Source organism: Rhizobium sp. RHZ02 (assembly GCF_014851575.1).
Lineage (GTDB): Bacteria > Pseudomonadota > Alphaproteobacteria > Rhizobiales > Rhizobiaceae > Rhizobium > Rhizobium altiplani.
This window is the reverse complement of record NZ_JACUZX010000012.1, coordinates 57672-142738: the sequence shown is the minus strand read 5'-3', so window position 1 is coordinate 142738 and position 85067 is coordinate 57672. Positions and strand designations below refer to the sequence as shown.

At 58.3% G+C, this 85067-nt stretch carries 68 protein-coding genes and 4 pseudogenes (1 of these 72 only partly in view); 44 read left to right on the top strand and 28 right to left on the bottom strand.

The window, feature by feature from the left end; genetic code table 11:
* Positions 1–209: 209 nt before the first annotated feature.
* From IB244_RS18530 to IB244_RS18515, 4 genes are all read right to left on the bottom strand, one after another.
* Positions 210–1325, bottom strand: coding sequence for a DegT/DnrJ/EryC1/StrS family aminotransferase (locus IB244_RS18530; RefSeq protein WP_192305156.1), 1116 nt, complete (start codon positions 1323–1325; stop codon positions 210–212).
* Between the two features lie 37 nt (positions 1326–1362).
* The gene (locus IB244_RS18525) at positions 1363–2529 is read right to left on the bottom strand and encodes a hypothetical protein (RefSeq protein WP_192305154.1); all 1167 of its coding nucleotides are present in this window, start codon (positions 2527–2529) and stop codon (positions 1363–1365) included.
* Entirely contained in the window at positions 2526–3611 is a 1086-nt protein-coding gene (locus IB244_RS18520) for a Gfo/Idh/MocA family protein (RefSeq protein WP_192305152.1), read from the bottom strand. The genes IB244_RS18525 and IB244_RS18520 overlap by 4 nt, the downstream gene beginning before the upstream one ends.
* 90 nt (positions 3612–3701) lie before the next feature.
* Positions 3702–5390: a hypothetical protein gene (locus IB244_RS18515; protein WP_192305150.1), complete on the bottom strand. Its 1689-nt coding sequence runs from the start codon at positions 5388–5390 to the stop codon at positions 3702–3704.
* 264 nt (positions 5391–5654) lie between these two features.
* Here IB244_RS18515 and IB244_RS18510 point away from each other — a divergent pair, with 264 nt between their 5' ends.
* On the top strand, positions 5655–7016 hold the full coding sequence (locus tag IB244_RS18510) for an FkbM family methyltransferase (protein WP_210334293.1): 1362 nt from the start codon (positions 5655–5657) through the stop codon (positions 7014–7016).
* Between the two features lie 19 nt (positions 7017–7035).
* Here IB244_RS18510 and IB244_RS18505 read toward each other — a convergent pair whose 3' ends face one another.
* Positions 7036–7932: an FkbM family methyltransferase gene (locus tag IB244_RS18505; protein WP_192305146.1), complete on the bottom strand. Its 897-nt coding sequence runs from the start codon at positions 7930–7932 to the stop codon at positions 7036–7038.
* 309 nt (positions 7933–8241) lie between these two features.
* Between IB244_RS18505 and tnpA the strand changes: the two genes are divergently transcribed.
* Together tnpA and tnpB are read left to right on the top strand one after the other, a co-directional pair.
* Positions 8242–8598 (top strand): IS66-like element accessory protein TnpA, encoded by a 357-nt coding sequence (gene tnpA / locus IB244_RS18500; protein ID WP_192305144.1) that lies wholly within the window; start codon positions 8242–8244, stop codon positions 8596–8598.
* Positions 8599–8763, top strand: coding sequence for an IS66 family insertion sequence element accessory protein TnpB (gene tnpB / locus IB244_RS32925; protein ID WP_210334292.1), 165 nt, complete (start codon positions 8599–8601; stop codon positions 8761–8763).
* Between the two features lie 76 nt (positions 8764–8839).
* Here tnpB and IB244_RS18490 read toward each other — a convergent pair.
* A pseudogene (locus IB244_RS18490) lies at positions 8840–9232 on the bottom strand (ATP-binding protein); the annotation flags it as partial.
* 24 nt (positions 9233–9256) lie between these two features.
* On the opposite strand from IB244_RS18490, the pseudogene IB244_RS32920 reads away from it, so the two are divergent.
* Both IB244_RS32920 and IB244_RS32265 read left to right on the top strand, forming a co-directional pair.
* Positions 9257–9358: pseudogene (locus IB244_RS32920) on the top strand (ATP-binding protein); the annotation flags it as partial.
* Positions 9359–9721: 363 nt separating this feature from the next.
* Positions 9722–10033 (top strand): transposase, encoded by a 312-nt coding sequence (locus IB244_RS32265; RefSeq protein ID WP_246734449.1) that lies wholly within the window; start codon positions 9722–9724, stop codon positions 10031–10033.
* 52 nt (positions 10034–10085) lie between these two features.
* Here the strand turns inward: IB244_RS32265 and IB244_RS18475 are convergent.
* The 3 genes and pseudogenes from IB244_RS18475 to IB244_RS33140 all read right to left on the bottom strand — a co-directional run.
* A pseudogene (locus IB244_RS18475) lies at positions 10086–11011 on the bottom strand (IS630 family transposase); the annotation flags it as partial.
* Between the two features lie 175 nt (positions 11012–11186).
* Positions 11187–12851 (bottom strand): hypothetical protein, encoded by a 1665-nt coding sequence (locus tag IB244_RS18470; protein WP_192305140.1) that lies wholly within the window; start codon positions 12849–12851, stop codon positions 11187–11189.
* Between the two features lie 914 nt (positions 12852–13765).
* Positions 13766–13858: pseudogene (locus IB244_RS33140) on the bottom strand (helix-turn-helix domain-containing protein); the annotation flags it as partial.
* Between the two features lie 284 nt (positions 13859–14142).
* On the opposite strand from IB244_RS33140, the gene rfbF reads away from it, so the two are divergent.
* The 7 genes from rfbF to IB244_RS18430 are packed head-to-tail and all read left to right on the top strand — an operon-like array spanning position 14143 to position 21435.
* Complete coding sequence (gene rfbF, locus IB244_RS18460) at positions 14143–14913, top strand: glucose-1-phosphate cytidylyltransferase (RefSeq protein WP_192305138.1); 771 nt, start codon at positions 14143–14145, stop codon at positions 14911–14913.
* The gene (gene rfbG, locus IB244_RS18455; protein WP_192305136.1) at positions 14910–16013 is read left to right on the top strand and encodes a CDP-glucose 4,6-dehydratase; all 1104 of its coding nucleotides are present in this window, start codon (positions 14910–14912) and stop codon (positions 16011–16013) included. The genes rfbF and rfbG overlap by 4 nt, the downstream gene beginning before the upstream one ends.
* Before the next feature lie 13 nt (positions 16014–16026).
* On the top strand, positions 16027–17382 hold the full coding sequence (gene rfbH / locus IB244_RS18450; RefSeq protein WP_192305134.1) for a lipopolysaccharide biosynthesis protein RfbH: 1356 nt from the start codon (positions 16027–16029) through the stop codon (positions 17380–17382).
* 9 nt (positions 17383–17391) lie between these two features.
* Positions 17392–19173 (top strand): thiamine pyrophosphate-binding protein, encoded by a 1782-nt coding sequence (locus tag IB244_RS18445; protein ID WP_192305132.1) that lies wholly within the window; start codon positions 17392–17394, stop codon positions 19171–19173.
* Positions 19170–20096 (top strand): NAD-dependent epimerase/dehydratase family protein, encoded by a 927-nt coding sequence (locus IB244_RS18440; RefSeq protein ID WP_192305130.1) that lies wholly within the window; start codon positions 19170–19172, stop codon positions 20094–20096. Before IB244_RS18445 ends, IB244_RS18440 begins: the two co-directional genes overlap by 4 nt.
* Positions 20096–20479 (top strand): GtrA family protein, encoded by a 384-nt coding sequence (locus IB244_RS18435; RefSeq protein WP_210334290.1) that lies wholly within the window; start codon positions 20096–20098, stop codon positions 20477–20479. The genes IB244_RS18440 and IB244_RS18435 overlap by 1 nt, the downstream gene beginning before the upstream one ends.
* Positions 20476–21435 (top strand): glycosyltransferase family 2 protein, encoded by a 960-nt coding sequence (locus IB244_RS18430; RefSeq protein ID WP_192305126.1) that lies wholly within the window; start codon positions 20476–20478, stop codon positions 21433–21435. The genes IB244_RS18435 and IB244_RS18430 overlap by 4 nt, the downstream gene beginning before the upstream one ends.
* A 1379-nt stretch (positions 21436–22814) precedes the next feature.
* On the opposite strand, the gene IB244_RS18425 is transcribed toward IB244_RS18430, so the two are convergent.
* Together IB244_RS18425 and IB244_RS18420 are read right to left on the bottom strand one after the other, a co-directional pair.
* On the bottom strand, positions 22815–23846 hold the full coding sequence (locus IB244_RS18425) for a DUF3095 family protein (protein ID WP_192305124.1): 1032 nt from the start codon (positions 23844–23846) through the stop codon (positions 22815–22817).
* Between the two features lie 71 nt (positions 23847–23917).
* Positions 23918–24313 carry an Ohr family peroxiredoxin gene (locus IB244_RS18420; protein WP_112644782.1) on the bottom strand — a complete coding sequence of 132 codons (396 nt, stop codon included), beginning with the start codon at positions 24311–24313 and terminating at the stop codon, positions 23918–23920.
* Between the two features lie 227 nt (positions 24314–24540).
* On the opposite strand from IB244_RS18420, the gene IB244_RS18415 reads away from it, so the two are divergent.
* From IB244_RS18415 to IB244_RS18405, 3 genes are all read left to right on the top strand, one after another.
* Complete coding sequence (locus IB244_RS18415) at positions 24541–25848, top strand: epoxide hydrolase family protein (protein ID WP_192305122.1); 1308 nt, start codon at positions 24541–24543, stop codon at positions 25846–25848.
* Positions 25849–25903: 55 nt separating this feature from the next.
* Positions 25904–26311, top strand: coding sequence for an Ohr family peroxiredoxin (locus IB244_RS18410; RefSeq protein ID WP_192305120.1), 408 nt, complete (start codon positions 25904–25906; stop codon positions 26309–26311).
* A gap of 95 nt (positions 26312–26406) precedes the next feature.
* Positions 26407–29301, top strand: coding sequence for an ATP-binding protein (locus IB244_RS18405; RefSeq protein ID WP_192305118.1), 2895 nt, complete (start codon positions 26407–26409; stop codon positions 29299–29301).
* A 432-nt stretch (positions 29302–29733) separates the two neighbouring features.
* Here the strand turns inward: IB244_RS18405 and IB244_RS18400 are convergent, their stop codons facing one another.
* Both IB244_RS18400 and IB244_RS18395 read right to left on the bottom strand, forming a co-directional pair.
* On the bottom strand, positions 29734–31161 hold the full coding sequence (locus tag IB244_RS18400) for a mannose-1-phosphate guanylyltransferase/mannose-6-phosphate isomerase (protein WP_192305116.1): 1428 nt from the start codon (positions 31159–31161) through the stop codon (positions 29734–29736).
* A 39-nt stretch (positions 31162–31200) separates the two neighbouring features.
* Complete coding sequence (locus tag IB244_RS18395; protein ID WP_192305114.1) at positions 31201–32640, bottom strand: phosphomannomutase; 1440 nt, start codon at positions 32638–32640, stop codon at positions 31201–31203.
* 314 nt (positions 32641–32954) lie between these two features.
* Here IB244_RS18395 and gmd point away from each other — a divergent pair, with 314 nt between their 5' ends.
* The 17 genes from gmd (at position 32955) to IB244_RS18310 (ending at position 55623) form a co-directional block, all read left to right on the top strand.
* Positions 32955–34094 (top strand): GDP-mannose 4,6-dehydratase, encoded by a 1140-nt coding sequence (gene gmd, locus IB244_RS18390; protein ID WP_192305112.1) that lies wholly within the window; start codon positions 32955–32957, stop codon positions 34092–34094.
* Positions 34095–34098: 4 nt separating this feature from the next.
* A complete protein-coding gene (locus IB244_RS18385; RefSeq protein WP_192305110.1) occupies positions 34099–35043 on the top strand; it encodes a GDP-L-fucose synthase family protein in 945 nt (314 codons plus the stop codon).
* Positions 35044–35421: 378 nt separating this feature from the next.
* Positions 35422–40722 carry a DUF4082 domain-containing protein gene (locus IB244_RS18380; RefSeq protein WP_192305108.1) on the top strand — a complete coding sequence of 1767 codons (5301 nt, stop codon included), beginning with the start codon at positions 35422–35424 and terminating at the stop codon, positions 40720–40722.
* A 20-nt stretch (positions 40723–40742) separates the two neighbouring features.
* Positions 40743–41966, top strand: coding sequence for a GTP-binding protein (locus tag IB244_RS18375; RefSeq protein ID WP_192305106.1), 1224 nt, complete (start codon positions 40743–40745; stop codon positions 41964–41966).
* Positions 41967–41992: 26 nt separating this feature from the next.
* Positions 41993–42301 carry a hypothetical protein gene (locus tag IB244_RS18370; RefSeq protein WP_025660548.1) on the top strand — a complete coding sequence of 103 codons (309 nt, stop codon included), beginning with the start codon at positions 41993–41995 and terminating at the stop codon, positions 42299–42301.
* 38 nt (positions 42302–42339) lie between these two features.
* Positions 42340–44484 (top strand): peptidase domain-containing ABC transporter, encoded by a 2145-nt coding sequence (locus IB244_RS18365; protein ID WP_192305104.1) that lies wholly within the window; start codon positions 42340–42342, stop codon positions 44482–44484.
* Entirely contained in the window at positions 44481–45887 is a 1407-nt protein-coding gene (locus tag IB244_RS18360; protein WP_192305102.1) for an HlyD family type I secretion periplasmic adaptor subunit, read from the top strand. Before IB244_RS18365 ends, IB244_RS18360 begins: the two co-directional genes overlap by 4 nt.
* Positions 45888–46003: 116 nt before the next feature.
* Positions 46004–46897 carry a phenylacetic acid degradation operon negative regulatory protein PaaX gene (paaX, locus tag IB244_RS18355; RefSeq protein ID WP_312867241.1) on the top strand — a complete coding sequence of 298 codons (894 nt, stop codon included), beginning with the start codon at positions 46004–46006 and terminating at the stop codon, positions 46895–46897.
* A 192-nt stretch (positions 46898–47089) separates the two neighbouring features.
* Positions 47090–48295, top strand: a complete 1206-nt coding sequence (pcaF, locus tag IB244_RS18350; RefSeq protein WP_192305100.1) for a 3-oxoadipyl-CoA thiolase — start codon at positions 47090–47092, stop codon at positions 48293–48295.
* 25 nt (positions 48296–48320) lie between these two features.
* Positions 48321–49325, top strand: a complete 1005-nt coding sequence (paaA, locus tag IB244_RS18345; RefSeq protein WP_062368552.1) for a 1,2-phenylacetyl-CoA epoxidase subunit PaaA — start codon at positions 48321–48323, stop codon at positions 49323–49325.
* Between the two features lie 103 nt (positions 49326–49428).
* Positions 49429–49713, top strand: coding sequence for a 1,2-phenylacetyl-CoA epoxidase subunit PaaB (gene paaB / locus IB244_RS18340; protein ID WP_018856780.1), 285 nt, complete (start codon positions 49429–49431; stop codon positions 49711–49713).
* Positions 49713–50492, top strand: a complete 780-nt coding sequence (gene paaC, locus IB244_RS18335) for a 1,2-phenylacetyl-CoA epoxidase subunit PaaC (protein WP_192305098.1) — start codon at positions 49713–49715, stop codon at positions 50490–50492. The genes paaB and paaC overlap by 1 nt, the downstream gene beginning before the upstream one ends.
* A 15-nt stretch (positions 50493–50507) precedes the next feature.
* Positions 50508–51032 (top strand): 1,2-phenylacetyl-CoA epoxidase subunit PaaD, encoded by a 525-nt coding sequence (gene paaD / locus IB244_RS18330; RefSeq protein ID WP_192305096.1) that lies wholly within the window; start codon positions 50508–50510, stop codon positions 51030–51032.
* A gap of 25 nt (positions 51033–51057) precedes the next feature.
* Positions 51058–52134 carry a 1,2-phenylacetyl-CoA epoxidase subunit PaaE gene (gene paaE, locus IB244_RS18325; protein ID WP_192305094.1) on the top strand — a complete coding sequence of 359 codons (1077 nt, stop codon included), beginning with the start codon at positions 51058–51060 and terminating at the stop codon, positions 52132–52134.
* 27 nt (positions 52135–52161) lie between these two features.
* On the top strand, positions 52162–52917 hold the full coding sequence (locus IB244_RS18320) for a Phenylacetic acid catabolic protein (RefSeq protein WP_192305092.1): 756 nt from the start codon (positions 52162–52164) through the stop codon (positions 52915–52917).
* Between the two features lie 16 nt (positions 52918–52933).
* The gene (gene paaZ / locus IB244_RS18315; protein ID WP_192305090.1) at positions 52934–54991 is read left to right on the top strand and encodes a phenylacetic acid degradation bifunctional protein PaaZ; all 2058 of its coding nucleotides are present in this window, start codon (positions 52934–52936) and stop codon (positions 54989–54991) included.
* Positions 54992–55008: 17 nt separating this feature from the next.
* Complete coding sequence (locus IB244_RS18310; RefSeq protein ID WP_192305088.1) at positions 55009–55623, top strand: transferase hexapeptide repeat family protein; 615 nt, start codon at positions 55009–55011, stop codon at positions 55621–55623.
* 214 nt (positions 55624–55837) lie between these two features.
* Here the strand turns inward: IB244_RS18310 and IB244_RS18305 are convergent, their stop codons facing one another.
* The 3 genes from IB244_RS18305 to IB244_RS18295 form a co-directional block, all read right to left on the bottom strand.
* Entirely contained in the window at positions 55838–57274 is a 1437-nt protein-coding gene (locus tag IB244_RS18305; protein WP_192305086.1) for a DUF6880 family protein, read from the bottom strand.
* A gap of 251 nt (positions 57275–57525) precedes the next feature.
* A complete protein-coding gene (locus IB244_RS18300; RefSeq protein ID WP_192305084.1) occupies positions 57526–58764 on the bottom strand; it encodes a type II toxin-antitoxin system HipA family toxin in 1239 nt (412 codons plus the stop codon).
* Positions 58761–59033: a helix-turn-helix transcriptional regulator gene (locus IB244_RS18295; RefSeq protein ID WP_018856771.1), complete on the bottom strand. Its 273-nt coding sequence runs from the start codon at positions 59031–59033 to the stop codon at positions 58761–58763. The genes IB244_RS18300 and IB244_RS18295 overlap by 4 nt, the downstream gene beginning before the upstream one ends.
* A 140-nt stretch (positions 59034–59173) precedes the next feature.
* On the opposite strand from IB244_RS18295, the gene IB244_RS18290 reads away from it, so the two are divergent.
* The 3 genes from IB244_RS18290 (at position 59174) to IB244_RS18280 (ending at position 62000) form a co-directional block, all read left to right on the top strand.
* Entirely contained in the window at positions 59174–59389 is a 216-nt protein-coding gene (locus tag IB244_RS18290) for a hypothetical protein (RefSeq protein ID WP_246734447.1), read from the top strand.
* A gap of 413 nt (positions 59390–59802) precedes the next feature.
* On the top strand, positions 59803–61212 hold the full coding sequence (locus IB244_RS18285) for an NfeD family protein (protein ID WP_192305066.1): 1410 nt from the start codon (positions 59803–59805) through the stop codon (positions 61210–61212).
* A gap of 26 nt (positions 61213–61238) precedes the next feature.
* Entirely contained in the window at positions 61239–62000 is a 762-nt protein-coding gene (locus IB244_RS18280; protein WP_062368341.1) for a slipin family protein, read from the top strand.
* 88 nt (positions 62001–62088) lie between these two features.
* Here the strand turns inward: IB244_RS18280 and IB244_RS18275 are convergent, their stop codons facing one another.
* The 4 genes from IB244_RS18275 to paaG all read right to left on the bottom strand — a co-directional run bounded on the left by IB244_RS18275 (position 62089) and on the right by paaG (position 65376).
* A complete protein-coding gene (locus tag IB244_RS18275; protein ID WP_025660533.1) occupies positions 62089–62685 on the bottom strand; it encodes a TetR/AcrR family transcriptional regulator in 597 nt (198 codons plus the stop codon).
* A gap of 104 nt (positions 62686–62789) precedes the next feature.
* Positions 62790–64100 (bottom strand): phenylacetate--CoA ligase PaaK, encoded by a 1311-nt coding sequence (paaK, locus tag IB244_RS18270; protein ID WP_169683646.1) that lies wholly within the window; start codon positions 64098–64100, stop codon positions 62790–62792.
* A 35-nt stretch (positions 64101–64135) separates the two neighbouring features.
* Complete coding sequence (paaI, locus tag IB244_RS18265) at positions 64136–64585, bottom strand: hydroxyphenylacetyl-CoA thioesterase PaaI (RefSeq protein ID WP_192305064.1); 450 nt, start codon at positions 64583–64585, stop codon at positions 64136–64138.
* On the bottom strand, positions 64582–65376 hold the full coding sequence (gene paaG, locus IB244_RS18260; RefSeq protein ID WP_192305062.1) for a 2-(1,2-epoxy-1,2-dihydrophenyl)acetyl-CoA isomerase PaaG: 795 nt from the start codon (positions 65374–65376) through the stop codon (positions 64582–64584). Before paaG ends, paaI begins: the two co-directional genes overlap by 4 nt.
* 102 nt (positions 65377–65478) lie before the next feature.
* Here paaG and paaN point away from each other — a divergent pair, with 102 nt between their 5' ends.
* The 7 genes from paaN to IB244_RS18225 all read left to right on the top strand — a co-directional run bounded on the left by paaN (position 65479) and on the right by IB244_RS18225 (position 73730).
* Positions 65479–67140, top strand: a complete 1662-nt coding sequence (paaN, locus tag IB244_RS18255) for a phenylacetic acid degradation protein PaaN (protein WP_192305060.1) — start codon at positions 65479–65481, stop codon at positions 67138–67140.
* Between the two features lie 41 nt (positions 67141–67181).
* Positions 67182–68330: an ABC transporter substrate-binding protein gene (locus tag IB244_RS18250; RefSeq protein ID WP_192305058.1), complete on the top strand. Its 1149-nt coding sequence runs from the start codon at positions 67182–67184 to the stop codon at positions 68328–68330.
* 66 nt (positions 68331–68396) lie between these two features.
* Entirely contained in the window at positions 68397–69269 is an 873-nt protein-coding gene (locus IB244_RS18245; RefSeq protein ID WP_018856760.1) for a branched-chain amino acid ABC transporter permease, read from the top strand.
* A 5-nt stretch (positions 69270–69274) separates the two neighbouring features.
* On the top strand, positions 69275–70231 hold the full coding sequence (locus IB244_RS18240; protein WP_192305166.1) for a branched-chain amino acid ABC transporter permease: 957 nt from the start codon (positions 69275–69277) through the stop codon (positions 70229–70231).
* Entirely contained in the window at positions 70228–71013 is a 786-nt protein-coding gene (locus IB244_RS18235; RefSeq protein WP_192305056.1) for an ABC transporter ATP-binding protein, read from the top strand. Before IB244_RS18240 ends, IB244_RS18235 begins: the two co-directional genes overlap by 4 nt.
* Positions 71000–71701 (top strand): ABC transporter ATP-binding protein, encoded by a 702-nt coding sequence (locus IB244_RS18230; protein WP_169683635.1) that lies wholly within the window; start codon positions 71000–71002, stop codon positions 71699–71701. The genes IB244_RS18235 and IB244_RS18230 overlap by 14 nt, the downstream gene beginning before the upstream one ends.
* Before the next feature lie 4 nt (positions 71702–71705).
* Positions 71706–73730: a 3-hydroxyacyl-CoA dehydrogenase NAD-binding domain-containing protein gene (locus tag IB244_RS18225; RefSeq protein ID WP_192305054.1), complete on the top strand. Its 2025-nt coding sequence runs from the start codon at positions 71706–71708 to the stop codon at positions 73728–73730.
* Positions 73731–73783: 53 nt separating this feature from the next.
* Here IB244_RS18225 and IB244_RS18220 read toward each other — a convergent pair whose 3' ends face one another.
* Both IB244_RS18220 and IB244_RS18215 read right to left on the bottom strand, forming a co-directional pair.
* Positions 73784–74530: a CpsD/CapB family tyrosine-protein kinase gene (locus tag IB244_RS18220; protein WP_192305052.1), complete on the bottom strand. Its 747-nt coding sequence runs from the start codon at positions 74528–74530 to the stop codon at positions 73784–73786.
* 130 nt (positions 74531–74660) lie between these two features.
* Complete coding sequence (locus IB244_RS18215) at positions 74661–76115, bottom strand: GumC family protein (protein WP_192305050.1); 1455 nt, start codon at positions 76113–76115, stop codon at positions 74661–74663.
* A 329-nt stretch (positions 76116–76444) separates the two neighbouring features.
* Here IB244_RS18215 and IB244_RS18210 point away from each other — a divergent pair, with 329 nt between their 5' ends.
* On the top strand, positions 76445–77743 hold the full coding sequence (locus IB244_RS18210) for a polysaccharide biosynthesis/export family protein (protein WP_192305048.1): 1299 nt from the start codon (positions 76445–76447) through the stop codon (positions 77741–77743).
* 31 nt (positions 77744–77774) lie between these two features.
* Complete coding sequence (locus IB244_RS18205; RefSeq protein ID WP_192305046.1) at positions 77775–79310, top strand: O-antigen translocase; 1536 nt, start codon at positions 77775–77777, stop codon at positions 79308–79310.
* A gap of 471 nt (positions 79311–79781) precedes the next feature.
* Here the strand turns inward: IB244_RS18205 and IB244_RS18200 are convergent, their stop codons facing one another.
* From IB244_RS18200 to IB244_RS18175, 6 genes are all read right to left on the bottom strand, one after another.
* On the bottom strand, positions 79782–80375 hold the full coding sequence (locus tag IB244_RS18200; RefSeq protein WP_192305044.1) for a hypothetical protein: 594 nt from the start codon (positions 80373–80375) through the stop codon (positions 79782–79784).
* 103 nt (positions 80376–80478) lie between these two features.
* The gene (locus IB244_RS18195) at positions 80479–81660 is read right to left on the bottom strand and encodes a DegT/DnrJ/EryC1/StrS family aminotransferase (protein WP_192305042.1); all 1182 of its coding nucleotides are present in this window, start codon (positions 81658–81660) and stop codon (positions 80479–80481) included.
* The gene (locus IB244_RS18190; RefSeq protein ID WP_192305040.1) at positions 81657–82631 is read right to left on the bottom strand and encodes an NAD-dependent epimerase/dehydratase family protein; all 975 of its coding nucleotides are present in this window, start codon (positions 82629–82631) and stop codon (positions 81657–81659) included. Before IB244_RS18190 ends, IB244_RS18195 begins: the two co-directional genes overlap by 4 nt.
* Positions 82632–82634: 3 nt before the next feature.
* Positions 82635–83345, bottom strand: coding sequence for an acyltransferase (locus IB244_RS18185; protein ID WP_192305038.1), 711 nt, complete (start codon positions 83343–83345; stop codon positions 82635–82637).
* A complete protein-coding gene (locus tag IB244_RS18180) occupies positions 83335–84441 on the bottom strand; it encodes a DegT/DnrJ/EryC1/StrS family aminotransferase (protein ID WP_192305036.1) in 1107 nt (368 codons plus the stop codon). Before IB244_RS18180 ends, IB244_RS18185 begins: the two co-directional genes overlap by 11 nt.
* Positions 84438–85067, bottom strand: the 3' portion of a protein-coding gene (locus IB244_RS18175) for a Gfo/Idh/MocA family protein (RefSeq protein ID WP_192305034.1). The gene runs 408 nt beyond the window's last position; 630 of the gene's 1038 nt are visible here — the last part of the coding sequence; its start codon lies beyond the right edge, outside the window — the gene reads right to left on this strand; the stop codon is at positions 84438–84440. Before IB244_RS18175 ends, IB244_RS18180 begins: the two co-directional genes overlap by 4 nt.

The window sequence follows — 85067 nt, the reverse complement described above, 5'->3', positions numbered from 1 at the left end:
CAGGGAAACCTCAAACTGATTTTGCAAGGAAACAGCCCGTTCGGTGGCTGTTTCCGGCAATTAGAAGATCTGCAGATCCTTCGATTCCTATGTCTAATCAGCAGCTTCCGTGTTCTTCACGGCCGACCAACCACGCTGTGACCTTGCGAGACAAAAATAAATAGTTGGCTAACCGGGGAGCCGCGGAGAACTTCTAAATACACCTTATACTAGCGACGCTGAAATACTTCAGCGATCATGGCAACGTGTTGTTGCGTCACGCCACTATGAAAAGGAAGACATAGGACTTGCGACTTAACCTTTTCTACGTACGGCTGGTCCCTGCAGGAGTGAATTGTGCTGCCTTTATACGGGGCAAAGTCAGTGCAGATCGGATGAAAGTATTTCCTAGAATATATTCCGATTGCTTTAAGCGCATCGTAAATGTCGTCTCGACTACGCCCAAAGACCTCGGCGTCAATAACGACGTGATAGTATTGCTCGGAGTTAGAGACGTTTGCTTGTTCTTGAGGCAGTAGGACGCCAGGAATTCCTGAGAGGATGTTGTTAAAGCAACTTCTGAGGTCAGTGCGCGTTTGTCGCTCGCTGTGGACAAGCTTCAGGTTGAGCAAGCCTATGGCGGCCTGCATCTCATTCATTTTTCCATTTATTCCGATGTCGGCAACTTCTTCTTCATTCTTAATTCCGAAGTTGCGAAGAAAGTAAATTCGTTCCTTGTCCTTGGCGTCACTTGTCGTAATAAGGCCGCCTTCGAAGGTGTTATACAATTTTGTCGCGTGGAACGAAAAGACGGACACGTCTCCGAATTCCCCTATCGGTTTACCAGATACAGTGGTTCCGAAGACATGGGCCGCGTCGTAAATGAGACGCAGCCCATGTTTAGTGGCGACGTTTCGAAGTCCATCCGTATCACAAACCATTCCATAGACATGCACTGCGAGTATTGCTGACGTATTGGAATTCACCGCTTTTTCGACTGCGGCTGGGTCGATAGTGAGCGTCACTGGATCGACATCGGCAAATACAGGTTTGAGACCGTTCCAGGCAATTGAATGGGCGGTCGCTGCGAAGGTAAGCGGAGTTGTAATTACCTCGCTTCCCGGGGGGAGGTCCATCATCTTAAGAGCGACAAGAAGCGCAATGGTTCCATTATTGAAGAGCATCGCGCAAGGTACGCCGAGATAGTCTTCAAGCGATTTTTCTAGCCGCTGATGGAACGGACCATTGTTCGTGAGAATCTCGCTTTTCCAAATTTCCTCGAGGTAAGGAAGAAATTCGCTAAGCTTTGGGAGAACAGGTTTTGCAACGAAAAGAGGTGAGGACATTTCATTGTTTCTTTGCTGGAAGGAGAAAGTGCCGACACTAGCGTTCGGCCGCGGTTGGAAGCTCGCCAGAAACCCGATAACAATCCCGCCTTAACAATGCGCCGTATGAAAGTTCTAGCTCAGCTTTTGATGGATGTTCCGAGAAATTGATCCCCGCGCGGCTTGCCTGTTTGGCTTGCAGCCTTTCTCCCATCAGCGCGATGGGATAGAAGGCAAGCGTCGGCATTTTCTGACTGAAAACGAGGCCACCGTAGTCGCAGGTGAAATCGGCCGTCACCGTATGCCGAAGGATGTAGCGCCGAACGCTTACGCTCGTGTCGAATTCGTAGCCTACTAAGGCTGCAGCGTATTTAGCGGCAAAGCGGAAGCCAGTGCTGTATTCGATCAACAGCGGATAGAGATCACCTGGGCAGCGACGCGACACCTCGACAATCTTAGGCCCATCGGCAGATTGAATAAACTGCGTATGCAGAAGGCCGTCGGTCAGACCTAGATGCCCCGCGAGCCGTTCCAAAGCTGACACCAAAAGCTCGGCATGATGGCTAGGAAAATCATCGACCACGAAACTCGTATCAACGGCGTAAGGGTTGACGGAAGATCCCTCCCTAACAAAGAATACGTCAGTAAACCGGCAGTCACGCAAGAAGCCGCTGCAGCTATAGAGCGCGTCGCCCACGTAATCCTCAATCAAATAATTGCCGGTACGGCTCGCCGTCGCGGCAGTCTCAATAGCAGCTTTTAGCGCCACGGGGTCGGTTCCATCAAACACCGAAATTCCCTTACCGCTGTAGGCATCGACTGGCTTGCAGATATAAGAGCCTTGTCGCGGAAACGAGGCGGGATCTGACACGCGTGGCGCAGGAAGATTGAGCTCGCCACAGAGTGCGCGGAACTGCGCCTTGTTTGAAAGCGATAAATTTGTCTCGACAGAATCTAGACGTTGAACACCATGCGTTAGTTTAACACATGTCTCCATAGAAACATCAGTGCAGCCGGGAACAACGCAATCGATTCCGAGCGCGGTGACATGAGTCTCGACTTCAGAAACATCCGCATAGCTATGCTCGATAAAGGCGGAGCTCGCGACGCGAGCCAATAGATCAGCCGGTCTATTCCCCATGACCCATACTTGATGTCCAGCCTCTATCAGACCTCTATAGATGGGCATCGCCGCAAAGGCGGTATCTAGGAGAAGAACTTTCACTTGACCGATCCATCCTCATACCGGTGGAATACCTCAGATAGGTCGATCATACGACGGCCGAGGATTGACATATTTATCGCTTCGACGACGAGCATGTTTTTATACCCATCGCGTGCAGAAATCTTCGGGGTCGCGCTTTTCCGACTTACTTGAACAAAATGATCCAGCTGCAGCCTGAGGGGGTCGCCGGACGAAAACTCCAACTTTCCGTCGCTGAACGAAGACCACCATGAGGCCTCCGAAGCGTCGCGGTAGTGTCGCGTCAACATGCTTGGAAAGTCCAAAGAGCCATTGGAACCGGCAAAATGATAGCAAGTGCTATCCGGATAGTGCGGGTATTTCGGGTTTTCTCCGCTCGTCATTTCCCAACTTTTGTTGCTGGCCGCGACATCTGATAGCAAGAAACTACCCAGCGCCCCATTCTCAAACCTCAAGGCAATGGAGACCGTGTCTTCGACCTCGAATTGACGCAAGGCGTTCGATGCGTCTGCAAATACGCTCACAATTTCTCCGAAAAGTAGTCGCATCAAACCAATTTCGTGGATCAAATTAATTAGAACTGGCCCTCCACCGGATTTTGTGCGCCACGGGCCGTCCAAGAAGTATTGCGCTGGCTTATAAAATAACGCCGAGCCTTGCAGTGCTACTGGGCGGCCAAACTCGCCCGATCGAAGAAAGCCCTCCGCAGCAACTAATAGTGGGCTATAGGTTCGATGATGCCCAACGAGGATTGGTACCCCAGATTGATCTGACAAGTCAGCCAATTGTTGGGCCGATCTCAGCGTGTCTGTAATAGGTTTCTCAACTAACGCGGGAATTCCCGCGCGGACACAGGTTTCTGCTTGCTCGAAATGAAAGCGGTTCGGAGAGCTGATTATAGCTGCGTCGAAACACGCAGATTGGATCGCGTCTTCCACGCTCGTATAAACCGGCACCTTTCGTACCCGGCCGAACTCTACATTTGGTTCGCTTGGAGGGGCCACAATTCCTCCAAGGATGCAGTCCTCATGTTCCAATATCAGCTTCGCATGTTGTCGGCCGATCAGCCCAGGGCCCGACAGAAGAATATTTAGAGGTGTCATGTATGGTCCATCCGTTCTTTGGTGGTCGTGTTTTGAGAAGGTTTCGCTGGTGCTTTCGACCCCCTCGGGGACAGCATCACACCTTTTCTGTCAAAGCCTCACCCCAACGTTATCTTCGTTCATGTGTAGAGGATAAAACTCGAACTCCCGATTTATTAGCTTCATAACACGTCTATTGTAATCTTCTTTCGAATAAAGAGTGCTATACAGGGAGATCATCTTCTTGTTGGTGGATTGATACAAAGAATAGCTTTTTTCCATCAATCTAATCTTGCTCACCAGATTATTTTCCATATCCTCTCCCGATGAGAATATGTTTTCATACTCGAGCATGTCGGCTGACGGGAAGAACTCTTCATTGTATACAGCGAATCCGACGCCGCCTTGATGAATAGGCTGCGCCAAGTAGCCGTCAAACCCTTCGCCAAACGTGACCGAAAATCTGCATCTTGTAGCCAAATCCATATACTGGTCAAAGGTAATGCCGCGTATCTCTTTGAGTTGATAATCTGGAAGATTCTCGCGAATATTTTTTAGCGTTGCCTCCCGCCATGGAGCATCATCCGGCGAATAGATTATGAGCTTTTCTTTGTCTTTGAAGGAAAGAGGTTCATACCCGCTAAGATCAGTGTAGGCCGGCAAAAGCAGCGTTGGGAGATCATACTTATCGGCGAAATGTTGGCTGAAATATGCGTGGTGCGCCACCGACTGCGATAGTCCATCCGCAATTCCTCTTAACGCCCCGAAATCCTCTTTCGAAGGCATTATATCAGTTTTCTGATTTAGAATATTTACGTAGAACCGCTCGCGCGACCGAAGGTAATGTAGCATGTCGTCGCTAAGATTTTGAACGAAGCTGGGAGCTGCATACTCTGGGACGTGAATATAGACTGTTCTCGCCGCGCGGCATCTTTGCAACTGATCGAACCGGAATACATCCTCACTATTTCTGAAATTCTTTTGACGTGTGTAAGTAACGTCTGCGTTTGTAGGCCGCGTCATAAGAAGTATGAAATAATTATGCTTAAACCTGAGATTGTATGCCGCCTTAGCTATGGAGAAAAAGGAATAAATCCCTCCGCTCATTTCGTTGTGCTCGGGAATCAAAATCACCATAAGGTGCTCTGCTGTCTCGGCTTCGCGCGGAAATGATTGATCCTGAACGGAGTGAAACGCGAAGGCGTGGTCGAAATCCGCGGGCAATCTCCCCTGAGTAGGAATGGGCGGGCCTATAGGGCGTCCCGACTTCAATCCAATCTCGACAAAGTGGGTGAACGGCTCGCGCCCAGAAATTGCGACATCCTGATTGTTGGCCAGATAGGACCTCACGTTGAAGCTGGGAGTAGGATTGCGTCCTTCCTTCCAGCCCTTCTCAAGGTAATGCTCAAGGGGGTCCTGTCGGTCAATTTGCACATCAGGATTTGTCTCCAGATACCACTCTCTCGCAAAGAAGTTCGCAATCGTCGGAGTCTCAGGACCAAGCCGCGTCCTTCGGCCTTCTTTGATGCCGCGAAGCACAAAATGTGTAAACGGCTCCACGCCAGACGCCGCAACATCGGGATTGAGAGACAGGTATTCTTTGACGTCAAAACTGGGCGTAGGGTTCCGCCCCTCTTTCCAGCCGGATTGGAGATAATGTGCCAATCCGGTTAGGCCTTGCGTCTTAACATCCGGATTGTTGTCTAGGTACCACTCCTCGGCGAAGAAACTTCTGAGATGTCGAGCGGCCAGTTGGCGTCTTAGACGGCGCCTAATTCTAGTCAGAAATTTCTTGTGCATCTCTTTTTATCCGCCCCGCCGCGATGAGCCACCCCGATAAGTGACATGTCTTACGCAAATCTCCATGCCTAAACGGCACGCTCTAAGCTGCTAATTTCCGTTGCCCCATCCAAGGGCGGATGTCAACGCGAATGCTGTCGACTATTTTTACCGATCCGCATGCTGTTACCTTATTCTTTACCGCGCTCCAATGATAAGGAAGTTCAGCGACACAATTGAGATTCGAAATAGCAGATCGAGATCGACTGAGCGGAGGAAGAGTTAATGTCATTCGTGAGAAATTCGCATCGCACCTTCGAGGAAGCCCCTATCAGCACTGTGGCGGTCACAAATTTTACGGGTGACTTTTGGATTGACTTTTCGGCAATGGTAAAGTGGTGTGCCGCCAACGGGAATGTCAGTAGGCATCACAGGCAGGATGTTTTCCGAATGTCTGTTGAGCCATACGGAATTGACGTAACGACAGTAGAGGACCCCGTCCAACGCACTGATAGCATTGTGCGGCATGCTCTCTCGCTTGTGGAGAATGATGTAGAGCATTGGCAAGGCTTATACGAAGATCTTGCCGACCTCGACTCGAAGATGCTTCTTCTTAATGTTGTGGCATATCGCGCGATGGGCTGGCGTTATGTGAAAATGCCGCTCGATAGCGGCGCCTTCTGGGATTGCCTGGCGACCCTCGGACAGATTGAGTTGAAAGCGCCCACGTATGGCGACGGTGGAATGCGCTTGTTTGACCTCAATGGTCTCGGAGCCGATGTGAAGCTCGCTTCTGAGGCTTTCGGCGTGTTCAATGAGTTTGTGTATTCTCAATATGCCTATCGAGGACGTCGCGGCCTGTTGACGCCGCAGGAGGGAGATTGCGTCCTAGATTGCGGCGCATGTTTTGGTGGAACTACACTCTTCTTCGCTGATGCGGTTGGCCCGAGCGGAAGGGTAATTTCCTACGAATTTTTTCCGGAGAACGTTGCGGTATTTAAGGACAATGTCGCCCTTAATCCTCTTTTAAGTGACCGGATAACGCTCGTCCCCCGACCGGTATGGATACAAACTGGTGCTGTGATGTCCATCCAAGGGTCTGGGCCAGCCACCCAGGTCTTTGTTGGTGAAGAAGATCTTCATTCAAGAGCGACTGATTCACGTCAATTCAGGTCAATCAGCATAGACGACACTGTGAGGGAATATCATCTGGAGAGGGTTGATCTCATAAAGATGGATATCGAAGGGTCGGAAATGTCGGCGCTGCGAGGCGCTAGAGAGACTATTCGTCGCTTTCGACCCAATCTTGCTATTTGTGTTTATCATAAGCTGGTCGACTTCTTTGAGATTCCGCGGGAAATCAAAGAGATGAATTTGGGATACAAGTTCTACTTGCAACACAGCACCGTTCACGGTGATGAAACTGTAATTTTTGCTACGGCACGAGGATTCAACGCAAATAGGCTGGACGATATCGAGGATGCGGCAAAAGCTAGGAGTCGCGCGGAAGTGGCACTTTTAAAGGCCTCTGAAGCAGAGGCAAAGGCGACGCGCTTGGAGGTTGAGCTAGCGATCATAAGGAAAAGCAGATCGTGGCGAGTTACGGGGCCACTTCGCAGGGCGTTCAGCACCCTGCGTCGGTCTTAGAGGAACGATAGGCAGCGCCTCAAACGAACACCAAATCTGTGGAGGCGTTTTGGCTCTCCCCTATTGTTTCGTAGAGAGCATCTAAAGCGCCTGCGCTTACCGCTCGGAACTGACCATTATCCTCGGAAAGATCAGCGTATTCTCTATAGAGGCCGGAACTCACGATATCGCGAAGCAGTTCGTATGTATCTAGACGCTTCATCGCGTAAGGCCAGAATTCTACAACTAGGGGGGGCGCCGTAGATATTATCTTGTCAGCGCCTTTCAGGGCTAAACCTTCGTAGCCCTGAATATCCATGAAAATGAGAGTCGAATTAGCTTCAAACAGATCGACAAAATCGTTCATCGGGCGAATATCAACGGTTTCTATGCGCCGAAATGACTCTCCCATAGAGTCGTCTTCCAATAGACGTCCAGCTATCCGATAGTCGCCGGTGTTGCCTTCTCCCATTGTTAGATCAACTGAGCCCTTAAAGTCACCAAGCGCCGTATGGTAACAGGCGATCCTATTATCGACGTCGTTTAGTATCGCGTTTGTACGGAGCAGCTTAAACAACGTCCGTTCTGGCTCGAAAGCGATGGCTTTCTTAACAAATTGTCGCTTAACCGCTGGGATGCAAATTGAGCCTATATTTGCACCGACATCCCACAATACATCAAGTTTCTTGTTCTTGACCTTGCTAAGCAGCGTTGTCGCCTTGATGAATTTTGAGAAATCTGATTCGCCATACATGAAAAGTGGAAATCCTATGGCCATATCTCCGGCCATGACTACATAAGTCTCCTGGCTTTCAGCGATCATTAGGCTCTGGTTCTCGAAATAAAAGAAACCTTCCTTCGTCTCGTCTCTTATCTGTCTTTTCTCAAAAAGAAGCCTTAGTGACATGCGGTCGGCCTTGTCGTCTTCCGTCAGCATTCGGATATGGCTCCCATTTCCTGTTGAGTTTCTCGGGGCGGCAATCGCTGCCCCTAGGTTCGTGACATTTTCGACGACACAATGCAATCACCTCGAACCGAGGCTATTACTTAGACCGCACGTTCCCGCTGAATATGGCTGTCCTCCTAACGGCAAGCGTGCATTCACGTTGCGAGTTCTCCAATACCTCTAGCCGGTTGGCGCAGTAGAATGAACCGCCCGATTGGTACCGCCTGCCGACTGCGATCGTGATGGCCTAAGGCACGTGTTTAGTGACGTCGTTAATGACGTTTCTTAGACAGGGTTGCGATGCTAATAGAAATTCTTGGGCAGGAGCGTCGACGTTGGTGGCGAGACGATGACAAGCTCGCGATTGGGATGTCGGTTGGGCAGGCTGGAGCCACGATAACGGCGGTTGCTCATCGCCACGATATCACACGGCAGCAGATTTACACCTGGCGCAGCGAGTTGAAGAAGAAGGGGCTGTTGTCGACGTCATCGAATGCCTTGTTTATTCCGGTCGACATGAATGCGGCGCAGACCGATGTCCCTGAAGGCTGCGGGATGATCGAGCTGCGATTAAGCTGCGGCCGCACCCTTCGCTTCGGCAGTTCGGTGGACATGGCCGTCCTGACGCAGCTTATTCGGGCGGAGGAAGCAGCATGATTGGGCCTGGGACCGTCGTTCGGAGCGGCGTTCGCGTTTCGCGGCAAACGCGGCGATCGTTTGAAACTGCTCTATTTTGATGGTCAGGGCTACTGCCTATTCTACAAGATTCTCGAGCGCGATGCTTTCCTTGGCCGACGGCGAAAGATGGTGTTGGGCATCTGACGCAGGTCAATTGTCGATGCTGTCTATGCCGGGTGAAATTTCCCCAAAAAGGAGGTGCGGAAGTAAAATTCCCCAATTATGCCGCTCCAGACGACGTGGAGAATTGGGTATTTTTCGGCGGTCTGCCGCGTGGGCGTTGCTGCGGGCGAAGGACGGCAGGGTGATCAAAGCCTTGGATCGCACGTGTTCAGGCATCAATTTCGGCATGTTGGCGCAGCCTGTAACTTGATCCCTCGATTTGAACGACGACGGCATGATGCAAAAGTCTGTCGAGCAAGGCTGTAGCGACCACGGCGTCTCCAAAAACATCGCCCCATTCGGCAAAGCCGCGATTAGATGTGAGGATCATCGCGCCTTTCTCGTAGCGTGCGTTGACGAGCTGGAAGAACAGATTGCCGCCGCCGGCGATGACCGGGAGATAACCGATCTCGTCAACGATCAGGAGGCTGGGCCTGCAGAAGAAGCGGATGGTTCTTGAAGTCACCCTTCGCGCTCGCAACTGGGGTTTGTCGACCGTCACGAGGTCGTCCATTTCCTCGGGCCACCGGGAACCGGCAAAAGCCATCTGGCCGTGGCGCTCGGCGACGACGACGTCCTAAAGCAGCGGGTTTAGTTAGGCGATCCGAGCGGGCAGCCTCCTTGAACCCGTCCATAAAGGCCACATGCGTTTAAAGACGCGGTCCTTTTTGCTCCGTCCGATAGAAGGATGGCGCCCGGCCAAGACTCGCCTCCGGCTGGCGGGCTGCGCCTTTGCCGGGAGGCCGTCGAACCCTCTGGGTGACTTCAAAAGGTTTCAGGATCTACATTCCATTCTCCTTTTCAGGGCTTGCCCTGACGCAAGCTGGGTTCATGCCGAGCGGCTCGTGCACAAGCTCGACACCTTCACCGCGCAGACCCGCCTCATCCAGCAGCGCATACGAGGCCTGATCTGGAACTTCTCCGACGACCTCAAGGCCTATTGCCGACATCCCAATCCGAAGCGCCGAGCCGTCTTGCGGCCCGCTTCGATCGGATCTTCCAGCGCCGCACCGGCTTTGCCACGCTCGCCCGGCTGCACGCCAACAAGGCCGAATTGCTGATGGTGCTCGACCGCCCGGAGATCCCGCTCAACACCAACGGCTCCGAAAACGACATTCGCTGCCAGGTCACCAAACGCAAGATCAGTGGCGGCACAACGCAGCGATATCGGCCGCGACTGCCGCGATGCCTTCCTGTCGCTGCTCAAGACATGCGACAAGCTCGACGTCTCGTTCTGGGGCTATCTCGGTGATAGACTGGTCGTAGCCGCTGGCAATGCCGTACCCTATCTCCCTCAGCTTGTCATTGGACAGCCAGTTTTGGCGCATGAACTGCCAAAGGCTCGACCGGGTTCAGCTCCGGTGATTTCGGCGGCAGCGGCAAGATCGTCATATTGTCAGGTACGACAAGATTGTTAGACATGTGCCAGCCCGCTTGATCCATGATGAGGACCGCGTGTGCGTAATTGGCAATGTGACGCGCGATTTCGGCCAGATGCTGGGTCATGGCGTAGGTATCGCACCACGGCATCACCAGCGCCGCGCCCTTGCCGAGCTTCGGGCAGATCGCACCTAATATATAGGCCGACCTGGTGCGCTGATCGTGCGGCGCTGAAGGTCGCGTTCCGCGCTTGGCCCAGCGGCGCGTGAGCTTGTTCTTTTTGACCGATCCGGGCTTCGTCCTGGAACCAGATTTCCATTCGTTTCCCCCGCGCCGTGCCGGCGGCAATTGCCGCCACTGCGGCGGGGAAGTTTTTTAAACTCCTCGATGGCTTGCGGGTCTTGCGCGTGATGCTTGGGGCGGGCGGTGAGCTTGCGGTAGTCATGGTATTTAACTCGCGTCCAAGCGTTTGTTGGCTCCCGCAGATACGATGCTCCTGCCAAAGCCATTGCACCAGATCGAGCAGCCTCCAGCGCACGACGCCATCGAGATAGGGAACCGGATCTTTCTCAACCGCCTCGATAAGCGCTCTGCGCTGCTCGTCATTCAGCAGAGGCGCGCGCCCCTTGGCCTTTACGGTCTTCAGGCCATCGGGACCATGCAGATTGAAGCGTTCGACCCAATCTCTCACGATCTGCAAACCGACCCCGCCGATCGAAGCCACCTGACTGCGCGAACCGCCCTCGTAGATGATCGACAAAGCAAGCGGTCGGCAAGACCAATCCGCATCCCGGCTTCGCCGCGCCAACCGGCGCAAGTCTTGATCAACCCCTTTGCATCGACGTCGTATCGCTCGTTGTGAAGGAAAAAATCAAAGGCCCATTGCCCAAGGACTTTCCCCCTCCCCGCATGCTGGCGTAACAGACGGTGTCGAGGCTCATGCAATCGATCCTAAGTCACAGGAGGCGCGTAACACCTGGCTTCGAGACAATTTCGGAAATCGTTCAACGTCACGAGCACGGCGACTACGGCGACGACGCTTCCTTTTGCGGGAACATTTCACCGCACTCCGCAGGCGCAAAGATCAAAGTTACGAGCCCATCCGGCAGGAACCACGACTTCGGCGTGATTCTGCGGGCAAAGGTCCGATATCCGTCCGGCGCCGTCCCTTCCGACGCCGCTTGTTGAGGCGGAATGAAAGGGTTGAAGACTCTGTCTCCGTCGGGCGCCGCATCGTCCCCGGCTCTCGGCTTCTCCGTCGTGATGACGAGGATGTCGCGAGCTTTCAACCTCTCACCGTAATCGTAATCAGGCCGCAAGCGCTGGGACCATTCGTCGACAGGTACGTCTAGCATGCCGTTTCCAAACGGCATGAGTTGATACTGGACGAAGGGAGAAAGCGCCTCGAGGAATGCGTCGCGCGTCTCGTTTCTAAGATAACTCAGGCCGCAGGAGCGAGTTTGCAACACGCCCATGGCGTCCACGTACCAGTCATAGTAGTCGAAGACATCTTGGCTCCAACGTTGCCTCGCGAAGAGGGCAATACGATCGCTTGTCGTCGCCGCTTCGATCTGCGCTCGACTCGGCAGAAAGTAGTCGCCGCTGTCGCGACCTAGCACGCCGACCACGAGGGCGAGAGTCGCGCATGCGAAGAGAAGGCCCGCAAGCCGCAGCCGATCAGCAAGGATATAGACTAGCCCGGCGCCGAGGGAGACGCTGGTGGCAAGTCGAAAGATCTCGTTGAGATGCACCGAAGAACTGAGGAGAAGGACAGTTATCAGCGCAATGAAAAGGCAATCCGCATCCACCGGCTTCTTCCAGCGAGCGAACATTGCTTCAATCCAATACACCGAGGCGGAGATTGAAACTAGGGCAAAAAAAGTCTGCCGAGCATGCTCGCTCAGTGAAAACTGAAAGACGTATTTGAGCAAATCCCAAATCGCCGCGACCGGCCCATGGACAAGGAAGATCGTTGCGTAGAGTTTCGGAAGCCCGATGGCTACTTGCCACCAATAGTATGTCAACTCATTTAGCCACAGATAAAAAACGAAGAGCCCGAGTGGGAGGACGAAGCCCACAAGCGGCGAAAGCAGTTTCATCGCGCTCATACCGCCTTGAGAACTCCACAGTCGTATCGGGAGGAGTGCTACTAGGGCGAGAGCCAGCCCCAGAAACAGCCCCTCGCGCGCAAGCACCGCCAGTCCAAGGAGCACCCCTCCGAGAAGACAAATCCACCAGTTATTTTTGCCTTTTACGATGGCGAGGCAACCGAACACGATGAAAGGAAAAGCGATGTAGTTGGGCCAAGGATAAATCGCTAGGGGATGTATCAGGAAGGTTGTCAAGAACGCATAGAGTGCCACTCGACGTTTCTTCGCCAAATGAAAGGTAAGAAAATATACCCCTGCAAGCCCCATCGCATAAAGTGTCGATACGCCGAATATGATTGACAGCACGTTGTTTCCGGCTGCGAAAAACAAATACTCAATATATGCGGTGAGAAAGCCATACTGAATGAATATTTCCTTGTACGGCACCCGCCCTCTCGCGATATCGACAGCATTACTGGTCATCAGCCCCCAATGATGGGGATCAAGATGATATGCTCCCTGAGCCACGGACAGAAAAACGACGGATGCCGCCGTGAGCACGACGACTGCAGCGCAGACGATGCCGCCCGGTGACTTCATACTCGATCATCTCCACCTTATTCTGCTTCGAAATTTGCACAGGCGGCCGTCCCATCGAGAGGTCATTGGCACCGCACGATTCTTGACTGACCCGACACAAACCCTGGGAGCTATTGGGTCGAAATCGACGCTGAGTCAACGGTCTCCAAAATCGCTCTTTGTTAGCGTGCTTCGGGTATTGCAGCGCCAAGAGTACCTACACTGGGGATATCTCAAAGCCTCCAGGAAAAAATGGATTGCTCTCAAGCGGAGGTTCGGAGACGATTCCCTTTCGCCCGCAATACTACCTTCCTGCCAGGGCGATTGTGGATTGCAGAGCCAGGTTTGGGTGCCGATGCATGCCTGCAAATAGGGCCAGTCCGTGAACTGCGTACCCCGGTCGAACGTGATTGAACGGCGGGCAAGATGGGCTAGAGCCTGTATGGCTTTTGTAAGACCATCATCAAAGGCCGAGATTGCCGATTACGCAAAGCGGCTGACGCGCTCGACAAGCGATGTGACATTGGCCTTTCCGAACTTCTTGCGGAACTCGATCAGGTCGCATCCCAATGACCGAGCTGCTTGCGATCGGCAACGACGTCTGGGCGCCACAGGGTGTTCAGTTTCGGACTAAATCGTTGGCCATGCCTGCGCCTGGCATGTCGCGGCCTGTGTCTGGCACGATGCTCCCGCAGACGCCGCCACAGCTTGATCGCGTGGCCGTCAGCCGAATATGCTAACTAACTAACTGTAGATCGTCTCGTGGCTGACCGAGACTGGACGGCGTTCCAGGCGCGTCCGACCGGCGATCTGATGCGTTAACCAGCCGTGTACGATCCGGTCGATCACTAATTGCCGGACGTGCGAGAAGCATGCAAGCTTCCGTAGCTTGGCGCGCCGTTCGCAAGCCATGTTATGCACCGTCACGCAGTGTAGCCATTGAGGTCCGAAATCTGCTGGTCGACGACGGTGTTGCGTTTGATCTCGCGAAAAATCGTCGAACGATGCCGGCCGAGCTTCTCGGCAATGATCGCCACGATTTTCACTAAAATCTTTCGCCTTGCCCCACTTGACAATATACTAATATTCTACCGCCTCCGAGGCAGAGCAGGGAACGCGAGCCTATCTCGCTTTTGATACGTCAAGCTTCAGCAAGCCTGCTTCATGCGAATGGGGTCGGTCTTCTATCGACTACAACACGTCGGGGCATGGGGACTAGAAGTCTCGGACGTTTCCTGCCAATAGTGGGCAACCCTACCCGAGCAGGTCGCTTGCGACTATCGGACCCAACAACAAAATTCTAAGGCGTGTTTTGAAAACAGTTATCCTAGCAGGCGGTCTTGGAACACGGTTGAGCGAAGAAACGTCAGTGCGTCCCAAACCGATGGTGGAGATCGGCGGACGTCCAATTCTTTGGCACATCATGAAGATGTATTCCTCCCACGGCATCAACGACTTCGTCGTCTGCCTTGGCTATCGCGGCTATGTTATCAAGGAATACTTCGCCAACTACGCCCTTCACATGTCAGATGTTACGTTTGATATGCGCAGAGGCGAGATCAAAATTCATCGAAACGATGCCGAGGATTGGCGGGTGTCCTTAGTGGATACCGGGGACTCGACCATGACTGGGGGCCGGCTGAAGCGTGTAGCCAAGCATCTGGACGGCGAAAACTTCTGCTTCACCTATGGGGACGGGGTTTCCGACCTCGATATCGCCTCAACTGTAAAGTTCCACAAGGCTCACGGCGGACTTGCCAGTGTTACGGCCGTCTATCCGCCTAAGCGCTTCGGGCAGATGGAAATTGTCGATGACCGGGTCACCGACTTCAAGGAAAAACCCGACGGTGAAGGCGGCTATATCAACGGCGGCTTCTTCGTTCTTTCGCCCAAGGTGCTCGACTATATTGAGGGAGATTCCACGATCTGGGAACGCCAACCGATGGAACGCCTCTCCCGCGAAAATCAGCTCTTCGCCTTTCGGCACAACGGCTTCTGGCAGCCGATGGACACCCTGCGCGACAAGACGTATCTCGAGGAGCTATGGGCGTCGGGTCAGGCACCGTGGAGGAGTTGGCCGTGAACGCTGAATACTGGAACGGCCGGCGCGTCCTGGTGACCGGCCATACAGGTTTCAAGGGCGGCTGGCTCACCTTCTGGCTTGCTGGCATGGGCGCGAAGGTAGCCGGCCTGGGGTTGCCGCCGTCCAGCGAGCCGAACCTCTATAATCTTCTGGGATTGGCTGGTCGCTGTCAGTCCACAATCGGCGATATAAACCAGCCCGGCGTGGTCGCGGAGAGCATTGCTCTTTTCGAACCGGAAGTGATCATTCATATGGCTGCCCAGGCATTGGTCCGGGCCTCTTATACGGACCCGATCGGGACGTACGAGACCAATGTGATGGGCGTCGTCCGGCTATTGGACGCCGCGCGGCTGAGCCCGAGCGTTCGAAGTATCGTCATCGTCACCAGCGATAAATGCTACGAGAACCGCGAACAAATCTGGGGGTATCGCGAGAACGATGCGATGGGCGGCCATGACCCATACAGCTCAAGCAAGGGCGCAGCAGAGATCGCGGCCCACTCCATGCAACGATCGTTTTTCCAGCCGTTCGTTGATGCTGGCCATCCGGCGCGCATTGCGACGGTACGCGCCGGCAATGTGATAGGCGGCGGCGACTGGTCGTCGGACCGACTGGTCCCGGACATCGTCCGTGGCTTGCTTGGGCCTGCAGGTGCTGTCCATTTGCGGAACCCCAAGGCGGTTCGTCCTTGGCAACATGTGCTCGAGCCGCTAGCGGCCTATCTCAGGATCGCCGAGCTACTGGATACTGGCGCCACCGCCGGCGTTGACGATGCATGGAATATCGGGCCGGACAGCAGCGACACGCGACCGGTGCTCGAAGTGGCCGAAGCGATGGTTGCGGCGTTAGGCAAAGGCCGGTTGGTACTGGGGACGAATACAGGTGAGCCACACGAAGCCACGCTGCTGACCCTTGATTGCACTAAGGCTCGCACCAGGCTCGGTTGGCGGCCACGGCTGATGTTCGAGGATTGCATGTGTTGGACGGCGGACTGGTACGCGGCCTGGCATCGCGGCGAGGACATGACCGAATTCACGCGTGGACAGATCACGCAGTTTGATAAATTGGAAGCGGCGCGCCACTATCCCCGCGTATGTTGAGACATCATTTACCATGACAGCTAACTCCGAATTGGCCGAACTGCGGGCTCAGATCCTTTCGTTGTCCGAGCGCTACGCAGAGCTGGCCCATAGTCCGCGTGAATTTGTTCCAGGCACGAGCAATGTACCACCGGCCGGTAAGGTGCTGGGTGCTCCCGAGATGCGCAATCTCGTCGATTCCGCCCTCGATTTTTGGTTGACAACAGGACGCTTCAACGCCCAGTTTGAGGGTCTCCTGACCAAGGCGACCGGCGCACGCCGCACCCTGACTACAAATTCCGGTTCGTCGGCCAATCTCCTCGCCGCCACCGCGCTCACATCCCACGTGCTCGGCGACAAAGCGCTCAAGCCGGGGGATGAAGTTATCACCTGTGCTACGGGCTTTCCCACAACCGTCAACCCGCTGCTTCAGAACGGCCTCGTGCCCGTCTTCCTAGACGTTGAGCTGGGTACCTACAATATCGACATTACCGAGCTCGAGGCTGCCCTTTCTCCGCGCACCCGCGCAGTGATGGTTGCCCATGCCCTGGGCAATCCGTTCAATCTCGGCGTGATCAGCGAATTTTGCAAAAAGCACGACCTGTTTCTGGTCGAGGACTGTTGCGATGCGCTCGGCGCGACCTATCGCGGACGGAAAGTAGGTACCTTCGGACAGCTCGGCACGCTCTCTTTCTATCCAGCACATCATATTACCATGGGCGAAGGCGGGGCCGTCCTGTGCAACGCCACAATCTTCAAGCGTATCGTTGAGTCGATCCGAGATTGGGGTCGCGATTGTTATTGCGATCCGGGCAAGGACAATACCTGCAACAAGCGCTTCGAATGGCAGTTGGGTGAACTGCCCTTTGGCTACGACCACAAATATACCTATTCCCATCTCGGTTATAACCTCAAGATCACCGACATGCAGGCGGCCATCGGCGTGGCCCAGTTGGATCGACTGGACGAGTTCGTCGCTGCTCGCCGCTTCAACTGGCAGTATTTGCGCGATGGCCTCAAGGACCTTGAGGACATGTTGATTTTGCCCGTGCCAACCGACGACAGTGACCCGTCCTGGTTCGGCTTCTGCCTCACCCTGCGCGAGGGCACCGGTATCGACCGCGAGGAGATGCTGCGGTATCTCAACGACGAGAAGAAGATCGGCACGCGACTACTCTTCGGCGGCAACCTGCTGCGCCAGCCCTATATGAAGGATCGGAACTATCGCGTCGTGGGGTCGCTTCACAATAGCGACACGGTGATGAACAAGACGTTCTGGATCGGTGTGTATCCTGGCCTGACCACGAGCCACCTCGATTATGTAATTAGTACGCTCCGCTCGTATCTCCACGGTCAACGTCAGATGTCCACCACTATCGCCATCGCCTAGGAGGGCATCGTGACTGGCTCGGAATATATTGCAGAGTTCATCGCCCGCATGGGCAGCAAGCACGTCTATACGCTGACGGGCGGCGCCTGCGCATTTATGATCGACGCGATTGGGCGGCACCCCGACCTGGAGGTGATCTGCGTGCAGAACGAACAGGCTGCTGCTATGGCGGCGGATGCCATCTGGCGGGTCGATCGGCGAATCGGGGTCACGATGGCCACATCCGGCCCGGGCGCGACCAACCTGATCACCGGTATCGCCTGTTCGTTCTTTGATTCCATCCCCTCCCTCCACATCACGGGACAGGTCAATCAGCGCGAAAGCAGTGCCGTGCACGGCGCGCAGGTCCGGCAATCGGGTTTCCAGGAAACCAAGATCGTCGATATGGTCCGTCCCATAACCAAGCATGCCGTGCTGGTCAGGTCGGTCGAAGAACTCAAGACTGAACTCACACGCGCTTACGAGATCGCGACTTCGGGGCGCATGGGGCCGGTCTTGATCGACGTCCCGATGGACGTTCAGCAGGCCGAGATCGACGGTGACTTCGCCCCTTTGCCCGAGACCGCGCCAGTTGACCCCGCGGTCGTAGCTCAGGCGGTGACAGCCATTTCGGGACTTTTGGACAGGGCGGAGCGGCCCGTTTTTCTCTGGGGCGGTGGCGTCGCCATGGCCGGCGTCCAAGAGAGTCTGAGCGAATGGCTTAGCGTTACCGGGATGCCCTTCGTTGCCAGCTGGGCCGGCATCTCAGCTTTCCCTCACAGTCATCCCGGCTTCGTCGGTCAGATCGGTGTCTATGGGAATCGTGGTGCCAATTTCGTACTACAAAATGCCGATGCGGTGATCGTGCTCGGCAGTCGACTCGACAACCGTCAGAGGTCAGGCAATGCTGCCAACTTCGCCATTGAGGCGATGGTGCACGTGCTCGATGTTGATGGCGAAGAAATCAAGAAATATGGCGGCGGTCGCTATTCAGGCACCGTCCTCGACCTAAAGGCACTGCCAGAGGTTCTAAGCAAGCTGGCTGGGCCGCGACTGTCCAATACGTGGACATCCTACATTGACGAGATGAAACAGACCTACCGCGGTAGCGAGACCAGTTCCACGGCGCGTCGCCTCAACAGCCTCTCGCCCTACGATGTGGTTCGGTGCATGAGCGAAGTCATCGATAGGGATGCTATCGTCATCGGGGACACTGGTGCGGCTGTATGCTGGTTGCACCAGAGCTTCACCGTCGACAAGCATACCCTTTTCACCGCAGGTGGCAATTCGCCCATGGGCTACGCGCTTTGCGCGGCTATCGGCGCTAAGTTGAGCAGTCCTGATCGGCAGGTGATCTCCTACAACGGTGATGGCGGCCTTCAGGTCAATATCCAGGAGTTGCAGACCATCAAGCATCTGAACCTCGACGTGGCGGTGGTCGTGATGAACAACGGCTCCTACGGTATCATCAAGCAGTTTCAAGACAGCTATCTGGGCAGCCGCTACACAGCCTCTTCCGAGGGATATTCGACCCCCGACTTTGGTGCCGTGGCGAAGGCCTATGGCCTGGACTACTGCCGCGTCGAAAGCATCGACCAGATCACGCCCGATCTCTTCAAACGTGGTGCAATCCTGATCGACGTTGTGCTGTCGGAAGAAACGTTGATCGAGCCGAAGCTTGAGATGGGACGACCGATCAATGACCAGTACCCATATTTGCGAAAAGCCGAATATGAACGTGGTAATCGGTTCGTGGAATACCCACGCTCGCATACACTAGAGGCTCTGGTCGCAAGCCAAAACCGCCAATGAAGGTCTTCGTCACCGGAGCGGGTGGTTTCGTCGGCGCCGCTGCCGTTTCAAGCGCACTGTCGGCCGGGCACGATGTTGTCGCCTTGGTGCGGCCAAATGGCAATAGGCAGCGCCTCGACGAGCTTGGCGTTGTCGTAGCCCCGGTGAATCTTGCCGATGTAGCTGAACTCGAAGCAGCGATGCGGCACCATCGCCCCGACGTTATCGTCCATTCGGCTTGGAGTGGGGTGTCCAACGCCAGTCGGCATGAGCGCCTACAGATCAGCGACAATGTCTCAGCGGCGCTGTCTCTTGTGGATGCAGCGGCTGCAGCCGGCGTCAGCAAATTTATCGGCATTGGTTCGCAAGCCGAGTACGGGCTTCTCTCCGGCAAGATCAGCGAAACCGTTTTACCGGTCCCGACGTCCCTCTATGGCGCGGCAAAGCTCGCCGTTCAGGTTCTGGCCGCCCAGCTTTGCGCCGATGCCGGCATCGATTTTGCCTGGCTGCGATTGTTTTCTACCTATGGCCCCCGCGACAATCCTAATTGGTTAATTCCATCCGTTATCGAACAGATGCTCGATGGCAGGCGTCCGATGACGACAGAGGGGCGTCAGCTATGGGACTATCTCTTTATCGATGACGTTGCCGATGCCATCCGAGCGGTTGCCGAAAGCAAGCAAGCGGTGGGGATCTTCAATCTGGGCTCCGGCAAACCCATCGCCGTCCGCAACATCATAGAGCACATCCGGGACATTGCCGCCCCCGGGCTTGATCTGATTTTCGGCGAGATTCCCTATAAGCAGGGCCAAATCTGGCATATGGAAGCCGACACCGATCGACTGAATAAGCTAACCGGCTTCGTGCCTCAGGTGGAACTGGACGAAGGGCTATTGCGCACTATCGAGTGGCACAAATCCAAACGGAGCGGGGAGCAATGTTAGTGCTCCGATCCTCGGAGATTGTTCGGTTTATTCGGTTCGTTGCCGTCGGCGTACTCAACAGTGCCTTCGGCTACGGCCTCTATGCCATTCTCATCCATATGGGAATCATCCCGGAAATCGCTCTTCTCGTCGCTACGGTGTTGGGCGTTATCTTCAACTTCTCCACGACTGGGCGCCTTGTTTTCAGGAGTAGCGACAATCGACTATTTTTCAAGTTCGTCGCCGCCTATGCCGTGATCTACGTCTGCAACGCCATGGCTCTCCGCATCCTTGTCAATTTTGGCATTGATCCGTTTGCGGCCCAGGCTGTGCTTATGCCTTTGAGTGTGATCGCCACCTTTGCGATGATGCGGGCGTTCGTCTTTCGGGAAGCAAGCAAATGAAGACCATTTCCGTTATCTCGCCGGCCTACAACGAAGTCGAAAACGTTCGAGAATGCCACAACAGGCTGCGGAACATCTTTGCCGAAAAGCTGCCCGAGTACCGCCTCGAACACATCTTCGCGGACAATGCCTCGACCGATGGCACGGTTGAAATCCTCCGCGAGATCGCTGCGGCGGACCCCAACGTTAAGGTCATCCTTAATTCCCGCAATTTCGGGCCCTTCCGCTCGCTGTTCAACGGATTGCGGTACGCAACTGGCGACGCCGTAGTGGTCTTCATGCCGGTCGACATGCAGGACCCACCAGAACTTATTCCCGAGTTTGTCCGTCATTGGGAACAGGGGATTGAGGTGGTCGCCGGCGCACGTGCAAGTCGCGAGGAAACTTGGCTCTTGCGCGCCTGCCGTTCTGTTTTCTATAATATCGTCAATAGCTTGTCCGACTTCGAGCTTACTCCCAATGTCGGGGAGTTCCAATTGATTGACCGCAAGGTGTGGGAGGCGGTCATGTCGCACGACGATCATTATCCCTATGTCAGGGGAATCATCGCGTCTGTCGGTTTCAAACGTCTAATTGTGCCCTACACTTGGGCGGCTCGGAAACGGGGGCTTTCCAAGAACAACATTCCGCGCCTCGTTGATCAGGCGCTCAATGGCATTTTCTCCTTTACCAATGCCCCTATGCGTTTCTGCATATATACCGGCTTCGCCTTGGCCTGCGCCTGTGTCGTCTATGCGATTTTCACAGCCATTTCGTTCCTGCTCTTTCCCAGCGCCGCCCCGCGGGGCACGGCCACGATTATCGTCTCACTCTTCTTCCTCTCGGGCCTACAACTGGCCTTCATCGGAATGCTGGGCGAGTACGTGACATCCATTCATTCCCAGGTTCGTCGCCGCCCCCTGGTTGTGGAGCGTGAACGGATCAATGTCGAGCCCCCCGATGCGTCCACACAATAGTGACGCACATAGCTATAGCCAGCGCGGCCCGCTTGATGCAGGCCGCTTTCTGTAAACCGGCGTAACGCCACGCGGACATCCAACTTGGCCACGGTCCTGTCGATATTCGGCACACGACCGCTGGCCTTGATGAGATCGGCGAAGCGAGGTGCTCAATCAAGTTTGCGCGCTTGAGCGCGTTGGGGGCAGTAGCTTCACTCGTCTCGGGATTTCGTCATTTCATCCATGGGTTCATCGCCCTTTGCCAGCCAACGCCGGTTAGATCGTTTTGGCGGTCTCCGCGTCCTTCAGATGGCGACCCCGGTCGTCGCCATTGGCGTATGGGCATGGTCGTTTTCACGGCACAGGCTTTCGCAGCTATCGAAAAGCAATATCTCCACGTCGGCCTTGGATCAAGCGGCGGGTACGATCGCTCTGATTGGGCATGATGGAAGCATCACAACGGTGATCAACTATCTGACCTGGAATGGCAGATTTTATCAGAGCGCGAAGCGCCACAATCCGCGACGTCTGAGCCGGAATGGCCGACGCAGCAGAACGGTCAGGTGATAACGGATGAGCCACGATAAGTTTGACCTACTTCGCTCGAACCAGAGTCAAGCGGGAGAATCCGCCCATGATGAGAAGCAACGCCGACGGGCGGAAAAGCAGCGGCAGCGCTTTCAGGAGCGGCAACTCGAGGCGATCCGGCAAAGGATCGAACGGGCACCGCTGATGAAGAAGCGGTCCGAGAGGCTTCAGGTCGCAAACAATATGTGGCGTATCATGAAAGAACTCGAGAAGGCTGTTCCTCCGATCCGGAAGCGCGACGTGCTCCATGCAGCCGGGCAAGGGAGTGAGCTCGACTCGACAAAACGCTTGCCCCGGTTCGCCATCGATCCTGATCTTCCGGCTGCAGAACAGGAGGATTGTGCCGAAGCAGCGACCCAAGCCATCGGGAAGTACGTGGAAATCGCCCGTGCCGCCGCACGGCTGAGTGGAGAACGGCACCCGATGACTTCCTGCGAGATGTGGTCGCGGGCACTCGTTTCGCAACTGGACGTCCGGAGGACGACAACGTGGAACCGGGTGTCAACGATCTTGTCGAACGTACGTGGGAGGATATGGAGATCGCTATTGAAGCTGCTTCGCAGGCCTTTGCGGCTCGGTATGATCTGGCTGAGACTCTGACGAAAGCACAGGATTTCCGCCTAGAGGTTGATGTCCTAGGGAATGCGAGGTCGGCCCAACTTCGTAATGATCCAGCCAGTTGACCAGAGAAATACAAAAATAGCGGGAGCGAAACGGTCGAGGGTCATGAATATCTCTAATGTTCGAGAGCTGTTAGCAATTGTAAATATTGTTATTTTCGGATTCAGGCCGACGTTTTGACGCTCACTTTAACGCGGTTGATGCGCAGGCCTTTGTGCCTCGAGCAATGAGGCCGCGGCGGTATAGCCGCCCCCCATCCCATCCAGGAAATGCAGATGAGACCCGCGAGCACCGACTGGCACGAGGCAGGTCATCAGCGCATGAGATTGGCGATGCATGCCGAAGTAGACTTCGCCCCGATCGTACGCCGACGTCAGGAGTGCTTCGACGTCCTTGATCTGCTCCGGCGTACAGTCCAGGGTCAGGCGAAGGACATCGTCGTATCGCCTGTAGTCGGAATTGAGAACGACGTCCGTCCACCCCTTGCCGCCGAGGTAATCCGCAACGGAGTTGGTGATCACGACATCCTCGGGAACGGGACGTGATGAGCCATCCTCTACACCGAGTAAGGCAAGCAGTCGCCTTGTCAGCAAGGTGAAGGCCTCGGGGCTGATGTTGTCCTGTGGCTCCACAAGAAGGGAGAGGATTTCGCCACGCCGACTTGCGATGGGTGCCCACTCGCAAGTCAGCCCTTCGAGATCGGGCGTTGCGTATGCCTCACACGGCAGGAGCGCGTGATTCCCAGCTTTGATCTCCCGGTCAGCCCAGTTCAACCCGCCGCCCGCGAACATGGCATACGTGGCCGTCGGCGAGGCGGCGTAGCGCGCTACTTTCACGTCGCTTCCGGCGGCACGGATGTCTTTCACGGCAGCCAGGCCGATCCTGAGCTTGAGCTGCAAATGGTCGCGGGCATAGCCTGCGACGCGACGCAGGACCCCGACCGCTGTTTCTCGAACATCGGGATCGAAGGCAAATGCAGCGCCGTCACCGCGAAACACGAATGGGAAATCGAAGTTGCCGAAAGCATTGCCCAGCGCCGCAATTGCCGAAGCGCCCGCGTAATTGACATCCTTGTACTGCCCGCGAGCAATAGCTGAGGTTGAATCGACGACGTCGGTGATGCCAATCAGCCAGTCGTCGGGTAACGGCGTGTAGCCTGTCGTATCCAGCAGTTCGGCGAAATCGCTGCTGGCTTCGAGGTATCGGAATGGCTTGTCCATTGAAGCCTCCTGCATCAAAGATTTGCTTGCCTGCCCTGCCATCGTGGCAGGGCAGGCAAGGCGCGCTTCCGTCAGATGAGGGTTGTCACAACATCGACGTTGCCGTGCGTTGCCTTCGAGTACGGGCAGATGTTGTGGGCCTCATGCAACAGCTCGGTTGCTACCGCGGGATCGATGCCAGGTACGCTTACGTTCAATCGAGCGCTGAGGAAGTACGAGCCCTCCTCCAGGTTCAGGTCGATCTCGGCGTCGACTGCGACGCCGGCCGGAAGCTTGATGTGCTTCAGCGATGCCGCATACTCGATGGCACCCATGTAGCAGGCCGACCAGGCGGCACCGAACAGGTTTTCTGCGGCTGGATGAGGCTGTGTCATCTTGATGTCCAGGTGGCCATCACTGCTGCGTGCGCCGCCATCGCGGCCGTTTGTGTTGTGCGTCTTACCCGTGAACAGAACCTTGTGTGTCATGGCGAAACTCCTCTGTGTTGGTTGAGTGTCTGCACCCTTGTGCTGCCAACAGAAGTACTGCCGCACGACTGAAATCGCACGTTAGGCGTTGTTAGACGTTGATTGCGGCGGTCCTCCAACAAACAAGGATTAACAACGCCTAACGTGAGCTTCACAGCTCCGCGGCGTAGCTTTTCGGGCAGCACAACGGTGCAGACTCTCAACCGCCATTCTCGAGGAGAGAGACCATGACCACCACCAAAACCGAAGTTATCGACCTGGATCGACGCCGACTTTTGGGTGCCGCTGCAACCGGCATCGCCGCACTCGGCATCGCAAACGTGTTTCCTGGGCGTTCAATCGCGGCGACCGATCCCGAAGCAATCCGCCCGTTCCGGGTCAACGTTCCTGAAGCTGATCTTGATGATCTGCGTTACCGGCTTGCCCATACCCGCTTGCCGGAGAAAGAAACGGTAAGCGATTTCTCGCAAGGCGTTCCGCTCAAGACCATCAAGCAGGTACTGCGCCACTGGCAGACCGGCTACGACTGGCGCAAGGTCGAGGCCCGGATCAATAGCTATCCGAACTTCATCACGCAGATCGACGGCCTGGATATTCACTTCATCCACGTTCGTTCAAAGCATGAAAACGCGCTGCCGCTGATCGTGACGCATGGTTGGCCGGGCTCGATCGTCGAGCAACTGAAGATCATTGGCCCTCTCACCGACCCGACAGCCTATGGGGGCGATGCCTCTGACGCCTTCCACGTCGTCATCCCGTCCATGCCTGGCTATGGCTTTTCCGGAAAGCCCGACGCCACCGGCTGGGGGCCGGAACGCATTGCGGCCGCCTGGACTACGCTGATGCGGCGGCTAGGATACAAGAACTTTGTCGCCCAGGGCGGCGACTGGGGTGCGGTGGTCACCGACATGATCGGCGTGCAAGCGCCACCCGAACTGCTCGGCATCCACACCAACATGCCCGGAGCAATTCCTGTGGAGATCAACAACGCATCCTTTGCCGGCGCTCCTGCTCCGGAAGGCTTGTCGGACGAGGAGCGGAGGTCCTACGACCAGCTCGTCTTCTTCTACAAGCACGTCTATTACGCCTTCCTGATGGGAACACGGCCGCAGACGCTGACCGGATTGGCCGACTCGCCGATTGCGCTTGCGACCTACATGCTCGACCATGACGCCCGAAGCCTTGAACTGATCGCCCGCTCCTTCGACGACCAGAAGGAAGGTCTCAGCCCGGACGACGTGCTCGACAACGTCACGCTTTTCTGGCTCACCAACACAGGCGTATCAGCCGCCCGCCTCTATTGGGAAAACAAGCTCGCTTTCTTTGCGCCCAAGGGCGTCAAGGTACCAGTCGCGGTGAGTGTCTTCCCGGATGAGCTTTACCAGACCCCGCGCAAGTGGGCCGAAGCCGCCTACCCCAACCTCATCCACTACAACAAGGTGGCAAAGGGCGGTCACTTCGCCGCCTGGGAGCAGCCCAAGCTGTTCGTCGATGAGGTGCGGGCCGGGTTCCGCGGTCTGCGGAAGTCTGGCTGACCTTTCCGGCGCGCGCATATGCGCGCGCCTCCCTCCTTCCCCCCGGGGTACGATCATGCAACATGTGCATACTGCCAGGACAGAAACGATTGGCAGCCGAGAGAACGGCTTCGCGCGCAGTTCGGACGGGGCTCTCGACATCAGGCTTTCAAACCCTTCCGGCAATCGGCTAGGCACGAACCCGGAGCAGCTCGTCGCAATCGCCTGGTCGGCGAGTTTCGCAAGTTCATTGAAACATGTCGCCGATATCAGGCGGATCAAGCTCCACGCGGATGTCAGGATATACGCCAATGTGGAGTTATCATCCGACGACCAGGGATACGTCGTCGGCGTTCGCCTGGAAATCTACCTGCCCGGCCTGGATCGGGAAATTGCATCTGCTTTGGTTGAAGCTGCTCGACTTGAGTGCCCATACTGCCGAGCAACACATGGCAACATCCATGCCTTCTACAATCTCGTGTGAGCCCCGAAGTGCGCAAACCGAATGTTGAGGCACCATGGCTCCAAAAAAGAGGTTGGAGTATAAACAGCACGGTGGAGGTGGTCAGGGAGAATGAAATGACGCGGGCGACAGGTGATGCTGCCGGTGACCTGTCCTTCGGCCCTTTTTGTCTGAATGTGGGTCAGCGCCTCCTTGCGAAGGAAGGGGTTCCTGTCGAGCTTGGCGCACGCGCCCTGGACCTTTTGATCGCGCTGGTGTCCGCTCCGAACACTCTTCTGACCAAGCAGGATCTAATGTCGGCGGTCTGGCCCGACGTCATCGTTGAGGAAGGCAACCTGCGCTTTCACATGACCGGGCTGCGTAAAGCCCTTGGCGATGGGCGGGACGGTGCACGCTACATCACCACCATCCCCGGCCGTGGCTACTGCTTCGTTGCCCCGATATCAGGCTCGTCCCCTGCGCTGGTCCGCGGTGATGACGCGGTGAAATTCAGGCATGCCAATCTTCCCAACCGCTTGGAACGTATGGTCGGACGCGAAAGTGATATCGTTGACCTTTCCGAGAGGCTGTCGAGATTTCCTGTCGTTTCCATCGTGGGAGGTGGAGGCGTCGGGAAGACTACCGTCGCAATAGCATTGGCCAATCAACTGGCGGGAGCGTTCGATGGCGCTGCGGTGCTTGCTGATTTCGGGACGCTAAGTGATCCATCGCTCGTTTCACCCGCGCTTGCGTCCATGCTCGGAATACCCGTCGGCTCCGATGACGTGCGCCCCAGTTTGCTCGCCTACCTCAGAGACAAGCGTATCCTTCTTGTGTTCGATACCTGCGAGCATCTGGTCGATACCGTCGCAGACCTGGCGGCAAGCATCACCGATGCCGCGCCGCACGTCCGCATCCTGGTCACGAGCCGGGAAGCCCTCAGGATTGAAGGCGAAAGTATCTACAAGCTCGACACGCTGGCCTGTGCACCGGTCGATCCGGAAATGACTGCCGAGAAAATTCTCTCCTATCCGGCTTCCCAGATGTTCGCCGAGCGCATCGCCGCGAGCGGAGTGCCGCTGTCCCTCACCGACGACGATGCTCGCATCATTGCGGCGATTTGCAGAAAACTCGATGGCATGGCGCTTGCGCTGGAACTGGCCGCGAGACGGGTCGAGGCCTATGGCCTCTCCCAGACGGCTGCCCTGCTCGATCAGCATCTTGCCCTGGCATGGGTGGGATCGCGCAACGCGCCGCCACGTCAGAAGACCCTGCAGGCGACGCTCGACTGGAGTTTCGGGCTGCTGTCCGACCTGGATCGCACCGTTCTTCGGAGACTGGCCATCTTCGTTGGCGATTTCACGCTTGATGCCGCCTGGGAGGTGATCGCAACACCGTCTCTTGACCGACCTGCACTCTTTGGTGCCATCGACAGCCTTGTTGCGAAGTCGCTGCTGAGCGCGAACTCGTTCGGCGCGATGATGCGCTATCGATTGCTCGATACAACGCGCGCCTACGCACTCAATAGCCAGATTGAAGATGAGCTTGCCGACCTGGCTGCGAGCCACGCCTTGTACTACCGACGTTGGTTGGAGCAGTTTGGCCCGGATTGGCCAACGCTCTCGAGCGGACCCGAACGGCTGCCTTATTTCCTTGGCATCAATAACGTCCGGGCGGCCCTGGAATGGGCGTTTTGCGACAGCGGCAATGTCGATGTCGGTATCGGCTTGGCTGCCGCGGCCGTTCCGGTATTTCAAGCGATGTCGCTCTTTCCGGAATGCCAGCGCTGGTCTGAACGCGCTCTTTGTGCAATGGGCGACCATTATCGGGAAAGCCGTGAGGAGATGCATCTTCAGGCTGGCCTTGGAATCTCTCGCATGTATCTCCATGGCGGCCGTGACGCGCTCCCCGCGCTCACAAGGGGTCTGGAGATTGCCGAAGGTCGAGGGAATGCTGTCGATCAGCTGAAGGTCCTCGGCCCATTGAACATGTTTCATCTCCGAACGGGAGATTTCAAATCGGCGCTCCAGTGTGCCTATCGCTGTTCTTCCGTCGCTGAGGCGACCGAAGAGCCGTCCGCGATTTCGCTTGGGCACTTCTTTCTGGGCAATTCATTGCACTTCGGCGGCGAACTTGGCCGCGCCAGGCTCGAACTGGAGGCTGCGTTAGCGAGCGATCCGCTCCCCAGCCGCGCCCCGGGGAGCTATGTCGGTTTCCAGGGACGCGGGCTAGCAGGCGGAATACTTGCCAGGAATCTCTGGCTTCAGGGCTTCCCTGACCAAGCGGCCGTCCGGGCGCGGCAAGCGATCAAGGAAGCGGCGGAGGCGGATCATTCGTTGACACTCTGCATCGCGCTGCTCGGTGGCATTGCCGTTTTCCTCTGGCGCGGCGACCTGGAGAGTGCACAAGAGCACATTGATTGGCTGATTTCGCGTGCCGGGCTGCACTCCCTGTCGCCATACGTGTCAGTAGCGAGAGGCTTCGAGGCGGAAATAGCCATCCGCCGGGGAGACCCCAGCGCAGGGGTCGACAACCTCCGCCGATGCATTGAGCGACTGCATGCCTCCACCTATGAGGTTTTCACCACCATGCTTGAAATCTCGCTGATAAAAGGGTTGGCGGCGCTCGGCAAAATCGACGAAGGGTTGGAGCGGGTCGAGAAAGCCATCCAATCGGTCGAAACCAAAGGGGACTTCTGCTACGGCCCGGAACTTCTGCGAATAAAGGGGAACCTTTTGGGATCGATTTCCACTTCGGATGAGGCACGCCTTTGCATTGCAGGTGCCATCGCCGCCAGCAGAAAGATGTGCGCACGCAGTTGGGAACTGCGCGCCTCGTGCGATCTCGCTGCACTCGAAGCGGACCTGGGAAAGAAAAAGGAAGCCGCAACGATCCTTCGGCTAGTCCTTGATGAGTTCGACGAGGGCCACGACACCGACGATCTGCGGGCAGCCCAAGACATGTCGATGCACGGCGGTGATGTGCCGATCGTTATCGAGGCATCGCACGAGCGGCCAACACGTCGCCCATAAATCCGCGCTGAGCGGTCGGCGGGAGGGTTCGCGCACCGCGCCACGTCCTCTCCAACTGCTCGACGAAGGCATATTGACCCAGCGGGGAAGATTGCCCTCTGTGGGTAGGGCGGCACGGCATCCTCGTCGAGCAGTCTTGAGACGACCGCGCCGCAAGCTTGGTGAGTACTTGGGACACCCGTCTAGACGTGCGTCAGCGTACCGATCAATTGCGCCAACCGACCGCAACGCCGCGTCCGCGTTTCGACCAGGCGAGGCAGACAGCAAGCGGAAAGGCGATTTCGCGGAAGCACGCGTCCCGTGCCCCAAGCGTGTGAAATGCGGAGCTAACCCTTAGCCACTGGCAACAGCACAAGGAAGCTTCCGTTTCAGCATCAGGGCGATCAGCGCATCGGCTGGTGCCCGGGCGCCGGGCCGATCCGCGCGGGGAGCTTATCCCCGCCCGAACTCGTCGGAGACACGGACGATATCGTCCTCGCCGAGATAGGAGCCGGTCTGAACTTCGATCATCTCCAGCACAATCCGGCCGGGATTGTAGAGCCGGTGCAACTCGCCCTGTGGAATATAGACCGACTCGTTTTCACGCAAGAATGTCACCTGGTCGCCGACCGTTACTTCAGCCGTGCCTTTGACGCATACCCAGTGTTCAGAACGGTGGAAATGCCTCTGTAGCGACAACTTTTTGCCCGGCGACACGAACAGGCGCTTCACCTGGAAACGATCGCCGTTGAAAAGCGACGTATAACCGCCCCAAGGGCGATAGCAGGTCGGGTGGGTTTCCGTCAGGCTTGATGTTTCCTTGGCCTTGGCAAGGAGTTTCACCAGCTTGCCGACTTCCTGGGCTTCGTCGAGGCGACCAACGTAGACGGCATCCTCGCTGGCGATGACAGCCACATTCTTCAGTCCTTGAACCGCGAGATGCGAGGCACGCGACAGGACCAGCGAATTTTCGGTGTTCATGACGGTGGCATGGCCGATAACGACATTGCCGTTCTCGTCCTTTTCGACGAGCTTTCGGATGGCATCCCAGCTACCGAGGTCTGACCATGCAAAAGCTGACGTGACCACGGCGGCATTGGCGGTCTTTTCCATCACCGCATAGTCGATAGAAATATCGGGGCTTTTCTGAAAACTGGGCCCATCGAGACGGACAAAATCAAGATCGATCGTAGCCTTGGCAACGGCAGCTTCCGCAGCCTCGTACACGGCCGGCGCATATGTTCCGAGCTCGTCCAGGAGCAGGTCGGCACGGCACATGAAAATGCCGGAATTCCAGAAAAAACCGCCAGTGGTCAGCATCTCTTCTGCGGCAGCAAGTTGCGGCTTCTCGACAAAGCGCTTCACCTTGTGCGCGCCGGACGAAAGCAGCTCGCCCTGTTCGATATAACCGTAACCGGTTGCAGGCTCGGTCGGCTTGATGCCGAATGTGACGATCTTGCCTGATGCGGCGGTCTGGCGCGCAGTCGCGATCGACTCGCTCCAATCCTTGCCCGCATCGATCACGTGGTCGGAGGCCAGAAGGTGGAGGATCGCCTCCTCACCGAATTTCTTCTTCAAGTGGAAAGCAGCGGCGGCGATGGCAGCGGCCGTATTGCGAGCCACCGGCTCGAGGATGATGGCAGACAGATCAACATCGACTTCGCGGGCTTGCTCTGCCACTGTGAACCGAAAATCCTGATTGGTGATGACGACAGGCGCCTCGTAGACGGCGGCGTCGGTCACGCGCTCGAGGGTTTGCTGGAACAACGTCTTTTCATCGACGAGCTGGATGAACTGCTTCGGCGCGTTCGATCGCGACAATGGCCACAGGCGGGTGCCCTTGCCGCCGGCCATGATGACTGGAATGATCTTCTTGGTCATAAGAAATCTCCGGGTACGGGCGGACCGTGTTTATGAAGTTCAACCTTCAATAGGCAATCGGGTCAATGTGTTTGTCCAGTCGAGGACGAGGGAAAGGCCTTTCTCAAGCAACGACGAAGCAGCTGCCTCATCCTCGGCTTCAACATAGCAACGCATTTCGGGCGCATTGCCGGAAGGACGGAAGTGAACGATGGTGCGATCGGCCAATGTAACGCGCAGGCCATCGATATCGCTGACCGAGCCAACGGCGCCAAGCGGTTTGAGGAAGGCCGCCAGGTTTGCAGGAGAAGCACGCAGATGCGCCATTACTGCAGCGCTCCTCTCGACGGCAAAATTCTCGAGCCGGTCGGCGGCCGCCACCGGCAGGTGAAAATCGGCGACGATCGCGGAAAGCGGCTTGTCCTGTTGCTTGGCGAGAAACAACGTCGCCAGAACCGGCAAAAAGCTGTCGCGCGTCGGAAGAGCGGTCAGCGCTCCATTCGCCACGGCGAAATCCGACTGCGTCAGCACGCCACCATTGGCCTCGAAACCCATCACCGCCGTTTCGCCCGCGGCGGCCGCCTCGTTCATGCCTTCGATAACAAAGGGGGACCCGACTTTGGTACGGGTGACGCGGTAGCTGCCGGCCGCCTCTATCCCGGAATTGGAGGTCACAGGGGTGACAATGACCTTCGCTTCAAGGAAGCGCGCAACGATGAGCCCGAGGAGGTCACCGCGCAGCGGTGTACCCGCCTCATCGGCCACCAGCGGCCGGTCGCCGTCGCCATCGGCGGAAACGATGGCGTCGAGAGCATGCTCCTTGGCCCAGCCGCGCAGCAGTTCGATCGTCTGCGCCGACACGGCTTCTGTATCGACCGGGATGAAATGATCGGACAGTCCGAGCGCCACGACTTCCGCACCATAACCGGCGATCACGTCAATCAGGCCATCGCGGGCAACCGTGCTGTGCTGGTATACGCCGATTTTCAGGCCGGAAAGGGCGCCGGCTGGCAGCAGCGCGCGATTGCGTGACAGGAAAAGCGCAGCGGCCTGGTGTTCTTCGCTCTGAGCGGTGCCAGGGGTCAGGTCAACGATCGTGTCGCCGATCTCGGCAGCGATACGGGTGATTGCGAGCTCATCCGCCTTGTCGATCTCGCCATCCGGGCGATAGAACTTGATACCGTTGCGATCTGCCGGGATATGCGAGCCGGTGACCATCAGCGAGGCGCAGCCTTTCGACATGGCATAAAGCGCCAGCGCCGGCGTCGGGATCGCGCCGCAATCGATCGGCTGCAGGCCGGCTCGTGCCAGTGCTCCGATGCAGGTCGCAGCAATATCGGGGCTTGAGGGACGATAGTCGCCAGCGACAAAAATGCGGTCTCCCGCCTTTGCCAATCCGGCATTCAGCAGGTGTCTTGCAAAAGCGGTTGCGTAAAGAGCCGATGCATGGCCCTGAAGATCGGTTACAAGGCCACGAAGACCGCTGGTGCCGAATTTCATGAAACTTCCCAACATTCACCGACTTGCTGTCTGCGTAGGTAAACCGTCATCCGCGAGTGCCAATAGATTAGCGAAAGATATCGAGAGTTTCAAACCGGTGATAGGCTTAGGCCCGCCAGAACCTCAAGCTGAGGCAGGACACACGCCACGCCATTAGGATGATGCCCGAAATAGGGCGTTGGCCGGGACGGGGAAAAATGTGTACTCAATGATGCCGTGCTAGTGCAACCGTCACAACCAGGAAACGCGGCCGCCACCCTATCTGAACCCAAGAAAGTGATCGGGTGGGTGCCTAGTATGAGAGGAGATGGTAGATGGATGGCTCGCGCCAAGATACATCGCTTGCAACACGTACAGGCAGAGGAAGAGCCGTCAAAAGAGCGCTCGTTACAGGTATAACCGGACAAGATGGTTCCTACCTTGCCGAACTTTTGCTTAGCAAGGGATATGAGGTTCACGGAATCAAACGGCGTACGTCTCTCTTCAATACAGATCGGATCGACCACCTGTACGTGGATCCCCATGTCGAGGGTCGCAAATTCATTCTGCATCACGGTGATCTGACGGATGCCACCAGCTTGATCCGCATCGTTCAACAAGTGCAGCCGGATGAGATTTACAACCTGGCGGCACAATCCCATGTTGCCGTTTCGTTCGAGGAACCGGAGTATACTGCGAACTCGGATGCGCTCGGCGCTCTGAGAATTCTTGAGGCCATCCGTATTCTTGGAATGGAAAAAACGACGCGCTTTTATCAGGCAAGCACGTCCGAACTGTATGGACTTGTCCAGGAAACGCCTCAAAAGGAAACGACGCCATTTTATCCGCGCAGCCCTTACGCTGTTGCGAAACTCTATGCTTACTGGATCACCGTCAACTATCGTGAAGCCTACGGAATGTACGCTTGCAACGGCATTCTCTTCAATCATGAGAGCCCGGTGCGAGGTGAAACCTTTGTCACCCGCAAGATTACACGTGCCTTGGCGCGCATTAAGCTCGGCCTTCAGGACTGCCTGTATCTAGGTAACATGGATTCCAAACGCGATTGGGGGCACGCGAAAGACTATGTTGAAATGCAGTGGCTAATGCTGCAGCAGGAACAACCAGAAGATTTCGTTATTGCCACCGGCATCCAATACAGCGTGCGCGAGTTTGTAGAAGCTGCCGCTCGGGAAATCGGCATGACCATTCGCTGGTCTGGAACGGGTGTCGACGAGAAGGGGTTCGATGCAAGAGGCAATTGCGTTGTCGCGGTCGATCCACGTTATTTCCGTCCAGCAGAAGTGGAGACCCTTCTGGGGGATGCGTCCAAAGCGAAGCAGAAATTGGGATGGGAAGCCAAGACAACGTTTGAAGAGCTCGTATCGGAAATGATGCGTGAGGATCTCAAGGCCGCCGAGCGTGACGAGGTGGTTCGAAAGCATGGCTTCCATACCTTCCAGCATCACGAATAGCTTCATGGATAAGAGCGCCAAAATTTATGTGGCCGGTCATCGTGGCATGGTGGGATCGGCCATCGTGCGCCGACTTAAATCTGCAGGCTATTCGAATATACTGACGCGCACTCATGCCGATCTCGATTTGACGCAACAGCCAAAGGTCACCGAGTTCCTGACCACGGAGCGACCGGACTATGTTTTCCTGGCCGCCGCAAAGGTAGGCGGTATTCATGCCAACAATGTCCACCGTGCGGAATTCCTCTACCAGAACCTGATGATAGAGGCGAATGTGATCCATGCCGCTTGGCAAGCTGGGGTCGCGCGCATGCTCTTCCTTGGTTCTAGCTGTATCTATCCGCGGGACTGCCCTCAGCCGATAAAAGAGGAATACCTGCTGACCGGCGCGCTTGAACAGACCAACGAGCCGTATGCTATTGCCAAGATCGCCGGCGTAAAGCTTTGCGAAAGCTACAACCGGCAATTCGGAACCCAATATATGTCTGTGATGCCGACGAACCTTTATGGCATCGATGACAATTATGACCTGAACAACAGTCACGTGCTGCCCGCGTTGATTCGTAAGGCGCACGAGGCGAAACTCCGTGGTGATCGCAGCTACGAGGTATGGGGTTCCGGGCGCCCAATGCGTGAATTTTTGTATGTCGATGACATGGCAGACGCCTGCGTCTTCTTGATGGAGCAGGAAGGGATCGAACCAAGCCTATTTAACGTTGGAACTGGCGAAGATATCACCATTCGGGAATTGGCCGAGACTGTGATGGATATCGTCGAGTTCAAGGGCGCGATCGTATTCGATTCTTCCAAACCAGATGGTACACCTCGAAAGCTGTTGAATGTTGACCGGCTGCGCAACCTGGGATGGAGCGCGCGAACAACACTGCGCGATGGGCTGCGCGCGACCTATGCTGACTTCCTCAAAAGAGCGGCTCGAGACTTCATTTGATCGAGCTGCCGGTTACAATTTCCATGCCATCATTGATCAGGCGCTATCGTCGAATTTATAGCAAGGTGTTCGCGTAGAAGTCGTAGATGTCTTTGTCATCGAGGCGGCTCCTCGGCTCTCCGCACATCGTCGCCTCAAAGATACGTGGCCACGCCGCCATCTTCCCTGCGAACGACACTCCGACCAGCTCTGCTTTAAGTATTACTTTCAGCGGAACGGAGACAACTTAAATAAAAGTCGTTCAATAGCTTATCGATAATCCTATCGGGGTATGCCCAGCGATGCATCATACCGCAGATTACTGTCGTTCTCTCTCGCCGCAAACATGACAGGATAGTTACCTGAACGTGTGCCGCAGTTTAGGTGAGGGCGTCTGTCATGCTGAGGATCAACATCAAGGACCGCGACTATTTGAGCGGATATGGCGGCTCGTTGAATGTTTATAGCGCAGCAGCCACCGGCAGCGCTCTTTTCGTGACCGCAACAGTGGGTTCTTCAGCCAGCGATAGTGCAATTGCCGATTTGAGTGCGGTCGGATCTGTGACCTCGCTCACGGGGACGACCACTGCGTCTCCTTTGACCAATGATCCAGCCGCGGCGCAAACGTCACCGGCTTCAGGCGCCACCTCCACAGGCGACGCGACCGGCGGCGCGAGCTTGGCACTCACCACCGCCACGACAACAAGCTCTTCGACTTCAGACCCGCAGACGACGACCAAACCACGCACCGTGCTGCCACCAGATCCTTCCACTTCAATCACCACGACCTCGCTGGAGCCGGCTCTGTCAGCTGCTCCTGAGGTTGTGCTGCCGGTCTCGGACGCGAGCGATACGTCGAGTGTTCCGGTTCTGAGGTTCTCGGTTGCAAGTGTGGGAACGGCTGAGGATACATCATCTGCGTCAGCAGCGGTGACTTCGGATGCGCCGGCGACGCTCGCCGCAACAGCTTCGACGACGACGGTTGTGGCCGTCACAGCGGCAGTAACCGCGGCTCCTACGCTTAATAAGATCGCCCTCGAAAATATGAAGCAGGGCAATCCGATCAGCGAATGGGGCCTTGACGGCGACGGCGGCGGGACCATTCAGGGCTTCGCAACAGAAATCAGCACCAACATCGGCCAGACAGTCGACTTCAAGATCGCGACTGACTCGACCCACTACCGCATCGATATTTATCGTCTCGGCTATTACGGCGGGGATGGTGCGCGCAAAGTTGCCTCCATTGACAAGTCACTAACGACGGCGCAAATCCAGCCGCATCCGATCGTCGACATGTCACTCGGCCTGATTGATTGCGGCAACTGGTCGGTTTCGGCAAGCTGGCAGATTCCAGATGATGCCGTCTCCGGCGTCTACATTGCCAAGCTGGTCCGCGAGGACGGCGTTGAGGATGCAAGCATCATTCCATTTGTCGTCCGTGATGACGCCTCCACGAGTGACATCGTCTTCCAGACGTCAGATACGACCTGGCAGGCCTACAATGCCTGGGGCGGGGCAAGCCTCTACGAAGGCAATGTACCGGTCGACCCAGCAGACATGATCGGCTACATGCCTCCAAACTGCAGTTGCGGCCTGACGGCAATTGGGCGTGCATCGGCAATCAGCTACAACCGGCCGATCATCACCAATTCAAGCCCGATGGGAGGAACGTGGGACTACATCTTTGGCGCCGAGCATTCCGCAATTCAATGGCTGGAGCAGAACGGCTACGACGTATCCTACATCTCCGGCGTCGACGCCAGCAGAAATGGCAACCTGCTGCTCAACCACCAGGCCTATCTGTCGGTCGGCCACGACGAGTACTGGTCTGCCGACCAGCGCGCCAACGTCGAGGCTGCGCGCGATAGCGGCGTCAACCTTTCATTCTGGAGCGGCAACGAATGCTATTGGAAGGTCCGTTGGGAAAGCAGCATCGACGGCAACGGCCAAGCTTATCGTACGATGGTGTGCTACAAGGAGACTTGGGGAACCAGCACGGATCCGAGCGATACCGGCACAGGGACGTGGCGCGATCCCCGCTATGCCGATCCCGGACAGGAGCCAGAAAATTCGCTCACCGGAACCATGTTCACGGTCGACAGCTATCGCGCAGATACCATTACGATACCTTACGATTATTCGAACCTTCGCTTCTGGCGCAATACCGACGTTGCCAACCTCCAGCCGGGAGAGACATATAATCTCGTACAGAACCTGCTTGGTTACGAATGGGATTCCGACGTCGAGAATGGGTTCCGACCGGACGGCCTGATCAACCTCTCACTCTCCACAGTGGCGGTGAACACCTATCTCCGGGACTATGGAACAAGCGTTGGCGATGCCGTCGTAAACCACAGCCTGACGATGTACAGAGCCGAAAGCGGAGCTTTGGTGTTCGGCGCAGGTACCGTCTTCTGGTCGTGGGGACTGAACGATCAACACGAGGGCGCAGAGACACCAACCGACCCTAACGTCCAGCAGGCCATGGTCAACATGTTTGCAGACATGGGGATCCAACCAACCACGCTGGATGCAAGCCTTATTCTCGCCACGCAATCCACTGACTACATCAAGCCGACATCGACGATTACGTCGCCAATCATCGGTGCCAGTTTCGTCGAAGGGCAGCATGTCACCATAACAGGAACGGCCCAGGATTTCGGCGGCGGCATTATCGCCGGGATCGAGGTCTCAACGGACGGCGGACAGCATTGGTTCAAGGCAACCGGCCGCGAGAACTGGAGCTACAACTGGGTTGTCCAGGCCAGCGGCACCTACACGATCATGTCACGCGCCGTCGATGACAGTGTCAACCTGGAAACACCGTCGGCTGGCAAGCAGGTCAGCATTATCCTGCCCGACACAAACAGCCTCTGGACGCTGGCCTCCAAGCCCGCGATGGAAACTGCGATTGATCGCGACGGTGTCGAACTCGGGGTGCGATTTCAGTCCACGACGGGCGGCTCCATCGAAGGGATACGTTTCTACAAGGGCTTTTATAACGTCGGAGAGCACGCGGTCAGTCTATGGGATGCGAACGGTACGCTGCTTGCAACGGGTGTATCGACAGGCGAATCTCTCTCGGGCTGGCAAACCGTCATGTTTTCCTCGCCGATTCATATCTCGGCTGGAACGACATATATCGCCTCCTACCATAGCAACGGCTTCTATTCTGCCACCGAGAACTATTTCACCACGGGATCGACCTACAACAACGGCGCGCTGAAGGCGGTCGACGGTGGTGGTGTTTATACATATGGTTCCACCAGTAGCTTCCCCGGCAACAACTCTGGCGGGGCAAACTACTGGGTCGATGTCGTCTTCGATGCTGGGCCGAACAGCGTGCCGGTTGCCACCGACGACAGCGGCTTTTCGGTCTCACGCAATGGCACCCTGACGATTTCCATTGCTTCGCTCGTTGCCAATGACATCGATGCGAACGGTGACGCGCTCACCATCTCGGCCGTTGGCAATGCCTCAAATGGCACCGTCTCGCTCGATACGCAGACTGGCACCGTCATCTTCACTCCCAATGCGAACTACACGGGCCCCGCAAGCTTCAGCTACACACTTTCCGACGGACGTGGTGGCACCGATCAAGGCGATGTCAGCCTAATCGTGGAAGAAGGACCAGCCGGCCAATCACTGTTCCAAGCTGGCGAAGGCCCTGGCAATACTGCTTACAACGACAATGCACCGCTCGAACTGGGCATGAAGTTTGTCGCCTCGGCGAGTGGCACGCTCACCGGCATTCGCTTTTACAAGGCGGCAGGTGATACTGGCGCCCATACCGGTTCAATATGGACTGCCAACGGGACGTTGATCGCCACGGTCACATTCACAAATGAGTCCCTGAGCGGTTGGCAGACCGCCAAGTTCTCCTCGCCAATCCAGATTACTGCGGGAACGACCTATATTGCTTCCTATCATACGACGGGTAGCTATGTCGCAACTGCCAACTATTTCTCGACTGATCATACCAATGGTGCGCTGACCGGCTTGTCGAGCGCAGGCAGCGGCGGCAACGGCGTCTACTCCCTTGGAACGAACACGACGTTCCCAACCTCCAGCTACCAGGCATCGAACTACTGGGTGGATGTCGTCTTCAACCAATCGACGGTCAACAACGCGCCAGTTGCAGCCAACGATAACGGGTTCACGACCTATTCCAACACAGCCCTTTCAATCGCCGCGGCAAGTCTGCTTGCCAATGACACAGATCCTGACGGCGATGCCTTGACGGTGACGGGGGCAAATGGCGCGACGAATGGCACGGCAACGTTTGATAGCCAAACCAACTCCGTCATCTTTACGCCAACGACCGGCTATGTCGGTGCTGCAAGCTTCAGCTACACCATTTCTGATGGTCGTGGCGGAACATCGTCTGCGACCGTCTCTCTCAATGTCGGAGCCCAGGCCACCGGCGCGGGTCTGTTCAGCAGTTCCGATGCACCAAGCATTGCCGCCGACAACGATCCTTCATCTGTCGAACTGGGCGTCAAGTTTGTGGCATCCGAGCGCGGCGAAATCACCGGCCTACGCTACTACAAGAGCGCTCAGGACGTCGGTACCCACGTCGGTTCACTGTGGAGCAGTACCGGTCAACTTCTGGCAACGGCGACGTTTACCAACGAAACAGCAAGCGGCTGGCAAACTGTGACCTTCTCGCAGCCGGTCACCATTTCTGCCGGTGTGACCTATGTCGCAAGCTATCATTCCAATGGCTTCTATGCAGCAACGCCAAACTACTTCACGACGAGCCATACGAACGGAGTATTGACTGCGCCGTCCAGTTCGACGAGCGGTGGAAATGGCGTCTACGCATACGGGAACGGAAGCCTGTTCCCGACCGCGAGCTACAATTCGGCCAACTACTGGGTCGACGTCCTTTATCAGCAGTCGTCGCAAAATGCTGTGCCTGTTGCCGTCAACGACAATGGAATTTCGACGAGTGTCGGAACGCCTGTTGTCATCCAGGCATCAAGCCTGCTCGCCAATGACAACGATCCCGATGGCGACCAGATCTCGGTTGCAAGCGTTGGCAACGCGATCAACGGTACGGTCGTTTTCGACAACCAATCCGGCGCGATCACCTTCACTCCGCTGGCCGGCTATACCGGTGCAGCAAGCTTTGACTACACGGTCCAGGATACTCAAGGAGCGACGTCAACGGCCAATGTCTCGCTCAACGTGACCAATCAGGGCAGCGAGCAGAACGTCTTTGCAGCCGGCACGACACCTGCGATCATCTCAGTCAACGACAACAGCCCTGTCAATCTCGGCATGAAGTTCCAGTCGGATGCAGCAGGCTGGATCACCGGTATTCGCTTCTACAAGAGTGAGGAAAATACCGGACCCCACACTGGCTATCTCTGGACGGCAAGCGGCACGTTGCTGGCGAGCGCGACCTTCACCAACGAGAGCGCAAGCGGTTGGCAGTCTGTCAATCTTTCGCAGCAGGTCGCAATCGATGCGGATACGACATACGTCGTCTCCTACAGCACGAACGGCAATTATTCGGCGACGGGCAACTACTTCAGTGACACCACGACCAATGGCAATCTGCAGGCCATGTCGTCGGCGCTGAGCGGTGGCAACGGCCTCTATGCATATGGCTCCAGCGGGTTGTTCCCGACGAGCACATTCAACAGCACCAACTACTATGTGGACGTGGCGTTCAGGCAGCAGCTCGCAGCGTAACAGCGAGTGGGGGAGTATCAATGACAGGTGGCGACAAGCGCCTCCCAGTAACGGTTTTGGCGGGTTTCCTCGGCGCGGGAAAGACAACCATCCTCAACCATGTATTGCGTAACCGGGAAGGACGCCGGGTTGCCGTTATCGTCAACGACATGAGCGAGATCAACATCGATGCCGAGCTCGTTCGTGATGGCGGAGCCAACCTGTCGCGCACCGATGAGACACTGGTCGAACTCACCAACGGTTGCATCTGTTGCACGTTGCGTGACGACCTCCTGAGCGAAGTGCGTCGACTTGCCGCCGACGATCGCTTCGACTACCTGCTGATCGAGGGGACCGGGATTGCCGAACCTCTGCCGATCGCCGCCACATTCTCCTTCCGTGACGAAAACGGCAGCGCGCTTTGCGACGTTGCCAGGCTCGATACGATGGTTTCCGTCGTCGATGCGGCCAACCTTCTTGCCGATTATTCGAGCGCAGATTTCCTGAGTGATCGTGGCGAAAGCCGCGACACGGACGACGAACGGACACTCGTCGACCTTCTGGTAGAGCAGATCGAATTTGCCGATGTCGTCGTGATCAACAAGGTTTCGGAGGTCAGTCCGGAAACACGCGCGATGGTGCGCCGGGTCGTTGCCGCGCTCAATCCCGATGCGCGTGTCATCGAGACGGACTTCGGTCACCTGCCGCTTTCCACCATTCTCGATACCGGGCTTTTCAGCGAGGCGAAGTCCTCCCGGCACCCGTACTGGCACAAGGAGCTCTATGGCTGGGGCGATCACGTTCCGGAAACCGAAGAATACGGGATTACGAGCTTCGTCTATCGCGCACGCCGCCCCTTTGACCCGGCAGCACTCGATCGCGTTCTCGCGCAGCAATGGCCGGGCCTCATTCGCGCCAAGGGGCACTTCTGGCTGGCAACACGGCCAAACGAAATCGGACTACTTTCGATTGCCGGCACACAGCGGCGGATGGACACCAAGGGCTTCTGGTGGGCGAGCGTATCGAGGGCGCATTGGCCACGCTACCCGCAGTTCCGTCAGTTGCTCGACCGGTATTGGGACGCCGTGTGGGGCGACCGCCGCCAGGAACTCGTTTTCATCGGCGCGGGCTTTGATCAAAAGGCGATCAGCGCAGCGCTCGACGACTGCCTGATCGGAGACGAAGCAAGCTTCGACCCGGATCTCGGCAGACATCTGACGGATCCGTTCCCGGCCTGGCAACAGGCACAGCATCACCATCCATGACCACGCATCAAAACGAGGAGACGACAATGAGCAATGAACTCTATGCAGACGGAATTGGCGAAATCACTGTCACCGGCACCATCGTGCGCATCGATCTGATGTCGCTGTCGGCCACAGAGCGCGATCAGAACAACAACCCGAAGCCGGTCTTCCGTCAGCGCATCATCATGCCGGTCGACGCTTTCGCGAATGCAGTCGATCTGATGCAGAAGGCCCTTGTTGGATTGGTCGAAGCCGGTGCGGTGCGCCGGATCAACGATCTGCCATCAAGTCCGAAGGCTGAAATCATCCAGCCGTCGGGCAGCTCGGCAAACGCATCGCCGAACTTCAACTGACCAACGCCACTTCTTCAACCCAGACACCCGGGTGGGCCATGAGTACGTTTTTGCACACCAATCTACACTGCCTTGCTCTCGTTGCACGCCATCACGGCGTCGATCTGTCGCCCGAGCGCCTGCAGCACGACTATGCAGTCGACGAACGCCCGGTCGAAATCCGGCAGTTGCTGCGCATGGCCAAGGATGCCGGACTGCGCGCAAGGCAGATCAAGCTCTCCTGGACATCGCTGCTCCAGTTGGGCGAAGCCTTCCCGGTTCTGGCGGAACTCGACAACGGCAACTGGGTCGTCATTGCCGGCCCCGCCATGGGTGAGGAAGAGGCAAAGATCAGGGTTCTCGACCCGCTCGCCGAGCGCCCTGACTTCATTCTCCTGAACCAGGAGCAGTTCATCAGGTCCTGGTGCGGATCTGTGGTGATGATGAAGCGGAACTTCGGCATCAATGATGCCGACCAGCCCTTCGGCTTCCGCTGGTTCATTCCTGAAATCATCAAGCAGCGCAGTTTCTTCCGCGATGTCGCCCTTGCCGCCATCGTTCTTTATGGCCTTGGCCTGATGACGCCGATCTTCTTCCAGCTCGTCATCGACAAGGTGCTGGTCCATCAAAGCTACGCAACGCTGACAGTCCTGACCATCGGCATCGCCATTGCGCTTGTCTTCGATGCGGCCTTCAGCTTCCTGCGCCGCTACCTGTTGCTCTATGCCACGAACAGGATCGATATCCGCATTGCGACCCGCACCTTCGGCCATCTGCTCAATCTTCCCATTGCCTTGTTCGAGCAGGCATCGGCAGGCGTCCTCGTCAAGCACATGCAGCAGACCGGCAGGATCCGCGAATTTCTGACCGGTCGTCTGTTTCTGACGCTTCTCGACGGCGTCTCGCTGCTGGTCTTCATTCCGATCCTGCTTCTCTACAGCGTCAAGCTGACGCTCGTCGTCATTGGATTTGCCGCCCTTGTCGGCCTCGTCGTCATGCTCCTTGTCGGCCCCTTCCAGCGCCGTCTCCAGGCACTCTACAAGGCCGAAGGCGACCGACAGGCCTTGCTCGTCGAAACCGTCCACGGCATGCGCACCGTCAAGTCGCTGGCGCTTGAACCCCGCCAGCGTCGCGCCTGGGACGACTATTCGGCGCAATCGATCTCCGTCCGGTTCCGGGTCGAGAAGATCTCGACGGCCGCTCAATCGATGACCGGACTTCTCGAGAAGCTGATGAGTGTCGCCATCATTGGCCTTGGCGCGCTCGATGTCTTCAATGGCGCGATGACGATTGGTGCGCTGGTTGCATTCAACATGCTGGCTGGTCGCGTCTCTGGCCCGCTTGTCCAGATCGTGACGATGGTGCACGAGTACCAGGAGGTTGCACTTTCGGTGCGCATGCTCGGCGAGATCATGAACCAGCGCCCGGAACAGGCAGGTCGCGGTCGTGGTATCCGCCCGCACCTTCGAGGCAACATCGAATTCGACAAGGTGACGTTCCGCTACGGGCCGGACGGCCCGCCGGCGCTCGACAACGTCTCCTTCAGCATTCCCGCCGGCTCCGTCTTCGGTGTCGTTGGCAAGAGCGGTTCCGGCAAGACGACGATCACCAGGCTGATCCAGGGTCTCTATCAGAACCAGCAGGGCATTGTGCGGATGGACGGCTATGACAGCCGCGAGATCGACCTCGTGCATCTGAGAACGAGTACGGGCGTCGTGCTGCAGGACAACTTCCTCTTCCGCGGCACCGTTCGCGAAAACATCGCGGCAGCAAAGCCCGATGCAAGCATCGAGGAGATCATGGAGGCGGCCCGCATTGCGGGCGCCGAGGAGTTCATCGAAAGGCTTCCGCGTGGTTTCGACACGATGCTGGAAGAAAACGCCTCGAACCTGTCTGGCGGTCAGAAGCAGCGTCTGGCAATCGCCAGAGCACTTATCACCGACCCTAAACTCCTCATTCTTGATGAGGCCACCAGCGCGCTCGACCCTGACAGCGAGACGATCATTCGTCAGAACCTCAGCCAGATTGCGGCAGGAAGAACGGTGGTCATCGTGTCTCACCGGCTCTCCACGCTCGTCGACGCCGATGCCATTCTCGTCGTCGAACGCGGCAAGATCGCCGATATCGGCAGGCATGATCAGCTGGTCACACGCTGCATGACATACCGTCACCTTTGGTCACAGCAGATGAGGCAGGTAGCATGAACGCGCGCGCTCAAAAACCAGGAGAGAACCTGCCTGTTCCAACGACCGCCCCGGTCACGCAGCCGGCCCTCAGGCGCTCGCTGCCATCAGCGATTGCGGAGTTCCAGTCGGATGCCGTGGAACTGGAAGAGCGCGCTCCGCCAAGGGTCGCCCGCATGACGCTCTACGGCATCACCGCGCTGATTGCAGCGGCCATCACCTGGGCGTCGGTGTCATCGATCGACGAGGTCGTGGTTGCTCCCGGCAAGCTGATCACGACTGAGCCGACCATCGTCGTGCAGCCGCTCGAAACATCGATCATCCGAACGATCAATGTGACCGCCGGCGCGATCGTGCAGAAGGGCCAGGTGCTTGCCACGCTTGACGCGACGTTCAGCCAGGCTGACGCCGATCAGCAGCGGGCAAAATTTGTTGCACTCGACGCCCAGGTAAAGCGTCTGGAAGCCGAGCTTGCCGGTGCGGACTACACCCAGACGGCGGGCGGATCGCGCGACGAACTGCTTCAGATGCAGCTGTTCGGGCAGCGCCGCGCCTATTTCATGGCACAGTTGCAGAACTACGATCAGCAGATCGCGGCCCAGGCAGCGACGATTGCTTCCAGCCGAAACCAGGAGGCAGTCCTCACCAGTCGACGCGAAACGCTGTCCCAGATCGAGGGCGCCAGGGAGCGGCTTTATAATCGCGAGAGCGGATCCCTGATAACGCTTCTGGGGTCGCGTGACGCCCGCCTTGATGTCGAGACCAGTCTTTCGGCCGTCCAGGGCAGGGCCGATGAGGCCGAGCATACCTTCGCCAAGCTCAAGGCAGACCGACAGGCATTTATCGAAGACTTCAGGCGCGCAGCCATGGAGCAGCTCGTCGACCTGCGCAGCCAGCGCGACACTGCGGCCGAAGAACTGAAGAAGATGGAGCTTCGCCGCGACATGGTGGTCCTGTCTGCGCCGGCTGATGCCGTCGTGCTTGACCTTGCGGCGCGCTCCGTCGGCTCCGTCGTTCGGGAGGCAGAGCCGATCTTGACGCTTGTTCCGCTCAACGTCCCGCTTGAGGCAGAGGTCAACGTCAATACGCGTGACATCGGTCGTATCACGGCGGGCAAGGATGCACGGATCAAGTTCGACGCCTATCCGTTCCAGAAGTTCGGCACCGCATCCGGAACGGTCAGGACGGTGAGCCGCGATGCATTCACGCCGTCGCAGCAGGAGGCAGCGACCCAGACGCCAGCGCCTTACTTCAAGGCACGCATACCGCTTGCAGACCCAAGGCTGAAAGGTTCGGACGAGCCCGTGCGACTGCTTCCCGGCATGACCGTTTCAGCAGAGATCATGGTGGGGCGTCGCACCGTCATCTCCTACTTCCTCTATCCCATCTTGCGCGGCCTCGACAGCGCAATCAGAGAACCCTGATACGGTCTCCCTGGAGGCGGATGCCTGATGGCTCCGCCTCACCGCGTCGCGTCAAGCGGGGATGCAGTGTCCTCGACAATATGCTAGTCGCACAGTCACCATCCAGGGAGGAATCGGTGACGGCAGCGACAAATCCTGAAGATGCTCGGGCAAGCGAGTTGATTCGACGCATTCTGGATGAAAGCCCGCTGAAGGCAGCGAGCTTCATCGTGACCATCTACGGTGACGTCGTCGAGCCGCGCGGCGGCATTGCCTGGATCGGCAACCTGATCGAGACCTGTGCGGACGTTGGCATCAGCGAGACGCTGGTGCGCACCGCCGTCTCCCGGCTCGTCGCCGCAGGCCAGCTTACGGGAGAAAGAGAAGGACGGCGCAGCTATTACCGGCTGTCACGGTCGGCCGGCAGCGAGTTCGCGGCAGCGGCCCGCGTGCTGTTTTCTGCTCCCGAGGATAGCGGGTGGCAGTTCGTTCATGTGAAGGCGCCAGCGGTCGAAGACGCCATGCAGGCGCTGAAGCGCGCTGGCCACGCGCGTCTCAACGACCGCCTGGCGGTCGGCCCGGCAAGGGCGGTGACCGCGACAGTGCCTGCCCTGATATTCCGCGCAGAACCGCCACAAGATCCAAAAGCCCTGCAAGAATTCGCCTCCGAGTACTGGGATCTGACAGTGCATGCGGAAGCGTATGCGGTTTTTCTGGCGCAGTTCGGTGCTCTGCTCAGCCCGGATGCCTCCGTCAGTTATTCGCCTTCCGTGGCGCTGACCATCCGCCTCCTGCTCGTGCATCGCTTCCGCGCCGTTCATCTGCACGATCCGAGATTGCCCTCAGGCGCACTCCCCGACGATTGGCCGGGAAAGGCAGCGCGGCAGCTGTTTGCGCGGGCTTACAGGCAACTCTCCCCGGCCGCCGATGCCCACGTGGCCCGCACCTTCGTCACGGCGTCCGGTCCGTTGCCGGCCGCGACCGCAGCCACGGACCTGCGCCTGGAGATGCTGACCCACGAGGCTTTCTAGCAATCTCACCATCAGCTTTTCGGCCGCCGGCGCGGCTTTCGTGCTAAGGTTTTTCCTGCAGAATATTAAATATCACAAACTTTCCACAAAAATGCATTGCTCTGTGACATATCGCATGCTAATAACATGACCGATCGGTCGGTTAATCAATACTGAATTGATCGGCTTTGCGAGAGCAGGAGGAAATCGCGCATGTCGGAAGCATTCATCTGTGATGCCGTTCGCACACCCATCGGTCGCTATGGCGGCGCGCTGGCAACGGTTCGCGCAGACGATCTGGCCGCCCTCCCCCTCACTGCTCTGATGGAACGCAATCCTGACGTTGACTGGAGCAAGGTCGATGATCTGATCTACGGCTGCGCCAACCAGGCAGGCGAAGACAATCGCAATGTCGGCCGCATGGCCGTGCTGTTGTCGGGCATGCCGGTCATTGTCCCTGCAACAACCGTCAACCGCCTGTGCGGCTCCGGCATGGATGCCGTCGGCATGGCAGCAAGAGCAATCCGCGCCGGCGACTGTGACCTCGTGATTGCCGGCGGCGTTGAAAGCATGAGCCGGGCGCCTTTCGTCATGCCGAAGGCAGACAGCGCCTTTTCCCGCTCCAACGCCATCTACGACACGACGATCGGCTGGCGCTTCGTCAATCCGAAGATGAAGGCTGGATTTGGCGTCGATTCGATGCCTCAGACGGCCGACAATGTGGCAGCCGATTTCGGCGTCAGCCGCTCCGACCAGGACGCTTTCGCGGCCCGCAGCCAGGCCCGCTGGGCGGCTGCTCAGGAGGCTGGCCTCTTCGCGGACGAACTGGTTGCCGTTAAAGTCGCGCAAAAGAAGGGCGACCCCATCATTGTTGATCGCGACGAGCACCCGCGTCTAGGCACGACGATCGACCAGCTTTCCAGATTGAAGGGCGTCAATGGCCCTGATCTCAGTGTTACGGCCGGCAATGCATCGGGCGTCAATGACGGTGCAGCCGCTCTTGTCGTTGCAAGCGAAGTGGCCGCGAAGGCACAAGGCCTGACGCCGAAGGCGCGTATCGTGGCAATGGCGGCAGCCGGCGTCGAACCGCGCATCATGGGCGTCGGCCCGGCACCGGCCGCGCGGCGGGTGCTCGAGCGCGCCGGTCTTTCGATCGGCCAGATGGATGTGATCGAGCTCAACGAGGCTTTTGCCGCCCAGGCGCTCGCCGTGTTGCGCGATCTGGACCTCCCCGATGATGCGCCCCATGTCAATCCGAATGGCGGCGCCATCGCGATGGGTCATCCGCTCGGCATGAGCGGTGCCCGGCTGGTCACGACGGCAACCTACCAATTGCATCGCCAGGGCGGTCGCTATGCGCTTTGCACCATGTGCATCGGCGTCGGCCAGGGCATCGCGATCATTCTCGAGCGCGTCTGACGCGCCAAGGCAAAGGAGACGAACCATGTACGCACAGATGGTCAAGACCGACAGCGCCCGCGTCAAGACGCTCGATGAGATGGATCCGATCGAACGCGCCTTCCAGGAGCGCATCGACGCCGGCCAGAAGATCGAGCCGAAGGAATGGATGCCCGAAGGCTATCGCAAGACACTGATGCGCCAGATCAGCCAGCATGCGCATTCCGAAATCGTCGGCCAGCTGCCCGAAGGCAACTGGATCACCCGTGCCCCGACGCTCGAGCGCAAGGCGATCCTGCTCGCCAAGGTTCAGGACGAGGCCGGACATGGGCTTTACCTCTACTGTGCGGCCGAAACGCTCGGCATCAGCCGGGACGAGATGTACGAGCAGCTGCACAGTGGCAAGGCGAAATACTCCTCGATCTTCAACTACCCGACGCTGAGCTGGGCCGACATCGGCGCGATCGGCTGGCTGGTCGATGGCGCGGCGATCATGAACCAGGTGCCGCTGCAACGCTGTTCCTACGGGCCTTACGCCCGCGCCATGGTCCGCATCTGCAAGGAAGAAAGCTTCCATCAGCGCCAGGGCTTCGACATCCTGATGAAGATGGTCAAGGGCACGCCCGCCCAGAAGGAAATGGTCCAGGACGCCTTGAACCGCTGGTGGTGGCCATCGCTGATGATGTTTGGCCCGTCAGACGACGCATCCGTGCATTCGGCCCAGTCCATGTCCTGGAAGATCAAGCAGAATTCGAATGACGAGCTGCGCCAGAAGTTCGTCGACCAGACAGTGCCGCAAGCGGAATATCTCGGCCTGACCGTTCCGGACCCGGATCTGAAGTGGAACGAGGAAAAGGGCGGCTACGACTTCGGCGAACCTGACTGGACCGAGTTCTTCGCCGTCATCGCCGGCAACGGCCCGTGCAACGCCGAACGCCTCGGCGCCCGGCAGAAGGCATGGAACGATGGCGCCTGGTTCCGGGACGGTCTCGTTGCCCACGCCGAGAAGATGACATCGCGTCGCGCTGCTCAGCGCACCGCAGCCGAATAATGCGTCCGGACGCCTTGGCGTCCGCTCCAAGCAGTCGCAAGTCTTAACAATACGCGATTTCCGGGCCATGGCCCGTGAGAAACGCAAGACGGGAGAAATGTCCATGTCCAGCGAATGGCCTCTTTGGGAAGTCTTCATCCGCGGCCAGCACGGCCTCAATCACCGGCATGTCGGCAGCCTGCATGCGCCCGATGCCGAAATGGCCGTCAACAACGCACGTGACGTCTATACCCGCCGAAACGAAGGCGTGAGCATCTGGGTGGTACGCTCGAGCGACATCACCGCCAGCGCGCCTTCGGACAAGGGACCACTCTTTGATCCTTCGAATTCGAAGGTCTATCGTCATCCGACGTTCTTCGACGTTCCCGAAGAAGTGGGGCATATGTGATGAGCGTTGCCTCCAACACGGCCGTCAGCCAGACGGCACTTTTCGAGTTTCTCACGCGCATGGGCGACAATGCCCTGATCCTCGGTCATCGCGTTTCCGAATGGTGCGGGCATTCACCGGCGCTCGAGGAAGATATTGCGCTTTCCAACACCGCGCTCGATCTGATCGGCCAGACACAACTCTGGCTCGGTCTTGCCGGCGAGCTCGAAGGCCGGGGCCGCAGTGCCGACAATCTCGCTTATCTGCGTGATGCCCGCGACTTCCGCAACGTCCTGCTGGTCGAGCGTCCGAATGGCGATTTTGGCAAGACGCTGATGCGTCAGTTTCTGTTCGACGCCTGGCATTTCCTGATGCTGAAGGCGCTTTGCGGCTCGACCGACAAGCGTATTGCCGAAATTGCGGAAAAGGCCACGAAGGAAGTTGCCTATCACCTCGATCGCAGCCGCGATCTGATCATCCGCCTTGGCGACGGTACCGCCGAAAGCCATCGTCGCATGCAGGAAGCGCTTGACGATCTCTGGGCCTATACCGGCGAACTCTTCATCGGCGACACGTTGGACGAAGAGCTTGTCGCTGCCGGCATTGCGCCGGAGCCGGAAAGCCTGAAGCCTGCCTGGGATGAGCTTGTCGGCGAGGCCCTGTCCGAGGCAACGCTCAAGAAGCCTTCCGATGGCTTCATGCACAAGGGCGGCAAGCGCGGCCTTCATACCGAACATATGGGCTTCATCCTGGCCGATCTGCAATTCCTGCAGCGCGCTTATCCGGGCGCGACCTGGTAACGGAAGGAGGCGGTCATGACGGCCGTAACTTTGCCTTCGACATCAGACGTCTGGCAGTGGCTTGCAGAGGTTCCGGATCCCGAGATTCCGGTGATCTCCCTGGTCGATCTCGGCATTATCAGGGATGTCGCCTTCGATGACGACACGCTGGTTGTGACGGTAACGCCAACCTATTCGGGCTGTCCGGCAACCGCGATCATCAACCTCGATATCGAGCGGGCGCTGCATGAGAAGGGCATCGGAAAGCTGCGGCTGGAACGCCAGCTTTCGCCGGCCTGGACGACGGACTGGATCAGCGCCGCAGGTCGCGAAAAGCTCAGGGCCTATGGCATTGCGCCGCCTGTCGATGGCACCGCGATCGACGGGATCCTGCGCCAGCGCGTCGATCGGCTCTCTGGCCGCTCCAATCTGGCGATCGCCTGTCCGCGCTGCGGATCGGCAAACACAGAAAAGATCAGTCAGTTCGGCTCGACGCCCTGCAAGGCGAGCTATCGCTGCACCGACTGTCTGGAACCATTCGATTATTTCAAGTGCATCTGACCCTTTGCCTAGTGAGGTCCGCAATATGGCACGTTTCCATTCCCTTCAGGTCACCGACGTCAAGCGCGAGACGCGCGATGCCGTGGTCGTCACCCTTGCTCCGCTGGACGAGGACCGCGGTGCGTTCGATTTCACGCAGGGCCAGTATCTGACGTTTCGCCGCCAGTTCGATGGCGAGGAACTCCGCCGCTCCTACTCGATCTGTGCCGGGCGTGACGAAGGTATCTTGAGGGTCGGCATCAAGCGGGTCGACGGCGGCTGCTTTTCGACCTGGGCCAATGAAGAGCTCAAGATTGGCGACACGATGGAAGCGATGCCGCCGATGGGCGCGTTCTTCACGGCAATCGAGCCCGAAGTTTCCAAGAGCTACATCGGCTTTGCAGCCGGCAGCGGCATCACGCCGGTGCTCTCCATCATCAAGACCACCTTGGCGCGTGAGCCCCATTCGCGCTTCACGCTCGTCTACGCAAACCGGCAGATCAGCTCGATCATGTTCCGCGAGGAGCTGGACGATCTGAAGAATAGCTATCTCGGTCGGCTGTCCATCCTGCACGTGCTGGAAAGCGAAGCCCAGGATATCGACCTCTTCACGGGTCGTATTGATACCGAAAAGTGCGCAGCATTGTTCAGGCACTGGATCGATCTGAAATCCGTCGACACCGCATTCATCTGCGGTCCGGAACCGATGATGTTGACGATCGCCGCTGCCCTTCGCGACCACGGGATGCGCGAAGAGCAGATCAAGTTCGAGCTCTTTGCGTCATCGCAGCCAGGCCGGGCGCGGCGCAAGAGCGAAAGCGCTGCCTCTGCGGATCGCCATGCGGCATGCGAGGCAACCGTCACCCTCGATGGTGCAACCCGTGTCTTCAAGATGCCGAAGCAGGGGCAAACCTTGCTGGAAGCCGCGCTCGAGAACAACATGGACGCGCCGTACGCCTGCAAGGCAGGTGTCTGTTCCACGTGTCGGGCCAAGGTGATCGAGGGCGAGACCGAGATGGAGGTCAACCATGCGCTCGAGGATTACGAAGTGCGCCAGGGCTATGTTCTGACTTGCCAATGTTATCCGCTGAGTGACCGGGTCGTGGTCAGCTACGACCAATAAGCTGCGAAAGCGAGGGAGGAATAGCCAATGTCCGATACGATGCCGATCGAGGAATACCTGCTGAAAGGTGGCGTGCTGACGTCGCCTGACAATGTGACCCCGCGTTATCGCGGCGAGCTTTTGCGCCTGATGGCAAGTTTCGTCGATAGCGAGCTTGCGGGTGCAGCCGGCTTTGCCGACACGATCAACGATGCGCCGGGCATCAAGGAGCGCATCGCGTCTGCCAAGATCGTGCTCGAAAAAACCGACCATGCCGGTCGGGTCCTCGAGATAATGGGCAGCTTTGGCGCCGACACCGGCCGTTACGCCGTCCATCATCCCTGGGACGCCCGGCTGGAGCGCGACGCCGATATCGGTGCGGCGCGTCAGGGCGGCGACATGCGCCTTTCGGTCTTCCACTATCCCCTGCATGGCTGGATCGACGCGGTGGTCATGAACGTGCTGATGGGGACCGCGAGTACCATCCAGCTTCGCGAACTTGCCCGCGTTTCCTACCAGCCACTTGCCGAAGTGTTCCGCGCCATTCTACCCAGCGAGGTGCATCACACCGAACTCGGCATCGAGGGACTGAAGAAAATTGCCGAGACGGAAGACGGAGCAACGGCAGCGCGCAAGGCAATCGCCTATTGGCGCCCCCGCGTTGCGGCAAGCTTCGGGCTCTCCGGCTCGGCGCGCTACGAAACGCTGGCTCGCTTCGGCCTTCGCCACACACCCAACGAGACGCTGCTATCCGAATGGCAGGCGGCCGTTGATGCGCAGCTTGCTGCGCGCAATCTGAACTGACCGGAAGGATAAGACGATGAACGTCCTGGTAAACCCGCCGCGCCGCCTCGAGAGCTATGTTTATGGCCGCTGGGTTCCCGGCACGAAGGATGGCGCCGAACTGCTCGACGCTTCGACAGGCGTACCGGTTGCATTGATCGATTCCACCGGCGTCGACTTTGCCGCATCTCTTGCCTACGGCCGCAAGAAGGCTGGCCCGGCCCTGCGTCGCATGTCGTTTCATGAGCGTGCCGCCATGCTGAAGGCACTTGGCCAGGCGCTGATGGAGAGGAAGGAAGAATTCTACGCCCTTTCCTCGGCCACCGGTGCGACGAAGGCAGACAGCTGGATCGATATCGATGGCGGCATTGGCACTCTCTTGTCCTACGCCTCAAAGGGACGGCGCGAGTTGCCGAATACGCGCGTGCTTGTTGACGGCGACGTGGAGAGCCTGTCGCGCGACGGCACGTTTGCCGCCCGGCACATCCTGTCGCCGCTGCAGGGCGTCGCCATTCACATCAATGCCTTCAACTTTCCGGTCTGGGGCATGCTGGAAAAGCTGGCGCCGACCCTGCTTGCCGGCATGCCGGCTATCGTCAAGCCGGCGAGCCAGACGGCCTATCTGACCGAACTGGTCGTGCGCCGCATGGTCGAGACGGGTCTGCTTCCCGAAGGCGCCGTTCAACTTGTCTGCGGCTCCGTCGGCGATCTTCTTGATCATGTCGACGGACAGGATGCCGTCACCTTTACCGGTTCGGCCTGGACCGGCCGCAAGCTGAAGACGCATCCGGCAATCATCGAGAATTCGGTCCGCTTCACCATGGAGGCCGACAGTCTCAATGCCTCTGTCCTCGGTCTCGACGCGGCCCCCGGCACCGAGGAGTTCGACCTTTTCGTCAAGGAAGTCTCCCGCGAGATGACGGCGAAGGCCGGCCAGAAGTGCACGGCGATCCGTCGCGTCATCGCACCCCGCGCCTATTGCGACGCTCTTGTCGCCGCTCTTGGCGATCGTCTTGGCAAGACGGCGCTCGGCAATGCGGCCGATGAAAACGTCCGCATGGGCCCGCTCGCAAGCCTTGCCCAGCGCGACGAGGTCCGCGCCCGCATCCGCGATCTTCTTGCCGATGCCGAGATCGTTGCCGGTGATCCGGACAATCCCCGCGTCGTCTCCGGAGACGCTGAGGCCGGAGCCTTCCTCAATCCAGTGCTGCTATACTGCGACAAGCCTTGGGACGCCCGGGCTGTTCACGACGTCGAAGCCTTCGGCCCGGTCAGCACGGTCATGCCCTATCACAGCGCCGAGGAGGCTGTCGACCTCGCCCGCCGCGGCAAGGGAAGCCTGGTATCCTCGGTCTTCACCAATGATCCGGCCTTTGCCGAAGAGGTTGTTCTCGGCATGGCGCCCTTCCACGGCCGCGTGCTGATCGGCAACCGGGTCAGCGCCAAGACCTCGACCGGCCATGGCTCGCCGCTGCCGGGTCTCGTGCACGGCGGTCCGGGACGCGCCGGCGGCGGCGAGGAGTTGGGCGGACTTCGTGGGGTCAAGCATTACATGCAGCGCACCGCGGTCCAGGGCTCGCCAACGCTTCTTTCCGCGGTCACCGGCCGCTGGGTTGCGGATGCCGAGGTGCGCAAGGATGGCGAACATCCCTTCCGCAAGTCTCTCGCCGAACTCCGGATCGGCGACCAGCTTGTCACCGGAACGCGCACCGTCACGCTTGAGGATATCGAGCACTTCGCCAACTTCACCGGCGATACCTTCTACGCCCATATGGACGAGGAAGCCGCCCGCGCCAATCCGTTCTTCGATGGGCGCGTTGCCCATGGCTATCTGATCGTATCATTTGCTGCCGGCCTCTTCGTCGACCCGGCCCCCGGCCCGGTTCTCGCCAATTACGGCGTCGACAACCTGCGCTTCCTCACACCGGTCAATCCGGGCGACACGTTGCAGGTGAAATTGACCTGCAAGGAGATCAATCCGCGCATCGGCGCCGAGCACGGCGAAGTGCGCTGGGACTGCAATGTGACCAACCAGAACGGTGCGACGGTCGCCCAATACGATGTCTTGACGATGGTCGCCAAGACAAGTGACTAAGACAAGAGACTGATCAGATGGCTATGGTCTACTCCTATGATGGCGTCGTGCCTGTGATCCATCCGGCGGCCTTCGTCCATCCGGCCGCGGTGGTGATCGGCGACGTCATCATCGGACCAGCCTGCTATGTCGGGCCTTGCGCGGTGCTGCGCGGGGATTTCGGGCGCATTGTCATGGAACGCGGTTCGAACGTCCAGGAGACCTGCGTCGTGCACAGTTTCCCCAATGTCGAGGTGGTGATCGGCGAGGAAGGCCACATCGGGCACGGCGCCGTGCTGCACGGCTGCAGGATCGGTCGCAATGCCATGGTGGGGATGAATGCGGTCGTCATGGACGAGGCTGTCATCGGCGAAAATTCGATCGTTGCCGCCATGGCTTTCGTCAAGGCAGGGGCCGACATCCCGGCAAACAGCCTGGCGGTCGGCTCGCCGGCCAGGGTCATCCGCGAGCTCAGTGAAAAGGAAATCGCCTGGAAGCGCCGGGGCACTGGCGTTTACCAACGTCTCGCCCTGGAGGCCAGAGACAAGCTTCAACCGGCCGAACCGCTCAGCGAACCGGAGGAAGACCGGCGACGGATCCAGGCACCCGAATATGATCCATTGATCCTGGAACGGCTGAAATTCGGCGATTGAGGCAAAGCACGCTTCACCCAAAAAGGGCGACGGATACTCGAGTGTCAGAAGCTTTTAGGATTGTCTTTGGCAGCGGGCAAGACATTGATTTCGCTTACTGCGCCGGGATAATCCCTGGCACCCTTCCAGATGCGTCCTACGCGTGATCGACAACATCCGTTGGATCGCCACCATGAGGAAGCTCAGAAGACATTGGCCAACATGAGCGCAATACTCACGACACCAGGCTCCAAAATCCCGACTTCCTTCCGTAGTCGCGCTTGATGTCCACCATATACACCTCATGTGGCCGAACGCTGCCGAAATCCTCGATCTGACTCGCCAGGGACCGGCATTCGGCAAGGTGTCGTGCCGCGTGCTTGTAACGGCTCGATCGGCCGCTCTCCAAAGTAAAGTCGATCATTGATCGCAGCACGATCGTCGCGGCCAGTGGTTGTTTCGTCGAAAGCGCTTCCGCAGCCGGCGTCATCAACTCATAGAGGTCGCCATCCAGTTCCGCCGCCCGCTTCGTAACGAGCTTTGACGCTTCCGCCAATGAAGGCCAGCGCAGGAAGAAGTAGAGAGCGCGATGAACGTCCGGGAACGCTTGGGCGTAGGCGAACGCCCTCTCCTCCGCTTCCAGATCGTCGAAGTCCGGCAGGCGGCGCGCATAGGCGCGCAGGTGGTCGTCGTTCAGGGACTGCTCGAAGCACTCCCAGCGAAACGCCTGGGCTTCGTCGTTGCGCCCCAGGGCTTCCAGTGCCTCGGCGCGGGCAAGCTGCCATTCGAAGGGGACATCCGCCCGGCCTTTCGCATCAACCTTCTCGAGGGCTTTCAGTGCTTCCTCAGCCCGTCCCGCCGAGACCAGACGGTTGGCGATGTCAGCCGCGACCATCGGCGCTCCATGTGTCCTTTCCGGCTGCTGCGCAATATAGGCATCCACATCACCCTGGGCGTCGGCTATTTCCTGCAGCGCGATACGAATGGTCAGATCCTGGTGATTGCCGTAAACCTCGTCCTCGTAGATCGGGCCAGCGCTGCTCCAGCCGATGACCTTCTGATCTTTTTTGGCCGGCTTCTCCTTGGGCTCGTTCGACCAGCCGACAAAGAGAGCCTTGAGACGCTCCAATCCTTCATTCGCCAGCGCCGCCACCATTGCAGTAATCAGCCGGTCGAACTGGCCGTAAGCATTGCTTTGAACTGCCTTGAATATCTTCTCGGCCAGGACATCGGCATCGATATTCGCCGCCTTGGCGATCGCGCCGGCGTCAGTGCAGGCTTGATGGAAGCTCTGGATCAACGAGCCGCTGCCATCGTCCGATCGCTGAAATAGAGGATCCGCAACCGCTAAAAACTGCCAGATTAGCTCAAACGCTCCTGCGGGATCGTTGGGCGCGACGGTTTCGACGATCGACTTGCGCTGAGTCTCCAGGTCGGTCCTGGTCGCCTTCACCTTTCGCCAATCAACGAAGGTCCTGGCGCGTGCAATGCTGGAAAGCCTCTTGCGAACCTCCCTGGCAACTTCGGCGCTGCTATGGTTGCCAGCAAGCTCCATACGAAGCCGACGCTTGTGCGCAGCGCTGCCGGTGCTGATTTCCATGAGAAGCTCGGCGAGGCGTTGCACGCCGAGAGCTTCAAGGTTCTTCGCATTAAGTGTCGTCTTGGCTGCCATGGGTCTTTGATGATTTGTGTCGCGCGGACGTTACCCCAGCGCACCACGAAGTCCAAGACGAGAGTGCCGGGATAGTCCTTGGTTTCCTCCTGGACCTATCCTTTGATAGGTGATAGTCGGCTGACGGCCCCATTACAGTCTCTTGCCGCAACAGCGACCGTACCGTCTCATTGTCGGAAGAATCGGCAGTTGTGTGAGCGCAATATTTCCAAGAGAAGCGGAAATAATTTCCGCCCTCCGTGCTTTACTGGCTATCCGCGACATTGGACCCGTATTCGCCGACACCGCTTTCGGACGGAATTGATAATCTTCTCGAGGACTCTCACCGGATCGCCAGCCAGAGCCTCGACTTGCGGCGCTACGTCGTCGCACGCGGCGCTGACACGCTCGGCAAGTTCCACAACGCGCCTCAACGTCGATGCACCGCTTAATCCAACCTCGTCTGCCAGGGCCTGCCAATCCGCTCGCCGTAGGTCCGGAGCGTTGAACCGGCCGGCGATCCCCTGCGGCAAACTTTGGTCAACCTGGCGGTACACAGCCGCGCACATCAGGTCATAGAGCGGCGCCATCTTCGCTGACCCGCCAGCACCGATCAGGATGGAATAGTTCTTGGCATGGGAATCCGAATTGCAAATCAGCACGTTGAATATAACTGCATCGAGCAGCGTCAGGCGCTCGGCAGGCGAAACCAGATCGCTGGCGGTGTCGAACATCATTTTCAGGGTCACGCCGCGTCCGGTGGAGGAGCGCTCATATTTCTGCGATGGGAAGTTGCCCGTTAGCTGGCAAAGATCCTCCTGATGCAGTCGACGAGTCTCGCCTTGCGGATCGGTGAAGCGGTCATAGCGCTTCACGAGCAGATAGCGCCGGTTACCCGCGACACCGATCGTTGCTTCGGCGGCCCCCAGTCCACAGGCGCGCGCGAGGGTAAGGCAGAAGGCTTCGTTCTCGACACTGCCCGCAAGCCGTTTTGAACCCGGCTTCAGAATATGGGTTGAGGGTGTCCCATCGATCGGAATAGAGATGGCGCCACCCTCATCCACGAAGACCGGTAGCTTCTCTTGCACGCCCGCAAGAGACATGGAGACGCCACGTTCTCCAACCAGGAAGGGTTTTGCCGGAAGCTCGTCCAGGATGCGCTCCAGTGCCGTCGCATCCGGCACGGGCTGCAGATGAATGCCCGGCTTACGGGGCGCACCAATCGACAATGCACCCGCCGTGTCCCGCCCGATGTGGCCCAGCAGACCAACGATGTCCTGGGGCGAGACCTTCAGCCGCTGGCCGATTTCGGCGAGGTGCGTTTCCGGGAGCAGATTTGCAAGCCAGGGCAGGAGCCGTTCAGCACCGACTGGGCCTGAACGGAGCGACATGGTCAGCGACACTGGGAAGGCCGAGCGGCGCGCTTCCCAGCTCGGGTCATAGTCCAGTCGCCACTCGCCATCGAAGGTCAGGTGGGCGATGGGGAGGGCTTCGTAGAAGATCGTCGTCATCGACCGTCACCGAAGGTCGGCAGGAAGTCCAGGTCATCGTCAGGCGAGGCCGGGGCGGCTTGGGCCGTCCTGAGATCGCCGATCTCGATGCCGACAGTGCGCGCCACGATCAAGGACTTTTCAAGCTGGCAGCTTGGCTTGCCGGATTCGAGCTCGACGATGAAGCGCTCGCCGGTGCCGGACCGGGCGGCAAGCTCGGTCTGTGTCCAGCCAAGCGCCTTCCGATTTTCCCGGATGGCGGCGCCGAAATCGCGTGCGGACCTGAACATCGAGCATCTCCTGAGGTGGCTTACCGTACAGGAAGATTCCCGTTAGATCAACGCAAGCCTTACCGATCGGGAAGCGTGTGCCCGAAGGCATAAAATCACCCCGATCGGGAAGTTTTGCGCATCCGGATACCCTTGCGCGTGTGGTACAAGCCGAGGATGCGATCAAGCTCGCAGTGATAGAAGCCTTCAACGAGGCGAATATCTTGAAGCGAGAACTAGCCCGCCGCCACGGCAAGACCGAAAATGAAGCCAGACGGATCTTGGATCCTGACCATCATTCCAAGCTTGGTCAGCTGCAGGATGCGATGCAGGCGCTCGGCAAAACCATCGTCGTTTCGGTTCTCGAAGCGGCTTGAAACAGAGAAAGGCGCGGACCGGGAGCCGCGCCTTTTTTCCTCACAAGGCCTAACTATCAATATCCGCCTGCACCACCGCCTCTGGGAAAGAGTGCCACAGGCGGCATCGTCCGACCGGTATTCCCGCTGCCGTTTCCGATGCCGTTGTTCTTCGGCAGCGATCAATCGCCTCGAGAATTCTGCCGGCTATCGACGCCGCAAACTGGTCGCCAGCTGCACAAGTTTCGCTGCCAGCGCATTACCTGCTTTTGATCCGGATTGCTCGATCGCACTCCCAGCCTCGCGACTGCCTTGAGCAAAACGATCCTCGATACCCTCGAAGACATTCAAGCTGTTCGCCCCCGGACTGCGACGCTTTTCTTTCTCTTTGTGATTTCTGGCTCTTTGTGATTTCTGGGATATACTGGAAAATCATGAGCGTTCCGCATGTGGTAGCGCTGAGCTTGAAGCGTTGGCGGTGGGTGCCGCCAATCCTGATCTCGTTGTTCTTGCTGCTCTTAGCTCCAGGCATCTTCACGCTGTCGGCGTCGGCGCAATCCAATCGCGCTGCGGTCGTCCTCAAGGTGAACGGCGCCATCGGACCTGCAACGGCAGATTATGTCATACGGGGCCTTCAGCGTGCCGGCGGACATGCCAGCCTGATTATCCTTGAGATGGACACACCCGGTGGCCTCGACACGTCCATGCGGGACATCATTCGCGCCATCCTTGCCTCGCCCGTCCCAGTCGCCGGCTTCGTCGCACCGAGCGGCGCAAGGGCTGCCAGCGCCGGCACCTATATTCTCTATGCAAGCCACATTGCCGCAATGGCGCCAGGCACGAACCTCGGAGCAGCGACACCGATCGCGCTCGGCGTAAACCCTTTTGGCGGCGATGCAAAACCCGGGAACGAACCGGACAAGCAAAATGACAAGCAAGTCGAGCCTCCAGCCAGTGCCAGCGAAAAGAAGATCATCAATGACGCGGTGGCGTATATTCGCGGGCTTGCGGAACTGCGCAATCGCAACGCCGACTGGGCAGAGCGGGCCGTGCGGGAAGGCGCGAGCCTTTCATCGACCGCAGCCGTGCGCGAACATGTCATTGATTTCACGGCGGTGGATGTCAAAGATCTCCTTGCGCAGACACAGGCGCGCGTGGTGCGGGTCGGTCAGACAGACATGCGAATTGATACCGCCGGTTTGGCGGTGCAGGAATTCGAGCCGGACTGGCGAACACGCCTGCTTTCGGTGATTACCGATCCAAACATCGCAATCATCCTTATGATGGTTGGTATCTATGGCCTCATCTTCGAGTTTCTTGCGCCCGGGACGATGTTTCCCGGAACGATCGGCGGCATCTCACTCCTTCTTGGTCTCTATGCCTTGGCATTGCTTCCGGTGAGTTTTGCCGGCATCGGGCTCATTATCCTCGGCGTCGGATTGACGGTGGCCGAGATGCATTCGCCAAGCTTCGGCGCTCTGGGCATCGGCGGCGGGGTAGCCATAGTCCTGGGCGCAACCATTCTGTTTGATACGGATATGCCGGGCCTTCAGGTTTCGCGCCCGTTACTTGGCGCAATCGCTCTTGCCAGCCTCGTTTTCAGCCTGCTCGTTGCACGCCTGGCATTTGCCTCGCGGTGGCGCAAAGTCGCTACGGGCGCTGAGCAGATGATCGGTATTTCGGGCCAGGTCGAGAGTTGGGCCGGGCCTACAGGCTATGTCATCACGCATGGCGAGCGCTGGAAGGCGATTTCCACCGAGGCGCTCGCCGCCGGGGACGCTGTCGAGGTGATTGCCCGCAACGGTCTGACCCTCGAGGTCGAGAGGCGCCCCGACAAGAGTTAGCGGCCTGAAGAGAGCAGGAGAACGTCATGGCTATGTTTGCAGATCTTGCCTTTTATCTTGTGGCGATCCTTATCTTGCTCGTGATCATTGCATCCGCGATCAAGATCCTGCGGGAATACGAACGCGGCGTCGTTTTCACGCTTGGCCGCTTCACAGGTGTCAAGGGGCCCGGCCTGATACTCCTGATCCCCTACGTACAGCAAATGATACGGGTCGACTTGCGCACGCGGGTACTCGATGTGCCGAGCCAGGACGTCATTTCTCATGACAATGTCTCGGTCCGTGTCAGCGCGGTGATCTACTTCAGGGTCATTGATCCCGGAAAGTCGACGATACAGGTCGAGGACTTCATGATGGCGACAAGCCAGCTTGCCCAGACGACATTGCGCTCGGTCCTCGGCAAGCATGACCTAGACGAGATGCTGGCGGAACGTGACCGGCTCAACCTGGACATTCAGGAAATCCTTGACGCTCAGACGGATGCCTGGGGCATCAAGGTCGCCACTGTCGAGATCAAGCATGTCGACATCAACGAATCGATGATCCGCGCGATTGCCCGCCAGGCGGAAGCCGAGCGCGAGCGCCGCGCAAAAGTCATCAATGCCGAGGGTGAACAGCAGGCGGCTGCAAAGCTCCTCGAAGCGGCCCAAGTCCTCGCCAGGCAGCCAGAGGCCATGCAGCTGCGCTATCTGAACACCTTGAACGTCATCGCAAGCGAGAAGAGCTCGACGATCCTGTTCCCCTTTCCGATGGAGTTCGGCAATCTCATGGCTCCCAAACCGAAATGATCAAGCTTCAGGCTCGGCACGCCGGTCATGATCATCTCAAGGGGCCTTATGCGCGATCTAAGCGCAATAGGCGAAACGCCGCGGGGCTCTAGCGTACCGCCTTGACGCCCTCGAGGATCAGGGTCGTGGCGATATCTGCATACTCGTCACGGCTGACCTGGCCGCCTGGGCGAAACCACATGTAGACCCAGTTCATCATGCCGAAGAGCGACATCGTCACTGGCATCAGCAAAGGCTTGCTGGCGTTGAGGTCGGGGTTGATCTCGATGATGGTATTGGAGAAGCGCTTGACGATCCGGCGCTCGATGGCGCGCAACTCGTCCAGCTGTTCTTGCGACAGCGCACTCGTGCCGTTCAGCTGCACCTTGTGCTCGTTGTCCGCATCGCGATAATTCTCCAGGACTTGCCGGACCAGCAGCCGAAGTCGCTCCTGAGGCGTCACACTGGGTTCGTCTGCGGCAGCAACGGCAGCTTCCAGTTCCTCGAGATGGTTGCGAATGATATCGAAAATCAACGCGTCCTTGCTCGGGTAATAGTGATAGAGCAGGGCTTTGGAAACATTGCTGCGCGAGGCAATGTGGGCCATGGAGGCTTTCTCCATTCCCATTTCCGCAAAGACGGCAGCGGCGCTGCTCAAGAGGCTGCGTTGTTTCTCTTCAAAATCGATCGCGCGCGTTCGTGCCATATTATCCTGCGTTCCTGTTTTTCCTCCGCGCCCCCACGCGATGAGCCGAAGGGCTCGTGATTTGCGCTTCCCGGAATGATCGTCACGCCGGGAAGCAATCGCCTCTATTCCTTTGGCCTGTTGTCGACGACCCGCTTTGCCTTGCCCTCGGATCGTGCGACTCCACCCGGGTCGCGAATCTCGATCTTCGTGGTAACACCAACGACGCTCTTGATGTAGTGGGCAAGGGATTTTGCCGAGGAGGCGCGTGCAGTTTCGTCCGCAGCCTCAGGCGTGCACTCGACATGAACCGTCATCTGGTCCATGCGGCCGGCGCGGCTGAGCTCGATCTGGAAATGCGGAGCAAGCCCCTGACACTTCAGAATCTGCTCCTCGATCTGGGTCGGGAAGACGTTGACGCCGCGAAGGATCATCATGTCGTCGGAGCGGCCGGTAATCTTTTCGATGCGGCGCATGGAGCGGGCCGTGCCGGGCAACAGCCGCGTCAGGTCGCGCGTGCGGTAGCGGATGATCGGCAGGCCTTCCTTGGTCAGCGTCGTGAAGACAAGTTCGCCCATTTCGCCATCGGGAAGGACCTCGCCCGTCGCCGGGTCGATGATCTCAGGATAGAAATGGTCTTCCCAGATGTGCAGCCCGTCCTTGGTCTCGACGCACTCACTGGCAACGCCGGGACCCATGACTTCGGACAGGCCATAAATATCGACCGCATGCATGTCGAACGACTGCTCGATTTCCTGGCGCATCGCGTTCGTCCAGGGCTCGGCGCCGAAGATGCCGACCGCCAGCGAGCTCTCGCGCGGGTCTATGCCCTGTCTGTGGAACTCGTCGAGGATGGAGAGCATATAGGATGGCGTCACCATGATGATGCGCGGCCGGAAATCCTGTATCAACGTGACCTGACGCTCTGTCATGCCGCCCGACATCGGCACGACGGTACAGCCAAGCCGTTCGGCGCCGTAGTGGGCACCAAGGCCGCCCGTGAAGAGCCCGTAGCCGTAGGCGACGTGGACCATGTCTCCAGGCCGGCCACCGGCAGCACGGATCGAGCGCGCCACCATATCCGCCCAGACGTCGATGTCCTTCTGCGTATAGCCGACGACCGTCGGCTTGCCTGTGGTTCCCGAAGATCCATGGATGCGCGTCAGCTTCTCGCGCGGCACGGCAAACATGCCAAAGGGATAGGTATCGCGAAGATCCTTCTTGGTTGTGAAGGGGAACTTTGCGAGATCGGCCAGCGACTTCAGATCCGACGGATGGACGCCCGCTTCGTCGAAACGCGCCCTGTAGAAGGGCGAATTCTCATAGGAATGGCTCAGTGACCACTTCATCCTGGCAAGCTGAAGTGCGGCGATCTCGTCACGCGATGCTGTTTCAATCGCGTCGAGGTCGCCAGGGCGGGGTGAAAGGTCTTCCATGTCTGTCTCTCCTCCGAGATGAATGACCGGCGGCTTTACGCCTCTTCCGGCAAAAGGGTGCCCTTGACGGTGCGCGAATGGCCACGGAACTCGGCAATGTGCTCGCCGTTCTGATTGGTCACGTTGATATCGTAAATGCCGCCACGCCCGCGTCGTGAAACCTCCCGCGCGGTTGCCGTCAAGCGGTCGCCGGCAAAGGCCGGTGCGATGTAGGTAACCGAGCAATGCTGCGCGACGGCCCGCTGATTGTAGGTGTTGCAGGCAAAGGCGAAGGCGGAATCGGCCAGCGTGAAGATGTATCCGCCGTGGCAGGTTCCATGGCCGTTGGTCATCTCCGGCTTGACGATCATCGAAATGACCGCCATGCCGGGCGCCACGCGTTCCATCGCCATGCCAAGGTGACGGGAGGCATTATCGTCGCGCCACATGGCGTCTGCGCAGGCGTTCGCAAGCTCCTGGGCCGTGAGAATGATCCTGTCGGTCATTGTCCCTTGAACTCCGGCTTACGCTTTTCCAGGAAGGCGGCGACGCCCTCGGCATAGTCGGCACTGCGTCCAGCTTCGCGCTGCAGATCGCGTTCAAGCTCAAGCTGCTCATCGAGCGAATTGGTTGCCGCTGCCTGGATCGCGCGCTTGGTCATGCCGAGACCCTTTGTCGGTCCTGCAGCGAGTTTTGTGGCAAGGGTCCTGGCTTCATCGAGGAGTGCCGCATCGTCGACCGTCTTCCAGATAAGCCCCCAGCTTGCCGCCGTTTCCGCGTCGAGCGGCTCGGCGGTCAGTGCCAGCGCCTTGGCGCGCGCTTCGCCAAGCAGCCGCGGCAGGCTCCAGGTGCCGCCGGAATCGGGTACGAGGCCGATCTTGGCAAAGGCCTGAATGAAACGCACCGAGCGCGCCGCCAGAGTGATATCGCATGCAAGCGCGATATTGGCGCCCGCACCCGCGGCAACGCCGTTGACGGCACAGATGACGGGCTTTTCCAGTGTCCTGATCAGCCGGATCAGCGGGTTGTAGAAAAGCTCGATCGTGCGTCCGAGGTCCGGGGCCGCCCCACCCTTGCGCGGATCGCGATCGCCGAGGTCCTGCCCCGCGCAGAAGCCGCGACCGGCGCCGGTCAGAAGCACAGCCCGAACGGATGCATCCTGATGCGCACGTTCGAAGCCTGCCCTGAGCGCCAGATGCATCTCTTCATTGAAGGCGTTGAGCTTGTCTGGACGGTTGAGCGTCAACGTAAGGACGCCATCGGCAAATGCCGATTGGACGGTGTCGGATTCGGACATGTTTCCTCCAGTTCCGCCAGGATCGGGCGGTTCATGAAAAAACTCTTGCATAAACCGACCGGCCGGTCAATTATAAATCCACAGCATGAGAGGAACATGTGAATGGATGCCCTTTTCGACCGCCACCAGCCAACCCTTGCCGCAGCCCTGAAGGCTGCGGAGGAACGCGGTTATTGGTCGGCCTATCCTGAAATCCCAAGCGGCAAGATCTATGGCGAAACCGCCAAGGACGATGGCCTGGCATCCTACAATGCCCGGCTCGGCAAGCCTTTTGCCTTGCCCGGCCATCCCGAGACGACGAAGGTCGGCGCGGAAGTTTCCCCATTCGGCCCGACGCTCGCAATCACTTATCCGGCTGCAGATGCAGACACGCTGATCGCCGCCTCGCAGGCTGCGGCACCCGCATGGGCGGATGCAGCGGTCAAGACCCGCATCGGCATCTGCCTCGAAGTTCTGGCCCGCCTCAATCGCATCAGCTTCGAAATTGCCAATGCCGTCATGCACACGACGGGACAGGCCTTTGCCATGGCATTCCAGGCTGGCGGACCGCATGCGCAGGACCGCGGCCTCGAAGCCGTTGCCTACGCCTTCGCAGAGATGACCCGCACGCCGGCTCAAGCCATCTGGACCAAACCGCAGGGCAAGGCCGAGCCGATCGTTCTGGAAAAACACTGGCGGATCGTGCCGCGCGGGATCTCGCTGGTGATCGGTTGCCAGACATTTCCGACCTGGAACAGTTATCCAGGCCTGTTTGCCAGCCTCGCGACCGGCAACACCGTCATCGTCAAGCCGCATCCGGGCGCAATCCTGCCATTGGCGATCACGGTTTCGGTCATTCGCCAGGTGCTTGCCGAAGAGGGATTTGACGCCAATATCGCGCTTCTGGCAGCCGACGCGCCGGGTGCCGAAATCACCCGCGATCTCGTTGAGAACAATGCGGTGCAGATCATCGACTACACCGGCTCGAACAGCTTCGGCGATTGGGTGCGCAAGCATGCCGGAGACGCTCAGGTCTACACCGAAGAGGCTGGTGTCAATTCGATTGTCGTCGCCGGCACCGATGACTTTGCAGGCATGTGCGCCAACATCGCCTTTTCTCTCTCGCTCTACAGCGGCCAGATGTGCACCGCCCCGCAGAACATCTTCGTTCCAAGGAGCGGCATTAAGACCGATGAGGGCCACAAGAGCTTCGACGACGTGGCAAAGGCAATTGCCGCTGCCATCGACGACCTTCTTGCCGATCCGGCACGCGCCGGGGGGGTCTGTGGCGCGATAGCCAATCCGGCTACTCTATCGCGCATTGAGACCGCCCGCAGCCTCGGAACACTCATTCGTGACTCTGCCCCGGTCACGACAGCCGGGAATGCGCGCACGGCAACGCCCCTCGTCCTTGCCGTCGATGCCGACAAGACGGATGCGCATGAGGAAGAGCGCTTCGGTCCGATCGCCTTCATTGTCGCCGTTGCGGATGTTGCCGGGGGCATTGAAAAGGCATCAAGCCTCGCCCGTCGCAAGGGTGCGATCACCGCGGCACTTTATGACACCGACAACAGCCGCATCGACGCTGCTGTCGACGCCTTCGCCAGGGCTGGCGTCAATCTCTCGATCAATCTGACCGGCGGCATCTTCGTCAATCAGAGTGCTGCGTTCAGTGATTTCCACGTCACCGGCGCCAACCCGGCCGGCAATGCCAGCCTGACAGACGCGGCCTTCGTGGCCAACCGCTTCCGCACCGTCATGTGGCGCCGTCCGAAGGCGGCGTGACGACTTTGACCTAACCTTTGTTCTCTTGGGAGGAGACTGACATGAAATTTGCGATGACCACCGCGCTCGCGGGCACGCTTGCGCTTGGGCTTGGCTTTGCCGGCGAAGCCCTTGCCGACATCCGCATCGGAGCGACTGTCTCGGAAACAGGACCCGCCTCGTTCCTTGGCGACCCTGAAGCCAAGACGCTGAAGCTGCTCGTCGACGAGATCAATGCGGCAGGCGGCGTTCTCGGTGAAAAGCTCGAGCTTGTCATCTACGACGACGGCGGCGATCCGAACAAGGCACGCACCTTCGCAACGCGTCTGGTCGAGGACGACGAAGTCACCGCGGTTATTGGCGGCACCACCACCGGCACCTCGATGGCAATCATCCCGGTTGCCGAAGATGCCGAGATCCCATTCATCTCGCTTGCTGGCGCCATCGAGATCGTCGACCCGGTAAAGCCCTATACCTTCAAGACGCCGCATACCGATCGCATGGCCTGCGCAAAGATCTTCGACGACATGAAGAAAAAGGGCTTCACGAAGATCGGCATGATCTCCGGCTCCGACGGCTTTGGCGCCTCAATGCACAAGCAGTGCCTGGCCATCGTTGGCGAATATGGCATTGAAGTGGTTGCAGACGAAACCTATGGCCCGAGCGATGCGGACATGACCCCGCAGCTCACCAACATCAAGAACACTTCAGGCGTGCAGGCAATCCTCAACCCGGGCTTCGGCCAGGGTCCGGCGATCGTCACCCGCAACTACGCACAGCTCGCCGTCGGCCTGCCGCTTTATCAGTCGCATGGTGTCGCCTCCAACGGCTTCATCGATCTGGCTGGCGCGAGTGCGGCCGAAGGCATTCGCCTGCCGGGTACCGCCCTGCTGGTGGCCGACCTCCTGCCGGAAAACGATCCGCAGCGCGCGGTCGTTGCCGCCTACAAGAAGAGCTTCGAAACAGCGACGGGCAAGCCGGTATCGACCTTCGGTGGCTATGCGCATGACGCGCTGCGCATCCTCGTCGACGCGATCAACCGTGCGGGCAAAGCCGATCCCGCAGCCATTCGCGAAGCCATTGAGCAGACGAAGGGCCTCGTCGGAACGACCGGAACCGTCACCATGACGGCGGACGATCACCTCGGACTCGATCTCACGGCCTTCCGCATGCTGGAGATCCGTGACGGTAGCTGGAAGATCGTCGACTAAGTGCTGAACCGTGCTTTCGGGAGCGTGTGACGCTCCCGATCAGGCGCGGTGCAAAGGGAGGCAGCCATGGCCGAGTTCATGCAATTTCTGCTGTCCGGGGTGACGGTCGGTGCGGTCTACGCGCTGGTGGCCCTCGGCTTCACCATCATCTACAACGCATCCGATGTCGTGAACTTCGCCCAGGGCGAATTCGTCATGCTCGGCGGCATGATCACCGTCTTTTCCTATCAGGCGGGCATTCCACTGCCGCTGGCGGCGATCCTTGCCATCCTCGTGACGGCGGCGATCGGGGTCGCGCTCAACAAGCTCGCCATCGAGCCCGCGCGCGGTGCCCCCGTGGTGTCCCTGATCATCATCACGATTGGCGCCTCGATCTTCATTCGCGGCCTGACGCAGATCGCCTTCGACAAGCAATTGCATCGCTTCCCCGCCTTCTCGGGCGATACGCCGATCGCAATCGGCGGCGCGACGATCCTGCCGCAGAGCCTGTGGGTGGTTGCCGGCGCGCTCATGGTCTTCATTGGCCTCTGGCTGTTCTTCACCAAGACGCTCACCGGCCGCGCGGTGCTGGCGACAGCCAATAACCGCATTGCCGCGCAACTGGTCGGTATCAACACGCGCTACATCATGACGCTGAGCTTCGCGCTTTCGGCCGCGATCGGCGCCTTGGCAGGTGTGCTCGTCACGCCGATCACGCTGACCAGCTATGATGTCGGCATCTCGCTGGCGCTCAAGGGTTTTGCCGCCGCCATGCTGGGCGGGATGGGCAACCCCAAGGGAGCACTCGTGGGCGGCCTGCTTCTCGGCGTCCTCGAGGCAATGACCGCCGGCTACATAAGCTCACAGTATAAGGACGCGGCTGCCTTCATCGTAATCCTTGCCGTCCTCTTCGCCATGCCGCAGGGCATCTTCGGCCGCAAAGTCACGGATCGGGTATGATGACGATGAAGCTGTCCTCGAAAACCACCACGCTGCTTGTGCTGACGCTCGTCGTCGTCGCCCTACCCTTCCTGTTTCCATCCTCCTACTATTTCCGCGTCGGCTCGCTGATCTTCGTCAACGGACTTGCGGTGACGGGTCTTGTCATCCTCACCGGATATGCCGGCCAGATCAGCCTCGGCCATGCCGGCTTCGTCGGGATCGGCGGCTACAGCTGTGCGCTTGCGCCTCTTCACATCGGTCTGCATCCAGCCTTGGCCGTCATCCTTGGCGCCGTGCTTTCCGCCCTGGTCGCCTGGCTGGTCGGACGGCCCATCCTCCGGCTGAAGGGATACTATCTGGCCGTCGCCAGCCTCGGGCTTGGAGCGCTGGTTGCCATGGTGCTTGCCAATGAAGCGGGATGGACCGGTGGTCCTGACGGCATTGCCGTTGCCGACCTCGGATTGCGGGGCCTGCTGAAATCACTCGGTCTCGACATGTCGAACCCGGTCTTCTGGTATGCCTTTACCGGTTTCATCATGCTGATCGGCGCCTGGCTCGCACTCAACCTCTTTCACAGCCCGACCGGGCGTGCGCTGCGCGCCCTTCATGGCTCGGAGGTTGCTGCCCGCACCGTCGGCGTCGATGTCGCCAAATACAAGCTGAGGGCCTTCGTGATCTCCGCCGTCTACGCGTCGGTTGCCGGTTCCCTGCTGGCGCTGCAGAACAAGTTCATCACCCCGGATGTTGCCGGCTACATGCATTCGATCGAGCTCGTCACCATGGCGGTTCTCGGTGGTGCGGGTTCCGTTGTCGGCGCAATCCTCGGGGCCGCCATCCTGACGACGCTGCCTCAGGTCCTGACCGTCTTTCAGGAATATGAGCAGCTCGTGCTCGGCCTCATCATGATGCTCGTGATGATCTTCATGCGCGACGGCCTGCTTCCGAGCCTTGCGCGCCTGATCAGAGGGAGGGGAGAATGAGCCTGCTTCAAGTCGAAGGCCTCGGGATCGACTTTGGCGGCCTGTGTGCCGTCAATGATGTGAGCTTTTCCCTGAAGGCGGGCGAAATCGTCTCGGTGATCGGACCGAACGGCGCCGGCAAGACGACCCTTTTCAACATGATTTCGGGCGTCTACCTGCCCGGCCGCGGACGTATCCTGCTCGCAGGGGAGGATGTCACTCGCCTTGGGCCGCATCTGCTCGCCGAACGCGGTCTTTCCCGCACGTTTCAGAACCTGCAGATATTCCAGACAATGACGGTGCTGGAGAATGTCACTGTCGGTCATCACCTGCACGAACGGGGATCCATTCTCGCCGATCTCCTGGGTCTCCCGGGTTCGCGCCTGAGAAGCCAGGCCTCGGAAGCCGGAGCCCGCGAACTGCTTAAGCGTGTTGGCCTTGCCCAGGCAGCCGAGAGAACCGCGGGCTCCTTGTCCTACGGTGCGCTGAAACGGCTGGAGATCGCCCGCGCGCTTGCCTTGCAACCACGCGTGCTGCTTCTCGACGAGCCGGCAGCCGGCTGCAACGCTGTCGAAACGGAGGAGATCGATCACCTGATCGCCGAGGTCGCGGCAGAGGGCGTTTCCATTCTGCTTGTGGAGCATGACATGAAGATGGTCATGCGCATTTCGAACCATATCGTGGTGCTCGATCACGGCGAGAAGATCGCAGAAGGAGAACCGGCAGCGGTCTCCCGCAACCCGCGGGTCATCGAAGCCTATCTCGGCGCACAAGCGGTGGAGGCGGCTGATGTTGACGGTTGAAGGATTGCGCTCTCGCTACGGGCGCATCGAGGTTCTGCACGGCATCGATCTTGAGGTCGGCTCCGGCGAAATCGTCACTGTTGTAGGTGCGAACGGCGCTGGCAAGACGACGCTTCTGCGTTGCCTTTCCGGCATACAGCCGGTGTCATCAGGCTCCATTGTGTTTCGCGGCGAGAGCCTGAACAGCGTTCCAGCCTATCGCCGCCCGGCGCGCGGCCTCGCGCAATCGCCGGAGGGACGGCAGATCTTCACGAATCTCTCCGTCGAGGAAAATCTGCGCCTCGGCGCCTTCCTGTTCTCCGACGACAAGGTCGAACGGGACATGGAGGAGGCATTCGTCATGTTCCCGGTGCTGCGCGAAAAACGCAATCTGGCGGCCGGGGGCCTGTCCGGCGGCCAGCAGCAGATGCTTGCGATTGCGCGTGCCCTGATGGCGCGCCCCTCCTGCCTGCTGCTCGACGAGCCAAGCATGGGACTGGCGCCGATCCTCGTCGCCCAGATCTTCGAGGTGGTGAAGGGCCTGCGTGCGCTCAACGTCACCGTGCTGCTCGTCGAACAGAACGCCTTTGGCGCACTGTCGATTGCCGACCGCGGCTATGTGATGGAGACCGGCCGTATTACAATGTCGGGACCAGCTCAGGACCTGATTGCCGACGAACGAATTCGCGAAGCCTACCTGGGAATTTGACATCATGACCGTAACCATCGAACGCAACGGCGACATTGCCGTCGTCACCATCGACAACCCGCCCGTGAACGCCCTGTCGCAGGCAGTGCGGCAGGACCTGTGGAATGCGACCGAGACGCTGGACGCCGACCCTTCGGTGCGCGCAGTGGTCCTGATCTGCGACGGACGGACGTTCATTGCCGGCGCCGATGTCAACGAATTCGGCAAGCCGCCGATGCCCCCTCACCTTCCCGACCTCGTCGTTCGTATCGAGACGGCAGCCAAGCCTTGGGTTGCCGCAATTCATGGCAGCGCGCTCGGTGGCGGCTTCGAAGTGGCGCTCGGCTGCCGCTTTCGCATAGCCGTGCCGTCGGCAAGCGTCGGGTTGCCCGAAGTCCGCCTCGGCATTGTTCCGGGTGCCGGGGGAACCGTGCGCCTGCCACGGCTGATCGGACCGGCGCTTGCAACCGAGATGGTCACAACAGGTACGCCCGTGGCAGCGCCGAAGGCGCGGTCGCAGGGGCTGATCGATGCCGTTGTCGAGGGTGATCTGGAAAAGGGGGCGATCGACTTTGCGCGTTCTGCCGTGGATCAGTCCCTTCCACTTCCGCTCCGCCAGCGCGGCGTGCCGGCCGTCGACGCGACGTTCTGGGAAACGACCTCAAAGGCGGTCGCCAGCCGCGCCAGGCGCGAGGAAGCACCGCTTCGTGCGCTCGCCTGCGTGAGGAAGGCGGCGGAGGCCGATTTCGACACTGCGATGGCCTTCGAGCGCCAGACATTTCTCGAATTGCGCGGCTCACCCCAGGCTGCAGCCCTGCGCCACGTCTTCTTCGCAGAACGGGCAGCACCCAGGCCGCCTGAGCTTGCAGGCGTCGAGCCCCGAAAGATCCGTTCTGCCGCCGTCATCGGCGGCGGCACGATGGGCGCGGGTATCGCGGCCGCCCTTCGCGACGCGGGACTGCCGGTGACGCTGGTGGAGCGGGACGAGGCTGCGGTCGAGCGCGGCCTTTCCAACCTGCGTTCGATCTTCGAAGGCTCGGTCAAGCGCGGCAAGATCAGTCCAGACGTTGCGGCAACCCGCTTGGCTGGCGTGACAAGCACGACTGACTACAGCCAGCTTTCCGCAACCGACCTCGTCATCGAAGCAGTGTTTGAGGATCTCGACGTGAAGCGCGAGGTCTTCGGCAGGCTTTCGACGGTTTGCCGCGCCGATGCGGTGCTTGCCACGAATACGTCCTACCTCGACCCCGAGCAGATCGCGGCAGGCATCAGGCACCCGGAGCGCTTCCTCGGATTGCATTTCTTCAGTCCGGCACATGTCATGAAGCTGCTGGAGATCGTACCGACCGCCCATACCGCGCCCGCAACCCTTGCAACGGGCTTTGCACTTGCGAGGATGCTGAACAAGATTCCTGTGCGCGCCGGCATCTGCGATGGCTTTATCGGCAACCGGATCCTGAAGGTTACGCGCGCCCAGGCCGAACGTCTGTTGCTGGCGGGCGCGACACCACAGGCGGTCGATGCAGCGATGCGCAGCTTCGGGTTGCCCATGGGGCCCTTCGAGGCCCAGGACCTCGGCGGCCTCGACATTGCCGCTTTCCAACGCAAGGCGGCGCGTGCCCGTGGCGAGACCCCCTTCGCTCCAATCGCGGAACGGCTTTGCGCATTGGAACGCTTTGGCCAGAAAAGCGGCGGCGGCTGGTACGACTACGCAAAGGGCGATCGCACGCCCAGACACTCGGAAATCGTCGCCGACATTATTGCCGGGGAAGCACGGGAAACGCCGCAGCGAGAGTGGGATGAAGCCAGTATCATCGACTGCATCGTCCTGCCGATGGTCAATGAGGCCACAAAGATCCTCAACGAGAAGGTGGCGTTAAGAGCTGAGGACATCGACCTTGTGGAAATCCACGGATATGGCTTCCCGCGTTGGCGCGGTGGACTGATGCATTATGCCGAAGGGCGGGGAGCCGCTGAGATTGCCTCAAGACTCAACGAGCTTGCAGCAAATGGGCTGGCCGAGCCGCCTTTCAAATCACAGGGCGTTTGAGGTGAAGCGGTCTCCAGCAACGACATGAGGCAGGACTATCCAGGACCTCTTTGCTAATAAACGTACTGGTCGTGACTATACTGGCTCTTGTTCAGGACGACGCCTAGGACGTTCGTTCTCTCACGCAGGTTCTGTTCGCAAATGTCCACTTCACTGATCGTGCTTTGCTCCGACGCGGCAACGAGGATGACACCGTCGACATTCGGCAGGAACGCAAGCACATCATCGGTCGACAGCATCGGTGGCAAATCATACAGAACGACGTCGGGCTCTATCTCCTGGCGCATATTTTGTATTGATTGGGCTGCCGCGGCACTTTGAAGAAGCTCTGCCGAGTACTGGACCGGCTGTCGATTTGGCGCAATCGACAGGTTGTCGCCGTATCGGAAGAACGTCTCGCGTAGGCCGGCATCGCCCTTCAGAAAGCTCTCGATAGAGCCTGGATTTTTGATCGCAAGGGACTTGCCTATCTGCGGTCGCCGCAGATCAAGATCAACAAGGACAGTTCGACAATCCGTTTGCTTAGCGAGGCTGAATGCAAGGTTAAGCGCAATACACGTCTTGCCGCACGCCGGCGTAGCAGAGGTGATGGCAACCGAAGTCCAATTATTCTCCCTGAGGAGACGGAGTAGTTTCGTCCGCATCATGTCAAAGGCGGCGTGAGCCGGCGACGACCGGTTCAAAGTGATAATGCGATTGTTAGCTGCGGCATCGGGATCGATGACAAGCGGGGGAAGTCCTTCCCACGCCCCTCGCACAATCTCCAGCGGTTCAGGCAATACCGGACTGCGATCGCCCATCTCGACAATCCCTCTACTACGTGACGATCTACCAACAAATTCCATTACAAATCCTCAATCACGACGTCGTCGACACCTGACGCTATTTGAGTTCACTTCGTCAGCCAACAGTTTGGAGAAGGCACGTCCTTCATCCGTATCTCAGCATGCGCTTGACGCTATTGAACCTCCTTCTTAACGGGGGTGTTCGTTGCTCATAGGGGGTATTGATGAATGGGATCACCGCCAGCGGCTGTGCCTGTAGCATCTGGACCAATTCGGTCGGACGCCTGATCGTTTTGTTCAGTATTTCAAGCAAGACAATAGTAGCGAAACTCAAGGCAAGGCCCACAAGCATGCCTCCGAAAACGATCAGACGACGCTTCGATCGCAATGGCTGCTGCGGTTCCGTGGCTGGCTCCAACAGGGAGAATCGACCACCATCCGACCGTGCCTCCATCTGCTGACCCAGCGAGGCTTCCGCGCGTTTGGCAATCGCCGTGTTGTATTGGGTTTGCGTATTCGAGAGCGTACGTTCAAGCGCGTTCAAGCGGATATCGGTTGCCGGTGTGGCGCTTATCGATTGCGTGAGAGACGCAATCTTCTCGGTTATCTGCTCGCGCTCCTTTTCGATCGCATCTATTCGCCTGTCCACGTCGGACAGTTGAAGATCGAGGCCGGACTGTGCCTTCGTATCAGTACCCTCTTGTTTCTTGGGAACCACTTTTCCGCGGAGCGCGGCAATGCGTCCCCGCAATGCAACGATGTTGGGGCTCGTCTCGGAAAAGACCGTGAGCTGATCGGCAAGGGCTTTGTTTAGATCCAGGAGCATTTGCTGATCGGCGGTCAGCGGTTCTCCTGTCGGATACTTGCCCGTTACCATATAGGTCTCGACCAGAAGGCTGCGTCTTGTCCGCAGGTCCGATTCTTCACGCTCAAGAGATATGAGGCGCTCTTGCAAGGTGCTCTGCTGGGAGCGCCGAAAGTTCAGGCTTTCTGGTAGCGTATCCCTGTTTTCGTTCTTGAATTTCAAGAGGTTCGCCTCGATACGGGCGAGGTCGCCGTCCAGTCTCTTCACTTCGTCATCAAAGAACTCCAGAGTATTTCCCGCCCTGTCTGTTCTTTGCTTCTGGTTGCTGTTGAGGATCGACGTCGCGAGTTCATTGGCGACCTGCGCGGCCAGGATCGGGGACTTGGCCTCGAATCCAATTGCGAATACCGATGTACCATCGGCGACGTTTAATTCTGTCTCCTCAAAGATGATACGAGAGCGCAAATTCCTGACAAGATTCTCGACTGTCGGCTGTTCCTTCTCGTCGGCGTAGATGTTGAGCTTGGTCGCGAGTTTGACGAGATTGTCTCGGGTGGTAAGCTGCTGCTGGATTATCTGCAACTGGCCCACGGAACTGGTCTGGACAATGGACCGGACGAGGTTGACAGGGATCTGTGGCGCTTCGACCAGGATCTTTGCTGAAGACTGATAGGTTCGCGGCTGAAGTATCGCAAAGATAAGCGCAAGGATCGTGGTCGTCGTTACGCACAGCAGTATGTACGGCAATCTCCGCCGAAGAATTGAAATGTAAAAGACGAGGTCAATTTCACCCATCGCGAATATATCCGAACTTTGAGGCCATAGAGACACGCTGCTAAGCGTTATTCTATCAGATTTTGGAGACGCGATAGTTGATCGATAGTGGGTACGGGCACTGTGTTCTCTAGTCCATTTGGGTAACTTATGTCGCGTATTGCGAGTAGCGCCCTCAAGTTCACTGCACTGTTTTTTTGAACAAGTCGAAAACTAACGAAAATTGATTACTTATGGCATATTGCTTAGAATGCCGTAGAATGAAAGAATAAAGTTATAGCTGTACTAAACAACACCACGATACCTCCTGATTCATCACGAGATGTCGCGAATTTTTGTTGGAGCGTTACATGATACTGCACACACGTTTCGGCAAGCTTCCGCGGACTGTTCCAAGGCTTGCTGCAACTGCGGGTGGTTTGCTGATTGCCCTAAATGTCAGTGCAGCCCTCGCCTCTCCTATTTTTCCGCACACGAAGATCCGGCTGACGCTTGTCCAGTGGATGCCCACGAAGGGAAGCTACGAGCAATGGGCTGCCGTGGGGGGGGAGTATACGGTCTCGGACCAGGGAACAATCATTGTTCCACTGCTTGGAGCAGTCTCCGTTGAAAACAAAGACGAAGCTGGCCTCGCTTCTGCCATCGCCAAGGCGTTGAAAGAGAAGATTGGGCTGGTCGATGAACCAGCCGCCAGCGTCGAGATCCTGAAATATCCGCCGATCTATGTCGTCGGCGACGTTAAAAATCCTGGCGAATATGAATTCCGCTCTGGCATGACAGTTCTAAAAGCCCTGGCGCTGGGCGGTGGCCAGATCCGACCCTTGGATTCGACCACAAGTCCAGAGGCAGTCATCAAACTGGTCGGCGATGCAAAGGAGCTTGATGAATCGATCATGCGCACGGCCGCAAAAATTGAGCGCCTGGAAGCAGAGATGGCCGGGCAAACAACGTTTCAATCCAAACAAGAACCGAACGATGCCGCTGCTGTTGCCGTCCATCAGCAGGAAGAGGCGATATTCTCGGCTCGGGCAAACGAGCTTTCGAGGCAAACGAAATCATTGACTGCGCTTCGCGATTTACTCTCAAGCGAGATCGGCGTTCTCGAAGAGAAGATAAAGAGCACGGACGCAAACATAAACTCGGCACAACAGCAGCTCAGTAGCACCATTGCGCTTATTGAGCGCGGCGCGCTTGTTGCAACACGACAAGCAGACGCCGAACGCGTGATGAGAGCTTACCAGGACGACCGCCTTGATCTTACCGTCCTGATAATGCGAGCCCGCCAAAGCATCAGCCAAACCACGCGCGATCTTGAAGGCCTTGCGGACAAGAGACAGACAGAAATTGCTTCAGCGCTGCAGTCGGAGCACGCCCTCATGAACAGTTTGCAGCTCAAGAAAGCCACCGTCCAGAAAGTGCTCATGGAAAACCTGTCATCGGGCGCGTCGTTGGGGCCTGCCGAGAAACCAACGCTTGAGTACAGGGTCGTCCAAAATAGTGGTGGAAACGATACCGAGACACCCGCCACCGAGACCACATCGATGGCGCCGGGAGATGTGTTGAAGGTCATTCTTATCGCGCCGTCTCGAACGACTACGTCGATATCATCTGATACGTCCGAACCCACAGCACAGGACGTCGGCCAATGACTTGCGTGTCTATCACGTCGAAGCAATCTCAATGAAAACTGGTTCTTCAAGTCCGGCATCAACCTCACTTCCGAGCAGTGAGAGTGGCAAGAGTTACAACCAGATCATCAAGTCCACCGTGCTGATCGGCGGATCGTCCGTCATCAATGTGGCGTTCTCCATCGCTCGAAACAAAGCTATGGCGCTGCTTCTCGGACCCGAAGGCATAGGCATGATGGCGCTCTACAACTCAGTCGCAGAGATTGCTCAGACAGTCGCGGGTCTTGGCATCAATGCCAGTGGCGTTCGTCAGATAGCAGCTGTCCGTGGGCAAGACACCCAGCGGATCGCAGAGGTTGTCGCGGTTCTACGCCGTGTTTCCATCTTCCTCGGCCTTGCGGGAGCCGCCCTGTTGTTTTCCTTTTCAGGGCCTGTGGCAGAGCTGACCTTCGGAAATCGCCAGCATCAATTTGGCGTGATGATCCTGTCACTCGCGGTGTTTTTTCAAGTTGCAGCCGCAGGAAGAGGAGCGTTGATACAGGGTGTGCGAGACATTTCCAGTCTTGCATGGATGAGCATGCTCGTGGGCCTGTTCAGCCTGGTCGTCGGAGTACCTATCATCTATTTTCTGGGCGCGGGTGGAATCGCGATAGCAGTCGCGGCGGCGGCCTTCGCAAGTTTTGTCGCCTCGTGGTGGTTCAGCCGGAGGATAGACATCCAATACGTATCTCTTTCGGCGCGACGGGCACTTCAGGAAACGAGCGCGCTGTTCAAGCTTGGCATCGTCTTTATGGCGAGTGGCTTTCTCACGATGGGAAGCGCTTATGCCATTCGTCTGATCGTCTCTTCGGAAAGCGGGTTGCATGCAGCCGGCCTTTATCAGGCAGCATGGTCCCTGGGAGGACTTTATGCTGGCTTCATCCTGCAGGCGATGGGCACCGACTTCTATCCACGCCTGACTGCCGTTTCCGAGGATAACGCGGAAAGCAACCGACTGGTCAACGAACAGACTGAAGTGAGTATCCTGCTGGCAGGCCCCGGTCTGATCGCGACACTCACTCTGGCCCCCGTTGTCATGGCGCTCTTTTACTCCTCGGAGTTTCAGGGGGCGGTCGAAATCCTGCGCTGGATCTGCCTTGGAATGATGCTGCGGATTGTCGCCTGGCCGATTGGATTCATCGTGCTTGCCAAGGGTGCCAAGTCGATTTTCTTTTGGTCAGAAGTCGCCGCGACCGTTGTTCATATCGGGCTGGCTTGGCTGTGTGTGCCTAAATTCGGCGCCGCAGGGGCAGGCTTTGCGTTCTTCGGCCTGTACGTTTGGCATAGCATCCTGATATATTGTGTTGCGCGACGCTACACGAATTTCCGCTGGTCGTGCGCCAATCGCAAACTGATCATCGGCTATCTTCCGATATCGGGATTGGTGTTTGGTGCCTTTCAGTTTTTGCCGCTCTGGCAAGCAACCGGTCTCGGGCTAGCGATTACGCTCATGGTCGGCCTCTACTCACTGAGGATGCTTGCAGGATTGCTTCCAGAACACGCGTTTCCGCGCCTGATCCGGCCGCTCCTGAACATGCGGGGCGTTTGAAAACGACGAAGCGTCAATCTCAACCCTCAGATTGGCACTTCTTCACGTCGCATCGCTTCGCTCCAACGACGTATCTTCAACGCAAACTCCCCGGTACACTATCGCTCGATTGCAAAGGCCGGTCACTCGCCCCTGCGGATCTTGCGGACTGCATGCTTCCGAATGAGTGAACTGAATGTCATGAGCAAGCGGGAGTCGGCTTCAGGCAAAAGACACGCGTGAAAACAACAAAACCAAGCGCAACAGGCGAATCTGAAATCGCGTAGGGCTTCAATTATCGCCCACGATGGCGAGCTCAATCGGACCTCAATACCCACTTTCTTTAATCGAAGAAAGATGAGGGTCTTGCGCTCGCGGTCGATTGCGTTCGGGAAGAACTTCAGCCCATTTCGGTGACTAGCACTCTTGTTGGCGGACAGCCTTGGACGATGTCTGACAGCGACAGATCACATTCGTGCCAGGCGCAAAGTCCTAGCTAGCGATATGCGCGTTCATTTGATGAACCGCCTTCGCTCTACGCCACTCGCTAGCGAGCAGTACAATCAAAATCCCCGCCATTTCCAGTATCCAGTACCATTTGAGACCCAAGAAACGGCTTCGAAAGAAGCTGTCGAGATGATGAAAAGATGCCGCGCGAATTAGCACGTAGCCGAGCACAAACGTCGAACCAACTGATGCAATCCACATCTGAATTGGGGATTTCCTGATACAGTAGATGACGGCTGGGACAATGGCCACACACGCGGCGGCAACACTGATGACGAAATAAATCTGAACGGCCTGACGTCGTTCGTACCAGCCTTCCGAGTGCGCAATCATGCGGCCAAGTTCTGTCATGCCAGACTGGAGGTCCAGCTGCTTGTTTACGCCTAAAATGAAAAAGAATAATGAGATAAAGCGCCAGATGCGGGCATCGGATTTGTCGTTCAAATTTTGCCGACGAACGCAACCCATCGTCATCCAGCAACTGATGCTGGCGAATAGGTATAGAGCGACTGTAAGCCATCCGCCGATCGTTGGGTCGCCAATACCAGGTTGCCAACTAAAATCGTAATTGTTTGTCACGTTAGCCCCCAGAGTATTTGCGCAATATTCGCGGGTTTTCTTCCGTCGCCTCTAGAGATGCCAGTCAGTCTTCCCGCTGCCGAAGGGACGATGCAGGTGGAAATTAAACGACCTGCCCGATTGCCAATTCGGAGGTGGAAACGAACTCCTGCACCGCATTAACGACGGCGGTCAAATCGCTCTCGGTCATCTGTGCAAAAAGCGGAAGAATGATCGAGTGTTGCTGCGCCAGGATACTTTGGCGCAGCCCCGTTGCGATGCGGTGCGAGCCCTGTTCGGCATAGGCGTCCTCGAGATGGATGTTCATGATCCCCCGCCTCGTCGAGACTCCTTGATCAAGCAGCACCTGCATAATGTCGCGCTGGTCAAGAACCTGTGATAGCCGTAGGCAGAAACTCTGCCAGTTGCTGCGAGCCCACGGCGGCTCAATCGGCGGCATGACCTCAACTGTTGAAGAGAGCCGTTCGGCATATCGGCTGGCAATCTCACGCCGCCGCGCGACGATCTCCGGCAGTCGCTTCAGCTGCTCACGCCCAACCGCCGCCTGCATGTCTGTCATGCGATAATTATAACCCAACTCGGGATAGGATTCGAAAATGACCTGCTTCGAGCCGTGGCGTACTGCATCCGTCACACTCATGCCGTGTTGCCGCCACAAGCGGAACTTTCGATCGTATTCCGGGTTGGCCGTTGTCAGCATACCTCCGTCGCCGGTCGTCACCACCTTGCGCGGGTGAAAGGAGAAGCAGGCGATATCGCCATGAGGCTTGCCGATCTTTTCCCATCGGCCCTTCCAGAGAATTTCGCTGCCCGTTGCGCAAGCAGCATCCTCGATCACCGGGATGGAATGACGGGACGCGATTGTAACGGCGCGATGCAAGTCGCAGGGCATTCCGAGCTGATGGACGCAAATGATCGCCTTCGTTCGGGGCGTGATGGCCGCTTCGATCAAATCGGGATCGATGTTGTAGCCATCTTTCTCGATATCGACGAAAACCGGCACGGCACCGCAATAGCGGATGGCATTTGCGGTTGCGATAAAGGTGTGGCTAACGGTGATGACTTCATCGCCAGCTCCGACACCGACCGCCTTTAGGGCAAGGTGAAGCGCGGTCGTGCAATTGGAAACAGCGCATGCGTGCTTGGCACCCACAAAATCGGCGAACTCTTCCTCGAACGCAGCCACCTCAGGGCCTTGCGTGACCCAGCCCGAAAGAATGACTCGGCGAACCGCCTCGACCTCCTGCTCATCGAGAACAGGCTTGGCAACCGGGATCTGGCTCATGCTGCCTCTCCTGCGTTCAGGCTCTTTTCCTGGCGCCACCACTCTACGAGATCGCGCAGGCCTTCTTCCATTGTCACCTTTGCGCTGAAGCCCAGAAGCTTCTCTGCCTTGGCAGTCGAGGCAAGGCGCCGCGGCACGGCGTTGACCTTGCGCGCCGGCCCGAATTGCGGCTCCAGCGAAGAGCCCATGACCTTGGTCAGGAGGGCTGCAAGTTCTCGAAGGCTCGTCTCGCTGCCGCTTGCGACGTTGAAAACCTCATCGGTGACATCGGATCGTGCTGCAAGCAGGTTGGCCCGTGCGATGTCGTGCACATGCACGAAATCCATCGTTTGCGTGCCATCGCCGAGGATGATCGGCGGCAGGCCGCTGGCAATGCGCTCCATCCAGCGGATCAGGACTTCCGTGTAGGCGCCATAGACGTCCATGCGCGGACCGTAGACGTTGAAGTAGCGAAGCGCGACGTAACGCAGGCCGTACATCTCCGCAAAGCTGCGCAGCAGGCCTTCGTTGAAGGCTTTGGCAGCACCGTAAATGGTCCGATTGTTGTAAGGGTGATGTTCCTCGGTGGTCGGGAAGGTATCGGCCAGCCCCAGGACCGAGGCGGAGGACGCAGCCACGACTTTCGAAACCCCAGCCTGCACGGCCGCTTCGAGAACGTCGAACGTTCCGCCTGCCAGAACATCAAAGGCAAGCCGTGGCTCCTCGGCGCATTGCGTGATGCGAATGGCGGCCTGGTGGAAGACGACATCGATGCCCTGGCTGACGTCCTTGAGAAGCGCACGGTCCCTGATATCGCCCTCGACAATCGTCACCGGAGCCCGATCGATGGCGTCAACAAGGTTGTCACGCCTGCCTCGGACGAAATTGTCCAGGACCACGATTTCCCTGGGGTCCTCGCGGGCGACGAGATCGGCAATATGCGAGCCGATGAGACCGGCGCCACCGGTGATCAAGATCCGCTTGTTCTTCATACTCTAACACTCCGAATTTGGTCCGCTTGAATCCTGATCCGTTCGCCAGCGGAGGAATTTTGCAGGAATGCCCGCAACAACTGAGAAGGGAGCGACGTCGTCAACGACCACGGCGCCAGCGCCGACAATTGCGCCTTTGCCGACGGTCACGCCGGGGAGAATGGTGGCATTGGTGCCGATGTCTGCCCATGCGCCGATGCGGACCGGCTTGATTTCCAGATCGGTGCGGATGATGGGCATGTCGACCGGCATCGCAGTATGGCTTGAACCGAGGACCTTCGCGCCCGGACCCCATCCAACATGATCCTCAAGGACGAGATCACGTGCATCAAAATAGGCCTGCGGGCCGATCCAGACGTTGTTTCCGATCCGACAAGTGCCGTCGAATCTGCCCTGAATGTAGGCTTGAGCGCCGATAAACACCCCGTTGCCGATTTCGAAGGTCTCCGGGTGCTTGAAACCGGCTCCGCTACCGACTTGCAAGCCGTCGCCACAGGCGCGCGCCAGGCTTCTCCAGATTGTCTTGCGCATGAAACTGTCGACGAAACCGTCGCCCGTCGCGAAGCGCGCGTAGAGTTCGACAAGGCCCGCGGTCCCATAGGATCGGGTCAGTTCCTCGGCCAGATGAACGACATAATCAGGATCCACGGAGCTTTGCTGACGCCCATGCACGGCCAGGACAAGACGCACGCCGGTGACGGGGTCAGCTGACATAGGCTTCCTGCTCCACAGCAGCTGCAATCTGATCGACTTGCGTCAATGTCAGCTCCGGATAGATCGGCAGCGAGAGCACCTCACGTGCTGCGGCCTCCGAGATCGGGAAATCTCCGGCACGATAGCCGAGATCAGCATGCGCCTTTTGAAGGTGGATCGGGATCGGATAATGGAGGCCGGTATGAATGCCCGCCGACCGCAACGAGTGCTGGAGATGCTCACGGTCGCGCGAGCGCACGGCGTAGACATGGTAGACATGGCGCCGATCCATCATCGCAACGGGGGCTCTGACCGAGCGCGAGCTGGCCAAAAGGCCGGAGTAGCGGTTGGCACGAGCCCGGCGTGCTTCGGTCCAGGCCTCGAGGTGCCGAAGTTTGACGCGCAGGATCGCGCCCTGGATTTCATCCATGCGATAGTTGTAGCCCTTCAGGGCATGGTGATAGCGCTGCTCCTGGCCCCAGTCCCGCAGCATCCTGATCGTCTTGGCGTGTTCGTCGTCGTTGGTGACGACGATGCCGCCCTCGCCACAGGCCCCGAGGTTCTTGCCGGGGTAGAAGCTGAAACAGCCAGACACGCCGATACTTCCCGCACGGCGTTGCTTGTATTCTGCACCATGGGCTTGGCAGGCGTCTTCGATGACAGGAATTCCGTGCCTGTCAGCAATCGCCTTGATGGCGTCCATGTCGGCCATCTGCCCATAGAGATGGACAGGCATTATGGCCTTGGTCCGAGGCGTTATTGCTGCTTCAAGCTTGGCCGGATCCATTGTGAGCGTTACCGGTTCGACATCAACGAAGACCGGGCGGGCGCCGGTATAGCAGACCGCGGATGCGGTCGCGACGAAGCTGAAGGAAACGGTAATGACCTCGTCGCCCGGGCCAACGCCCGCGGCGAGCAACGCAAGATGCAAAGCGCTTGTGCCGGTGTTGACGGCGATCGCATGCCTGGCATCGCAATAGGCCGCAAACTCCTCTTCGAAGCGAGCAACTTCTTCACCAAGCACATAGTGGCCCGACGCCAGCACGCGCAGGACTGCGGGTTCAACCTCGCTTCTGATGGCGGCGTACTGAGCCTTGAGATCGAGAAGGGGGATCATGCAATCAGCCTCGCAGGCTCGAGTTCGATGACACGTCCGCGCTGGGCAAGCGACTGGGTGGCAGCCTCGAGAATGCGCACCACGCGAAGTCCCGCATGACCGTCGGCGATCGGCTGGCCGTTTGTCATGACACAATCGACAAACTGCTTGAGCTCACGTCCAAGCGCTTCCGTCATATCAAGTTGTGGGGCGTACATATCTCCGGTGCGATAGCCGACGCGCATGTCGTGGACCTTCTTGCCATCGGCCTGCGGATTGCCGTTGAGTGTGATGCCCTTGTCATAGACCTTGATCTTCTCGCTCGGCTCCAGATCGTCATAGACGATCATCTTGCTGCTACCGCCGATCAGCGTGCGGCGCACTTTGACCGGCGCCAGCCAGTTGACGTGGATGTGGGCGATCAGCTTGCTTTCGAAGAAGAGCGTCAGATAGGCGATGTTTTCGGGCTCACCGGCAACATGGCCCATGCCCGTTGCCGAGACCGCCACCGGCTTTTCCGGCAGCACGTAATCCATGATTGACAGGTCATGGACTGCGAGATCCCAGACGACGCTGACATCATGCTGGAAGAGGCCGAGATTCACGCGCACGGAATCGTAGTAATAGATGTCTCCGAGACCATTCTC

What these genes read in the sequence shown, in the direction of transcription:
- IB244_RS18530 (WP_192305156.1), bottom strand. Translation starts at nt 1,325, where the DNA reads ATGTCCTCACCTCTTTTCGTTGCAAAACCTGTTCTCCCAAAGCTTAGC.
- IB244_RS18520 (WP_192305152.1), bottom strand. Translation starts at nt 3,611, where the DNA reads ATGACACCTCTAAATATTCTTCTGTCGGGCCCTGGGCTGATCGGCCGA.
- IB244_RS18515 (WP_192305150.1), bottom strand. Translation starts at nt 5,390, where the DNA reads ATGCACAAGAAATTTCTGACTAGAATTAGGCGCCGTCTAAGACGCCAA.
- IB244_RS18510 (WP_210334293.1), top strand. Translation starts at nt 5,655, where the DNA reads ATGTCATTCGTGAGAAATTCGCATCGCACCTTCGAGGAAGCCCCTATC.
- IB244_RS18505 (WP_192305146.1), bottom strand. Translation starts at nt 7,932, where the DNA reads ATGCTGACGGAAGACGACAAGGCCGACCGCATGTCACTAAGGCTTCTT.
- tnpA (WP_192305144.1), top strand. Translation starts at nt 8,242, where the DNA reads ATGCTAATAGAAATTCTTGGGCAGGAGCGTCGACGTTGGTGGCGAGAC.
- IB244_RS18470 (WP_192305140.1), bottom strand. Translation starts at nt 12,851, where the DNA reads ATGAAGTCACCGGGCGGCATCGTCTGCGCTGCAGTCGTCGTGCTCACG.
- rfbH (WP_192305134.1), top strand. Translation starts at nt 16,027, where the DNA reads ATGACAGCTAACTCCGAATTGGCCGAACTGCGGGCTCAGATCCTTTCG.
- IB244_RS18440 (WP_192305130.1), top strand. Translation starts at nt 19,170, where the DNA reads ATGAAGGTCTTCGTCACCGGAGCGGGTGGTTTCGTCGGCGCCGCTGCC.
- IB244_RS18430 (WP_192305126.1), top strand. Translation starts at nt 20,476, where the DNA reads ATGAAGACCATTTCCGTTATCTCGCCGGCCTACAACGAAGTCGAAAAC.
- IB244_RS18425 (WP_192305124.1), bottom strand. Translation starts at nt 23,846, where the DNA reads ATGGACAAGCCATTCCGATACCTCGAAGCCAGCAGCGATTTCGCCGAA.
- IB244_RS18420 (WP_112644782.1), bottom strand. Translation starts at nt 24,313, where the DNA reads ATGACACACAAGGTTCTGTTCACGGGTAAGACGCACAACACAAACGGC.
- IB244_RS18415 (WP_192305122.1), top strand. Translation starts at nt 24,541, where the DNA reads ATGACCACCACCAAAACCGAAGTTATCGACCTGGATCGACGCCGACTT.
- IB244_RS18410 (WP_192305120.1), top strand. Translation starts at nt 25,904, where the DNA reads ATGCAACATGTGCATACTGCCAGGACAGAAACGATTGGCAGCCGAGAG.
- IB244_RS18405 (WP_192305118.1), top strand. Translation starts at nt 26,407, where the DNA reads ATGACGCGGGCGACAGGTGATGCTGCCGGTGACCTGTCCTTCGGCCCT.
- IB244_RS18400 (WP_192305116.1), bottom strand. Translation starts at nt 31,161, where the DNA reads ATGACCAAGAAGATCATTCCAGTCATCATGGCCGGCGGCAAGGGCACC.
- IB244_RS18395 (WP_192305114.1), bottom strand. Translation starts at nt 32,640, where the DNA reads ATGAAATTCGGCACCAGCGGTCTTCGTGGCCTTGTAACCGATCTTCAG.
- gmd (WP_192305112.1), top strand. Translation starts at nt 32,955, where the DNA reads ATGGATGGCTCGCGCCAAGATACATCGCTTGCAACACGTACAGGCAGA.
- IB244_RS18385 (WP_192305110.1), top strand. Translation starts at nt 34,099, where the DNA reads ATGGATAAGAGCGCCAAAATTTATGTGGCCGGTCATCGTGGCATGGTG.
- IB244_RS18380 (WP_192305108.1), top strand. Translation starts at nt 35,422, where the DNA reads ATGCTGAGGATCAACATCAAGGACCGCGACTATTTGAGCGGATATGGC.
- IB244_RS18375 (WP_192305106.1), top strand. Translation starts at nt 40,743, where the DNA reads ATGACAGGTGGCGACAAGCGCCTCCCAGTAACGGTTTTGGCGGGTTTC.
- IB244_RS18370 (WP_025660548.1), top strand. Translation starts at nt 41,993, where the DNA reads ATGAGCAATGAACTCTATGCAGACGGAATTGGCGAAATCACTGTCACC.
- IB244_RS18365 (WP_192305104.1), top strand. Translation starts at nt 42,340, where the DNA reads ATGAGTACGTTTTTGCACACCAATCTACACTGCCTTGCTCTCGTTGCA.
- IB244_RS18360 (WP_192305102.1), top strand. Translation starts at nt 44,481, where the DNA reads ATGAACGCGCGCGCTCAAAAACCAGGAGAGAACCTGCCTGTTCCAACG.
- pcaF (WP_192305100.1), top strand. Translation starts at nt 47,090, where the DNA reads ATGTCGGAAGCATTCATCTGTGATGCCGTTCGCACACCCATCGGTCGC.
- paaA (WP_062368552.1), top strand. Translation starts at nt 48,321, where the DNA reads ATGTACGCACAGATGGTCAAGACCGACAGCGCCCGCGTCAAGACGCTC.
- paaB (WP_018856780.1), top strand. Translation starts at nt 49,429, where the DNA reads ATGTCCAGCGAATGGCCTCTTTGGGAAGTCTTCATCCGCGGCCAGCAC.
- paaC (WP_192305098.1), top strand. Translation starts at nt 49,713, where the DNA reads ATGAGCGTTGCCTCCAACACGGCCGTCAGCCAGACGGCACTTTTCGAG.
- paaD (WP_192305096.1), top strand. Translation starts at nt 50,508, where the DNA reads ATGACGGCCGTAACTTTGCCTTCGACATCAGACGTCTGGCAGTGGCTT.
- paaE (WP_192305094.1), top strand. Translation starts at nt 51,058, where the DNA reads ATGGCACGTTTCCATTCCCTTCAGGTCACCGACGTCAAGCGCGAGACG.
- IB244_RS18320 (WP_192305092.1), top strand. Translation starts at nt 52,162, where the DNA reads ATGTCCGATACGATGCCGATCGAGGAATACCTGCTGAAAGGTGGCGTG.
- paaZ (WP_192305090.1), top strand. Translation starts at nt 52,934, where the DNA reads ATGAACGTCCTGGTAAACCCGCCGCGCCGCCTCGAGAGCTATGTTTAT.
- IB244_RS18310 (WP_192305088.1), top strand. Translation starts at nt 55,009, where the DNA reads ATGGCTATGGTCTACTCCTATGATGGCGTCGTGCCTGTGATCCATCCG.
- IB244_RS18305 (WP_192305086.1), bottom strand. Translation starts at nt 57,274, where the DNA reads ATGGCAGCCAAGACGACACTTAATGCGAAGAACCTTGAAGCTCTCGGC.
- IB244_RS18300 (WP_192305084.1), bottom strand. Translation starts at nt 58,764, where the DNA reads ATGACGACGATCTTCTACGAAGCCCTCCCCATCGCCCACCTGACCTTC.
- IB244_RS18295 (WP_018856771.1), bottom strand. Translation starts at nt 59,033, where the DNA reads ATGTTCAGGTCCGCACGCGATTTCGGCGCCGCCATCCGGGAAAATCGG.
- IB244_RS18285 (WP_192305066.1), top strand. Translation starts at nt 59,803, where the DNA reads ATGAGCGTTCCGCATGTGGTAGCGCTGAGCTTGAAGCGTTGGCGGTGG.
- IB244_RS18280 (WP_062368341.1), top strand. Translation starts at nt 61,239, where the DNA reads ATGGCTATGTTTGCAGATCTTGCCTTTTATCTTGTGGCGATCCTTATC.
- IB244_RS18275 (WP_025660533.1), bottom strand. Translation starts at nt 62,685, where the DNA reads ATGGCACGAACGCGCGCGATCGATTTTGAAGAGAAACAACGCAGCCTC.
- paaK (WP_169683646.1), bottom strand. Translation starts at nt 64,100, where the DNA reads ATGGAAGACCTTTCACCCCGCCCTGGCGACCTCGACGCGATTGAAACA.
- paaI (WP_192305064.1), bottom strand. Translation starts at nt 64,585, where the DNA reads ATGACCGACAGGATCATTCTCACGGCCCAGGAGCTTGCGAACGCCTGC.
- paaG (WP_192305062.1), bottom strand. Translation starts at nt 65,376, where the DNA reads ATGTCCGAATCCGACACCGTCCAATCGGCATTTGCCGATGGCGTCCTT.
- paaN (WP_192305060.1), top strand. Translation starts at nt 65,479, where the DNA reads ATGGATGCCCTTTTCGACCGCCACCAGCCAACCCTTGCCGCAGCCCTG.
- IB244_RS18250 (WP_192305058.1), top strand. Translation starts at nt 67,182, where the DNA reads ATGAAATTTGCGATGACCACCGCGCTCGCGGGCACGCTTGCGCTTGGG.
- IB244_RS18245 (WP_018856760.1), top strand. Translation starts at nt 68,397, where the DNA reads ATGGCCGAGTTCATGCAATTTCTGCTGTCCGGGGTGACGGTCGGTGCG.
- IB244_RS18240 (WP_192305166.1), top strand. Translation starts at nt 69,275, where the DNA reads ATGAAGCTGTCCTCGAAAACCACCACGCTGCTTGTGCTGACGCTCGTC.
- IB244_RS18235 (WP_192305056.1), top strand. Translation starts at nt 70,228, where the DNA reads ATGAGCCTGCTTCAAGTCGAAGGCCTCGGGATCGACTTTGGCGGCCTG.
- IB244_RS18230 (WP_169683635.1), top strand. Translation starts at nt 71,000, where the DNA reads ATGTTGACGGTTGAAGGATTGCGCTCTCGCTACGGGCGCATCGAGGTT.
- IB244_RS18225 (WP_192305054.1), top strand. Translation starts at nt 71,706, where the DNA reads ATGACCGTAACCATCGAACGCAACGGCGACATTGCCGTCGTCACCATC.
- IB244_RS18220 (WP_192305052.1), bottom strand. Translation starts at nt 74,530, where the DNA reads ATGGGCGATCGCAGTCCGGTATTGCCTGAACCGCTGGAGATTGTGCGA.
- IB244_RS18215 (WP_192305050.1), bottom strand. Translation starts at nt 76,115, where the DNA reads ATGGGTGAAATTGACCTCGTCTTTTACATTTCAATTCTTCGGCGGAGA.
- IB244_RS18210 (WP_192305048.1), top strand. Translation starts at nt 76,445, where the DNA reads ATGATACTGCACACACGTTTCGGCAAGCTTCCGCGGACTGTTCCAAGG.
- IB244_RS18205 (WP_192305046.1), top strand. Translation starts at nt 77,775, where the DNA reads ATGAAAACTGGTTCTTCAAGTCCGGCATCAACCTCACTTCCGAGCAGT.
- IB244_RS18195 (WP_192305042.1), bottom strand. Translation starts at nt 81,660, where the DNA reads ATGAGCCAGATCCCGGTTGCCAAGCCTGTTCTCGATGAGCAGGAGGTC.
- IB244_RS18190 (WP_192305040.1), bottom strand. Translation starts at nt 82,631, where the DNA reads ATGAAGAACAAGCGGATCTTGATCACCGGTGGCGCCGGTCTCATCGGC.
- IB244_RS18185 (WP_192305038.1), bottom strand. Translation starts at nt 83,345, where the DNA reads ATGTCAGCTGACCCCGTCACCGGCGTGCGTCTTGTCCTGGCCGTGCAT.
- IB244_RS18180 (WP_192305036.1), bottom strand. Translation starts at nt 84,441, where the DNA reads ATGATCCCCCTTCTCGATCTCAAGGCTCAGTACGCCGCCATCAGAAGC.